This window comes from Arthrobacter sp. 01T425 (genome assembly GCF_056398725.1).
In genome coordinates this window covers 1-111,503 of sequence record NZ_JBFTPY010000003.1, presented here as the reverse complement: position 1 = coordinate 111,503, position 111,503 = coordinate 1, and the positions used below count along the sequence as shown (strand labels likewise).

At 63.9% G+C, this 111,503-nt stretch carries 106 protein-coding genes and 6 pseudogenes (1 of these 112 running past the window's edge); 43 read left to right on the top strand and 69 right to left on the bottom strand.

Going from position 1 to position 111,503, the window contains the following annotated elements; all coding sequences use genetic code 11:
• The 4 genes from AC1DNG_RS05790 to AC1DNG_RS05775 form a co-directional block, all read left to right on the top strand.
• Window positions 1-756 carry the 3' portion of a replication-associated recombination protein A gene (locus AC1DNG_RS05790; RefSeq protein ID WP_476886866.1) on the top strand. It extends 567 nt beyond the left edge of the window, so 756 of the gene's 1,323 nt are visible here — the last part of the coding sequence; its start codon lies beyond the left edge, outside the window; it ends in the stop codon at window positions 754-756.
• A gap of 23 nt (window positions 757-779) precedes the next feature.
• Window positions 780-2,195, top strand: a complete 1,416-nt coding sequence (locus AC1DNG_RS05785) for a carboxylesterase family protein (RefSeq protein WP_476886865.1) — start codon at window positions 780-782, stop codon at window positions 2,193-2,195.
• A gap of 209 nt (window positions 2,196-2,404) precedes the next feature.
• Window positions 2,405-2,617: a hypothetical protein gene (locus tag AC1DNG_RS05780; RefSeq protein ID WP_476886864.1), complete on the top strand. Its 213-nt coding sequence runs from the start codon at window positions 2,405-2,407 to the stop codon at window positions 2,615-2,617.
• A 1,107-nt stretch (window positions 2,618-3,724) separates the two neighbouring features.
• Window positions 3,725-4,174 (top strand): cupin domain-containing protein, encoded by a 450-nt coding sequence (locus AC1DNG_RS05775; protein WP_476886863.1) that lies wholly within the window; start codon window positions 3,725-3,727, stop codon window positions 4,172-4,174.
• A 67-nt stretch (window positions 4,175-4,241) separates the two neighbouring features.
• On the opposite strand, the gene AC1DNG_RS05770 is transcribed toward AC1DNG_RS05775, so the two are convergent.
• The gene (locus tag AC1DNG_RS05770; RefSeq protein WP_476886862.1) at window positions 4,242-5,438 is read right to left on the bottom strand and encodes an acyl-CoA dehydrogenase family protein; all 1,197 of its coding nucleotides are present in this window, start codon (window positions 5,436-5,438) and stop codon (window positions 4,242-4,244) included.
• Window positions 5,439-5,441: 3 nt separating this feature from the next.
• The gene (locus AC1DNG_RS05765; RefSeq protein ID WP_476886861.1) at window positions 5,442-5,936 is read right to left on the bottom strand and encodes a MaoC/PaaZ C-terminal domain-containing protein; all 495 of its coding nucleotides are present in this window, start codon (window positions 5,934-5,936) and stop codon (window positions 5,442-5,444) included.
• A 133-nt stretch (window positions 5,937-6,069) separates the two neighbouring features.
• Here AC1DNG_RS05765 and AC1DNG_RS05760 point away from each other — a divergent pair, with 133 nt between their 5' ends.
• From AC1DNG_RS05760 to AC1DNG_RS05740, 5 genes are read left to right on the top strand one after another with little or no spacing between them, the layout of a single operon-like run.
• Entirely contained in the window at window positions 6,070-7,653 is a 1,584-nt protein-coding gene (locus tag AC1DNG_RS05760) for an acyl-CoA carboxylase subunit beta (protein WP_476886860.1), read from the top strand.
• Window positions 7,654-7,665: 12 nt separating this feature from the next.
• Complete coding sequence (locus tag AC1DNG_RS05755) at window positions 7,666-7,992, top strand: EthD family reductase (RefSeq protein ID WP_476886859.1); 327 nt, start codon at window positions 7,666-7,668, stop codon at window positions 7,990-7,992.
• A 3-nt stretch (window positions 7,993-7,995) separates the two neighbouring features.
• Window positions 7,996-8,652 (top strand): EthD family reductase, encoded by a 657-nt coding sequence (locus tag AC1DNG_RS05750; protein ID WP_476886858.1) that lies wholly within the window; start codon window positions 7,996-7,998, stop codon window positions 8,650-8,652.
• Between the two features lie 29 nt (window positions 8,653-8,681).
• On the top strand, window positions 8,682-9,530 hold the full coding sequence (locus AC1DNG_RS05745) for a DMT family transporter (protein WP_476886857.1): 849 nt from the start codon (window positions 8,682-8,684) through the stop codon (window positions 9,528-9,530).
• Window positions 9,527-10,066: a nuclear transport factor 2 family protein gene (locus AC1DNG_RS05740; protein ID WP_476886856.1), complete on the top strand. Its 540-nt coding sequence runs from the start codon at window positions 9,527-9,529 to the stop codon at window positions 10,064-10,066. The genes AC1DNG_RS05745 and AC1DNG_RS05740 overlap by 4 nt, the downstream gene beginning before the upstream one ends.
• Window positions 10,067-10,102: 36 nt before the next feature.
• On the opposite strand, the gene AC1DNG_RS05735 is transcribed toward AC1DNG_RS05740, so the two are convergent.
• From AC1DNG_RS05735 to AC1DNG_RS05725, 3 genes are all read right to left on the bottom strand, one after another.
• Complete coding sequence (locus tag AC1DNG_RS05735; RefSeq protein WP_476886855.1) at window positions 10,103-11,140, bottom strand: MBL fold metallo-hydrolase; 1,038 nt, start codon at window positions 11,138-11,140, stop codon at window positions 10,103-10,105.
• A gap of 4 nt (window positions 11,141-11,144) precedes the next feature.
• The gene (locus tag AC1DNG_RS05730; RefSeq protein ID WP_476886854.1) at window positions 11,145-11,903 is read right to left on the bottom strand and encodes an SDR family NAD(P)-dependent oxidoreductase; all 759 of its coding nucleotides are present in this window, start codon (window positions 11,901-11,903) and stop codon (window positions 11,145-11,147) included.
• 72 nt (window positions 11,904-11,975) lie between these two features.
• The gene (locus AC1DNG_RS05725) at window positions 11,976-13,085 is read right to left on the bottom strand and encodes an alkene reductase (RefSeq protein WP_476886853.1); all 1,110 of its coding nucleotides are present in this window, start codon (window positions 13,083-13,085) and stop codon (window positions 11,976-11,978) included.
• Window positions 13,086-13,201: 116 nt separating this feature from the next.
• Between AC1DNG_RS05725 and AC1DNG_RS05720 the strand changes: the two genes are divergently transcribed.
• Window positions 13,202-13,873, top strand: a complete 672-nt coding sequence (locus AC1DNG_RS05720; protein ID WP_476886852.1) for a TetR/AcrR family transcriptional regulator — start codon at window positions 13,202-13,204, stop codon at window positions 13,871-13,873.
• Window positions 13,874-13,990: 117 nt separating this feature from the next.
• On the opposite strand, the gene AC1DNG_RS05715 is transcribed toward AC1DNG_RS05720, so the two are convergent.
• Complete coding sequence (locus AC1DNG_RS05715) at window positions 13,991-15,343, bottom strand: MFS transporter (RefSeq protein ID WP_476886851.1); 1,353 nt, start codon at window positions 15,341-15,343, stop codon at window positions 13,991-13,993.
• 389 nt (window positions 15,344-15,732) lie between these two features.
• On the opposite strand from AC1DNG_RS05715, the gene AC1DNG_RS05710 reads away from it, so the two are divergent.
• The 8 genes from AC1DNG_RS05710 (at window position 15,733) to AC1DNG_RS05675 (ending at window position 23,632) form a co-directional block, all read left to right on the top strand.
• The gene (locus AC1DNG_RS05710; protein ID WP_476886850.1) at window positions 15,733-17,268 is read left to right on the top strand and encodes a class I adenylate-forming enzyme family protein; all 1,536 of its coding nucleotides are present in this window, start codon (window positions 15,733-15,735) and stop codon (window positions 17,266-17,268) included.
• Window positions 17,265-18,086 carry a fumarylacetoacetate hydrolase family protein gene (locus tag AC1DNG_RS05705; RefSeq protein WP_476886849.1) on the top strand — a complete coding sequence of 274 codons (822 nt, stop codon included), beginning with the start codon at window positions 17,265-17,267 and terminating at the stop codon, window positions 18,084-18,086. The genes AC1DNG_RS05710 and AC1DNG_RS05705 overlap by 4 nt, the downstream gene beginning before the upstream one ends.
• A 40-nt stretch (window positions 18,087-18,126) precedes the next feature.
• Window positions 18,127-19,887 carry an acetyl/propionyl/methylcrotonyl-CoA carboxylase subunit alpha gene (locus AC1DNG_RS05700; protein WP_476886848.1) on the top strand — a complete coding sequence of 587 codons (1,761 nt, stop codon included), beginning with the start codon at window positions 18,127-18,129 and terminating at the stop codon, window positions 19,885-19,887.
• Window positions 19,884-20,750, top strand: coding sequence for an HpcH/HpaI aldolase/citrate lyase family protein (locus AC1DNG_RS05695; RefSeq protein ID WP_476886847.1), 867 nt, complete (start codon window positions 19,884-19,886; stop codon window positions 20,748-20,750). The genes AC1DNG_RS05700 and AC1DNG_RS05695 overlap by 4 nt, the downstream gene beginning before the upstream one ends.
• Window positions 20,751-20,791: 41 nt before the next feature.
• The gene (locus AC1DNG_RS05690; RefSeq protein ID WP_476886846.1) at window positions 20,792-21,277 is read left to right on the top strand and encodes a MaoC family dehydratase; all 486 of its coding nucleotides are present in this window, start codon (window positions 20,792-20,794) and stop codon (window positions 21,275-21,277) included.
• A 59-nt stretch (window positions 21,278-21,336) separates the two neighbouring features.
• Window positions 21,337-21,555 carry a hypothetical protein gene (locus tag AC1DNG_RS05685; RefSeq protein WP_476886845.1) on the top strand — a complete coding sequence of 73 codons (219 nt, stop codon included), beginning with the start codon at window positions 21,337-21,339 and terminating at the stop codon, window positions 21,553-21,555.
• A 70-nt stretch (window positions 21,556-21,625) separates the two neighbouring features.
• Window positions 21,626-23,017, top strand: a complete 1,392-nt coding sequence (locus AC1DNG_RS05680) for a class I adenylate-forming enzyme family protein (protein WP_476886844.1) — start codon at window positions 21,626-21,628, stop codon at window positions 23,015-23,017.
• Window positions 23,018-23,200: 183 nt separating this feature from the next.
• Entirely contained in the window at window positions 23,201-23,632 is a 432-nt protein-coding gene (locus tag AC1DNG_RS05675) for a PaaI family thioesterase (RefSeq protein WP_476886843.1), read from the top strand.
• Between the two features lie 1,022 nt (window positions 23,633-24,654).
• Here AC1DNG_RS05675 and AC1DNG_RS05670 read toward each other — a convergent pair.
• Window positions 24,655-24,852, bottom strand: a complete 198-nt coding sequence (locus AC1DNG_RS05670) for a hypothetical protein (RefSeq protein ID WP_476886959.1) — start codon at window positions 24,850-24,852, stop codon at window positions 24,655-24,657.
• A 352-nt stretch (window positions 24,853-25,204) separates the two neighbouring features.
• Here AC1DNG_RS05670 and AC1DNG_RS05665 point away from each other — a divergent pair, with 352 nt between their 5' ends.
• Window positions 25,205-25,684: a hypothetical protein gene (locus tag AC1DNG_RS05665; protein ID WP_476886842.1), complete on the top strand. Its 480-nt coding sequence runs from the start codon at window positions 25,205-25,207 to the stop codon at window positions 25,682-25,684.
• A gap of 422 nt (window positions 25,685-26,106) precedes the next feature.
• A complete protein-coding gene (locus tag AC1DNG_RS05660; RefSeq protein WP_476886841.1) occupies window positions 26,107-26,547 on the top strand; it encodes a hypothetical protein in 441 nt (146 codons plus the stop codon).
• A 60-nt stretch (window positions 26,548-26,607) separates the two neighbouring features.
• Here AC1DNG_RS05660 and AC1DNG_RS05655 read toward each other — a convergent pair whose 3' ends face one another.
• The 7 genes and pseudogenes from AC1DNG_RS05655 to AC1DNG_RS05625 all read right to left on the bottom strand — a co-directional run bounded on the left by AC1DNG_RS05655 (window position 26,608) and on the right by AC1DNG_RS05625 (window position 31,509).
• Window positions 26,608-26,946, bottom strand: coding sequence for a hypothetical protein (locus tag AC1DNG_RS05655; RefSeq protein WP_476886840.1), 339 nt, complete (start codon window positions 26,944-26,946; stop codon window positions 26,608-26,610).
• A 6-nt stretch (window positions 26,947-26,952) separates the two neighbouring features.
• Entirely contained in the window at window positions 26,953-27,408 is a 456-nt protein-coding gene (locus tag AC1DNG_RS05650; RefSeq protein WP_476886839.1) for a DNA/RNA non-specific endonuclease, read from the bottom strand.
• A 198-nt stretch (window positions 27,409-27,606) separates the two neighbouring features.
• Window positions 27,607-27,753 (bottom strand): annotated as a pseudogene (locus AC1DNG_RS05645) (sigma factor); the annotation flags it as partial.
• Window positions 27,754-27,769: 16 nt separating this feature from the next.
• Window positions 27,770-28,489 (bottom strand): ZIP family metal transporter, encoded by a 720-nt coding sequence (locus AC1DNG_RS05640; protein ID WP_476886838.1) that lies wholly within the window; start codon window positions 28,487-28,489, stop codon window positions 27,770-27,772.
• A 335-nt stretch (window positions 28,490-28,824) separates the two neighbouring features.
• Window positions 28,825-29,337, bottom strand: coding sequence for a flavin reductase family protein (locus AC1DNG_RS05635; protein ID WP_476886837.1), 513 nt, complete (start codon window positions 29,335-29,337; stop codon window positions 28,825-28,827).
• A gap of 64 nt (window positions 29,338-29,401) precedes the next feature.
• A complete protein-coding gene (locus tag AC1DNG_RS05630) occupies window positions 29,402-30,739 on the bottom strand; it encodes an NtaA/DmoA family FMN-dependent monooxygenase (protein ID WP_476886836.1) in 1,338 nt (445 codons plus the stop codon).
• A 35-nt stretch (window positions 30,740-30,774) separates the two neighbouring features.
• Window positions 30,775-31,509, bottom strand: a complete 735-nt coding sequence (locus AC1DNG_RS05625; protein WP_476886835.1) for an NADPH-dependent F420 reductase — start codon at window positions 31,507-31,509, stop codon at window positions 30,775-30,777.
• Window positions 31,510-31,694: 185 nt separating this feature from the next.
• On the opposite strand from AC1DNG_RS05625, the gene AC1DNG_RS05620 reads away from it, so the two are divergent.
• Entirely contained in the window at window positions 31,695-32,030 is a 336-nt protein-coding gene (locus AC1DNG_RS05620; RefSeq protein ID WP_476886834.1) for an ArsR/SmtB family transcription factor, read from the top strand.
• Window positions 32,031-32,172: 142 nt separating this feature from the next.
• On the opposite strand, the gene AC1DNG_RS05615 is transcribed toward AC1DNG_RS05620, so the two are convergent.
• Together AC1DNG_RS05615 and AC1DNG_RS05610 are read right to left on the bottom strand one after the other, a co-directional pair.
• On the bottom strand, window positions 32,173-32,787 hold the full coding sequence (locus AC1DNG_RS05615) for a TetR/AcrR family transcriptional regulator (protein ID WP_476886833.1): 615 nt from the start codon (window positions 32,785-32,787) through the stop codon (window positions 32,173-32,175).
• Window positions 32,788-32,886: 99 nt separating this feature from the next.
• A complete protein-coding gene (locus AC1DNG_RS05610) occupies window positions 32,887-33,174 on the bottom strand; it encodes a hypothetical protein (protein WP_476886832.1) in 288 nt (95 codons plus the stop codon).
• Between the two features lie 321 nt (window positions 33,175-33,495).
• On the opposite strand from AC1DNG_RS05610, the pseudogene AC1DNG_RS05605 reads away from it, so the two are divergent.
• The 3 genes and pseudogenes from AC1DNG_RS05605 to AC1DNG_RS05595 all read left to right on the top strand — a co-directional run.
• A pseudogene (locus AC1DNG_RS05605) lies at window positions 33,496-33,621 on the top strand (IS110 family transposase); the annotation flags it as partial.
• A gap of 319 nt (window positions 33,622-33,940) precedes the next feature.
• A complete protein-coding gene (gene gdhA / locus AC1DNG_RS05600; protein ID WP_476886831.1) occupies window positions 33,941-35,278 on the top strand; it encodes an NADP-specific glutamate dehydrogenase in 1,338 nt (445 codons plus the stop codon).
• A gap of 1,158 nt (window positions 35,279-36,436) precedes the next feature.
• Window positions 36,437-36,814, top strand: coding sequence for a hypothetical protein (locus tag AC1DNG_RS05595; protein ID WP_028275079.1), 378 nt, complete (start codon window positions 36,437-36,439; stop codon window positions 36,812-36,814).
• Between the two features lie 451 nt (window positions 36,815-37,265).
• On the opposite strand, the gene AC1DNG_RS05590 is transcribed toward AC1DNG_RS05595, so the two are convergent.
• From AC1DNG_RS05590 to AC1DNG_RS05460, 27 genes are all read right to left on the bottom strand, one after another.
• The gene (locus AC1DNG_RS05590; protein ID WP_476886830.1) at window positions 37,266-37,520 is read right to left on the bottom strand and encodes a hypothetical protein; all 255 of its coding nucleotides are present in this window, start codon (window positions 37,518-37,520) and stop codon (window positions 37,266-37,268) included.
• Window positions 37,521-37,892: 372 nt separating this feature from the next.
• Window positions 37,893-39,386 carry an FAD-dependent tricarballylate dehydrogenase TcuA gene (tcuA, locus tag AC1DNG_RS05585; RefSeq protein ID WP_476886829.1) on the bottom strand — a complete coding sequence of 498 codons (1,494 nt, stop codon included), beginning with the start codon at window positions 39,384-39,386 and terminating at the stop codon, window positions 37,893-37,895.
• A 94-nt stretch (window positions 39,387-39,480) separates the two neighbouring features.
• The gene (locus AC1DNG_RS05580) at window positions 39,481-40,344 is read right to left on the bottom strand and encodes an amino acid ABC transporter permease (RefSeq protein ID WP_476850862.1); all 864 of its coding nucleotides are present in this window, start codon (window positions 40,342-40,344) and stop codon (window positions 39,481-39,483) included.
• On the bottom strand, window positions 40,341-40,985 hold the full coding sequence (locus tag AC1DNG_RS05575) for an amino acid ABC transporter permease (RefSeq protein ID WP_476850861.1): 645 nt from the start codon (window positions 40,983-40,985) through the stop codon (window positions 40,341-40,343). The genes AC1DNG_RS05580 and AC1DNG_RS05575 overlap by 4 nt, the downstream gene beginning before the upstream one ends.
• A gap of 10 nt (window positions 40,986-40,995) precedes the next feature.
• Window positions 40,996-41,865 (bottom strand): glutamate ABC transporter substrate-binding protein, encoded by an 870-nt coding sequence (locus AC1DNG_RS05570; protein ID WP_476850860.1) that lies wholly within the window; start codon window positions 41,863-41,865, stop codon window positions 40,996-40,998.
• Between the two features lie 40 nt (window positions 41,866-41,905).
• The gene (locus AC1DNG_RS05565; protein WP_476850859.1) at window positions 41,906-42,655 is read right to left on the bottom strand and encodes an amino acid ABC transporter ATP-binding protein; all 750 of its coding nucleotides are present in this window, start codon (window positions 42,653-42,655) and stop codon (window positions 41,906-41,908) included.
• Between the two features lie 239 nt (window positions 42,656-42,894).
• On the bottom strand, window positions 42,895-43,557 hold the full coding sequence (locus AC1DNG_RS05560) for a GntR family transcriptional regulator (protein ID WP_243178471.1): 663 nt from the start codon (window positions 43,555-43,557) through the stop codon (window positions 42,895-42,897).
• 416 nt (window positions 43,558-43,973) lie between these two features.
• Window positions 43,974-44,558, bottom strand: a complete 585-nt coding sequence (locus AC1DNG_RS05555) for a flavin reductase family protein (RefSeq protein WP_476886828.1) — start codon at window positions 44,556-44,558, stop codon at window positions 43,974-43,976.
• Between the two features lie 38 nt (window positions 44,559-44,596).
• Window positions 44,597-45,370 carry a 1,6-dihydroxycyclohexa-2,4-diene-1-carboxylate dehydrogenase gene (locus tag AC1DNG_RS05550; protein ID WP_476858157.1) on the bottom strand — a complete coding sequence of 258 codons (774 nt, stop codon included), beginning with the start codon at window positions 45,368-45,370 and terminating at the stop codon, window positions 44,597-44,599.
• A 73-nt stretch (window positions 45,371-45,443) separates the two neighbouring features.
• Window positions 45,444-46,811, bottom strand: coding sequence for an MFS transporter (locus AC1DNG_RS05545; RefSeq protein WP_476886827.1), 1,368 nt, complete (start codon window positions 46,809-46,811; stop codon window positions 45,444-45,446).
• Between the two features lie 162 nt (window positions 46,812-46,973).
• Entirely contained in the window at window positions 46,974-47,822 is an 849-nt protein-coding gene (gene catA / locus AC1DNG_RS05540; protein ID WP_476850855.1) for a catechol 1,2-dioxygenase, read from the bottom strand.
• A gap of 193 nt (window positions 47,823-48,015) precedes the next feature.
• Window positions 48,016-48,294, bottom strand: coding sequence for a muconolactone Delta-isomerase (gene catC, locus AC1DNG_RS05535; protein WP_476886826.1), 279 nt, complete (start codon window positions 48,292-48,294; stop codon window positions 48,016-48,018).
• A gap of 69 nt (window positions 48,295-48,363) precedes the next feature.
• Window positions 48,364-49,464: a mandelate racemase/muconate lactonizing enzyme family protein gene (locus tag AC1DNG_RS05530; RefSeq protein WP_476886825.1), complete on the bottom strand. Its 1,101-nt coding sequence runs from the start codon at window positions 49,462-49,464 to the stop codon at window positions 48,364-48,366.
• A complete protein-coding gene (locus AC1DNG_RS05525) occupies window positions 49,454-50,437 on the bottom strand; it encodes a LysR substrate-binding domain-containing protein (RefSeq protein WP_476850852.1) in 984 nt (327 codons plus the stop codon). The genes AC1DNG_RS05530 and AC1DNG_RS05525 overlap by 11 nt, the downstream gene beginning before the upstream one ends.
• 783 nt (window positions 50,438-51,220) lie before the next feature.
• Complete coding sequence (locus AC1DNG_RS05520) at window positions 51,221-52,294, bottom strand: serine hydrolase domain-containing protein (RefSeq protein ID WP_476886824.1); 1,074 nt, start codon at window positions 52,292-52,294, stop codon at window positions 51,221-51,223.
• Window positions 52,295-52,602: 308 nt separating this feature from the next.
• Window positions 52,603-53,169 carry a recombinase family protein gene (locus AC1DNG_RS05515; RefSeq protein WP_476850849.1) on the bottom strand — a complete coding sequence of 189 codons (567 nt, stop codon included), beginning with the start codon at window positions 53,167-53,169 and terminating at the stop codon, window positions 52,603-52,605.
• Window positions 53,170-53,710: 541 nt separating this feature from the next.
• A complete protein-coding gene (locus tag AC1DNG_RS05510; protein WP_476850848.1) occupies window positions 53,711-54,001 on the bottom strand; it encodes a hypothetical protein in 291 nt (96 codons plus the stop codon).
• Window positions 54,002-54,626: 625 nt separating this feature from the next.
• Window positions 54,627-56,654 carry an outer membrane protein assembly factor BamB family protein gene (locus AC1DNG_RS05505; RefSeq protein ID WP_476850847.1) on the bottom strand — a complete coding sequence of 676 codons (2,028 nt, stop codon included), beginning with the start codon at window positions 56,652-56,654 and terminating at the stop codon, window positions 54,627-54,629.
• Window positions 56,655-56,779: 125 nt separating this feature from the next.
• A complete protein-coding gene (locus tag AC1DNG_RS05500; protein ID WP_476886823.1) occupies window positions 56,780-57,799 on the bottom strand; it encodes a hydroxyacid dehydrogenase in 1,020 nt (339 codons plus the stop codon).
• Window positions 57,796-58,722, bottom strand: a complete 927-nt coding sequence (locus tag AC1DNG_RS05495) for a carbohydrate ABC transporter permease (protein ID WP_476850845.1) — start codon at window positions 58,720-58,722, stop codon at window positions 57,796-57,798. Before AC1DNG_RS05495 ends, AC1DNG_RS05500 begins: the two co-directional genes overlap by 4 nt.
• Window positions 58,719-59,651: a carbohydrate ABC transporter permease gene (locus AC1DNG_RS05490; protein WP_476850844.1), complete on the bottom strand. Its 933-nt coding sequence runs from the start codon at window positions 59,649-59,651 to the stop codon at window positions 58,719-58,721. The genes AC1DNG_RS05495 and AC1DNG_RS05490 overlap by 4 nt, the downstream gene beginning before the upstream one ends.
• Window positions 59,652-59,705: 54 nt before the next feature.
• Window positions 59,706-61,019, bottom strand: coding sequence for an ABC transporter substrate-binding protein (locus tag AC1DNG_RS05485; protein ID WP_476886822.1), 1,314 nt, complete (start codon window positions 61,017-61,019; stop codon window positions 59,706-59,708).
• A gap of 138 nt (window positions 61,020-61,157) precedes the next feature.
• Window positions 61,158-62,243, bottom strand: a complete 1,086-nt coding sequence (locus AC1DNG_RS05480; RefSeq protein WP_476886821.1) for a LacI family DNA-binding transcriptional regulator — start codon at window positions 62,241-62,243, stop codon at window positions 61,158-61,160.
• 95 nt (window positions 62,244-62,338) lie between these two features.
• Window positions 62,339-63,595: a glycerate kinase gene (locus AC1DNG_RS05475; RefSeq protein WP_476886820.1), complete on the bottom strand. Its 1,257-nt coding sequence runs from the start codon at window positions 63,593-63,595 to the stop codon at window positions 62,339-62,341.
• Window positions 63,596-63,774: 179 nt separating this feature from the next.
• Window positions 63,775-64,614: a sugar phosphate isomerase/epimerase family protein gene (locus AC1DNG_RS05470; protein ID WP_476886958.1), complete on the bottom strand. Its 840-nt coding sequence runs from the start codon at window positions 64,612-64,614 to the stop codon at window positions 63,775-63,777.
• 14 nt (window positions 64,615-64,628) lie between these two features.
• Window positions 64,629-65,843, bottom strand: coding sequence for a dihydrodipicolinate synthase family protein (locus AC1DNG_RS05465; RefSeq protein WP_476886819.1), 1,215 nt, complete (start codon window positions 65,841-65,843; stop codon window positions 64,629-64,631).
• Window positions 65,843-67,012, bottom strand: a complete 1,170-nt coding sequence (locus tag AC1DNG_RS05460) for a Gfo/Idh/MocA family protein (RefSeq protein ID WP_476886818.1) — start codon at window positions 67,010-67,012, stop codon at window positions 65,843-65,845. The genes AC1DNG_RS05465 and AC1DNG_RS05460 overlap by 1 nt, the downstream gene beginning before the upstream one ends.
• A 156-nt stretch (window positions 67,013-67,168) precedes the next feature.
• Between AC1DNG_RS05460 and AC1DNG_RS05455 the strand changes: the two genes are divergently transcribed.
• Window positions 67,169-68,212 carry a LacI family DNA-binding transcriptional regulator gene (locus AC1DNG_RS05455; protein WP_476886817.1) on the top strand — a complete coding sequence of 348 codons (1,044 nt, stop codon included), beginning with the start codon at window positions 67,169-67,171 and terminating at the stop codon, window positions 68,210-68,212.
• On the opposite strand, the gene AC1DNG_RS05450 is transcribed toward AC1DNG_RS05455, so the two are convergent.
• Window positions 68,209-69,000 (bottom strand): sugar phosphate isomerase/epimerase family protein, encoded by a 792-nt coding sequence (locus tag AC1DNG_RS05450; protein WP_476886816.1) that lies wholly within the window; start codon window positions 68,998-69,000, stop codon window positions 68,209-68,211. The genes AC1DNG_RS05455 and AC1DNG_RS05450 overlap by 4 nt on opposite strands.
• Window positions 69,001-69,406: 406 nt before the next feature.
• Here AC1DNG_RS05450 and AC1DNG_RS05445 point away from each other — a divergent pair, with 406 nt between their 5' ends.
• The 3 genes from AC1DNG_RS05445 (at window position 69,407) to nagA (ending at window position 72,544) form a co-directional block, all read left to right on the top strand.
• Entirely contained in the window at window positions 69,407-70,417 is a 1,011-nt protein-coding gene (locus tag AC1DNG_RS05445; RefSeq protein ID WP_476886815.1) for an ROK family protein, read from the top strand.
• A 104-nt stretch (window positions 70,418-70,521) separates the two neighbouring features.
• Window positions 70,522-71,304, top strand: coding sequence for a glucosamine-6-phosphate deaminase (gene nagB / locus AC1DNG_RS05440; protein WP_476850834.1), 783 nt, complete (start codon window positions 70,522-70,524; stop codon window positions 71,302-71,304).
• A gap of 79 nt (window positions 71,305-71,383) precedes the next feature.
• Window positions 71,384-72,544 carry an N-acetylglucosamine-6-phosphate deacetylase gene (gene nagA / locus AC1DNG_RS05435; RefSeq protein WP_476850833.1) on the top strand — a complete coding sequence of 387 codons (1,161 nt, stop codon included), beginning with the start codon at window positions 71,384-71,386 and terminating at the stop codon, window positions 72,542-72,544.
• A gap of 68 nt (window positions 72,545-72,612) precedes the next feature.
• On the opposite strand, the pseudogene AC1DNG_RS05430 reads toward nagA, so the two are convergent.
• Window positions 72,613-72,906, bottom strand: a pseudogene (locus tag AC1DNG_RS05430) (HhH-GDP family DNA glycosylase); the annotation flags it as partial.
• Window positions 72,907-73,617: 711 nt separating this feature from the next.
• Here AC1DNG_RS05430 and AC1DNG_RS05425 point away from each other — a divergent pair.
• Complete coding sequence (locus tag AC1DNG_RS05425) at window positions 73,618-74,028, top strand: nuclear transport factor 2-like protein (protein WP_476886814.1); 411 nt, start codon at window positions 73,618-73,620, stop codon at window positions 74,026-74,028.
• A 191-nt stretch (window positions 74,029-74,219) separates the two neighbouring features.
• Here the strand turns inward: AC1DNG_RS05425 and AC1DNG_RS05420 are convergent, their stop codons facing one another.
• From AC1DNG_RS05420 to AC1DNG_RS05410, 3 genes are read right to left on the bottom strand one after another with little or no spacing between them, the layout of a single operon-like run.
• Complete coding sequence (locus AC1DNG_RS05420; protein ID WP_476886813.1) at window positions 74,220-75,281, bottom strand: NAD-dependent epimerase/dehydratase family protein; 1,062 nt, start codon at window positions 75,279-75,281, stop codon at window positions 74,220-74,222.
• Window positions 75,278-76,159 (bottom strand): MTAP family purine nucleoside phosphorylase, encoded by an 882-nt coding sequence (locus AC1DNG_RS05415; RefSeq protein WP_476886812.1) that lies wholly within the window; start codon window positions 76,157-76,159, stop codon window positions 75,278-75,280. The genes AC1DNG_RS05420 and AC1DNG_RS05415 overlap by 4 nt, the downstream gene beginning before the upstream one ends.
• 50 nt (window positions 76,160-76,209) lie before the next feature.
• The gene (locus AC1DNG_RS05410) at window positions 76,210-77,673 is read right to left on the bottom strand and encodes a glycosyltransferase family 87 protein (RefSeq protein WP_476886811.1); all 1,464 of its coding nucleotides are present in this window, start codon (window positions 77,671-77,673) and stop codon (window positions 76,210-76,212) included.
• Window positions 77,674-77,774: 101 nt separating this feature from the next.
• Here AC1DNG_RS05410 and AC1DNG_RS05405 point away from each other — a divergent pair, with 101 nt between their 5' ends.
• Both AC1DNG_RS05405 and AC1DNG_RS05400 read left to right on the top strand, forming a co-directional pair.
• Entirely contained in the window at window positions 77,775-78,965 is a 1,191-nt protein-coding gene (locus tag AC1DNG_RS05405; protein ID WP_476886810.1) for a molybdopterin-dependent oxidoreductase, read from the top strand.
• Window positions 78,962-79,462: a hypothetical protein gene (locus AC1DNG_RS05400; RefSeq protein WP_476886809.1), complete on the top strand. Its 501-nt coding sequence runs from the start codon at window positions 78,962-78,964 to the stop codon at window positions 79,460-79,462. Before AC1DNG_RS05405 ends, AC1DNG_RS05400 begins: the two co-directional genes overlap by 4 nt.
• On the opposite strand, the gene AC1DNG_RS05395 is transcribed toward AC1DNG_RS05400, so the two are convergent.
• From AC1DNG_RS05395 to AC1DNG_RS05385, 3 genes are read right to left on the bottom strand one after another with little or no spacing between them, the layout of a single operon-like run.
• Window positions 79,402-80,106: a methyltransferase domain-containing protein gene (locus tag AC1DNG_RS05395; protein WP_476850826.1), complete on the bottom strand. Its 705-nt coding sequence runs from the start codon at window positions 80,104-80,106 to the stop codon at window positions 79,402-79,404. The genes AC1DNG_RS05400 and AC1DNG_RS05395 overlap by 61 nt on opposite strands.
• Window positions 80,106-80,774, bottom strand: a complete 669-nt coding sequence (locus tag AC1DNG_RS05390) for a TIGR04282 family arsenosugar biosynthesis glycosyltransferase (RefSeq protein WP_476850825.1) — start codon at window positions 80,772-80,774, stop codon at window positions 80,106-80,108. The genes AC1DNG_RS05395 and AC1DNG_RS05390 overlap by 1 nt, the downstream gene beginning before the upstream one ends.
• 7 nt (window positions 80,775-80,781) lie before the next feature.
• A complete protein-coding gene (locus AC1DNG_RS05385; RefSeq protein WP_476886808.1) occupies window positions 80,782-81,507 on the bottom strand; it encodes a glycosyltransferase family 2 protein in 726 nt (241 codons plus the stop codon).
• Window positions 81,508-81,765: 258 nt separating this feature from the next.
• Here AC1DNG_RS05385 and AC1DNG_RS05380 point away from each other — a divergent pair, with 258 nt between their 5' ends.
• On the top strand, window positions 81,766-82,101 hold the full coding sequence (locus AC1DNG_RS05380) for a YciI family protein (protein WP_476858182.1): 336 nt from the start codon (window positions 81,766-81,768) through the stop codon (window positions 82,099-82,101).
• 69 nt (window positions 82,102-82,170) lie between these two features.
• Window positions 82,171-82,482, top strand: coding sequence for an HAD family hydrolase (locus AC1DNG_RS05375; protein WP_476858183.1), 312 nt, complete (start codon window positions 82,171-82,173; stop codon window positions 82,480-82,482).
• Window positions 82,483-82,838: 356 nt separating this feature from the next.
• Here AC1DNG_RS05375 and AC1DNG_RS05370 read toward each other — a convergent pair.
• Window positions 82,839-82,997: pseudogene (locus AC1DNG_RS05370) on the bottom strand (IS110 family transposase); the annotation flags it as partial.
• 626 nt (window positions 82,998-83,623) lie between these two features.
• Between AC1DNG_RS05370 and AC1DNG_RS05365 the strand changes: the two are divergent.
• A complete protein-coding gene (locus AC1DNG_RS05365) occupies window positions 83,624-84,313 on the top strand; it encodes a nucleoside/nucleotide kinase family protein (protein WP_476886807.1) in 690 nt (229 codons plus the stop codon).
• Between the two features lie 358 nt (window positions 84,314-84,671).
• Here the strand turns inward: AC1DNG_RS05365 and AC1DNG_RS05360 are convergent, their stop codons facing one another.
• From AC1DNG_RS05360 to AC1DNG_RS05350, 3 genes are all read right to left on the bottom strand, one after another.
• The gene (locus tag AC1DNG_RS05360; RefSeq protein WP_476858253.1) at window positions 84,672-85,142 is read right to left on the bottom strand and encodes a hypothetical protein; all 471 of its coding nucleotides are present in this window, start codon (window positions 85,140-85,142) and stop codon (window positions 84,672-84,674) included.
• Entirely contained in the window at window positions 85,135-85,674 is a 540-nt protein-coding gene (locus AC1DNG_RS05355) for a hypothetical protein (RefSeq protein ID WP_476858252.1), read from the bottom strand. Before AC1DNG_RS05355 ends, AC1DNG_RS05360 begins: the two co-directional genes overlap by 8 nt.
• A 317-nt stretch (window positions 85,675-85,991) precedes the next feature.
• Entirely contained in the window at window positions 85,992-86,441 is a 450-nt protein-coding gene (locus tag AC1DNG_RS05350) for a hypothetical protein (RefSeq protein WP_476858251.1), read from the bottom strand.
• Window positions 86,442-86,738: 297 nt separating this feature from the next.
• Between AC1DNG_RS05350 and AC1DNG_RS05345 the strand changes: the two genes are divergently transcribed.
• Complete coding sequence (locus tag AC1DNG_RS05345; protein WP_476858250.1) at window positions 86,739-88,262, top strand: glycoside hydrolase family 43 protein; 1,524 nt, start codon at window positions 86,739-86,741, stop codon at window positions 88,260-88,262.
• Between the two features lie 134 nt (window positions 88,263-88,396).
• Here AC1DNG_RS05345 and AC1DNG_RS05340 read toward each other — a convergent pair whose 3' ends face one another.
• The gene (locus AC1DNG_RS05340) at window positions 88,397-89,158 is read right to left on the bottom strand and encodes an HAD hydrolase-like protein (RefSeq protein ID WP_476858249.1); all 762 of its coding nucleotides are present in this window, start codon (window positions 89,156-89,158) and stop codon (window positions 88,397-88,399) included.
• A gap of 74 nt (window positions 89,159-89,232) precedes the next feature.
• Between AC1DNG_RS05340 and AC1DNG_RS05335 the strand changes: the two genes are divergently transcribed.
• Window positions 89,233-89,700 carry an Lrp/AsnC family transcriptional regulator gene (locus AC1DNG_RS05335; protein WP_476858248.1) on the top strand — a complete coding sequence of 156 codons (468 nt, stop codon included), beginning with the start codon at window positions 89,233-89,235 and terminating at the stop codon, window positions 89,698-89,700.
• Window positions 89,701-89,710: 10 nt separating this feature from the next.
• Here the strand turns inward: AC1DNG_RS05335 and AC1DNG_RS05330 are convergent.
• The 3 genes and pseudogenes from AC1DNG_RS05330 to AC1DNG_RS05320 all read right to left on the bottom strand — a co-directional run.
• A pseudogene (locus AC1DNG_RS05330) lies at window positions 89,711-89,815 on the bottom strand (lyase family protein); the annotation flags it as partial.
• 105 nt (window positions 89,816-89,920) lie between these two features.
• Window positions 89,921-91,333 carry an aldehyde dehydrogenase family protein gene (locus AC1DNG_RS05325; protein WP_476858247.1) on the bottom strand — a complete coding sequence of 471 codons (1,413 nt, stop codon included), beginning with the start codon at window positions 91,331-91,333 and terminating at the stop codon, window positions 89,921-89,923.
• Entirely contained in the window at window positions 91,326-92,378 is a 1,053-nt protein-coding gene (locus AC1DNG_RS05320; protein WP_476858246.1) for a homoserine dehydrogenase, read from the bottom strand. The genes AC1DNG_RS05325 and AC1DNG_RS05320 overlap by 8 nt, the downstream gene beginning before the upstream one ends.
• A 301-nt stretch (window positions 92,379-92,679) precedes the next feature.
• Between AC1DNG_RS05320 and AC1DNG_RS05315 the strand changes: the two genes are divergently transcribed.
• The 3 genes from AC1DNG_RS05315 to AC1DNG_RS05305 all read left to right on the top strand — a co-directional run bounded on the left by AC1DNG_RS05315 (window position 92,680) and on the right by AC1DNG_RS05305 (window position 96,202).
• Window positions 92,680-94,119, top strand: coding sequence for an amino acid permease (locus tag AC1DNG_RS05315; RefSeq protein WP_476850812.1), 1,440 nt, complete (start codon window positions 92,680-92,682; stop codon window positions 94,117-94,119).
• 81 nt (window positions 94,120-94,200) lie between these two features.
• Window positions 94,201-95,364 carry an alanine racemase gene (gene alr / locus AC1DNG_RS05310; RefSeq protein WP_476886806.1) on the top strand — a complete coding sequence of 388 codons (1,164 nt, stop codon included), beginning with the start codon at window positions 94,201-94,203 and terminating at the stop codon, window positions 95,362-95,364.
• Window positions 95,365-95,401: 37 nt separating this feature from the next.
• Window positions 95,402-96,202 (top strand): IclR family transcriptional regulator, encoded by an 801-nt coding sequence (locus AC1DNG_RS05305; RefSeq protein WP_476886805.1) that lies wholly within the window; start codon window positions 95,402-95,404, stop codon window positions 96,200-96,202.
• On the opposite strand, the gene AC1DNG_RS05300 is transcribed toward AC1DNG_RS05305, so the two are convergent.
• Genes AC1DNG_RS05300 through AC1DNG_RS05290 form a run of 3 tightly spaced genes read right to left on the bottom strand, consistent with a single transcriptional unit; the run spans window position 96,199 to window position 98,206 of the window.
• On the bottom strand, window positions 96,199-96,975 hold the full coding sequence (locus tag AC1DNG_RS05300) for an IclR family transcriptional regulator (RefSeq protein WP_476886804.1): 777 nt from the start codon (window positions 96,973-96,975) through the stop codon (window positions 96,199-96,201). The two genes, AC1DNG_RS05305 and AC1DNG_RS05300, sit on opposite strands and share 4 nt — an antisense overlap.
• A 32-nt stretch (window positions 96,976-97,007) precedes the next feature.
• A complete protein-coding gene (locus tag AC1DNG_RS05295) occupies window positions 97,008-97,760 on the bottom strand; it encodes a cyclase family protein (protein WP_476860510.1) in 753 nt (250 codons plus the stop codon).
• The gene (locus AC1DNG_RS05290; RefSeq protein WP_476858242.1) at window positions 97,757-98,206 is read right to left on the bottom strand and encodes a hypothetical protein; all 450 of its coding nucleotides are present in this window, start codon (window positions 98,204-98,206) and stop codon (window positions 97,757-97,759) included. The genes AC1DNG_RS05295 and AC1DNG_RS05290 overlap by 4 nt, the downstream gene beginning before the upstream one ends.
• Window positions 98,207-98,530: 324 nt before the next feature.
• Here AC1DNG_RS05290 and mmuM point away from each other — a divergent pair, with 324 nt between their 5' ends.
• A complete protein-coding gene (mmuM, locus tag AC1DNG_RS05285; protein WP_476886803.1) occupies window positions 98,531-99,535 on the top strand; it encodes a homocysteine S-methyltransferase in 1,005 nt (334 codons plus the stop codon).
• An 885-nt stretch (window positions 99,536-100,420) separates the two neighbouring features.
• Here the strand turns inward: mmuM and AC1DNG_RS05280 are convergent.
• The 4 genes from AC1DNG_RS05280 to AC1DNG_RS05265 form a co-directional block, all read right to left on the bottom strand.
• Window positions 100,421-101,380, bottom strand: a complete 960-nt coding sequence (locus AC1DNG_RS05280; RefSeq protein WP_476850805.1) for a carbohydrate kinase family protein — start codon at window positions 101,378-101,380, stop codon at window positions 100,421-100,423.
• Between the two features lie 121 nt (window positions 101,381-101,501).
• Entirely contained in the window at window positions 101,502-102,296 is a 795-nt protein-coding gene (locus AC1DNG_RS05275) for an ATP-binding cassette domain-containing protein (RefSeq protein WP_476886802.1), read from the bottom strand.
• On the bottom strand, window positions 102,293-103,339 hold the full coding sequence (locus tag AC1DNG_RS05270; protein ID WP_476850804.1) for an ABC transporter permease: 1,047 nt from the start codon (window positions 103,337-103,339) through the stop codon (window positions 102,293-102,295). Before AC1DNG_RS05270 ends, AC1DNG_RS05275 begins: the two co-directional genes overlap by 4 nt.
• Window positions 103,340-103,453: 114 nt before the next feature.
• Window positions 103,454-104,572 carry a substrate-binding domain-containing protein gene (locus AC1DNG_RS05265; protein ID WP_223917292.1) on the bottom strand — a complete coding sequence of 373 codons (1,119 nt, stop codon included), beginning with the start codon at window positions 104,570-104,572 and terminating at the stop codon, window positions 103,454-103,456.
• Window positions 104,573-104,737: 165 nt separating this feature from the next.
• Here AC1DNG_RS05265 and AC1DNG_RS05260 point away from each other — a divergent pair, with 165 nt between their 5' ends.
• The 3 genes from AC1DNG_RS05260 to AC1DNG_RS05250 all read left to right on the top strand — a co-directional run bounded on the left by AC1DNG_RS05260 (window position 104,738) and on the right by AC1DNG_RS05250 (window position 108,996).
• On the top strand, window positions 104,738-105,736 hold the full coding sequence (locus AC1DNG_RS05260) for a LacI family DNA-binding transcriptional regulator (RefSeq protein ID WP_476886957.1): 999 nt from the start codon (window positions 104,738-104,740) through the stop codon (window positions 105,734-105,736).
• A gap of 55 nt (window positions 105,737-105,791) precedes the next feature.
• Entirely contained in the window at window positions 105,792-106,085 is a 294-nt protein-coding gene (locus AC1DNG_RS05255) for a putative quinol monooxygenase (RefSeq protein WP_476870035.1), read from the top strand.
• Between the two features lie 286 nt (window positions 106,086-106,371).
• The gene (locus tag AC1DNG_RS05250; protein WP_476886801.1) at window positions 106,372-108,996 is read left to right on the top strand and encodes a GH32 C-terminal domain-containing protein; all 2,625 of its coding nucleotides are present in this window, start codon (window positions 106,372-106,374) and stop codon (window positions 108,994-108,996) included.
• Window positions 108,997-109,457: 461 nt separating this feature from the next.
• On the opposite strand, the gene AC1DNG_RS05245 is transcribed toward AC1DNG_RS05250, so the two are convergent.
• The 3 genes and pseudogenes from AC1DNG_RS05245 to aspA form a co-directional block, all read right to left on the bottom strand.
• Window positions 109,458-109,721 (bottom strand): winged helix-turn-helix domain-containing protein, encoded by a 264-nt coding sequence (locus tag AC1DNG_RS05245; RefSeq protein ID WP_476858254.1) that lies wholly within the window; start codon window positions 109,719-109,721, stop codon window positions 109,458-109,460.
• Between the two features lie 99 nt (window positions 109,722-109,820).
• A complete protein-coding gene (locus AC1DNG_RS05240; RefSeq protein WP_476886800.1) occupies window positions 109,821-111,122 on the bottom strand; it encodes a dicarboxylate/amino acid:cation symporter in 1,302 nt (433 codons plus the stop codon).
• 150 nt (window positions 111,123-111,272) lie between these two features.
• Window positions 111,273-111,503, bottom strand: a pseudogene (gene aspA, locus AC1DNG_RS05235) (aspartate ammonia-lyase); the annotation flags it as partial.

Genomic DNA, 111,503 nt, shown 5'->3' with positions numbered 1-111,503 from the left:
GACGATGCGCGCCACGCGTTGATCGCGATGGCTGACGGGGATGGTCGGTACCTGCTGAACATGATCGAACAGGTGCAGGCCCTCCCTGCGCCGATCGACCCGGCCGTGCTCGCCGCCGCGGTACAGAAGCGGGCACCGCTCTACGACAAGTCGCAAGAAGGCCATTACAACCTCATCTCCGCGCTCCACAAATCCATGCGGGGCTCTGACCCCGACGCCGCCCTGTATTGGCTGGCGCGGATGCTTGACGGTGGAGAAGATCCCTTGTTCATCGCGCGCCGGATGACCCGGTTCGCGAACGAAGACATCGGCCTCGCCGATCCGAACGCCGTGCAGCAGGCCCTCGCCGCATGGGATGTCTACGAACGCCTCGGCTCACCCGAAGGCGAACTCGCGATCGCACAGGCCGTGCTCTACCTCGCCACCGCACCCAAATCGATCGGCGTCTACCGCGGGTTCAACAAGGCGTCGGCTGCCGCGAGACGCACCGGATCGCTGATGCCGCCTGCACACATCCTCAACGCCCCGACCCGACTCATGAAAGACCTCGGCTACGGCAAGGGCTACGAATACGACCCCGACACTGAGACCGGGTTCTCCGGCGCAAACTACTTCCCCGATGGCCTGACCCGGGAGACGTTCTACGAACCCACCACGCTCGGGTACGAGCGAGCCATCACCGAACGGTTACGCCACTGGGCACAGCTGCGCAACGACCAACCCGGTGCCGCGACGACACCGCCCGAAGACAACTGACCACCGCTCGAAAGGCTCAGCACATGTCCAAATCACACCCCATCCGCTCCTGGCTCGGCGTCCCCTTCGCCACCGCAGAACGCTTCCACAGCCCCGTCTTGCTGCCCTTCAACCCTGACGCTCCCTACGAGCAGAAGGGACCCGCACCCCTTCAGGCAGGCGCCCCCACATGGCTCGAGGCCGACAACGGATTCAGCGAAGACTGCCTCAACCTCAACGTGTGGGCACCCGAAGACGCCGCCGACGAACCGCTCCCCGTCATCGTCTACATCTACGGCGGCGGATTCGAGATGGGAGCGAACACCCAGACCACCTCAAACGCCTCCGGCCTCGCCGCAACCGGCCGTGCCGTCGGCGTCTCGCTGAACTACCGACTCGGCCCCTTCGGCTGGCTCTCCCTCTCCCACTACGGCGGAGCACTCGAAGACGCCACGAACCTCGCCATCCAGGACATCATCACCGCCCTCCAGTGGGTGAGAGAGAACATCGCCCGCTTCGGCGGCGACCCGAACAATGTCACCGTCACCGGTCACAGCGCCGGCGCCTACTCGGCGACCGCGCTCCTCGCAGCCCCCGCAGCAGACGGCCTTTACCACCACATCGCAGCATTCTCCGGTGGAGCATCCCGCATCGTCCCAGCCTGGTGGGCAGAAGAACTCGCCCTCGCGTTCCTCACCGAACTCGGAATCCAGGACGACCCCGAACAGATCCTCACCCTCGACGCCCAGCAACTCGCTGACACCTTTATCAAGGTGAGCCCGCGCGAGTTCGGGCAGCGGCAAAGCATTGACAACACCACAACCAGCATCGTCGACGACCATACCCAGCCCGGCAGCGTCCTCACCGCACACCCCATGCGTGCCATCGAGGCCGGGAGGCGCACCGATATCGACATCATCTTCAGCAGCACCACACACGAAGTCGACTGGTACGTCATCAACGACCCCGGGTTCGATCCCGGCAGCGTCGACAACATCGTCGACGTGTTCGCGTCGAAAGGCCGCATCCCACGCAGTCGCGCCCGTGCCATCGTCGCTGAATACGACACCGACGGACGCACCCCCGCTCAGGTGCGCGGGGCGCTGTACACCGACTACTCGTTCACCCTGCCAGCCAACCGGGCGGCACTCGCACACGCAGCAGCCGGCGGCACCGCATACCGACTCAGCATCGGTTCGGCCGAAGGCGCCCACGCGGTGCACGGCACCGAGATGTACGGCATCGTCGGACAACAACGCCCAGACCAAAGCGCAGAGCAAGCAACCCGCGACACTTTCGTCCGCGACACCCTCCTCACCCTCGCCGAAGGCAACACCCACTCAGTGTGGGACGCCGTCACCACCCAACCGACTACCCGCGGTATCGGTGATCAGCCGACCGATCCAACCACCCATGCTCTGAACGTGCTGCACATCTTCGAGGGGATCGAACGGACGTAAGCACCACCTTCGGGTAGGTGCCAGGACATTCAAGGCGAGCAGCTCGTGGCGGTATCCGAGGACGTGCTCGAGGCTTCCTCAAGCCCTCATCATCTAACGGTCACGACACCGATCGATCACAGAACACCGCCACAGAGCGATCAATTCCACAGTTGCGGGTCTCCGTTCGCCGACGTAGCCTCGGCCAGGTGAACGGTGAAGGAAAGCCCATGTCGGCGTCGAACGGCCCAGCGAAGAGAAGCAGGGGCGCGGCTTTCCTGCCGATCGGGATCGTTTTCGTTGCCGTTGCGATCGCAATGATATTTCTGGGAACCACGGCCTGGATTGCGTTCTTCACTATGGGCATCACGTTCCTCATCCTCGGGATGCAGAAGCCCGCAGCCAACGATGAGCGTCCACCCAGCGAGTCTTCACGAGGCTGACAGCGACCGCATCATCGCGCTGAATACTTTTGTGTCCCTGTTTCTGGGGAAAGGGACGGGGTCAGGCGGCCCGTGAACGCCGCCTCGGACCGCAGGCTCCCGGCACATAGGAAAGCCCCTCGACGGAGGGGCTTTCGCGGATGAAACAGTGGGTTGGTGGTGTTGGTCAGCGGTGATGTGCGCCCCCTTCCCGGACTTCGTGTCCGTCTGCCTGCCTGCATTCGATACCGAAAGACTTTAATAGCTGATCCGCGGATCGTCCAGCCGCAGTGCGGCGTGTCTTCCCGCACGCGGGATCGCCGCCCAGCTTCGGGGCCTCCCGGGCAGGAGTTCTTCGCTCAGGTGGTTCAGCAGAGGCCAGTGCCTGCCGAACGGTTCTTCGGGAGACCCGGTACTCCCGGGCAAGGCAGCGGATGGATAAGCCCTTAACCCTGGCATCCCGGCGGATCCTCGCGAATAGCTCCACTCTCGACTCCATCACTGCCTTCCACCGTTGGGAAAAACTCTGATGGAATCAACCGTGGGGTGGGCTCAACTGAAACTGCGATTCATCAACCGGCGAGCCGCGAAGTGGGCCCAACTCAGACTGCAAAACCGGTCCCCACTCAGACTGCCAGAATCACGGGGCCTTCGCTCGTCGCCGTTCATGCTGTGGTTGAGCAGTCAGGCTTGTCCATATCCGGATGTGCGGTCAGCGACGTGACTGCCTGAGTGTGCTCTTCTGTCCAGTTCATCCTCGATCTCTCTGGCGCGTCATCAACGGGGATGGGCGGGCGTGATGGGTCGGAAGCAAGGCGACGGTCGTCGTCGTCGGGATGCTCGGCGTCGGACGCGGTCGGTGAATGCCAAAGGGTCTGGGTCGAGGGGCGACGGTGAGACTGCCCTGGATCTGGCTCTCAGCTGCCTTCCGGGTTAAGGCTGGGGTTTCGGGCTCGGGCAACGGCTCCGGTGCCGATGTCGGGTCAATCCATCAGTCACGAACAGGACTTTGGATTATACGAACGAGCGTACGTCTTGACGATTCGCGGTCCAGCGGACATACTGAAGTCGGGCCCCGGCTGCAATGACGAACCGGCGGCAACTTACCAACCTTGGAAGGGATCTGCCATGACTGAAGTGGCCATTGATATCAACCGCAACGTGGACCTGTTCCGGGTGAACCGCGCCGAGGAACTGGCGGCCGCGCCGGGTCAGACGCTGAATGCCCGACGCATTTCCGGCGTCAGCAAGGAAAACAGCCCGGTTGAGCGGCTCTGGTTCGGCAAGGTCTTCACCGGTCCCGGCGAGATCTCGGATGCCCACCACCACGGGGAGGCCAACACGGGAGGCTACGTGCTCAAGGGCCGCGGCTTCATCCGCTATGGCGAGGGCTACAGCCAGATCGTCTACCTCGAAGAAGGAGACTTCGTTTTCGTGCCGCCGTTTATGCCGCACATCGAAGGCAACGCCAGCAAGACCGAGGAACTGGTCTGGATGACCACGCGCACGCCGGACAACATCGTCGTTAACCTCCATGACCAGGACGTTGTGGACCTCGAAATCGACTACCGTTCCTGAGTATTCTCCGAACCAAGCAAATGGTGGCTGCCGGAAGGCAGCCACCATTTGCTGTTCCCCGCATCTTCTAGAATGACCGCGGCAGTCCCAGATGCTTTTCGCCGATGTAGTTACGGGTCATCTCGTCCGTAAGTGGCGCGAACGTGTACAGCCGTGCATCGCGGAAGTAGCGCTGCATGGGAAGCCCGCGGAAGAAGCCCCAGCCGGCCATGACCCGCATGCCCACGTCGGTGGTGGTTGTGGCCGCATCGGAAGCGGCGAGCTTGGCCATGGCGGACCAGGTCTCGTTGGTGCCCTGGCCGGCGTCGGAAGCTTCGGCCGCCTGGCGCAGGAGGAGCCTGGCGGATTCAATTTTTACGCTGGCGTCCACCAGGTTGTGCTGGAGCCCCTGGAAGGAACCCACCGCGCGGCCGAAAGCCTGCCGCTGCCGGGCCCAGCCGACGGCGGTTTCCATAGCTCCGCGGGCGATGCCCAGGGCAACGGCGGCGCCGTTGAGGCGCTCCCCGTTGAGTGTATCCAGGACCTGCCGGAAACCCCTGTCCAGTTCACCCAGGACGTTCGCGGCCGGGACCCGCACGTCCTCGAGGTAGATGTCGCATTGCGCCAGCCCGCGGATGCCCACGGTGTCAATGACTTCGGTGCGGATGCCCGGGGTGGAGCGGGGGACCAGGAACATGGTGATGCCGTCGATGGCCGAGCGGGTGGTCTCGCTGGTGCGGGCCAGGAGGATCAGGTAGTCAGCGTCCATGGCGCCGCCGATCCACTTCTTTTGGCCGGAGATCGAGTAGCTGCCATCTTCCAAGCGTGTGGCGCGCGTCTTCATGGCGCGGGCTACGTCGGTGCCGCCGTCGGGCTCGCTCAGTGCGAAGGACATCTTCGCCGCCCCGCGGTGCAGCGGGACCAGGAACTCTTCCTGCTGGGCCTGGTTGCCGTAGCTATGGAGGAGCTGTACGCCCATGTACTGCACGACCATGCTTACCGCTACGGATGTTGGCCCGGCGCCGAGTTCCTCGAGTACCACGGCCTGCGCCTGGTGCTTGGGTCCGTGGCCGTGGAGTTCGCCGTCGAGCTTGATGAGGCCGGCGGCGCCAATCTCGCGGTAAAGCTCGACGTCGTACTCTTCGGCTTCGTCGAATTTGTTGAGCCGCTCCGGTGTGACGTGCTCGGCGAGCATGGCGCGGACGCGTTGCCGCAACGCTGCGAATTCCTCGGGCTCGGTGATTTCGGCCGGCGGTGCCGGGCGGAAATTGTCCTGGATTGTCATGGCCTACTTCCTTTTCATGATGAAGCTGCTGCTGAACGTCATGACGGTGGAACCGTCCTGTTTCAGTACTGAGTAGTTGATTTTCCAGATGCCCTGGTCAGGCTTCTTAGTCTCGCGCGCCATGGCTACGGTGGCCTCGACGTGGATGGTGTCTCCGATGAACACCGGGGCGAGGGCGCGGACCTCATCCAGGCCCAGCCATGCGACAACGTTGCTGAAATAACCTGTCTGGGTCATCAGGCCCAGGCCCAGGGACATGGTCAGCGGCCCGTGGGCGATGCGCTGTCCGAACGGCGTCGTTGCCGCATAGGTTTCATCCAGGTGCAGGGAGACAACGTCGCCGGTGAGGCCCGCCCACTGGACCAGGTGTGCATCCGTGATGGTCATGCCTGCCGTGCGGACCATGTCGCCCGCCGCAAGGTCTTCCCAATAGTGGTCAGGCCGGCCCTTGGGCTGCGGCAGCGTGGTGCCGGCCAGTTGGGGATCAATGCTGTGCATGTCTCTCTCCTGTTCGGGTAATGGAAGTGGATGCCTTGGGGGAATCGTAAGTTCATCTGCCATAAGACTAGACTAGCGAACGCTTGTTCGTATACTAATAGAGGATACCAACTCTAATTTCTGGAGGCTCAACATGAGTGAAGCTACGATCGTCGCCCCCGCGCCGGTGTCGGACATCGAAGTCCCGGCAGCAACCGTGCACGAACAACTGACCGAGAAGCTCGCTTCGGCCCGCCTCGGTGGTTCAGAGAAGAACCGCAAGAAGATCACCGAATCAGGAAAGCTCCTCGTCCGGGAGCGCCTTGCAATCCTGTTTGACGACGAAAACTACATCGAGGACGGGCTCCTGGCCCGGTACGAGGAAGGCCTGCCCGGTGACGCCGTCGTCATCGCGTTCGGCCGCGTTGACGGACGCGAAGTGTGCGTCATCGCCAACGATTACTCGGTCAAGGCCGGCACCTGGGGCAACCGCACGTTCGAAAAGATCACCCAGGCGCAGAAAAACGCGGATGCTGCCGGCATCCCCATCGTTTACCTCTTCGACTCCGCCGGTGCGCGCATCGACGAGCAGTTCGAGAGCTTCGCCGGCCGCCACGCCTGGGGAAACATCTTCTACAACCAGGTCCAGATTTCCGGCCGCGTGCCCCAGGTTTGTGCGCTCTTTGGCCCGTCACCTGCCGGTTCGGCCTATGTTCCGGCACTTTGCGATATGACCATCATGGTCCGCGGGCACGCTACCGCCTACCTGGGCTCACCCCGCCTGGCCGAAATGGTCACCGGCGAGAAGGTGACGCTGGAGGAAATGGGCGGGGCTGAGATGCACTGCACGGTCTCCGGCCTGGGTGACGTTCTGGTGGAAAGCGACGAGGAAGCCCTCAACGCAATCCGCGTCTGGCTGTCGTTCCTGCCCGCGAACTGGGAAACCCCCGCGCCGCTGGCCCCCGCCATCGAGCCGCGCCCCGGACGCTCTCTGCAGGAGATCGTTCCGCTGCGCGAGGCCGAGGTCTTCGACATGGAGGAATTCGTGGAATCCCTCGTGGACGAAGGATCCTGGTTCCCGTACAAGGAACTGTTCGCTCCCGAGATGCTGACCGGTTTCGCCCGCATCAACGGCCGGCCAGTGGGGCTGGTGGGCAACCAGCCCAGGCACATGGGCGGTTCCATTTTCCCCGATTCCTCGGACAAGGCTGCCCGCTTCATCTGGATCTGCAATGCCTACAACATCCCCATCGTCTTCCTGGTGGACATCGCGGGATACATGATCGGGTCTGCCGTGGAGCGCCAGGGCATCATCCGGCACGGCGCCAAGATGATTTTCGCCGTCTCTGAATGCCGGGTTCCGCGGATCACGGTCCTGGTCCGCAAGGCCTACGGCGGAGGCTACCTGGCCATGTCCGGTGCCCCCATGAACCCGGACGCCGTCATCGCGCTGCCCACGGCCCGTCCCGCCCTGATGGGTCCGGACGCGGCAGTCAACGGCATCTACTACAACCAGATCCACGAGATCGAGGATCCGGCCGAGCGCAAGGAGTTCATCCTGGCCAAGCAGGCCGAGTACGCGGAAGGCATCGACGTCTTCAAGATCGCCAACGCGAACGCTGTGGAAGCCGTAGTCCCCGCCAACGAGCTGCGCGCGGACCTGACCAGACGGCTGGGCCTGTACTCCAAGCGCAAGATGGTCCCCGTGGAGCGGCGCCAGGCCGTCACCCCGGCCTAGGGCGCGCGGCACATGATCAAGGTGGTCGCCGTTATCAAAGCCAGGCCGGAGCTGACCCGGGAGGAGTTCCTGCACTTCTGGAACGTTGAGCACCCGGCCTACGTGCGCCAGCTCCCGGGCATCATCCGGTACCGGCAGAACCCTGCAATCGAGCACCGGAAGGCCTGGCCGTACAGCGGCATGGCAGAACTGTGGTTCTGCTCGGTGGCCGACGTCAGGGCCGCGTACGGAGGCTCCGAAGGCAAGGAGCTGTTCGACCATGAGCACCATTTCCTGGAGAGCGTCGAATGGTTCCTTGCCGAAGAAGTCGACGTGCCGCTAGCGGCAGCGGGGGACTGACCGGTGCCCAAACGCTTCACCTACCTGGAGAAGCGGGACGGCCTGGCCCGCGACGGCTTTCGCACGCACTGGTCCACCACACACGCGGAGATTGCCCGTGCGCTGCCCGGCGTGACGGATTACCGGCAGAACCATGTGTTGGAATCCGCGCCGGGACTCGGGGCAGGCCTGTACGGCGTGGACGGCATCGTTGAGCTGTGGTTCGCCGCCGATGACGTGGTGCACGCCGGCTTCGACTCCGAGGTGGCGGACCGTCTGATCCTCGATGAGCAGGAATTCCTCAGTGGACTGACCGGCGGACCGGTGACCGCGGGCGCGCCCCATGACCCGTGGCCGTTCAAGCTCTGGGTGCTGGCACGCTGGCGCGATGGAACTGAGAACGGTTGTGAGGCGGTTGATCGCTGGGCGGAGCAGCTGTCCGCAAAGTTCGACGGCGCCCTCGGCCGGGGCGTGAACGTGCTGGTTCCGGGAGCGGAGCTGTTGGTCCGCGAGGCACTGCGCCGCGAAGAACAGATCCCGGAGGTTGCCATCTCCTTCGGCTTCGCCGACGAGGCGGCCGCACGTGCCGCCGCCAGGTCGCTGCCGGCGTACGTGGACGGGGTCCAGGGTGTCCTGGCCGGACTGTATGCCCGGGTCGCCGAGGAACTCGTCATTATCTGATGGGGACCGCCACTCGGTGGAGACCGGCGGTGACGCCTCTCGGCGGTGTGGTCCGCTTCGTCCTGCTCGGCATTGCCTGGGGCTCCAGCTTCCTGATGATGAAACTGGCCGTGCAGGGGCTCTCCCCGGGCCAGGTGGTCCTCGGCCGGCTGGTCCTCGGCCGGCTGGTCCTGGGCGCGCTGGCGCTGACCCTGCTTCTGCTCGTGATGCGGCGGCCGTGGCCGCGGCAGCACAAGGTGTGGCTGCACCTGGCGGTGACCGCGGGCCTCGGCTGCGTCCTGCCGTTCCTGCTGTTCGCGTGGGCAGCGGAGCGCATTCCCAGCGGAGTTTCCAGCGTCCTGAATTCCGCCACGCCCCTGACCACCGCGGCGGTGACCGCGCTGGCCCTGCGGCAGGAGAAAGTCACCCCGCGGAAGGGCTTCGGCATCGTGGGCGGGGCGGCCGGAATCTTGGTGGTGCTCTCACCGTGGCGGTTCTGCGCGGCGGACCCCATAGCTATCCCGGCGGTCCAAATGGTAGCGGCATCATTGATGATGCTGGTCCTGGCGCCGTTCTTTGCCGTCGGGGACATCTCGCTGACGGCCCCGGTGGTGGTGGGCATGCTCCTGCTGGGTGTTGTCGGCACCGGCCTGGCATATGTCTGGAATTTCCGTATCATCGCCGAGTGGGGCGCCACAGCGGCGTCAACCGTCGCTTACGTCACCCCGCTCGTGAAGGTGGTGCTTGGCGCGGTGGTGCTCCGGGAGGAAGTCAGCTGGAACCAAGCGGCCGGCGCTGCGGTGGTGATCGGCGGGATCATCCTCGCCCAGTCAGGGCCGAAGACCAAAGTGGGGGCCACTGATCAGGCCCCGGATGGAGAGTTGGAGGAAGCCACATGAGCCCAGCCGCCGGCACAGGCATCCCGCACGATTGCGGGGATCTCCGGAGCTTTGAGGACATCAGGAACCTGAAGGCCGACTATTTCCGTCATGTTGATGCCAAGAGGTGGCAAAGCCTCCGTGCCCTCTTCCACGCCGACTCGACCCTCGATGGATTTCCCTTCGCAGCGGACGACGCCCACGGTTTTATCACCGGAGTCTCGGGCTTCCTCGAGGGTGTCGAATCCGTGCATCAGGGTTTTATGCCCCGCCTGGCCGTCACGGACGACGGTGGCATCCGCGGGATCTGGTCGATGAACGACTACCTGGTCTGGGCCCGCGACAGCAGGCCATACCGGGGCGCCAGTATCCCCGGACTCTACGGAATCCGGGGATACGGCTTCTACGAGGAGGAATACCGGCGGCTCGACGGGCAGTGGCGGATTGCTGCCATGCGGCTGGTGCGGACCAGGATTGACCTCCTGGTCGGCGAATCCCTGCAGCTTCCCGGCCAGCAGTTCGGCGTTCCGGACCCTGACTGGGTGCCCCGGACCTGACCCGGACGGCGCCGTACTTCATGCCGTAACGGCGCCCTAAACCGCCGGAGCCAGCCCCGGCACGCCGGCATGGACGCCTGATGTAGCCAGATACCGGATGTGCGCGGCCGTCTCGCTCAAGGCCAGCCTGAACTGCAGCGCGCCAAGCGAATCCCAGCCCCGGGACCAGGTGAGTTGCCGTGCCACCTCGTGCACGGTGGGCGCGCCCTTGCCCAGGACGTCCAGGACTTCCCGTGAACGCTCCGCAATATGCTCTTCGAGGATCCTTGCGCGGTGGCCCACGCCGCGGAAGCGGTATTCGTGCGCCGGGCAGACCTCGTAGTGGTCGTTGCCGGCGATGCGCTGCAGTGACTCGATGTTGTGCCGCAGCGGATCGGTGTCGCCGCGGATCTCCAGGGACACGTTGGGGGAGATGCGGGGCAGGACATGGTCGCCGGCCAGCACCAGTTCGCCGTCGTCGTCCCACAAGCAGATGTGCCCCGGAGTGTGGCCCGGTGTTTCCATGATGCGCCAGTTACGGCCGGCCACGGCCAGAGTGTCCGCATCGCCCAGCCGCCGGTCGGGGTCGGCCAGGCGCCGCATATCGTGAAGTCCCTGCGGGGTCATGGCGGCCTCGGCTACCCGCCCCTCGGGGACGCCCCAGGTCCGCATCCGCTCCCTGTCCCGCGCGGATTCCGAGTGGGCGTCGTCGAACGCGGAGATGTGCCGCCGTTCTTGTTGCCCCAGGGCGATCCATGCCCCGGAGCCCCGTGCCAGGCGCGCCGCCATGCCGAGGTGGTCGGTATGGAAGTGCGTGGCCACGATGCCGCTGATCTCACGGGGACTCACGTCCAGGCGCCCCAGGGCCGCCGTCAGCTGGCCGTAGCCCTCGTCGCTGTCAAAGCCGGGATCCACCACCACGCATTCATCGCCGTCGAGCAGCACGTAGCTGAGCGTGTAGCGCATGGGATTTCCAGGGAAGGCAACGGGGACGCTGTGGACGCCGGGCGCCACTACCTCCACGGGCGGGAGGACGCGGCGTTGCCAGGCCTCCTTCTGGGCGGTCCCGGTGATAGTGATGGCGTTAACTTGCATCGTCTTAGTCTGCATGGTTATTGAACAGCGAAAAGAGCCTGGTGGCGCCGCCGTCGATCAGGAGGTCCGCACCGTTGATGTTGCGGGCGTCATCCGTTAACAGGTACGCGATCATGGCGCCGATTTCGGTGGGGTCCACGATGGTCTGGGTGGGGACGCGGCGGCGTACCTGGTCACGGACCTCCTGGATGACCATGGGGGTGTCCACTACACCGGGGCAGATCGAGTTGATGGTGATTCCGGTACCCCAGAAATCCTCAAGTAGGGAACGCGTGAGGTTGGCCAGGCCGGCCTTTGAGGCGGCGTAGCTCGGGTACGGGTAGCCCGTGACGCCTGCGATCGAAGCGATGTTGATAATCCGTCCCCAGCCGGCGTCGATCATTCCGGGGGAGAACGCCTTGATCAGGTTGAACGGACCCACCAGATTTACGTCCAGGGCGCGACGGAAGGACTCCGTGGTGCTGTCCGCGAGGTATTTCCGGTCGAGGATACCGGCCGCATTGACCAGCGCCTGGACCGGCCCTACCTTGGCGGTCACCTCGGCAAGGAGCGTTCCGACGGCGGCCTCGTCCGCCACGTCGGCGGCAAATGCCTGGGCTTTTCCGCCGGAGTCGCGGATGGCCTGGGCGGCCGCCTCGCTGCTCCCGGCGTCGAGGTCCACGCAGACGATGGTGTGGCCGGACTTGGAGAGGCGGGCGTTGATGCCGCGGCACATGCCGCCGCCCGCTCCGGTCACGAGGACATTGAGGGAAGTGCTGCTCATGATGCTGTGTCTCCTTCAGGAGTTGGAGTCGGCGCGCCCGGCGTTGGGCCTAGCGGGATCAGCTGGGCCGGATCAGTGGATGTTTGCTTCCAGTGTGGGATAGTCCGTGTATCCCTCCGGGCCGCCGCCGTAAATGCCGGCGGGGCGCAGGGGTTCCAGGGGTGCCTGGGCCCTGAAGCGGTGCGGGAGGTCGGGGTTGGAAATGAACAGCCGGCCGAAGCCCACCAGGTCCGCGGTTCCGTCGGCGAGGAGCTGTTCGGCGGAAGCGCGGTCGTGTCCGCCCGTGACGATGACGACGCCGTCGAACAGGGCAGCCAGTTCGGCGGTGGGGATGGATGCGGCCGGCCGGTCCACGGTGGTGGATCCGGCGATCTCCGGTTCCACCAGGTGGAGGTATGCGATTCCGGCCTCACTGAGCAGGCGGACCACCGCTGAGTAGAGAGAGCGTTTGTCCGAGTCGTTGGCGTCCATCCAAACCGAGGACGGCGAGAGGCGGACGCCGATGCGCTTCAGGGGGAGGTGGCGGGCCACCTCCGTGATCACTTCGCGCAGGAACCGCGTACGGTTTTCGAGGGATCCGCCGAAGTGGTCGGTCCGGCGGTTGGACCCGTCGTTGAGGAACTGGTCGATCAGGTACCCGTTGGCGGCGTGTAGCTCGACGCCGTCGAATCCGGCGCGGACCGCGTTCCGGGCCGCGGCTCCGTAGGCCTCGATAATCCCGGCGATCTCCGCCGCCGACAGTTCGCGGGGCGTCTCATAGGGGATCCTGCCGGCCGCACTGCGGTACTGGTATCCAGTGATGGCGACCGACGAGGGCGCCTTGGGAGGCAGTCCGTCCGGCTGGACGCTGGAATGGGACTGCCTTCCCACGTGCCACAGCTGTGCGTAGACCACGGCGCCCTCCCGCTTTGCGGCCTCCACCACCGGACCCCAGGCGGTCATTTGGTCCTGGGAGTAGAGCCCCGGAACCCGGGCGTAGGCCGAAGCCTGGGGCGTGATGACGGCACCTTCGCTGATCACTAGACCCGCACCGGCGCGCTGCCCGTAGTACTCCTCCATGAGTGGCGTCGGCACACCGTCATCGTTGGCTCGGCTTCGGGTCAGCGGTGGCAGCACAATGCGGTTTCGCAGCGGCTGGCCCCCGAGGGAGACGCTGTCAAACAAGGTCCTCTGGTGTTCCACTTTTGTCTCCTGCTGGCTTACGAGCGTTCGTACGGATAGTGTGAGTTTTGCGGATGTTGGGAGCCATGTCAATATCCCCGCCATAAAAGCGGACGCTTGTTAGGATTGGTGGAGATATGACCGACACGATTACTGAGGGGGAGGTCAAGATGACCGTCCGAGCGGAACGAAACACTGCCCAGACCATCAGGGAAGAGGCCGCGAGGCTTTTCTTCGAACGTGGGTATGACGCCACCACGCTCCGGCAGGTCGCCTCGGCCGCGGGACTCAAGGTCGGCAGCCTGTACAACCACATCGAGAGCAAGGAAGACCTCCTGCTGCAAATCATGGGCGGCATCATCGATGACCTGCTCGAGCGCGTCCGGAAGGCGGTCGCTGACGCGGACGGAGGGGACAGCGTCGATCTCCTCCAGGCAGCCCTGGCTGAGCACATCACCTTCCACGCGGAGCGTGCCCAGGAAGTCTTCATTGGCAACGCAGAGCTGCGCTCCCTGCCCCAGGGTGCACGCGACGTGGTGATCAAGAAGCGCACCGACTACGAATCGTTCCTCGAGGACATGGTGTCCGCCGCGGGGCAGGCCGGGCTTGCTGAGGTCATTGACGCCAAAATTCACGTGTACAGCTTCGTGGCCCAGGCAACCCATATCGCAAGCTGGTTCAAGCACGGAGGCCGCTTCTCGCTCGAGGAGATCGTCCGGATCTACACGCGCCTGGCGCTGCGGGAGCTGAAGGTCGCCGACGCTGACGAACGCGTGGGACGGGTTGTCCTAGCCAACTCCGCCACATAGCTCACCGCGGCGGCGCAGCACTCCGAACACCGCCACAACACGGAATGCCCGGCTGGAAGATCCAGCCGGGCGTTCCGGTGTTAAGCGTGGTTGCTCCAATGCGGTGAGGAAGGCTGGTCAGTGTTCCTCGTGCAGCGACTGCTTGAACCGCTCCGGGAGCGTCAGGGTGGCAATGACGGAGATGAGCACCAGTCCGAGTGCGATGGCCGTCAGGGCGGCCGTTCCGTTTTCGGTGTTCTGGAAGATCCAGGCCGCGATGAACGGGATGGGGGCGCCGAAAATCAGGCCGGCGAGGGTCATGCCGAGAGCTGAGCCGGTGTAGCGCATGCTCGTCGGGAGCGATTCGGAGAAGAACGCGGCCTGGGTACCGGCTGTGATTTGAATGCCGCACAGGGCCAGGGCGATGATCGCGACGCTGGCAGGGTAGTTCATGGAGTTCATGATGGGGAACATGGTGCCGGCAGCTATACCCTGCAGGGTCAGGCCGAGGAGGAAGGTCTTCTTGCGGCCGATGCGGTCGCTGAGCTTGCCGCCGAAAATTGCGGCCGGGATGGAGATCAGGTTGGCCACGAGCAACAGGCCGAAGGTGATCGAGTTTTCGTAACCGAGTTCCTTGGTCAGGTAGTTCACGGCGTAGGTGACGCTGATCCAGAACAGGCCGGCGGACGCGGCCCAGGACAGCACCAGCTTGATGACGGTTCCCGGCTTCTTCACGATCACGGCCAGGGCACGCTCCTGCGGAACTACTGATTCGGCAGCTTTCCTCTGGTTCTCCTTGAAAGCCGGGGTTTCTTCCACCCGCCGGCGGATGAAGACGCCCACCACGAGCAACAGCACGCCCATCAGGAAGGGGATCCTCCAACCCCACGCGGCAAAAGCGTCCTTGGAAAGGAACATCGCCAGCCCGGTGAGGGTGATCGAGGCGAAGGTTTGCGCCAGCGGAGAGCCGGTGGCTAGGATGCCGCCGAAAAGGCCCCGATGGTTGACGGGCGCGTGCTCGACTACGAGCACTTGAACGCCAGTGGCCTCGCCGCCGAGGGCGAAGCCCTGGAGGAAGCGAAGCACCACCAAAAGTGTCGGTGCAATGAGTCCCGCCACGGCGTAGGTGGGCAGCAGGCCGATCAGTACCGAGGACATGCCCATGAGAATCAGGGTGAACATCAGGACGTTGCGTCGGCCGATCCTGTCGCCCAGGGCGCCGAAGATGATTCCGCCGAGGGGGCGGGCCACCATGCCGGCCCCGAAGGTGGCAAACGAGGCAAGGATGGCCGAGTTCGTATCAAAGCTGGGGAAGAAGAGCGAGGGGAAGAGGGTTGCCGACAGGGTGCCGTACACGGCGAAGTCGAACCACTCAAGTGCGGTGCCGAACGTGCCGCTCGCCACGGCGGTCCTGGCTGTCTTCGGATCGAACGTGGGTGCTTCGCGCACCAAGGGCGGCGGGGTCTGAACAGGATTCGTCAATTCCGACATTGGAACTCACTCCTTGGATAGGTGGAAAGTCAGTGGCGTTCGCCGGTCTCCGTCGTGTGCAGCGAACCGCAACTACACTCCGCATCCTCTTCTCAGGGAGGGCCCGGACCCCATAGGGAAAATATAGGCCTGGGATGCGATGGAGAAGAACAAGCGTTCGTACATGAACAAGCGTTCGTTCGAAGTGTAGGGTGTGATGTGGATCTCGCGCAAGGGGTGTCGAGGCATCGGCCCCCGCCTGCCAGCCACTCCATCGGCGCCGGGGTGATTGAACCGCCCCCCTTGCGGCGCGACCCAACTCATACTAAACTTTCGAACGAACGCTTGTTCGTCGCAGAATAAGCGCTGCGATGACCGGCTAGCCGGACCAGCCACACCGAGGAGCAAAGATGCGAACGATTGGTGAGTGGATCAAACTCAACCACCGGCGCTACCCGACGCGCGAAGCCATCGTCGACGGCACCAGCCGGCTGACTTTCGCCGAGCTCGCCGAGAGTGCATGGAGCCTGGGACGCGGCCTGCGGGACGCCGGCGTCGCTGCAGGCGATAACGTGGGGGTGCTGGCCGGAAACTCGACCTTTAACGCCGAGGTCTTCTTCGGTGTCGCTGCCGCCGGGGGCACCTACGTTGCCTACAACTGGCGCTGGGCACCCGCGGAACTTGCAGCAGGCATCAAGGAGACGGGCGCGAAGATCCTCCTGGTGGAGGACCGGCTCGTTCCCAACGCACAGGAGGCCCTGGAAATCCTGGGCCGGACCGAGCAGGAGCTGCCGCGGCTGGTCCGCCAGGGTTCGGAGATCGACGCCCTGCGTACCGGCTCCGGTCCGCTGGAGGACGTGGCCACCCTGGACAGCCCTCTCTGCATCATCTACACGGGCGGAAGCACGGGGACGCCCAAGGGCGTGGTCATTTCCCACGGGGCAGCCGCCGCCAACGCGTTCAACGAGATGTACGACTGCAGGATGGGCAGCCGCCGCGAGGAACGCGGCCTGATCATCACGCCGTTCTTCCACTCCGCGGCGCTGCTGTGCTGGCTGGTGCCGCACTTCATCGGCGGGGCCACCAGCGTCATCGCCGAGAAGTTCAACGACGAACTCATTGTGGACCTGGTGGGACGGGAACGGATCACCAACACCTTCCTCATCCCCAACATGATGCGCCGCCTGATGGAAAACGGCGTCTTCGCGGACCCGGCCATCAAGACCCACCTCAAAGCCGTCCATACCGGCGCCGGCCTGCTGCGGATGCCGGACAAGCAGCTGTTCACTGACCTGCTGCCCGACGCCGAACTGTACTTCCGTTACGGGCTCACCGAGGCCGGGCCCATGGTCACCCGGCTCAAGCCGGAAGACATGCTGGATCCCGCCGTCGACGGTTCCATCGGCACCGAGTACCTGCTCGCCGAAGCGCAGCTCCAGGATCCGTTCGGCCAGCCGGTTCGCCCCGGTGAGCTTGGCGAGATCTGCGTCAAGGGCCCGTCCCTGATGACCGGCTACTATGGCCGGCCCGAAGCTACCGCCGAGGCCTTCCGCGGCGGCTGGCTCCATACCGGAGATCTGGCCGTGCAGGATGAGCGCGGCTATTACTTCTTCCGGGACCGGCTGAAGGAAATGATCAAGACCGGTGGTGAGAATGTTTATTCCGCCGAGATCGAGCAGGCGCTGTACCTGCACCCCGCCGTCTTGGAAGCAGCCGTGGTGGGTGTCCCGGACCCGCGCTGGGACGAGGAGGTGCGGGCCGTCGTCGTGCTCCGCAGCGGACTGCAGGCGAACGGGGAGGAACTATCCGCCTTCCTCCGCGGGCACCTGGCCGGCTACAAGATTCCAAAGAAAATCGTCTTCATGGGTGCCGACGAGCTGCCGCGGTCCGCGGCCGGCAAGCTCGTGAAGGCTCAGCTGAAATCGAACCTGGGATGGGGCGCATGAAACTCGCAACGATACGGATTGAAGGCGGCACCGCAGCCGCCGTGGAGGTGGATGGTGCTCTGGCGCTCTTGCCGTTTGCCGACGTGGGGGATTGGCTCCGTGCCGGATCGCCGGCAGTGGATCAGTACGACGGCGGCACACGCCTCGCGATTGACGGGGCCGAGTTCGCGCCGCTGGTCACCGCCCCCGGAAAGATTGTGTGCGTCGGGCTCAACTACCGCGAGCACATCCTTGAGATGGGCCGGGAACTGCCGGAGCACCCCACCCTCTTCGCCAAATTCGCGGACGCCCTGATCGGTGCCAACGATCCGATCGTCCTGCCGCAGGGTTCCGAATCCGTGGACTGGGAGGCTGAGCTCGCCATCGTCATCGGAAGCAGGGTCTCGCGGGCCTCGGCCGAGGAAGCGGCGGCGGCGATTGCCGGTTTCACGGTGGCAAACGACATCTCAGCCCGCGACTTCCAGCGCCGGACGCCCGAGTGGCTGCAGGGCAAAACCTTCGACACCACCACCCCGCTGGGCCCGTTCCTGCTGACGGCCGATGACGCAGGAACCGCACCGGACCTGGAAATTACCTGCACGGTGGACGGGGCGGCCAAACAAAAGGCGCATACCGGCGACCTGGTGTTCAGCCCCGTTAACCTGGTCCGCTACATTTCCGCGATCACCACGCTCCACCCGGGCGATGTGATTCTCAGCGGCACACCGGGAGGTGTAGGCGACGGCCTCACTCCCAAGGAATTCCTCACCGACGGCAGCGTCGTCACTACTTCGATCGACGGCATCGGCGAATGCCGCAACGCCTGCATCCTGCGCTGATTCCTGCGCCCTAGCCCTAGCCCTAGCCCTAAGGACAATCATGTTCACCAAAATCCTGATCGCCAACCGCGGCGAAATCGCCGTCCGGGTGGCACGCAGCTGCCGCGCCCTCGGCGTCGAGTCCGTTGCTGTCTATTCGTCCGCGGACGCCGGGTCCATGCACGTCCGCGCGGCGGACACCGCCATCGACCTCGGCGATGGTCCCGCCAGCAGCAACTACCTGAGCATCCCTAAGATCATCGCGGCGGCGCTCGAATCGGGTGCCCAGGCCATTCACCCGGGCTACGGCTTCCTCTCCGAGAACCCGGAGTTCGCGGAGGCTGTGGCTGCCGCGGGATTGACGTTCATTGGACCGTCGCCCTACGCCATCACCACCATGGGCGGCAAAGTGGCCGCCCGCGATGTGGCCATCCGCGTCCAGGTGCCCCTCGCACCGGGCACCGACGGAGCCATTGCCAGCGCAGCCGCCGTCGAGGCGTTCGGCGCCGAGCATGGCTACCCCGTCCTGGTAAAGGCTTCGGCAGGCGGCGGCGGACGCGGCATGCGCCGCATCGACTCCGAACCGCAAGCCAAAGAAGCGTTCGACGCCGCCGTCCGTGAAGCCACCGCGGCCTTCGGCAACGGCGAGGTCTACCTCGAGCGGTACCTCACCCACGCCCGCCACGTTGAAGTGCAGGTCTTCGCCGACACGCACGGAAACACCGTCTTCGTGGGTGACCGCGACTGCTCCGTACAGCGCCGCCACCAGAAGCTGGTGGAGGAGTCCCCGGCCCCCGGCCTCTCCGACACCCTGCGCCGGAACATGGGTGAGGCCGCCGTCCGGCTGGCCCGCGAGGTTGGCTACGTCGGCGCCGGCACTGTTGAGTTCCTGGTGGAGGACGAGAAGTTCTACTTCCTCGAAATGAACACCCGCATCCAGGTCGAACACCCCGTCACCGAAATGGTGCACGGCGTGGACCTGATCGCGGAGCAGATCCGCGTGGCGGCAGGCGAGGAACTGTCCATCCTGGGCAACCTCACCCCCAAGGGCGCAGCCATCGAGGCACGCATCAACGCCGAGGACGTCGCGGAAGGCCGCTTCCTCCCCGCCCCGGGCCCGGTGGACCTCCTCACCGCACCGGTCGGCGAGGGCCTGCGGTTCGACGCCGGATACGAGTCCGGCGACACGGTGCTGCCGCTGTACGACAGCCTCATCGGCAAGCTGATTGCCTACGGCCCGGACCGCGAGACGGCGATCAAACGCCTGCTCGGCGGCCTGGAGCGGCTGCAGATCGAAGGTGTGCCCACCACGGCCCCGGCTGCGCAGACCATTGTTTCGCACCCGGATTTCCAGGAGCTTCGCTTCAGCACGCTGTGGCTGGAGGAGACCGTCGACTTCACGGAACCCGAGCCCGTGGACCGCGCCAACGTGGAGGTGGGCGGACGCTTCTTCATCATTCCCACGTTCAATGACTACGGCAGCGCGGGCGGCTACGGCAACGCGGCCCCGGCCCTGGCCGACCCGTCAGCCGCTGATCCGGCAGCCACCACCGGCCGGACGCGGCAGGCACGGGCCAAGCGCGAGAAAGTCAGCGACGGAACCGTCAAGGCTCCGATGCAGGGCACCATTATCAAGATCAACGCGGCCGCCGGGCAGAGGGTGGCCAAGGGCGACGTGCTGTTCGTCCTGGAAGCCATGAAGATGGAGAACCCCATCGCCGCGCCGGCCTCCGGAGTGGTCGGTGAGATCACCGCCGTCGTGGGCGATTCCATGGCCGCCGGCACCCTGCTGACCAAGATCACCGAGGAAGTGGCGGCATGAAACCGTTCCGTTCGCTGCTCTTTGTCCCCGGGCACAAGCGGGACTGGATCGACAAGGCGCTGAACTCCGAGGCCGATGCCATCATCATCGACCTGGAGGACTCCGTCCCCGAGCAGGACAAGGAACTGGCCCGCACCAATGCCCGTGACGCACTGGATGCCCATGATGGTTCGAAGGGCATCCTGATCCGCCCGAATGCCCTGGACACCGTCTACTTCGGCCGCGACGTGGCCGGGGTGACGCACCGCAACCTGACCGCGTTCCTGCTCCCCAAGCTGTTCTCCCGCGACGACGTGGTCCGGTTCGACGCGCTGGTCACGGCGGCGGAACTCGATCACGGCATTGACCGCGGAACCGTTGAACTGATGCCCTCCCTGGAAACCGCGGCCTCCATCAACAAGGTGGATGAGATCCTGGCCGGCCCCCGGGTTGGCGGAGTGATGGCAGCGGCCGCCAAGGATGCGGACGTCTCCCGGGAGGTCGGCTTCCGCTGGACGGCCGCCGGGGTGGAAACTCTGTACCTCCGAAGCAAGGTGGTGGTGGCGGCGCGTTCCGCCGGCATCCGCACCATCGTGCTGGGGCTCTGGCAGGAGGTGCGGAACCTGGAAGGGATGCGCACCTTCGCCCAGGACAACAGCGGCCTGGGCTACACCGGGCAGGTGTTGATCCACCCCTCGCACGCCCCCATCGCCAACGAGGAATACGGCCTGACCGAGACGCTGAAGGAGTACTACGAAGGCCTGATCGCCGCCTTCGAGGAAGGCCAGCGCAACGGCCACGGCGCCGTCTCCTACCGCGGGGACCACATTGACCTGGCCCACGCCAACCACGCACGCGAGGCACTGGCCCTCGCCGCAGCGTGACCATTACCTAACAAACCCCACCCAAGTAAAGGAGGCCAGCCATGGCCGGAATGTATTTTGAGGATTTCGTCGTCGGAGACGTCATCAGGCACGACGTTACCCGCACCGTCACGGAGACGGACAACCTGCTAATCACAGCGCTGACCATGAACGTCCAGCCGCTGCACCTGGATGCGGAGTTCTCGAAGCAGAGCATCTTCGGGAAGCAGATCGTCAACAGCATCTTCACCCTCGGCCTGGTCACCGGTATCCCGGTCCAGGACACCACCCTTGGCACTACCCTGGGCAACCTCGGCTTCCGGGACATCGAGTTCCCCAAGCCTGTGTTCTTCGGCGACACCCTCCGTGTGGAGACCGAGGCCCTGGACAAGCGGGAATCAAGGTCGCGTCCGGACACCGGGATCGTGGGCATCGAACACCGCGGCTACAACCAGGACAACGACCTGGTCTGCGTCGTGCGCCGGACGGCCCTGATGAAGCGCCGCGCCGGCCAGCCGGCGGAGGCCCCTGCTACAACAGAGGCATAGCCGAAAGTGTCAGATCAAGGGCCCGGTCTTGACCGGGTGTCGGCCTGATCCTGCAGGGTGTGGCCGCCGGCACCATGTTCCCCTCCATGAACTACCCGGCCAGCGTCGCCATCATCGCCATGGCCCTGTGCGGTATCCAAATCACTGCCGGCACCCGGGCCGCGTTCTTCTCCGAATCACTTCCCACGAGCATGCGCTACATCGGCTCAGCCCTCGGCATGACCCTGGCCGGCCTGATCTTCGGCGCCCCCATCCCGTTCGCCGATTGGGCCCGATGAAGCATTCACGCCGCCGCCAGCCGTCACCTGACCGGGTAAGAAGCCAAGCAAATCAACAGGACGTGAACCGTTGCCATTCCTGAACAGAATCCAGAGGTGGGCGGACCTCCGCCCGGCCGACACGGCAATTGCCGTCGGCGGCCGTGGATTCAGCTGGTCCGAGCTTCGGGGCGCAGCCGAGGAGCTCGTCCCGTCGACTCCGGACACTTACATCTTGTCCGAACCCAACACGGCCGAGTTTGCTGCGCTTTACTGCGCCGGAATAGCCGGAGAACGACAGCTCGCTGTACTCGATCCCGCCTGGACGCCCCAGGCCATGGAAGAGATCGCCCGGAGGCTGCCCTCCCCGTCCCGTGCCGCCGGAACTGTGCTGGAAGACGGCGATCCGGACTCGACTTTCCTCATAGGCTTTACCGCCGGCACGACGTCCACACCCAAGGCCTTCACCCGCTCCCGCCGGTCCTGGCAAGCCTCCTTTGACGCGTCCGTTGAGTTTTTCGGCCTCCGCCCGGACGACAGGACGCTCGCCCCCGGACCGCTCTCGGCAAGCCTGAACCTTTACGCACTCTCCGAGTGCCTCTATGCCGGCACTGAATTCCACACCCTGCGCAGCTTCGATGTCGGCGACGCGCACGCAGTGATCATCCATGACGGGATCACCAGGTTGGTTCTCGTCCCAACTATGCTCCGCCTCCTCAGCGAACGAGGACTCATGGCATCAGTCGATGCCTCCGCGATCAGGACGATCATCTGCGCCGGGTCCAAGCTGGACGCCCGAACCTTGGATGCAGCCAGGCGCTGGGCACCGAACGCCACCATCTTCGAGTACTACGGCGCCGGGGAACTCAGCTTCGTGTCCGGTCGTGGTTTCGCCGCGGGGGAGCCACTAGATGCCGCCGGTACCGCCATTGGCCGGCCTTTCCCCGGCGTAGAAGTAAAGATCCTCGATGACCATGGACGGCCTCTGCCAGAGGGCACCCCGGGCAACATCAGCGTCAAAAGCCCCATGGTGTGTCAGGGCTACCTTTGGGGCGATGACGGGAAGGCCCTCCGTTGTCTGGACGGCTACTTCACTGTCGGAGATCAGGGATACCTCCATGACGGGGATTTACACATACTCGGGCGGAGCTCGGACATGATCAACACTGCAGGCAAAAACGTCTACCCGCACGAAATCGAGCTCGCCCTGACTTCCGTCCCCGGCATCGAAACTGCCGTAGCAGTCGGTACGCCAGATGACCTGCGAGGTCACCGTGTGGTGGCCGGAATCGTTCCTTCCTGCGGGGGGCTCACCGCAACCACCCTCGCATCAGGGCTGGAAGCAGTTCTAAGCAGGGACAAGAGGCCGATGGACTATTACTTACTCAGTGAGATGCCACTGACCGACAGGGGAAAAGTCGACCGCCGGATGTTTCTGGCGTGGATCAACAACAACGATGCACGACTCGATCGCCTGCTCTAGACAAAGAAATATCGTCGCGCACGGAAGACATCGTGCCAACGCCACCAGTTCACAGCCTAAGGCGGCCCAAGGATATCGAAACACGGGCCCCAGATCACCACTGACCGTCCGTCCGGTCTCAGGATCACAGCGCATGAGAGCGGCGTGCCGCACACCAGAACTTAAACCGTCAAAGGAGAGCACATGACCACCCCGTCCGAGGACAGTCCCGCCACCGATACGTCGCCCTGGAAGATCACGCTCGGTGAGCTGGACGTGAAAATGGGAGTGAAGATAACGGAGGAGTCGGTGCAGCGCGTGGTCGCCACCATGCCGGTGGAGGGCAACAGGCAGTCGTTCGGCCTGTTGCACGGCGGCGCATCCCTCGCGGTAGGCGAAGCTGTGGGATCTTGGGCGGCCGTAATACACGCCAGCACCCTGAGCAAGACTGCCGTGGGCATAGACGTTTCGGCCACGCACCACCGTTCCGCCCGCGAGGGGCAGATCACCATTACTGCCACACCCCTGCACTTGGGAGGGACACTCACCACCCACGAGGTGGTCATCACTAACGAGGCAGGCCAGCGCCTGTGCACCATGCGCATCACCAACCTGTTGATGGACAAGAAGAAGTAGCCCTTGTCCACGCTTGACCGGTCAGGTTGCATCTTATTGGCGGGGCGAATCCTTCCTGCATAGCGTGTGACCGATGCTTGATGGCCAGCGGGGCTGCCGCACAGCCCTCCGGCCGGGCGGGTTGACAACGAGGAGCAGTCAACCAGGGCGTAGACCGGTTCTACGTTGGACGACTTGAGGGATTTCCTGAGATTCAGGATTCTGTCCAGATTTCGTTGGCTCAGTTCCCTGCTTCCACACGGCGGGGGTGTCTGGGTGGGCGAGGACGTCGCCAGGGGCGAGACAGGCCGGCAATCCGTCCACCCGCGGGATGTGTGCCACAGGCTGTGGCAGTTGTCGGCGCAGCTCGATCTCAGCCCGGTTCCTCGAGGCGTGCCCGTCACTCGGTAGTTGGACTCGGGAACGCGTCCGTAGGCTTCATTCGCCCGACGCCCGGGGTGCAGCGGTTCCCGCATGGCTTGTTCATTCTGCAGGGAGGTGGCAAGCGTCTTCAGCCCTCGAGCGAGCATCTGTTGCCTGCCAGCCGTCCAGCATGGCCGTGAATACCCACTCGTCAGCCCCGAACAGCCCAACGGCCGGATCCACCACCATCCGCGGGACGAAACGTTCTGTCGGCCGCGGCAGAAGGAGCCTGATGCTGGGGCTGACCGTTCCGGAAGGCTCCTGGCGCAGTATACAGAACAGCCGCACCCCGGCGTGGGTGCGGCTGGTGGTTGCAATGCTCTGACTTGGCCAATTTGGGGTGTGTACAAAGTACACACGTTGGGCTTCGGATCGGGTCGTACATTGGCCGGATCGGGCCGGATTCCGCATGTTTCCGCGGGTGCCCAGTGTTTGCAGGGGAGGGAATGCAGTTCGAGTCCCACCTCGGGCACGTGTTTTCCCTGTTCAGGGGCTTGTGGGCCGCTGAATGTGTACAAATCTCCTTTTATGGGCCCCTGCGGGGCCCATTTGTGTTGGTGGCGGCTGGGGTCTCGCGGCTCCTTCTCTTGGCTCGGACAGCGGTGTTGCTGCGTACTCCTTCATGGCCGGGAGCGCCTGGAACTGCATGACTTGCTGTGAGTCGAGTTCAAGTCCTCGTGGTCATACCTGTCGGCAGCCGGAACTCCTGGGAACTTCTCCTCGTGTCCTCGATGAGGTTTTCGAACATCGGGTAGGGGCCGGGTGAACCGATCGAGTTTGGTGACAACAAAAGTGCCGCCGGCCCGGACAGCCGCCAGGGCTTCGTTCAGTCCCGGCCGTTCCCATTCCTTCCGGTCACGCCGTGGTCACTAATGATCAGGTCCTTGGGGGCGCCCAGACCCGTAAACGCCTTGCACGGCGCTGCCAGGTCCCGTTCGTTGGACCCGGACGCAGCCAATGATCTGCGGGGCAGGTGCAACTGTCGCGATTGCCCAACCTGAGCGGGACAGTATGGCGGCCGGGTTAGGCGCGATCCCAGGATTCCAGTATCCGTACCGGATTTTCTCGCAGCACCAGTGCGGGCGGATGGTGTCGCGGTGGGGACCCCCTATCGGACGGCCGCACCCTCGGCACGAGGGGGAAGCTTTTGCGCATCGGTAGGCTATGCCCATGGCATTGGGGGATGCGGCGCAGCCGCAGGCAGTTCGGTCACACAGGGTGGTCCTGGATGCGTACGCGTTTATCAAGGGCTGGCTCATCGCCACCTCGCTCTGGGTGGGAGTGCTAGTTCTCCTGGTGACGGCAGGCTATGGTGTGCCCGCCTTGCGGGACGGCACCGACGCCGGCTACGTATGGGGCTTTTTGGGCATGGTGATTCTGTATGGCTTCGGAGTTTCCTTGGTGTTCGCGGTGCCATTGGCCTGGGTGTTGGCCTATCTTTTGCGCCCGGTCAGGAATCAATGGATCCACATCGGAGCCTTTTTCGCGGTGCCCGCTCTCGTGTTCTGGCTGCTGGGAAGCGTCCTGGGTCTCGGATGGCAGCCCTGGCTGCTGATCCCATGGGCCAGTGTTGGCGCAGCGGCAGCCATCGGCCGTTGGGCAATCCGCAAAGACGTCCTTGCCACGAATTCTGCAGCTAACCCGGCCTGACCGCCCGCTGAATAATCTGCATACGGGCACCAGGCGTGACATTTAGCGCTGCGAAAATGCCGCCACTTATCGCTGCGATTCACAGCCCAGGCAGTGGCAAAACTGGCCGAATAGGCCGCGGAGGGTAGAACCCGGCCGCCGGCTCGCGGTCTGGTCCGGCGGCCGGTGCCTGACCGGCTACTTCACCGCGCTCCTGCTGCTGGGCTGACGTGACCAGCCAACGGCGTGGCTCCGTGAAGTAGGGCCGACAGGCTCAATTCCGGTGATTCTCAAAATCCTTCGTTTCGAGAAGGGGTACATTTGCGCGTTTTGGCTCGAGTGAACCAAAGCCCGCTCGACCTCGCCGTCTTCACCCACTTCAGCAGCGCGTTCATGGAGTATCTAGCCGGGAATAAGTAGGATGCAGATCCAGGTGAGACCTGGTGGGTATTGAGAACTACAGGATCGAGACGATGAAAATCCGTTTGCTGGCCACGACCTTTATGGCATGCGTTGTCCTGCTCCTCTCGGCTTTATCACTCAGCGCCTGCACGAGCGGACCGGCTCCTGATCTCGGTAAACGCGATGCGGTGGTCTCATCGGTTATGCATGCTCTGAATGCCCAAGACAAGGACCAGCTGGTCAAGCTTGCACAGCCCGGCCCGCAAACTGCGGACTCTAACGCCCAGTTGATGCTTTCGGAGTGGGGCGGGGTCAAAGACTCTGGATACACCACTGTCTATTCTTCGGAATTGCCCCCAGACGTCGCGGGCGTGCGAGTAAGCACCACGGACCCATCCGGAAACCCTGCGGACGTTCAATTTTCACTCAGATGGAATGACAATTCCTGGTTGTTGAACCTCGGCCCCGATTTCCGCGGATGAAGTGACCAGCCCATTTGCCGCGCAAACGCAGGCGAGGCAAGCGGGCTACGGGTTCTGTTCCTAGTCGTTTAGATCGAAGTCGAGATCAAGGTCCTGCGGTGTTCTCAGTCGCCGCCAGGTTGAAGCGACCCGGGCGGTGGGCAGCGCTGATGCAATGGGCATCCGGTCCACGGCGGTCAGTTGTTCCAGGTCGAGCCCGGTCAGCACCGCGATGTCTCTGATGGGTACCTGGAATGTTCGGAACGGACCCAGTGGGGGAGCCTCGTCCAGTGCACCCGGGCGGGGTACATCCGGGAGGTCCGCCAGCTGGGGTGTCTGGTCCACGACATATCCGGTGGCGGCGAGGGAGCCGTGGTGCATGAAGGCGGCAACTTTGAAGAACTTCAGCGGGATCTGCACGCCGCGTTAGACGGGGTCGGTGTCCCCGAAGATCGGGCCCGTGAAGACGACGAGCCGCCGGCTGTTGTCGGCTGCGTTCTCCTGCAGGTAGGACTCCAGGCCGAGCCAGAGGTCCATTCCCTGGTTAAACTTGGCCGCCTGCGGGGCTGCGTTTGTATAGCGGAACGTGTCCGCGTTGGCCCGGGCGGCTTCCGCCGGTGTGTCGCCCCATACTGCTGATGCCCTGCGGACGAGGTGGCCGCGGTCGACGTCGTTGCGGGCGTAGACCGTCTCGCCGGCCTGTTCGTCCGCGCGCAGCCGCGGATCCAGTTTCCACTGGATCCCGGACCGGTCCAGAGCGATCAGCTTGGTGCCGTCGATTCCTAGCGCAGTGACGGCTGCCAGGCGTTTGTGCAGCCGCATGAGGATGGAAAAGTGGGTGTAGGGGAACAGGACCGACTCGACGCCGAGTAGGGGCGGCATGCCGACCCGGGCACCCAGAAACTGTTCATCGAACCCGGGACGGTCGGAAAGATCCTCCGCATTCAATGCGATCTGGGCTTCCGGGCTCCTTCTCGAAACTCGATTTCGGTCTCGGTGCCCCGTTCCTTTTCGAGATCCGTTGGTCCGCTGAAGTGAGCTGAGGAGCTTTCGACGGCGCAGTGATGCCCGGTTACTGTTGCGTGCCGCATTCGTCGTCGTGACGAGCAGCCAGGGAAGGACAGCCCCCTCAATGACCCGCACTGTGTCGCGGCGCCTCCAAAGCTCGAGGAAGGCCGTGGCCATGATGTCTTCTGCGACATGCCGGTCCCCGGAAAGCCGAAGGATGAAAACGGCCGCGGCCTCAGTGCCCGCCGAGGATCTCCACGAGGGCGAACGAGAGGCCGAAGCCGACGGCGATCGCGATGCCGGTGGCGGCGCCGGCGTCCCGGAGCCCCTCCGGCACCATGCGGGTCGTTACGTTCGTCAGGATGCCGCCGCCGGCGAAGGCCAGCGTGAAGGCCACCACCTCGGGCGGGGCTGCCCGCAGCAGCACCATGAAGACGGCCACCGACGCGGCGCACAAGAACGTCATGGCCAGCCAGGCGGACATGACGTGGCGGGTGGTCATGCCTGACTTGCGCAGCGGTCCGGTGTCGGCCATGGCCTCGGGCACGCCGCAGAGGAAGACAGCGGCAAGCACCGCGGCACTGATGCCGTAGCCACTGAGTAGCGCCCCCGTGATAACAACCGCTTCGGCGACCACGGACAGCCCGATCACAAGGAACCTGGGCTCGTGGACGGGAGGTTCGGACAGCCTCCGGCCGCGCACGGCACCCGTCACCACCCACGCCGTTGCCACGGCCCCGCCGATCAGCCCCACCCCGACATAACCGCTTCCGCCAGCCAGCCGTCCGGCCTCGGCGACGAGCTTGTAGGCGACTGCCGAGAGCAGGGCGCCGGCACCGAGCCCGGTCAGGATGCCGAGTAGGACGCTGTTGCCGACGCGCCACCGCAGAGCGAGCAGTCCACCCAGGAAGTACGAGGACCCGGCAAGCAGACCCCAGCCAAATGCCTGCAACATCGGCGCCCCTTTCGGCTTAGGCACTAAAGCACCGCGCCTAGGCATCATCCCGAACGGCCGCGGGGATGGCAAGGGACCACGCGCGAGGCGCCGGGCCAGACGCTGTGCCGGCATATGGGTTTTCTCTTCTCAAAACTCGATTCCGACTCCGAGCTCGACCGTACGGTTTCGAGAACTATTTATGAGAATCATCCACTTAGGCGCGAGCTTGTAGTCAAAATTGTGAATCGCAGCGGTATTTGGCGTCGTTTTGTCAGCGGTAAATGGCGGGTGTCCGTCAGAGAACGGATAGTGACGCTGTTGCTGCATGGTGTCCTTGTGGGTGCAACCGGCTTTCATAAGTTGCTGTTAGGGCGAAGCGCTCGGTACTGCCCCTCGAAGTACAAGAGGGGTTCGGGAAGATGTTCGTCGGTTGCGCCCAGCTCGAGGACCTGTCCGAGGACGATGATGTGGTCCCCGGCATCGTGCTCGGCCCAGATCCGGCAGTCGAGCCAGGCGAGGGTCCCGTCAAGGACGGGATTCCCCTCCTCTGACGGAGTCCACTGAACGTTCACCCATTTGTCGGTACCTTTGCGTGCGAACTGGCTGGATACGGCTTCCTGCTCGCGGGACAAAATGTTGACCGCAAACTTTCCCGTGTCGCGGATTCGCGGGTAGGTGGTCGAGGTCTTCATGACGCTGAACGACACGAGCGGCGGGTCGACCGACACGCTGTAGAACGACTGACATGTGAACCCGATCGGTCCGGCATCGCCGCCCGCGGTGATGACGGTGATCCCGGAAGCGTACTGGCCGACCGCGCTGCGGAACAGTCCGGAATCAATGCCTCGAGTGTCGGTTGTCGTCATGTCAACTGTCGGCATGTCAAGGGTGCTCTTTCTAGACTGTGGGCGGGTTCCGGTAGCTGTCATGTCAGCTAGCCGAGGCGGCGATCCGGGGGTCGATCCCGTATTGCGCGGGCGCGCCGAGGTGATCCCGGAGGGTTGTGCCTTCGTAGTCGTGGTGGAAGAGCCCGCGTTCCTGCAGCAGGGGGACGACTTCGTCGACGAAGGTGTCGATGCCGTCTTCGTTGATGTCGATGGAGACCCAGAACCCGTCGCAGGCGCCGGCTTCGAACCATTCCTGCATGTGATCCGCGGTGACCGAGGCGGGACCGGCGGGGGTGGGGTGATAGTCGATGACGCCGTGGGCGAGAATGTCGCGGATCGTCCACCCCTCGCGGGCGACATCAAGGGCGCGAACGGAGCGCGGATCGAATGGGCTCGGGCTTGCAGCAGCCAGCTGAGCGGGCCTCAATGGTTCGTCGAGCTGACTGACCTCAAGGGTTAGGTTCAGCATCGATCCCAGGTAGGGGACACGTCCCGGAGCGGTGAGTCCGCCCAGTGCGACCCGGCGGTCCAGAGCGGCTCGCGTGGTGGCGGCGATGGCCGGCATCACGCCAGCGAAGAATTTCACTTCGTCGGGGTCGCGGCCTGCCCGGCGGGCCGCCTCGCGGAGCGCTTCGCGCTGGTTGCGGGCGTCCTCAATGGTGAACACGGCGCCGATGACCCCGCTGGCGTACCGGCCGGCGAGTTCTGCCCCGTTTCCTCCGCCACCGGCGGAGAAGATGACGGGCTGGCCTTGCTCGGATGGGGGGATGGGCAGTGGGCCGCGGGAAGCGACATATTCGCCCTGTAGGTTGATGGGCTGGATCTTCGCCGGGTCAGCGAACCGGCCAGTAGCGGTGTCCTTCACCCAGGCGTCCTGCTGCCAACTCCCCCACAGGGCCTGAGTGATCCGGATGGTCTCGTGGGCACGCTGGTAACGTTCGGGCCGAGGAGCAATCGACTGCCCATAATTCGCGGCAGCGGCCGGGTCACTGGTGGTCACCGCGTTCCAGCCCACGCGACCGTGACTCATCACGTCGAGCGCTTTGAACTGGCGTGCGATGTTGAAGGGTTCGTTGAAGGTCGTGGAGCCCGTGGCCACCAGCCCGATGCGCTCGGTCTCACGGGCGATGGCCGCCAGCGTCATCATGGGCTCAAGGGTGATCATGAGCGATTCGCGGGTCAGGTCCGCCTGCTCGCCCAGGAAATCAGGCAGGAACAAGAACGCGAACTTACCCCGTTCGGCGGCCTGGGCGTAGCGGACCTGCGCATCGAAGCTGGTGTAGTTCGCGGGGTCCACCCCGGGGGCCCTCCAGGCCGAACCCTGTGACCCGTACCCGTTGCCGAGGTGCATCCCCAGGATCATCTGTTTTCCGGTTGTCATGTTTTCCTCTTTTTTCTGCGGGTAGGCAGGTTGCTTCAGTGGTGGGCGGCGCGATTGATCGCGACGGTTTCCTTACGGGAGGGCATCTCGCCCAGGGAACCGAAGTGCTCCATCAGTCGGTCGCGGGTGCCCGGCGCTTTGTCCTTGACGGCGGCGGCCAGAGCCTGACCGAGGTCCCTGAGGCCCAGCTCAGTGCAGTAGGCCGGGGTGCCGGGCTGCTGGCGCCACGACTCGGCGAGGGAGCCGGCGTCGTACGCGTCGAAGCCGGTATCGTCTACGAGCTGCATCACCGTTGCGCGAGCCTCTGCTGAGTCACCCGCGACCGGGATCGCGATCCGGTCGGGGCTGCCGGCTGGCTTCCCCATGCTCCGTTGCGTCTCAGCCAACGCCGCGTTCCAGGCTTTCACGACCGGGCGTCCCAGCTGCTCCTGGCTCCACAGGCTCTCGACCTGGCCGTCAATGACGGCCTCGATGTGCCCGTTCATTCCGGGGTAGTAGTTTGACGTGTCTACGACCACCGTGTTCTCCGGCACGGTCGTGACCAGGTCCTTGAGCTTGGGCTGGACGCCAAACGGAATCGCCAGGATGATGACGTCCCTGTCCTGGGTCACAACCCCCAGCTCGGCCGGCTGCGCACCCGCATCGGACACCTCAGCGCTGGCGCTCTCGGGTCCGCGCGCATTTGCGATGAGCACTTCGTGCCCGGCTTCACTGAGTCGACGTGCAATGTTGCCGCCGATTGCTCCGGCGCCGATGACAGAAACCTTCATGGGTGGTCCTCTTTCGTTCGTGTGGAGCACAGCCCCGTGGGCTGCGCTGGATAGGTGATTACGGGGGCTTGCTGTTCCTGGCACCAATCAGCATGATTGATGTACACGCAGACTCGTACATCAACTGTAGATCATGTACGCGTAAAGTGGTACATCTTTAGGCATTGCGGATTAGGATAGGAACCATGGCTAGTCGTTTGGCAAACCCGCTCACCATCCCTGCCGAGGACGAGTTCGATCTCTTCGACGTGATGTCAGCCCTCACCGACCCGGTGCGTAGGGCGATCGTCGTGCAGCTCGCGGATGAACCGGGCCGGGCCTGCAGCAACGCGGACTACGGTGTCTCCAAGTCCGCCCTCACGCGCCACTGGCGCATTCTGCGCGAGTCAGGTCTCATCAAGCAGGAGGCGCAGGGAAACAGGCACCGCAACTGGCTCCGCCGCGAAGAACTCGATCGACGCTTTCCCGGACTCCTGGCACTCGTCCTCGACGAATCAACTCACGGCTCAAAATCGTCCTAGCTGCCGAACTTGGCTCGCCGAAACCAGGGCCTCCACTCGTCCTGGAGCTATCGACCCGGCAGGCGGCCAGGTCAACACCGTAGGCAGCTGCAGCAACCGGTGCTAAGAGTGGCCCTTGGGCGATCGATACCCAGACCCGGAGTTAGCTCAGGAGGGAAGACTCGCGGGAGTGGACGACGATCTCTTCACCGATCGGCAGGTCGGCCAGCGTGTCCGAGGAGGGGCGCAGGCCAGCTAGGCAGATGGCGGCCTGTCGCCGCCATGCGGGAGTCGAGAGCTCACCTGCGGTCTCGATGATGCCGCGGAGTGACCAGAACAGAAGATCCAAGTCGGTGACAGCGGCGTCGTCCCGGATGGCGCCATGTGCTTTCGCGTTGGCTAGGAGGCCAGCGACCAGCACTCGGTACTCGTCCCGCAGGGCGGTGCTGGTGTCATCGGTCCAGATGCGGGCGAGGCACCCGCGGTTCGCGGCTTGGACCTCACCCAGTGCGTATACGAAGTGCTCCAGGCCGCGGCCGTCAGCGACCTGTTCCGCCTGCCGTGCAAGAGCCACTACTTCTTCCATGAACTCGCGGACGAGTTCGGCAATGAGGGCGTATTTCGTGGGGAACCGCCGATAGAGAGTGCCAACTCCCACTCCGGCCGCCTGAGCGACCTCTTCGACTCCGGCGTCGAGGCCGTGCTCTGCGAACACGGTGCGGGCGGCTTCGAGGAGGCGTCGACGGTTCTGCGCAGCGTCACGCCGAAGGGTTCGCACCTCCGATGTCTTAGCTTGGTCATGCCCGCTTGTATGGGTTGAATTTGTCATCGTTTGCTCCCTTGCAGGTCGTGGATGCGTTCCGAACAATGGGGCGGGCTACTCCGATTCGTCGCCAACTACTGTACCTCCGGCGACCATGGCCATCTCCCCGTGCCGGTGCGGCACGTCGGGCTCTTCGGTATGAGTGCCCACGACGTGGCGCTTGATGCGTGGGATGAGCAGCCCGAGGATGCCAGCGAGAAGCATGACCCCGGCGAGAAGGAGGAACCCGTTCGTGTACCCGGATTCGGCGGGGAGCCCTGCGGGGTCCGCGCCGGCGGCCACGATGCTGGCCATGATGGCGGCCCCAAGGGAGCCACCGATGGTGCGGATGTTGGCATTCATACCACTGGCGACGCCGGTCTGCTCGCGGGGAACGGCGTTGACGATGCAAAATTGGCCTAGCGAGACAAATTGGTCATACGCGGGCCAGTACTCCCGACAGGAGTGCATGGAAAGATACGTTGCGACCGCCGGGCTGATTCACGGTATCAAAAAGTCCGGGGTTTTCCTCAGGAAGTAGTAGAGGGCCAGCATTCTTTGGAATGCTGGCCCTCTACTTTGCAAACATCCTGCTGCTTACGCCTTCGAGCATGCCACATCGGCTGCCCCTAGTTTTCTGCAGCGAGTCACGGACCTGAACGCCCGCCTGCGCTGAAGTGCTGCCCCGCCTCCCGGGCCTATTACGACCGCAAACGTACCGAAGGGAATGCCCAAAACCAGGCCATGCTCTCCCCGGCCCGGCGCCGACTCAACGTCCTCTGGGCCATGCTCAAGGATGGGACCTTACACCCCTGTGCCGGTCCCGGCAGCAGGGTCTGCTGCCTGACTCTTCCCAAGCAGCAGACTCTAATGCGCGGAATATCGGCTGCGACCTGTTCCTTCTGGCGCACCGGCCTTGGATAGCAACAATCTCTCGAGGACGACGAACGGCAGGACCCCGCTCCGCCGGGTTGACGGGGTAATGCATGGAGCCCACGAAGGTTCAGCCATTCGCGTCATACGGGCTGCCTGTCAGTGCTTCATTTAGAATTCCCGCGAGGCGCAGTGCAACCATGGAAAGGCTTGTTTGTTGCGCCCGCTGAGGGGCGCCAGAGTTTAGGGAGTTGCAGTGGACGCACGGCTTGAAGTCATCCGGGACACGGTGCTGGCACGGAATCCCGGCGAAATGGAGTTCCACCAGGCAGTCATCGAGGTCTTTGAAAGTCTCGGACCGGTGCACGACCGCCACCCGGAGTTCCTTGAAGGAGCTGTCCTCGAGCGGCTCTGCGAGCCCGAACGGCAGATCATCTTCCGCGTGCCGTGGACGGACGACGCCGGCAGCTTCCAGATCAACCGCGGCTTCCGGGTGGAGTTCAATTCGGCGCTGGGCCCCTATAAGGGTGGCCTGCGATTCCACCCCTCGGTAAACCTTGGAATCATTAAGTTCCTTGGCTTCGAGCAGATCTTCAAGAATGCCCTGACCGGCATGCCGATCGGCGGCGGCAAGGGCGGCTCCGATTTCGACCCCCGCGGACGCTCGGACGCAGAAATCATGCGCTTCTGCCAGTCCTTCATGACAGAGCTGTACCGCCACATCGGCCAGTACACGGACGTCCCGGCCGGGGACATCGGCGTCGGCGGCCGCGAAATCGGCTTCCTCTTCGGACAGTACAAGCGGATCACCAACCGCTACGAATCCGGCGTCCTCACCGGCAAAGGTATCTCCTGGGGCGGTTCGCTGGTGCGGCCCGAAGCTACGGGCTACGGCGCCGTGATCTTTACCGAAGAGATGCTTAAGACCCGCGGCCAGTCTTTCGACGGCCAGCGCGTGGTGGTCTCCGGCTCCGGCAATGTCGCCATCAACGCGATCGCCAAGGCCCAGGTGCTCGGCGCCACCGTTGTGGCCTGCTCCGATTCCTCCGGCTATGTCGTGGACGAGGCCGGGATCGACGTCGCGCTGCTGCGCCAGATCAAGGAGGTCGAGCGCGGACGGCTCAAGGACTACGAAGCCCGGCGCTCCGCAGTCTCCTACGTGGAGGGCGGCTCCGTCTGGGACATCGACGCGACCGTCGCGCTGCCGTGCGCCACGCAGAACGAGCTCGACGGCGACGCCGCTGCCCGGCTGGTCCGCAACGGCCTGCTGGCGGTGGGGGAGGGGGCCAATATGCCCTCGACGCGGGACGCCGTCGCGGTCTTCCAGGAAGCCGGCATCCTGTTCGGCCCGGGCAAGGCCGCCAACGCGGGAGGCGTGGCCACGTCGGCGCTGGAAATGCAGCAGAACGCCAGCCGCGACTCCTGGTCCTTTGCGCACACCGAGGAACGGCTCACGGAGATCGTGGTCGGGATCCACGACCGCTGCGCGGCCACCGCGGACGAGTACGGGGACCCGGGTAACTACGTGCTGGGCGCGAACATCGGCGGCTTCGTGAAGGTAGCCGACGCGATGCTCGCCCAGGGCCTCATCTAGTTTGCAGGGCAGAATATTGCGGCCTACCGATGTCATCTGATTCCAAACGCCATTAACGGGTCTTCTGTCCACCGCGGCAGAGGGCGCCTGATGCTGCGGCTGGCCGGAACTCCGTTCCGGACGGCTGCTGGCGCAGAATACAGAACAGCTGCACCCGGATTGGGGAGCGGGCGCATTCCCTTGAACTGGGCAATTTGGCGTGTGTACATTGTGCACACTTTGGGCTGCGGATCGGGTCGTACTGGTGCCGGACTGGCCCGGATTGCGCATGTTTCGGGGACTTCCCAGTGTTTGCAAGGGAGGGAATGCAGTTCGAGTCCCACCTCGGGCACGTGTTTTCCCTGTGCAGGGGCTTGTTGGGCCTCTGAATGTGTACAAATCTCCTTTATGGACCCCCTGCGGGGGCCCATTTTTGTTGGTGGCGGCTGGTCTGGCGGCTCCTCCTCTTGCCTTGGACAGCGGTGTTGCTGCTTACTCCTTCATGGCCGGGAGCGCTTGGAACTGCATGACCTGCTGCGACTTCGGGATCAAAAACTCTATGGTCATCCCTGTCGGCAGCCAGAACTCCTGGGAAATTTTCGTTGTGTCCTCGGCAATGTTCTCGAGCAGCGGGCAGGAGCCGGGCCAACCTATCGCGTTTGGTGACGACAAGGGGCGTCGCCGGCTCGAACAGCCGCCACGGCTTTCGCTTGGTCCTGGCCGTTTCTTTTTCCTGTCGGTCAGCCATTGTCGAAATAGATCGGGCCCCCTGGGGACACCCAGCCAAAAAGCGCATTGCGTGGCGCTGTCAGGTCCTGTTCGTTGGTGGAGATCCGGGCGTAGCCCGATGATCTGCGCGGGCAGGGGTGCAACTGTCGCGATTGTCCAACCTGAGCGGGACAGTTTCGCGGGCGGGGCATGCGCGAATCCAAGTTTCCAGTATCTGTATCTGATTTCTCGCAGCGCCAGTGCGGGCGGACGGTGTCGCGGTGGGGGATCGTCTAACGGGCGGTTCGCAAACCTGGAGCCGGCCCACCAATGTCATTTTCCGAAGTCGTCTGCACGGAACGTCACGAGTCCTCTGCACTACAGGAACAGCTCATCTGGGGCGGGGCGGGTCGAGCAAGGATCCAGCGGGCCCGCAGCCAAGTGTTTCGGGTGCATGCCACAATGAGGCCCATGACTCGAATCCTCATGATCGGCATCCACGCGCGAGCCCTCGACTATAGCAAGCTGCCTCCTGGCCTCGACGAGGCCACGATGACCGAACGGATCGAAGCGGGGTTCGGGGCCACTACGGCCGCCGGCTTCGACGCCGTCAACTGCCTGATCGGCACCTCCCCGGACGAGGCCGAAGCAGAGATTCGCTCGGCGTTCGGTCGTGATCGTTTCGGCCTCGTGATGATCGGGGGCGGCATCAGGATGATCCCGGAGTACACCGAGCTCTTCGAGCGGATCATCAACGTGTGCAATGCGGAATCGCCCGGAATCACCTTCTGCTTCAACACATCGCCCGAGACGACTCTGGACGCGTTGGAGCGTCACGCCCAGCCGTGACCGTCTGCGACGCGATCCGGTGCGTCGACTAGCCTCGGCGTTTCGTGTCGGCGGTCATGAGATGCGCCTCTGCTCACGTGCGGCTGCGATGTATTGGGAATAGGTGCTCGCCTTACGGGCACTGTTGCGACACGGACCGACCAAAAAACGCGGCCACAGAGCGACCAACTCCACAGCTCATGCCACACGATAGCGCGCATAAGGAGCCAAAGGGGTGGTCCCGCCGTTCTCAATAACGATCAATTACTGAGACAGCGTGGTCTTTCAGCCATGGGCTTCGAAAGTTGTCATTTTCAGCAGTCGAGGCACGGAATGTCAGAAGTCCTCTGCACTCTGAACTGGTCATCGTGACGTTAGCCGAATGTCTGGTGGCCCGGTTCCATGATCCGGTTCAGCTGTTGTCGGGCCGCGCGTTGCAGCACCAGCACGGTCCTCGGATGAAGCTGTTCCGTCAGTTGGCTGCGCTGCGGTGGCTTCGGTAGATTCTTAGCCCGTCACTCTGGAGAAAGATGGCGCGTTCGTTGCCGCCCGCGAGATGGAGCCAAAGCACGTTGCCGTCAGCTGCCAGCATGTCGATGCGCCCGGTAGCGATGACTTCCCCGTGTTGGTGGATTTGCACGTAGTCGGCCCGTGAGAGCTTGGACCAGTTGGCAACGGGGGCGGGTTTCCGGTTTTCTGTATGAGATCCGGACGATCGGGGCGTCATGGGTTGTCCTTGGGTTGGGGCGACTGCGGTGCCGGAATCGTTTGAGCGTCGGGGGAGGTCGCAGGGCGGCGTTTCCGCCACCCTGCCTCCTCCTTATGGGCTCTCTTCCCACGCCCGACTATCGGGCTGCCTGTTGCGATGGAGTGCGGGAAGAGCGCCCATCTGTGCCGGACAATGGGCCGGCAGTCGGTGGTGATGGTCCGCTCGGGAGACCCGTTTTGCTCGCGAACATCAGGGCAAATCTCCCGGGGGAGGTTTCGCCGTCAAGAGCCGGCTCTCCCTCAGTCCCGGTCACTGCGACGAGCGTCGGAGCGAGTGAAGCCGGCGGTGGCCCGCCCGGGTTTTTGAGGAGAAGTGCAGTGGATCCGTGCCCTACGCCAGGACGCCCGCCCGCCGCCCAAAGACGCACCCGGCAGCAAGTCCGGTGCCCCCCGGGTAGTTGACGCTGAATAGTCCGCCGAGCATTTCACCTGCCACGAACAGGCCTTCGATGTGCTTGCCCTCTGCGTCCAGGACGCGGCCGTGGGTGTCGGACTTGATGCCACCGAAGGTGAACGTGATTCCGCAGGTGACGCCGTAGGCGTAGAAGGGTCCGGTTTCGATCGGGGCGGCCCAGTTGCTCTTGACCGGTTCGGTGGCGGCCTTCCGGCCATCCTTGACGTTGGGGTCGAACGGGGTGGAGCGCTCGATCGAGCTGTTGAAGTCCGTCACGGTTTTGGACAAGCTTTCCGGGTCTATGCCGATTTTGACGGCCAGGTCCTCGAGGGTGTCGGCGACCTCGACAGAGATGCCGGGCATCTCGTATTCTTCGCTGCGCAGCATGGGCCGAAGGCCGGCGTCGAAGATCTGGTACGCAACCGAGCCGGGCTGTTTGAGGATTTCCTTGCCGTACTTGGCGTACGTGTAGTTCCGGAAGTCGGCACCCTCGTCCAGGAAACGCTTGCCGTCGGTGTTGACGATGATTCCAAACGGGTAGCTTTGCCGGGTGAGGCGGTTGGTGAGTTCGCGGTTGCTTTCGTTAGTGGCGGTAAAGGCATCCCACTGGACGCTGTGGCAGCTGCCCCAGTCTCCGCCCTTGGTGGCGCCGATCTCCAACGCTGCGGCGATCATGTCGCCGGTGTTGTAGGGAGTGCCGCGTACCTTGGCGTTTTCCCAGCCTTCGCCCAAGTACTCCCGCCGCCGCTTCGGGTCCGCCTCGAAGCCTCCGGCGGCGAGGATCACGGATTCTGCCCTCAGGCGCAGCTCCCCTTCAGCGGTGTTGACGACGACGCCGGCTACACGGCCGTTCTCAACGATGAGGCTTTGGGCCGCGTGGCCGTACCTGACTTCGATGCCCAGCTCTGCAGCGACCCGGGTGTGGTCTTCGATCAGGCCTTCGCCGCCGCCCACGTTTCCCACGTGCAGGCCGCCCCAGAAGAGGTAGGACCCGTCGGCACGCTCGAAGGCCTGACGCTCGTACATCAGGCGGTACTTCAGGCCCAGGCTGTTGAGCCACCGAAGGGTGGACTGGCTCTCGGCAATGAGGACTTCCGTCAGTGCCGGGTCGTTGCGGCCTTCGGTGACCTTTTCCAGGTCAGACGCGTATTCCTCAGCGCTGTAGGGCGGAACGACGGTCCGGCTGTGCCGTTCGTCCGGTTCCACGAGCTCTTGGAGGTCATCCAGGCCGTTGTGGACGATGCGTGTGGCGCCGGCGGTGTAGAAGCTGTTGCCGCCGGCCATGTCTTTGGTGCCCTTTTCGAGCAGGATGACTTTTCGTCCGCGGACGGCAGCGGCGTGGGCCGCCGTGAATCCGGCATTTCCGCCGCCGACGACGATCACGTCGGCCTTGGTGAGGTTTCCCGCTGCAGGTTCGTTCTGATCAGCCATTGTTTTCTGTCTCCTTCATGTTGAATTCTTGGGTATTCGACTGTATACACAGTTAGATAGGGGTGATTTGGGGGTAGGAGCGCGTCCGGGGGTGTTAGCGGTGGGCCGGTACGGGGGCTGGCTCTGCCGCTGTCACGGGGAGCGGTTCATGGGCGGCGAGGCGGTTTTGGCGGCGCTCCAGGGCCACGGCGAGGGCGCCGAGGGCGATGTTGACGACCAGGAATCCCAGGGCGGCAACAAACTGGGCCTGCAGCAGGGACCGGGTGTAGTACTGGCCGATGACGGTGGCGGACCTCAGGAGTTCCATGTAGCCGCCGAGCACAAAGGCCAGCGCTGTTCCCTTGAAGAGGATGATGAGCTGGCTCACGAGGGCAGGACTCATGGACCGCAGGGCCTGCGGGAGCAGGACCAGGCGCAGCGTCCCGACGTGGGAGAAACCCAGTGCGAGGGAGGCCTCGGCCTGACCGGGCGGCAGCGCGAGGATCCCGGAGCGCAGCAGGTCACCGATGACGGCCCCGCTGTACAGGGTCAGCGCGATGACCAGGAACCAGAAGTCCCCGAGTTTGAGGCCGTAGTTGGGCAGCACCAGGGACGTGAAGTAGAGCAGTAGGAGCAGGGGGATGCTGCTGAAGACGTCCGTGTAGACCCGGCAGGTCCGGCGCAGAGGTGCGTGTGTGGAGACGAGTCCGAAGGCCAGGAGGCATCCGGTGATCATGGACAGCACCATGCCGACGGCTGCGGCCGCAATGTTGTTCCACAGCCCCTGGCCGAGAAGCGCCCAGAGTCCGGGCTCGGCGAACGGGGCCCACGCCGCGGCGCTCAGCTCGCCTTTGTCGTAGAGGACGCGGAAGACCAGATAGGCGCCGGCGATCACGATGAGGGCGGTGAGGATTTCCAGGAGCAGGTGGCGGCGTTTGGCGCGCGGACCGGCCGGGTCAAAAAGCGATACGGTACTCATCGGCTGAACGCCACCTTCTGATCGACTGCGGATACGAGCCGGCCGATGACCAGCCCGATGGCGAGGTAGCAGAGGGCGGCCCCGCCGAAGATAATGAACGGTTGTGCCTCATCCACCGCGATCTTGTCCGAAAGGAACGTCAGTTCGGATACCCCCACCAGGGCAGCGACCGAGGTGTTCTTGACCATGGTGATGAAGACGTTGCCAAGCGGTCTGGTCACCGTGGCGAAGGCCTGCGGGAGGACGATGTGATTCAGTGAGGCCATCGGCCCGAAGCCCAGGGCGCGTCCGGCTTCCAGCTCGCCGCGGTCCACGGTGTTCAGGCCCGCGCGCAGGGTTTCGGCTACGAACGGCGCGGTGTAGAGCACCAGGACGATGGCGGCCGAGGCGTAGAGCGAGTACTGGATGCCCAGGACCGGCAGTCCGAAGACAAACAGCACCATCTGCACGGGAAGCGGCACGTTCCGGAAAATCAGCACGTAGGCCGAGGAAACACCCCGGGCCGTCCTGATGGGGCTCGTCCGCAGTGCGGCGAGCAGTGTCCCCAGGAGCACCGAACCGGCGGCCCCCAGGAGAACGAGTCCCAGAGTCACCATCACGCCCTGGCCAAAATCGCCGAGGTGATTGAGAAGGAATGACATCAGCGGATCCCTACAGCGTTACTTTGGGCGGGGTAACATCGCCGGGCTTGACCTGGCCGATCGTGGCGTCGTAGGCCTTCTTCCAGTCCCCGTCCGCGATGGCCTTGGTCAGGAGCTGATCGAGGTAGTCATGAAATGCTGCATCGTCCTTGGCCACGCCGATGGCAAATTCCTCGGCATCGGCCAAATGGCCGTCCGCGATGCGGTAGGCATCCGGATTCTGGGACTGGACACCGAGCAGGATTGCCTCGGTCGTGGTCACCGCGTCGACCCTCTTATCCTTCAGTGCCTGCGCGCATTCACTGTAGGTGCTGAACAGGACCACGTTGGCCGCGGGCACGGCCGCACCGATGAGCTGGGCCGCGCGGGCGCCGGTGGTGGAACACACGGTCTTTCCCTGGAGGTCCTCGGGTTTGTTCACTGAGCTGTCGTCCTTGCGTACCAGCAGGGCCACGTTGCTCTCAAGGTAGGGTCCGGCGAAACTGACGACTTTCTTCCGTTCGTCCGTCACTGCGTAGGAGGCGATCACGGCGTCGACCTTGTTCTGCTGCAGGAACGCCTCACGGTTTTTGGTGACCGCCTCAACGAACTCGACATTCTCTGCACTGCCGGTGAGGTCCTTGGCCAGGATTCTGGCCATCTCAATGTCCAGGCCTTCCATCTTGCCGGTGACCGGATTCTTCACGCCAAAGAGCGGCTGGTCGAATTTGACCCCGACGATCACTTTGCCGCGTTTCTGGATCTTGTCCATCGTGCTGTTGGCCGGGAAGCTCCGGGCCGGTTGGGTCTCGGCGGCCGGGGTGCTGCCGCCGCAGGCTGTGGTGCCCAGGACCAATGCGCCGGCGATGGCCAGGGCCGGCAGGAAGTGCTCGCGTTTCATGGTGACTCCTTAGGGTGGGTGCGTCGTTGCACAGGTGCTGTTAATGGACCGAGGAGAGGAAGGCTTTGGCCCGGTCCGAGGAAGGGGAGGTGAAAAACGTTTCAGGGTCGGCAATTTCCACGATGGCGCCGGAGGCCATGAACACGATCCGGTCCGCGAAGGCCCGCGCGAACGACATCTCGTGGGTCACGACGATCATCGTCGTGCCGCTCTGCGCGAGGCTCCGCATGGTCGCCAGAACCTCGCGGGTGGATTCCGGATCGAGCGCCGACGTCGGTTCATCAAAGAGCAGGACCTTGGGATCCATGGCCAGTGCGCGGGCGATGGCCGCGCGCTGCTTCTGGCCTCCGGAGAGCTGGGCAGGCCTGCTGTGTGCCTTGTCGGCGATGCCGACCATGGCGAGCAGTTCGTGGGCCCGCGTCTCTGCCGCCTGTTTGGCCAGGCCGAGAATTTTCCGTGGGGCGAGGGTGATGTTCTCCAGGATGGTCTTGTGGGAGAAGAGGTTGAAGGACTGAAAGACCATCCCCACCTCGGTACGGAACTTGTACAGATCCCTGCCCTCCACCGGCTGTTCGTGGCCGTCGATGAGAATGTGGCCCTCGTCGATCGCTTCGAGCCGGTTGATGCACCGGCACAGCGTCGATTTGCCCGACCCTGACGGGCCCAGGATGACGACCACCTCGCCACGGCGCACCGACAAATCAATGCCGGTCAGGGCCTGCATGCTGCCAAAGCGCTTGCCGACTCCGCGGAACTCAACGACGGTGTCCGTCTCCGTGATGGCTGTCATGATCTATCTCCTTTGATGGAATACGACTGTATACAGTGAAGTACAGTGTGGCATGGTGACCGCAATCACGGCAAGTCATTACGAGTCTTCGATGGGTGCGAACGCTTCGCCACCGCCGCGGCAGTTACCAACGGCAGCGGTGGGCGCAACCGTGGCAGCACCGGGCTGATGCCCGGGAGAAGGCAGAAAAGCTGGCGCTTCGGGGCCCGGAGAGCTAGCCGGAGAGCCTGGCGGTGATCTTAGTGGGAGGCCGATTTCCGCAGCAGGTCGAGCCTGATCCGACGGGCTGTCTCCATGTGTTCGCGTGCGGTGTTCCGCGCAGCAGTTTCGTCGCCGGCGGTGATGGCCGCGACCAGCTTCGAATGCTCGGCCAGGGCCTCGTCCCAACGCTCTCCCACAGACAGAGTCGAGTGCGGCGTGCGGATCAAGTGGGTGGACAGCCGCTGCAGGAGATCCTGGAGCACGGGATTGTGCGCAGCCGCCCAGACGGCAGCGTGGAACTCCAGGTTCGTCGACGCCCGGGTGTTGTCATCCGGCTCCGAAAGTGCGCGGTCACGTTCCACCAGGCCTTCGAGCTGCATAATGTCAGTGATGTCGTGGGACAGGGCCGCCTGCCCGGCCGCCTCCTGTTCCAAAAGAATCCGCACGTCATAGACCTGGATGACTTCCTGGGGTGTTGCCTGATGGACCTGCAGTCCACGGGCGCCGCGGTCCAGAAGACGGTCGTGCTGGAGGCGGCGAAGAGCCTCGCGCACCGGCGTGCGGGAGACACCGAAGCGTTCCCCCAAGGTAACTTCCCGCAAGGGAGTGGCGGGAGCAATTGCACCGGCCAGGATTTCAGAGCGCAGCTGGGCGTAGATAGAATCCCCGTCGTGCCGCATCGTTTCAGAACCAGGTGACACAACTTTCCTTCCACAGTGGCGACTCGGAAGGGAGGCTTACGCCGCCACTCGGTCCCGCCAGTTCGCAGGCCCGAAGCCATCGCCCGGACACCCATAGTATTTCAGTGGATACGCAAGTGTCCAAGATGTGTTGTCCTTTCCATCCGGACGGTGCATGAGTCGGAGTTGTTCGGCCGCCGCCGGCCTAGTTCTTCGCCAGCAACTTTTGCCATCCGGGCGGACCTCGCCCGTCGGTGATACGTGCCGGTAAAGGGTCTGGCGGGTGATGCCGAGTTCGGTGCAGAGATCGCCGACTTTGGTTCCGGGCTTGCCCAGGGAGGCCGTGGCGAGCCTGAGTTTGGCCGAGGTCATTTACTCGGGAGACTGAGTCGCATAGCCCGACATGTAGATCGCTGCGCCCTGCAGGGCCGGTCAGATTAGACAGGTGTCCGGTCGTGAAGCGGCCTGAAGGAACTGGAGCCGGCGAACCAGTCCGATTCGGGAGCATCGCCGGAGTTATCCCGCCGGGCACCCACGATCCTTCCTCCTGGATTGTGGAACTCGCCGCCGAACAACACGAGGGGCTCCCGCTTGGTGACGTCCAGTGTGATGACCTCGCCGACGACGATGATATGGTCGCCGCCGTCGTAGATATTCCACGGCCGGCACTTAAGCGTCGCGGCGTTCCCCATCAGCACCGGGACGTTGCCGTCCAGCGTCCATTCCGGTTCCGCGTCAAGGACTTTGCCAGCGAAGTGCAGGGCCACATCCTTTTGTTCTACCGACAGGATGTTGATAGCGAACGGCGCAGCTTCCAGATACCGGGCGCCGCGCGAGGACCGGGTCAGTGTGACCTGGGCAAGCGGCGGGTCGAGGGATACCGCGGTGAAGGCGCTGACGGTGGCGCCGTGCGGAACGCCGTCGTCCGTCCGGGTGGTGACCACCGTGACACCGGTGGCGAACGTGCCAAAGGCGTGGCGCAATTCTCGTTCTTCAATGCATCCCATGACTTCCTGAGTCATCGACTTCTCCTTTCTGCTGTTGTTCAGGCCGCGCTGAATTACCCAAGGTCCCCGCCGCCCACCGGCAGCACCGCGCCAGTGATGTAGCTGGCGTCGTCAGAGGCCATGAACAAGATCGGAGCTGCCTGCTCTTCCAGCGTGCCGTACCGCTTGAAGAGGGTGCTTTCGGTGGTCTGTTCCACGATCTGCTGGTACCACGTCTCTTCCTGGGCGGACTGCGCGTTCGGGTTGCGCGGGACCTTCCGCGGCGGAGCTTCGGTGCCGCCGGGCGCGGTGGCCACTACCCGGATGCCCTTCGGAGCGGCTTCGAACGCCAGCGACGCGGTCAGAGCGTTGACCCCACCCTTGGACGACGCGTATGGAACGCGATTGATGCTTCGGGTGGCTATCGAGGAGACGTTCACGATGACCCCGGCCGTCCGTTCGACCATGTGCGGCAGCACTGCGCGGCAGCACCACAGCGTGGGGAAGAGGGAGCGCCGTACTTCGGCCTCGATCTCGTCCTCCTCGTAGTGCTCGTAGGGCTTGGTCCAGATCGTACCGCCGACGTTGTTGATCAGGATGTCGATGCGTCCGAACTCTGCCACGGCGTAGGCCATCAGCTTCACGGCGCCCGCATAAGTTTCCAGATCGCAAAGGAAGTATCGTGCGGGTGCATCACTGGCCGTCAGCTCAGCACACACTTCAATGACCAGCTCGGACCGGTCCGCCAGCACTAGGGTGCCTCCCTCGGCCGCAATCTTACGGGCGACGACGGCACCAATCCCTTGGGCAGCGCCGGTCACCACAACAACCTTGTCGGTAAAACGCATTGCTGTGCGTCCTCTCTTATTGGGATTTTTCAGCCGTTGAGGCCAGTTCGATACCTGCGTAGCTGCCCCCGCGTCAGCTGATGGCTTCACGTTCCCGTGGCGCCGGCTCCGTCGAAGCAATCTCGGCTTTAACTGTCGAGCTTCGCACCATCAGGGTGGCCAGTCCGGCCAGAACCAGGGGTACCGCGAGTGCCATGAAGTAGCCGGAGACGCCCAGTCCCGTGAGAATGAGCCCGCCGAGGGCGGAGCCCACGATGGAACCGAGGCGGCCAATTCCGATGCCCCAGCCGGTAGCCGTGGCACGAAGTTGAGTGGGGTAGGCGTTGGCGATCAGGTAGTTCAGGGCCAACTGCTGGCCGCCAATGCCGAAGCCGGCCAGCCCGATAAGCACGAAGACCAGCGCAAAGTTGGAGCCGGCCAGGCCCAGGCCCAGCGCGATGACGATCCCCGCCGCAAACATGACCAGCAGCAATTTTCTGGGGTTGACCTTGGGCAGGATGATGGACAGAGGGATGGCGAAGAGGATAAAGGCGCCGTTGACGGTCACGGTTCCCATCGCGGCCTGCGAGCCGGCCAGCCCCAACATCTTGAGCGCGGTTGGCATCCAGAGCAGCAGCAGGAACCACGCGATCCAATTGAGCAGGTAGGTGGCGAAGACCGCGATGGTGACCATCCGGTACTTAGCGGAGAAAAGTGCGGCGACGGAGCTGCGCTCCTGCATTTTGTCGTTGGTTGCGAGCACGGCGTCCGGGCTGACTGGGCTCCCGGAAATTGAGGCCATGATCTGACGCGCCTGTGCGTCGGCTGCGGAGGTGCCCTTGGCCGCCAGGAAGATCGGCGATTCGGAGAGAATCTTGCTGCAGACCAAAACCATGGCAAGTGGCAGCACGCCGCCGGCTAGGAAGATGCCACGCCAGCCCATCACTGGCAGCCATGCCGCCGCCATAAGCCCACCGAGTAGCGCGCCACCGGGCAGGCCAAGCAACACCAATGTCATGAACGTGCCGCGGCGCGATTTGGGACTGTACTCGGCGGTCAGTGCCAGCAGCGCCGGGGTGGCCCCGCCCATGCCGAGGCCAATGAGGAAGCGCAGAATGACTATCTGCTCCAGGGATTGAGCAAAAGCACCGGCAAGGGAGAACACACCAAAAAGGGCCAGTGCGAGCAGGATGGTCTTCTTCCGACCGATCCTGTCCCCGAAGGTGCCAAGGGACATTGCGCCCACGCACATGCCAACGGTGCTGGCGGTGATCACCCAGGTCATGTCAGTGGCCTGCAGGCCGAAGTCTTCGGCGATTGCCGGTCCGATGAATGCAATCGACTGGGTGTCGAATCCGTCCAGCAGTGCGATCACGAAACAGAGGACGACGATGGACCATCGTTTGATTCCCATGGGCGTGTTGTCGATAACGTCCTGGACGTTATAGGCGAGTTTAGTCACCGGTAACTCACTTTCGTGTGATGTTCTGACCCGACTGATCCGGGGGCCGGGCGGCTGCGGCCACTTCATTTTGGGCACGCGGCATTACGGCGGGTGGTGGGGATGATATTGGGGTTGGGCCCGGGGCCGGGCGGTTCCGGCCCCGGCGCCGAAAAGGGGGGCTTAGCCCCGGGGATCGAGCACGAAGTTATAGGTGACTTCGCGGCCCTTGCCGTCGGCGCGCTCGGTGGGGGCCAGGACGAGTTCGGGCTTTACGGCCGAGGCGATGTCGTCGGCGACGTGCTCGTCGCCTTCGAAGTAGAGCTGGGTGGTGATGAGCTCGTGCTTCGGGGCCGAAACCTTCAGGTGCAGGTGGGCCGGCCGCCAGGCGTGCCAGCCGGCCGCGGCGATGAGGGCACCGCAGGCACCGTCGGTGGGGATCTGGTACGGCGCGGGCTGCATGGTGTTGATCTGGAAGTTGCCCTGAGCGTCGGCGATGATGGAGCCGCGGAGGTTCCATTCGGGCAGCCCGGGGGCGAACTGGGAGTAGAAACCGAGGTCATCGGCGTGCCACAGTTCGATCAGTGCTCCGGCGAGCGGCTGGCCGGCGACGTTGGTGACCTGGCCCTGGAACAGCAGCGGTGTGCCGGGTTCGTCGTCGCGCATCGGCAGGGTGGCCGGGGTGTTGAGCGTGGGGGCGTTCGGGATGTAGTACGGTCCCTCGATGCTGCCCTTGGAACCGTGGCGGCTGGAGTTGGCGACCTCCTCGACGGAGTGCTCCACCCATACGTCCAGGAACAGCGGCCACTCCCCGTCCTCGCCGACCTGGATGAGCCAGGCCTTGAAAGCGTTGTATTCGTCGTAGGTGACCTTCTCGTCCAGGACGGTGTCGTTGATCGCCTTGATGACGCGGCCGGCAAGCGTGCTGACCCGCTCCTGGCTGGTGCCGGCGGCGAGGTGCTTGTTCTCCCGGAAGCGGGCGGTTGCCCCTGCGCCCGAGGAAGCTGCTGTGGCTTCGGTTTCCATTGTCATGGTGACTCCCTTGTCAAAAAAGAACGATGGTAAAAACGGTCGGCGGTTCCGGACTGGCAAATTTCGCTCAGTGCCGTGCCGCACATCACAACCGGTGTTGATTCAACGGTAGGCCCGTAATTGATCGAGGGGAAATACCTATTTCCGGCCCATTGAAAGCTTTTGGATATGAATGTTCGAGCGAGGGGCCGGGCTATTCCACAGCGGACGGGTGCATGGCCAGCGGCGTCACCTTGATGTCCATGTAGGGGAAGAGCGGCAGTCCGGAGAGCAGGGTGTGCAACTCGTCGTTGTCCGCGACGTCGAACACCGAGTAGTTGGAGTATTCGCCCACGACCCGCCACAAATGCGCCCAGCGTCCGTCGCGCTGCAGCTGCTGGGAATACTCCCGCTCTTCCGCCTTGATGGCGTCGGCGTGTTCCTTGGGCGTGTCCAGCGGAATATTGACGTCCATGCGGACCAGGTACAGCATGTGGTTCTCCTTGCGGGGTGGGGAGCGGTATGCGGGCGTTCTGAGGGCAGGATGCGGGGCCGGGCCGGCCTAGTCCTGTCGGTATTTCTGCAGCTTGTCGGCGTCGATGGCCGCGCCGACGCCGGGGACCTCGCGGACCCGGATGGCGCCGTCGTTGATTTCGAGCGGCTCCGCGAGCAGGTCGTCCGTCATGTCCAGGTAGTTGGAGAGCTCCCCGGCCCGCCGGGAGCTGGCCTCGAACGCCGCACCAAAGGTGACCGTGGCGAGGCTGCCGATCTGGGTGTCGATCTGGTTGCCCATCGTGACGTCCACGCCGAGGCCCACGCAGAGGCCGAGGATCTGCTGGGCTTCGGTGAAACCGCTGCGCGCAGTCTTAATGCAGATCGCGGTGCTGCCGCCGGAAAGCAATTCGCGGGAGACATCGCCCAGGGTGGGGACGCTTTCGTCGCCCACGATCGGGATGCTCGAGCTCTGCACCAGCCGGCGCCGGCCCATCGCCTCGCCGGCATCGCACGGCTCCTCCAGCATGGAAAGGCCCAGGCCCTCGGTCCTGCGCAGGACCTCCATGGCCTCGTTCGCCGTCCAGCCACGGTTGGCGTCGAGGTAGATCTCGGCGTCCTCGCCAAGGCCCTCCCGCAAAACATGGCAGGCCTCGACGTCGAGGGAGAGGGGCCGCCGCCCGGTCTTGAGCTTGAAGGTGTTGATGCCGTACTTTTCACGGAACCGCAGCGCTTCTTCCAGAAGCTCGGCGGCGGGCTTGAAGCCCAACATGTGCGAGACCCGCATGCTGTCGGTGAAGCCGCCCAGCAGTTTGTGCACCGGGGTGCCCAGCGAGATCCCGATGACATCCCAGAGGGCGATGTCCAGGGCCCCCTTGGCCGTGGGGTTGTTGACCGTGCGCCGGAGCAGCTGCTGGACCTTGGAGCGGTCCAGCGGGTCCAGCCCGATGAGTTGCGGGGCAAAGACCTTGGTCACCACCGAGACGATCGAATCCTGGGTTTCGCCGTAGGTGTAGGGCCGCGGCGGGGTGTCCGCGATACCGCAGATGCCGGTGTCCGTGTAGATCCGGACCAGCACGTGTTCCGCGGAAGTCACCTCGCCGCTGGCGAACTTCAGCGGCCGCGCGTAAGGAACGGCGTAGGGAATGGCCTCAATGCGGTCAATTTTCACGGGGTGGTTCCTTTGTTGCGGATGCGGGTTGTGACTGTGGCAGGGACTGGGCCGGCGACTCCGCGGGGCGAAGCGGGGGCTGTTGCTGGCCAGGGCCCGATGTGGGAGGTAAATCGAAGAGCTGCAGGAAGCTGCGCAGCAGGGGTGTCTCAGCGTCGCGGATCCAGGCAACGGCGAGGTCGACCGGCGGCGGGTTATGCAACGGACGGAAGACGACACCCTGAAAGGAAAACATCCGGGAAGTCATCGGCACTAGGGCGATCCCCATCCCTGCCGCGACGAGCGAGAGCAGGGTGGAGGTTTCCCTGGCCTCCTGGACGAGCCGCGGCTGGAACCCGGCTTTGCGGCAGGCATCCACGACGATGCTGCTGACCGCGGAGTAGCTCGGATAACCGACGAAGTCCTGGCCGGCGAGCTCCGCCAGTTCCAGGGTGCCCTTTTCCGCCATCGGCGAATCCGCCGGGAGTGCCGCGACCAGCTGGTCCTGTTCGAGCAGTTTGAGGGCCACAGTTCCGGAGCGGACTGGGGGTCGGAGGACGGCGACGTCGAGCCTTCCGTCCTCGAGTGCGGACTCCATCTGCGGCGTCAGCATTTCGCCCTGAACGGTGATGCGGAGCCCGGGAAAAGTGCGTCGGGCGGCCTGGACGATGCTGGGCATCAGCCGGTAGGTGGCTGTTCCGGTGAAGCCGACGCGGAGGACGCCAGTGGCACCTGCGCCGACCTGCCGGACGTCCTCCTCCAGAGCTTCCAGTTCCTGCATCAGCAGCCGTCCTCGATCCAACAGGACCTGTCCGGCTGGGGTGAGATCCACCTTGCGCGTAGTGCGCAGCAGCAAGGGTGTGCCGAGCTGTTCCTCCAGCTGCCGGATCTGTTGGGACAATGGCGGCTGGGCCATGTGCAGCCGCTGGGCTGCGCGGCCGAAGTGACGTTCCTCGGCCACTGCAATGAAGTACTTGAGGTGGCGCGTCTCCATAAGAAGCTCCCGGGCAGCTCGAAGCAGGCGATATGCCGTACTCCGACCAGCTTAGGAGGGCGGATTAGTTAGGGGAAATACCTATTTCAGAGCTATTGGGACGTTTCGCATACCAATCTCCGCCTGTGGGCGGCCGGGGCGCGGACAGGCAGGCCAGCGGCAAGGAGGGTTACATTGTTCGAAAGGCAAGCTGGCCAAGATGTCGGCCCAGCCGAAGTGCCTGAAGTCATAGCCGCCCGGCGATGGCGCGGTGACGACCCGGTAGATGAAGTCTGCAAGGAAGATCACGCTGAAAACGGCGTTCATCACCGTGTTCACGGTGTCGCGCGATTTGCCCCCTTGTTGCCTCACATGAAAACCTCCGAGCGACAGCTGTCACGCGGGCAGCAACCATAACCCACGCTCCGGGCACCGCTTCGGCTGGTGACCGCACTCACCGACCCACTGTTGAAATCAGGCGGACTGGTACTTGGACCAACGTGGACGGGATCGCGGTTTGCGTGGATCGTGACTCAACTCGGAGAGGGTCATGCTCAGGACCCTGTTGTGTAAGTTGAACATGCGCCATGATTGGCACCTGGAGTTCACCGAGGATGGCGGCCGCTACAAGCGCTGCAGGCGTTGCGGTAAGGACGACGACCGTGGCGGTGGCGGGACCGGCGCGGGTGGCGCTTGGGCTGGCATTGCCGGGATGGGATAAGCCCGCAAGCCAGGCGGTCTCCGGCCAAGGCCGCCGGGTTCACAACGGGAGGGGCTCCACCCGGGCCCGGCTCCCCGATCTGTTCACTGGCAGAGGCGGTCGAGGGTTTCCTGGGCGGCCTGTTCCATCTGCGTCTGGAGCAGGTCGACGCGGCGTGCAGTTGCAGGGTCCTGCCAAGGCCGCGGCGGCATTGTCATGGTCATCGTGACCTGGCTGCCGCCGTCGGCGCTCGTGATGGAAATACTGAGGTAGCCGAATCCGCCCCCTGGGTGGCCGTAGCGGAAGTCGCCGGAACACGCGTCAGGATACCGCCCCAGGCCGAGCCCGTAGTCCGCGAAGCCGGCCTTCTTCTTCATTTCCTCAAGCATGGCGGGCGAAAGGAGCTGGCCGCGCAGGAGGGCCCGGTAGAAGTTGTTGACGTCCTGCGTGGTGGAGATGACGCCGGCTGCGGGGGAGCCGACCCAAACCTCGGGCTGGGTGAGATCGACCCGTTCGCCGCCCTCAAGGATGTAGGCGTGGATGTTGTCCGGAGCCTGGCGGTCCGGTTCGGCCAGCGACGTGTGCTGAAGTCCCAGAGGGCCGAAGATGTCTTCATTGAGCACGTCGGCAACGGGCCGTCCGCGCAGCTTTTCGATCAGCTGGCCGAGAGCCATGTAATTGGAGCTCGAGTAAGAAAAGCGGTCCACGTTCTTGGACTCCCAGGGGAGCGTGGCGGCCAGTTCGAGTGCCCGCTGCATGCTGAGCCGTGTGTTCGCAACCTGCTTCAGTGGTCCCGCAGAGTATTCGGAATCCACGTAATCGGGCATGCCGGAGTTATGGTTCAGCAACTGGCGCACGGTGATCAGTCCGGGCGGCCGCAGCGTGGTCCGGAAACTCTCCAGGACACCGTTCACCGGATCATCGAGCCCGATAAGTCCCTGGTCGACGAGTTTCAAGACTGAGACGGCGACCATCGACTTCGTAATGCTGGCCACGGATACCCGGTCCTGGGGCCGGGCCGGGTCCTTGCTGTCCAGGTTTCGCACCCCGTAGGCCTTGGACCATTCGCCGCCCGGCCATCTCACCTGCACAACCAAGGACGTCGCCCCGCCCTCCATGAAGTGCCGGACCCGGCCTTCCAGAGAATCCGTCGCGGCCTGGATCGCTTCCTGGGTCACTGCCTGGGTCGCGAAGACGCTCGATGGAGCCGGCCCGGGAGGGGCCCCCACGCAGCCGCTCACAGGGAGAACCAAAGCCGCGGAGATAACTGCGGCACCGAGCGGACAAGAACGCGTCCGCCACCGAGCAGCCAGGGCACCCATGACATCGTTGTACGCTCAAATCTGTCCAGTGGATAGGCCGGGCCCGTAAAGTCCCGCCGCACAGCCCGCCGACTAGTGGAAAGAGCAATCTCCTCCCGCCTGGAGCGGCAGGGGAGTCTCGACGCCCGATGACCACGAAACTCAGCACCCAGCGCCGATCGCCGCTAAGGATTCCACAAAAGGAACGGCGAACCGCCCACTCCAAGCTGTGATTTAACCGCCACTCCCAACGAATAGTTACAGACTTTGGCACAGGCGTTTGAGCTGCTACTTTGATGCGCGCCTGGGTCTCGATAAAGCGTCCCGCATCGGTATGGCGGGGGAGTGGCTGATGGGGGCCCGAGGCGGCGTTCGTTGGTTGTCGCCGTGGGTTGCCAGCTGCCGCGGTAGCAGGTTGGCTCCGTCCGGGCGAGCTCACCCGTGCGGGAGACAGGGCGGTGGATGGTCTGGCGGGTGATGCCGAGTTCGGTGCAGAGTTCGCTGACTTTGGTTTCGGGTTTGCCCATTGACGCCATCGCGAGGAGGAGCTTGGATGGGGTCATCTTGTAGGGGCGGCCGCCGCGGGCCCGCGCGGAGGCCAGTCCTGTGATGGTTCGTTCTGAGATGAGTTCGCGTTCGAACTCGGCCAGGCCCGCGAAGATCCCGAAGACCAGCTTCCCGGAAGCGGTCGTGGTGTCGATGGCTGCTCCCTGGCCGGTGAGGACCTTCAGTCCGCGGCTCCCTGCCGTCATAACGGCCATCGCCCGCCCAGATGAGCTCCTCGCCGTCGATCACGCACCCGGGCGGGACCTGCTCCGCAAGGGCAGCAGCCAGGTCAGGGCACCACAGGGTCAGGTCTTTGCCCTGACAGGGCACAGCGTCACGCCCGTCTCCGCGACCACTGCCGATACCCGAAAGCCGTCCCCGCTTGGGCTCGTACCAGGAGCCGCGGGAAGCACGTCCGGGCCGGGGACTCGGTTCACGGGTTTGGCCATGCTCAGGGAAGGCACGCGAAGGTCCGCCGGCCGGAGCTCTGACATGGCGGGCCGGGGAGATCAGTAGGGGCTCGAGAAGACCGGGGCCTGGGCGGCGCCCCGAGTGTCAGTGTCGCGTACCGCTGTCGCCGTCACGGCATCGGGGTCCGAGAAGACCACACGATGGGTTTGAGCGGTCACGGTTTCGTCTGTCGCGTGAAAGGCCGGCGCTTCGGTGGTCGTCGTCATAGCCATCATTTGTACGGCATGACCGGCCGAAGGTGCCAGTCGACGCGCCTGTCCGCGGGCCGCTGAGGTTCTACGTCCGCGGCATGAGGGTGAAGAACGACTTCGGATCGTCCGAGCCGAGAAGGTCGCGGTGGAAGGAGATGGCATCGACCGGGAAGGAGTTCACGAACAGGACGGCCACTGTCGCGGAATGCACGACGGTGTACCGGGTCACTGATTCGAGCCATGACATCAGTCCGGTGTAGTCCTCAACGAGGAGTCCGTCGCCCAGGAGGCCGCGTTTCGCGAGTAACTCCTCGACTGCGTGCCACTCCCAATCCATGAGCTCATTGATCGCTGCTTCCACTGTTGGAGTGCTCATATCTCGATGGTGGCACCGGCTATCGACAATCAGAGGAACTTGCGCCGCGCGTGTCGTCATGCCGGCCGATCCATGCCTCAGCCCTGCTGCCTTTTGGTCCTTCGGCGGTCTTCCCGGGACGACCCGACGGGCCACTGGTGCGACCACATTGACTGCTGGGACGTCGTCCAGACCGGCTTTGTGTAGGCGGATTGCCCGCCGGTGGGATTCGATGCACTTTGGGCTTAGGACTGGGTCGTACCGGTGCCGGATCAGGCCGGATTCCGTATGTTTCCGCGGGGGAGCGAATGCGGTTCGAGTCCCACCTCGGGCACGTTTTCCCACGTCAGAGGCTTGTTGGCCTCTGAGTGTGTGCAAATCTCCTTGGTGCAACTGTCGCGTTTGTCCCACCTGATCGGGACAGTTTTGCGGGCCGGGTAGAGGCGAATCCAAGAATCCAGTGGCTGTATGGGATTTCTCGCGGCGGGGGAGCGAGCGGACGATGTCACGATGGGATACCGGCATGCGGGACCGGGCGAGTGGTTTTGCTTAGGGTCCCCGACGAAGGCCGCGCAGTCGCGGGCGAAGTACGACGAGACGGCGGCGCCCAGTCAGGGTGCCGCCGTCGGCGCTTGTTCTCCGGACGTCAGGGCCTTGGATGGTCATCGATCTGGACGAGGTTCCGGCCACGCAGAGTGTAGAGGTAGCCATTTTCGTCGTTCGTGATGTGGGATCCGCTGTACCAGCCGCCGTCGGTCTCCGGAAGCACGGTTGCCACCTCGAACGTCTTCGGGTCGAAGCGGAACACGGTGGTGTCCGACACGCCGTAGACCACGCCTCGGTTGGTCACCATGGCAGCGAAGCCGAAGGACACGGAGCTGATGTCCGCCTGGTGCACCAGTTGCCGCTTTGGGAGGTCGATGACGAAGATGCCGCCTTTGCGGGTCAGCCCGTAGAGGTTCCGTCCCTGGACGGCGAGGGCGGAAATGCCCGCTCCCATCTGTGGTTCGATCCTCCAGAGTTCCTTGCCCGCTACCGGATCGAAGGCCACAATCGTGCCCGGACCGTCCAGTGTGGGGAGACCGCCTCCGAGGTAGGCCACGCCGTCGCGGGTGGCTACAGCGCGCAGGAGCTGGCGGTTGTCGATCGGGTTGGTGAAGCACTGCTTCGTTCCGGTGCGGGGATCGTAGGTCCAGAACGACCCGCCGCCCTCGGTGTCGGCCTGCGCGGCGACCAGTACGAGTTTGTTGACCTCGTCCCAGCAGACGTCCAGCGGACGGTTCTGCGCGGAGGGAAAGCTGGCGGCCTGGTGGACAGGCTGGCCGCTGCGTGGATCGTACTCCCAGATACCCTGTGAGCTGTACTGGCCGGTGAACAAGACACCGTCCACAATCACGGCGTCCTTGGCCTCACCAGGGGCGTTCAAGTTGACGACTTCGCCGTTCTTCAGCGAGTGGCGGGCGATCACGCCGTTGCCTCCGGCGTAGACAAATCCCGAACCGGCGGCCAGGCCCATCGCCGTCTGGGCGGTGGCGGACGCGCCGGCCTGCCCAAGGTCAGTGACGGCCACGCTTCCCGTGCCGGGGTCGATCTCGGCCACGAAGCCGTAGCCCGAGGTGACCAGGAGCTTGTCGTTCCGGGCGTCCACGCCCCAGATTTCGCCGAGGGGCGGGCCGTTCAGCGCCAACTGCGAGATCGAGTTCGATTCCACGGAGTACACGCACAGGCCAGACTCGTTGGCGAAGTACACCTGGTCGCCGATACTTGCGAAGTTCTTGACCGTCTTGCCGATCGACGTCGCCACGGAATAAGAAGAGGGGTTGTCCAGCGCCATGAGGGCAACCTTCGACTGTTCGGTCGAAGCGGCAGAACTTACCAGAAGCTTGTCTCCGACGATGGCCAGGTCCCGGATACTGGGATCCGCTTGCATCTCCGAGGGGGTGACCAGCTGAAAGGTTTGGGTGGCGCGGCTGTACGCCCAGAGGCAGGCCCGGCCCGCACTGCCGCCGCCGCCAAGGGTGCTGCCGGCGCCGAAGAAAACCGTGGTATCGGTGGCCGCAACCGCCCGCGCCAGCGTAGCGCCCGTATCGGGGATCCCCAGACTGACGACCTGGCCGGTGGCAGGGTTGTACTCCCACAAAGCCGGCTTGGTGGGACTCCCGCCGCCAACCGCGTACAGGCGTCCGTTTGGTGCCACGCTGAGGTCGCGCACGTCGCGGTCACCGATGCGGCCGATCGGCGTTGCCTTCGTCGACAGGGTGGCCAGGTCCCAGCGGTAAAGGTTGGGCTGCGCTCCACCGGAATTTTGGAGGACACCGGCATACAGGTAGCGGCCCGTGGAATCGGCCGCCAGGGCCTGAATGCTGTAGCCGGTGGCCAGCACTGTCTCGCCGACTACCGTGCCCGTGGGCACGTGGAAGGCGACGATGCGGACGGGGTCGAGGTTGCGGGAACCGATGTAGACAATGTCGCCGACCAGAATCGAACTCATCAGCGAGAACTGGACTACCGCCGGTCCCAAATCGACGATTTCGGTGGTGCCGTGCCCGCCGCGCTGGGCGGACGGGTCCGTGGCCACTGCCGGTCCGGACGCGGACAGGCCCAGTGCGGCCGCGAGACCGGCTGCGCCGCCTGCCTGGAGGACGGCCCGCCTGCTGATGTTGGAAATCTGCATTGAACTTCCTTTGTTCTGAATGGGAGGTGAAAGCTGTTGCAAGGCTGCCGCCGTCGAACTTTTTGCGTGCGGAATTGCCCGCGGGAAAGCCCGCGGAAATGCAGAGTACGACGACGGTGCTGCAGTTAGGCGGTGACGGCCAGGTCCGCCATGCGGACGGGGAATAGCAGCGGCTCACCGCGCGACACTCGGTGGGCTTCGGCCACGGCGGTGGCGGCCAGCCGGTCCAGCTCAGTGCCTAGCGACCCGGCAAGATGCGGGGTAAGCAGGACGTTTGGGTTGGAGTAGAAGCCCGAATCCGCAGGCAGGACCCAGGGAGTGGTGACGTCCAGGACGGCAAACAGCTCGTGCCGTTCCAGGCGCGCAAGAAGTGCATCCTGGTCCACCAGCTCCCCGCGGGCGGTGTTGATAAACGTGGCCCCGCTCCGGAAGCGCGCTATCAGCGCGGCATCGATCAGGTTCTGGGTGGAGGGAAGCGACGGCGCATGCAGCGACACGACGTCGCTGCTTTCCGCGAGTTCCGCCAGACTCACCAACTGCACGCCGAGGGACGCGGCCTCGTCAGGGCTCAAATAGGGGTCGGCCACCACGACGTCGAGTTCGTACGGCGCGAGCAGCCGAATGACGTGCCTGCCGATTTTGGACGCGCCGATGATGCCTACCCGTTTGCCATAGTTGCCCATCTCGGGAAACAGGCTGTCCGGGTCGATGGCTGACTTTTCGGTGTGCAGCTTCCGGGCAATTTGCAGGACCCTTTTGTTGGCCAGCAGGATCATGGCCAGGGCGTACTCCGCCACCGGGATGGCGTTGGCGTCCGCGGCGGTGCTGACCTGGAGGCCCCGGGCCCAGCACTCGTCTCCCACGTGGTTCTTGACGGTACCGCCGGCGTGCAGGATGTGGCGCAGCCGCGGAGCGGCATCCAGGACGGCGGAATCCACAGTGGGGCAGCCCCATCCCGTGATGAGGATGTCGGTTTCGGCGAGGAGTCCCAGCGCTTGGGGTGACGCGAAGTCTTCCATGGGCTCCGGGCTCAGGAGCCGCAGGCCAGGGTTCAGGGAATCCAGGCGCCGGGTGGGGAAGATCCTGGCGGCGACGTCGGCCCTCATGGCAAGCGCGACGTTTAGCTTTTCCGGGGACAGGTTCACTTGACGCTCCCCGCTGTCAGTCCGGACTTCCAGAAACGCTGCAGCATGATAAACGCCACCACCAGCGGGATCACGGACAGCAGCGAACCCGTGATGACCATGGGGGCGAACTCGGGCTGGGGAACCGCGTAGCCCTGCCAGATGGAGATGCCCACACTGACCGGTAAGAGTTGCTGGTCCTGCAGCATGATCAGGGGAAGCATGAAGTTGTTCCACACGCCGATGAATTGGAACAGGGCAATGGTGATGTAGCCCGGCATCATCATGGGTAGCCCCAACGAGACGAACGACCGGATGGGTCCGGCCCCGTCCATTCGGGCTGCTTCCAGCGTCTCCATGGGGACGTAGGAAGCGGCATAGACGCGGGCCAGGTACACGCCGAAGGGGTTGCAAAGGACCGGGATCAGGATTGCCCAAATGGTGTTGGTCATGCCCACCACCGATGCCAGCAGGTACATCGGCAGTACCGTTGCCGTATTGGGGATCAGGACTCCCACGAGGACAAATCCGAACAGCGAGTTCTTGCCGCGGAACTGGAACTTGTCGAAGGCGTAGCCTGCCATGACGGAGATGAGTCCGCCGAAGACGGCGCCGAAGCCGGCATAGAGGACGGAGTTGCCCATCCAACGGAAAAACGTCCCTCCGTCCTGGGCGGCCACCGCTGCGATGTTTTCGAAGAGGGCAAAGTTGCCCAAGGAGTAGGCACTCGTGCCGTAGAGGTCTGCGGCGTTCTTCGTGGACGCAAAGAGCAGCCACAGGACCGGAACCACCATGTAGGCGGAACCCAGGATCAGCAGTCCGTTGACGGTGAGCTTGCTGGCGAAACCCCCTTGGAGTGCCGAAGTCTTCTCGCGCGGCGCGGGTTTCGGCGCCGGGGGGTTGCTCGCCTTGTTTCTGGGGCGGGACAGGATATTGGTGCTCATGGTTTGTTCATCCTGGAGCTGAGTCGGGTGACAACCAGGGACAGGAATGCTGCCAGCCCGGCAATGATGATCGAGGCGGCCGCGGCCTGGTTGAGGTTGTGTCGGATAAAGGCTGCGTCATAGGCCCATAGGTTGGGCACCCAGGTACTGGTGATGGACGGGGTGGCCTTGGCGATGATGGAGGGCTCCGTGAAAAGCTGCAGCGTTCCAATGATGGTGAACAGCATGATCACGCTCAGCGCCGGCAGGATCAGGGGGAACTTTATGCTCAGCGCCATCCGGATTTCGCCGGCTCCGTCCACCCGGGCTGCTTCCAGGATTTCCCGCGGAACCGCCTGCAGCGCGGTGAACAGAATGATCACGTTGTAGCCGGTCCATTCCCAGACGCCGATGTTGACGATCGCCGGGAGGACCATGTGGGCGTCCAGGAAATTGATCTGAATGCCGCCGCCCTCGAACGCTTGCACCAGCGGGCTGATGCCCGGAGTGTAGAGGTAGGCCCAGATCAGGGCTGCGATGACGCCCGGCACCGCGTGAGGAAGGAAGATAAGCAACTGGAACAGCTTGCGTGCCCGGGCAACCGTTGCATCGAGGAGGAGCGCAAAGATGACGGCGCCGCCCACCATGCAGGGGATGTAGATCAGGCAGTACAAGCCAAGCCGGGCGATGCCGCTGACGAACGATTCCGAATGCAGGACCTGGAGGTAGTTCTCGAGTCCAACAAACGCCGTCTTGGCTTCACCGAAACCAAGGCCCGATTTCTGTTGTGCATAGAGGCTCAGCACAATCGAGTAGATGACTGGTGCGACCATGGCGATGGCAAAGACGCCGAAGAACGGGACCAGGAAGATTGCTGCGGTCCTGCCGCCGGTTCCTGAGGCTGCACTGCGCCTGCGGCGCGGAACAGTAGTGTGGGCCTGAGAGGCCATGAAGATCTCCTAACTGCCTGGGCTGCCTCCGTGGAGGCAGCCCAGGGGGTGTTACTACTCTTTGACGGACAGGCCGTTCTGCTTAAGTCCTGCCACCGTTGCCGTTTGGGCCGTGTTTACCGCCTCCTGGACAGTGCCACCGGTGCTGAGCTTGCCGTAGGAGTCTTTGAGGGCCGTGTTGGTGATGTCCCAGTTGGGGCCCCAGTGCCAGCCCGGGCTGACTGTTGCGTACGCCTTGTTGAAGACGGCGTAGATGTCGTTGCCGAAGTAGCTGGCGTCGTAGGCTTGCTGCGCCACGGGAGTCAGTCCTGGGAAGGCGAGGAAGGCCGAGCCGGTGTTTCCACGCGCCTTGATGGCTTCCTGGTTTGTGGTGAGGAACTCGATGAACTTGGCCGCGGCAGCCGGGTTCTTGCTGCTCTTGGTGACGTTGAAACTTGATCCACCGTAGAAAGCGCCGGCCGGTGTGCCCCAGTTGGGCATTTCGGCGGCGATCCACTGTCCCTTCTGGCCGCTCGCTTCGGTCCGCTTCTGGATGCCCGTGGCGCTCCAGTTCGCACCGAGGACACCGACGACCGTGCCCCTCGCCAGATCGAGGCTCCACTCATCGCTGTAGGCCTGCTGTACCTTGACGATCTTGTCGTCAATCAGTTTTTGCCAGTAGTCGGCCACCTTCTTTGTTGCACCATCGTTCACACCGATCGCCCAGCTTTCGCCAGAGGTGCCGAACCATTTGGCCCCTGCTTGCCAGGCCAGTCCGGCGGTGGCTGCTACTTGGTTGGGGTTGAAGCTGGCCAGGTAGGCGTCAGGTGCCACCGACTTGAGCTTGACTCCCGCCTCTTCGAATTCCTGCCAGGTCTTGGGGATACCGACGCCGGCCTTCGCCAGCATGTCCTGTCGGTAGTACATGACCATGGGAGCCGCGTCGTAGGGCAAACCATAGGTCTTGTCGCCGAACTGAACCATGCTCCGGATTTCGCCGCCGAGCTTGTCCACGGTTGCGGACTTGTCGATCAGTCCATCCAGCGGCTGCACTTGGCCGTTGCTGACGAACTGCGGCAGCTGAGGGTACTCGATGGTCGCTACGTCGGGCCCGTTTCCTGCAGTGATGGCCGTGGAAAGCTTGGCGTAGCCGCCGTTGTCGCCGTTGGGGATGGTCTCGAAATTGACCCGGATCTTGGTTTGGCTCGCGTTGAACGCGGCTGCCACCTTGTCCATTCCTGCGAGCGCTGACCAAAACGTGACAGTGCCCGAGGGATCCTCGGTGGGGGTAGGTGCGGCGGACGGGGTGGTTGCCGTTCCGCAGGCTGCCAGCAGCAATGCGCTGCTGGCCAGGCTTGCTGCCCCGATAAGCAGTTTGCGACGCTTCATTGTTCTCCCTTGAATTCCACGATGCGAAGGTGGGATGTGGTGACTGCCACATGGTGTACGTCAATGAAACACGCAGATTTAAACAACAACAACAAAGTGAACAGAACTGAACATTCGGGCCGGTGGATGGCCCGGCGGCTAGCTGATGGTCGAGTCCCGGACAACCAAGGTGGGCGACAGGCTGACCCTCTGCAGCGCCGAGGAAGTGCCGCGCCGGGAAACGATGCGGTTCAGGCACATTTGCAATGCCTGGTACCCGACGTCGAACTTCGGCGGAGCGACAGCAGTCAGGGACACGGACCCCAGGGAGGCGATCTCGTCGTCGTACGCCACCAGCGCAAGTTGTCCGGGGATGCGTAGGTTCCGCGCCTGGCACGAGTCAGCAAACATGAGGGCGTCGTCGTCGTTGTGGACGATCGCGGCGGTCACCCCGGCGTCCGGGATCCAGTCCAGGATGCCGTCGATTTGCCGCCGGAGGACCTCGGGGTCGCTCGGGACCGGGCTGATGGCGCGCACCATGCCTGCCTCGTAGTCAAGACCGGCTTTCTGCAGGGCGAGACGGTAACCCTCGCCCAGGGGAGTTGTCGTGGGGCTGGCCTCACGAGCACACAGGGCGATTCGCTTATGGCCCAGAGCCAGCAGGTGGTTGACGGCAATTTCCGCCCCGCGGACGTGGTCGCTGCGCACCGATTCCAGTCTGCCGGGGTCGAGAACATCATCAATGGACCGCTCGACAACGATGATGGGCACTTCGGCGGCGGCCAGCAGGTCCAGGGTTGGCGTCCCAGTCAATGATTCCTGGCTGGGTGTGACCATGAGGCCGTCCACGCCACTGGCGAGTAACCGCTGAATTTGCAGGCGCTCCTCCGACGGCGAGTAGTTCGAGACGCCAAGGACCAGGCGGACACCCAGTTCCCGCGCCGCGGCCTCGGCCCCTCGGATGATGCCCGGAAAGTAGTATGCCGCCGAAGGCGCTACCATTCCGATTGTTGCCAGGGGTGGGCGAGTGGTGGTGCGGCCGCGGCGTTCGGACCCGGAGGGCGCGGCAGCCGGAACAGCGCCGCCGTGTACCCGGCTCAGTAGTCCTTCGGCTTCCAGGGCCGCCAGGTCCCGCCGGACCGTCATACCGGAGATGCCGGCCTTGGCGGCGAACTCGGTGACGGTCAGCGACCCGCTGAGCGCCAGTTCCTTCAGGATTAAACCATGTCTCTCCTTGGATAACATGCGCGCGACTCCCTAATAAAGTTCAGAATTGTTCAAATGATTCAAGTTGAACTACAACGAACATACTCTTGGGAGTCAAGGCGACTGGACCACGTTCACCATCGCCCTGGTCGCGGCCGGTGCGGCGTCCTAAGCTCGTACATGAATTCGGGGTGGCTGATTCGAGGCGTCGCCGCGATTCCATAGCAACACGACGTCTGGCTGGGCCCCACTAGTCCCGGAAGCACGCTTCTGGTGGCAAGTTCGAGGTATGTGGCGGCCTTCGCCACCGCATCGTCAATGTCCGGACCATCGTTGCTGCGTTGGGCGAAGTCCACCAGCTGGGCAGCGGCAACAATTCCCCTGGATGCCAGCTCCTGAGGCGTGACAAGGATGCGGCCGGCAACCACGATGACGGGGATGTCCCGCTCCTTGGCGGCATTCGCCAGCGCAACGGGCGCTTTGCCGGAGAGGGACTGGGCGTCCAGAGATCCTTCCCCGGTAATCACGAGGTCGGCGGAGTCCAGTTGCTCCGCTAATCCCGTCAGCTCCGCCACGAGGCCAAAGCCGCTTTCCAGGGTGGCCTCCGTGAAGGCCAGGAACGACGCCGGGAAGCCGCCGGCCGCGCCGGCACCGGGAACGTTGACGTCCCGGCCCGTCGTTTCCCGCAACACGGCGGCCCAGGTGCGGAGACCGGCATCGAGCAGCTCAACAGCACCGGAGTCTGCCCCCTTCTGCGGGCCGAAGACGTGGGCCGCACCTTCGTTCCCGAACAAGGCATTGCGGACGTCGACGGCAAGGCGGAGCCTCACGGTCGCCAGCCGAGGATCAAGACCGGAAGTGTCCACGGCGGCGACGCCGGCCAGCGGACCACCGCCCAAGGGAACCACGTTCCCGGCGGCGTCCAGAGGACGCAGCCCCAGGGCACGCAGGGCGCCGCTGCCGCCGTCGGTCATGGCTGAGCCGCCGAGCCCCAGAATGATTTCCGTGGCGCCGGCGTCGAGAGCTTCCGCGATCAACTCGCCGCAACCATAACTGTGGGCCCGGAGGGCGTTGTCCGGGGTCTGGGCCGTGGCGGTCAGACCCGAGGCCTGCGCTGTTTCAATCACTGCGGTGGCACCGCCGGCTGGTGTACGTCGCAGCGCCCAGTACGCGCCGACCGTCTGCAGAAGGGGCCCGGCCACGGTGGTCTGCCGCGGCTCGTAGCCTGCGCGGACAGCCGCGTCGAGGGTGCCTTCGCCGCCGTCGGCGATCGGGAACTGCGTGACGGTTGCCCCCGGGAATGCGCGCGAGGCGCCCTCGGCCATGGCAGATGCTGCCTCGGCGGCGGTGAGTGACCCCTTGAATTTGTCAGGGGCGACCAGAATGTGCATTTTCCGTCCTCTCGTCGGTTGGAAGTCATTTGCGATCGGCCGAATCCCAGCCGGCGTCGACTGACCGGCATACATCGGCTGGGATTCGGTTTCTGCAGGGAACCCTGCAACCGTGCGTCCTGCTGTTGCGGGCGCCGGCCATGACGTGGCCGGCGCCCGCGGACATTGGGCCGGACGTATCAGGCGGACGGGAGCACGAGCTGCGCGTACCGTTCCTTCATGGTGTCCAGGACGGTGTCGCCGTCGGCGTCCCAGATGTCCTGGTTGAAGATTTCCACTTCGATGTCGCCGGTGTAGCCGGCGTCGCGGACCCAGGTGCCGATGGTCCCGAAGTCGATGACGCCGTCGCCCATCATGCCCCGGGACAGCAGGGCGTCCGTTGCGATCGGGAGGTTGAAGTCGCACACCTGGTAGGAAGCAATCCTGTTCTCCCGTCCGGCCCGTTCGATCTGCGCCCTTAGTTCCGGATCCCACCAGACGTGGAAGGTGTCGACGGCGACGCCCACCGCCTTCGCGTCGTAGGGGGCCGCCAGGTCCAGGGCCTGACGCAAGGTGGAGATCAGGGCCCGGTCCGCGGCATACATCGGATGCAGGGGTTCGAGCACCAGCCGGATGCCGTGGTCGGCCGCGAACGGCACCAGGTCCTCGAGGCGGTCAGCGACGCGCCGGCGGGCTGCCACGACGTCCTTCTCGCCGGGCGCCAGGCCGCCGACCACGAGGAACAGTTCCTGCGTGTCCAGTGCCACGGCCTCCAGTATGGCGGCCCGGTTGTCCGCCAGTGCTGCGGCCTGGCCGGCGGGGTCGGGCGCCGTGAGGAAGCCGCCGCGGCACAGCGAGGACACTCGCAGGCCGGCGTCTTTGATCAGGGCCGCGGCTTTGTCGAGGCCGGTGTCGTGCACGACGTCCCGCCACGGGCCGATCGCCGGGATGCCGGCGCGAACGCAGCCGTCGACGGCCTCGGCCAGGGTCCACTTCTTGGTGGTGGCGCTGTTCAGTGACAATCGTGAAAAATCGGACAATCGTGAAAAGTCGCTCATACTCCCACCCCGTTGATCCGCAGGAAATCCGACATCCGGAAGGCGGCCAGGGCTGGGTTGGTGATCAGTCCGGCCTGGTCTGCCAGTTCGAAGGTCTTCGCCAGGTGCACCACGGACCGGCCGGACTGCAGTCCGCCCACCATCTGGAATCCGGGCTGCTTGCCGTTGAGCCAGGACAGGAACGCGATGCCGGTCTTGTAGTAGAAGGTCGGGGCGCTGAAGATGTGCTTGCCCAGCTCCCGGGTGGAGTCCAGGATGGCGCGCGCTTGCGCGGCGTTACCGGCGTCGTAGCTCTGCAGGGCTGCCGACGCAGCCGGGTAGATCGCGGCGAAGATGCCCAGCAGGGCATCCGAGTGGTGCGTGCCGTCGCCGTCGATCAGTTCCGGGTAGTTGAAATCGTCGCCGGTGTAGAGGCGCACGCCCGGGGGCAGGGCGGCCCGCAGGGCCAGTTCGTGGCCGGCGTCCAGGAGCGAGACCTTGACCCCGTCCACCTTGTCCGCGTGTTCCCGGATCAGTGACAGGAACGTCTCGGTGGCCCGGGCGACGTCCGCGGAGCCCCAGTACCCGGCCAGCGCCGGATCGAACATGGTGCCGAGCCAGTGCAGGATGACCGGCCGGTCCACCTCCTGCAGGAGGGTCGAGTAGACATGCAGGTAGTCATCCGGTCCGCCGGCCACCATGGCCAGCGCCCGGGACGCCATCAGGATCACCTTGGGCCCCGCTTCAGTGACGACGGCGATCTGCTCGCGGTAGGCGTTCAGGACCGCCTCGATACCTGCCGCACCGGCGGGCAGCGTTTCCAGATCCAGCTGGTCGGTCCCGGCCCCGCAGGATACGAGATCGCGCACCGACTTGCCGGCGGTCGCGGCAGCACCCGAGGCAACGACCGAAGCTGCTTCGGCGCCGGTGCGCTTGATGAGCTGCTGGGTGGCGTCCCAGTCCAGGCCCATGCCCCGTTGGGCGGTGTCCATGGCATCGGCCACGCCGAGGCCGTAGGACCACAGCTCGTGCCGGTACGCCAGGGTGGCATCCCAGTCCAGCCGGGCCGGGGCGCCCGGCGTGTTGTCGGCGGTGACTTCGGGAATGACGTGGGCCGCGGCGTAGGCGCGCCGTGACGTCAGCGGTGCAGTCGGCTTGGCCCAGCGGGGGGCGGCACTGAGCCGGTACTCGCGGGTGCCGCCGTCGTAAGTGGGAAGAATGAGGGACGTCATCAGAGTGTGATCTCCGGGATATCGATGGTGCGGCGCTCATCGTTGGACTGCAGGCCGAGCTCGGCGAGCTGGACACCCCGGGCGGCGGACAGCAGCCCGAAGCGGTGTTCGCGGCCGGCGATGAGGTCGCGGAGGAATTCTTCCCACTGCAGCTTGAAGCCGTTGTCCAGCTCGGCGTTGGCGGGGACTTCCTGCCACTGGCTGCGGAAGGATTCGGTGACCGGCAGGTCCGGGTTCCAGACCGGTTTGGGCGTGTGGGCGCGCTGCTGCGCGAGGCACTTGTTCAGGCCGGCGACGGCGGAGCCGTGGGTGCCGTCAATCTGGAACTCCACGAGCTCGTCGCGGTAGACCCGGACGGCCCACGAGGAGTTGATCTGACCGACCACCGGATCGCCGGCCGGCGTCTCGAGTTCGAAGATCCCGTAGGACGCGTCGTCCGCAGTGGCGGGGTATTCCTTGCCGGCCTCGTCCCAGCGGAGGGGGATGTGGGTGGCGGTTTTGGCGTTGACGCTCGTGACCTTGCCGATGATGCCTTCCAGGACGTAGTTCCAGTGGCAGAACATGTCTGTGGTCATGCCGCCGCCGTCTTCCTTGCGGTAGTTCCAGGACGGACGCTGGGCCGCCTGGACGTCGCCTTCGAACACCCAGTAGCCGAATTCGCCGCGGATCGAGAGGATGCGGCCGAAGAAGCCCTCATCCACCAGCCGGCGCAGCTTGACCAGGCCCGGCAGGTACAGCTTGTCGTGGACGACGCCCGCCGTGACGCCGGCTTCCTTGCCGATCTTCGCGAGCTCGATGGCCTCCTCCAGTGTCTCGGCGGTGGGCTTCTCAGTGAAGACGTGCTTGCCGGCGCGCATGGCCCTCTTGAGCGTGGCGGCGCGGAGGCTGGTCATGGACGCGTCAAAGACGACGTCGACGGTGGGATCGTTGATGACCGAGTCCAGGTCCGTGGACCATTCGGAGACCTTGTGCAGTTCGGCGAGCTCGCGGATCTTGGCCTCGTTCCGGCCGACGAGGATCGGTTCGACCTGCACCCGGGTGCCGTCCTCCAGGGTGAACCCCCCGGCATCCCGGATGGGGAGGATGGACCGCAGCAGATGCTGGCGGTAGCCCATCCGGCCGGTAATGCCGTTCATGGCGATGCGGATCGTCTTTGTTTCGAAGCCCATGTGTGTCCTCCAGTAATCAGGGTGCTATTCAAGTTGGGAAAGCGCATTCCCACCGCTCAAGTGTGCACTGTCCGCACCGCTGGGGCAAGCGCTTTCCGGATATTTCAGGAGAACTGCCATAAGGTGGTTCGGAGCGCTCCAGAGAAAGGACATCCCGTGGCCGCAAGCACCCTGGCCGAAGTAGCCAAGCTGGCAGGAGTTTCCCTTGCCACGGCCTCGCGAGTCCTCAACGGCTCCGCGAGGAAGCCCGGCGAAGGCATTGCCGAGGTGGTCCGCGCGGCTGCCGAGTCGCTCGGCTACGTGGCCAACGCCCAGGCCCAGGCCCTGGCCAGGGCCAGCACGGGACTCATCGGGCTGATCGTCCACGACATCGCGGACCCGTATTTCTCCGCCATCGCGCGAGGCGTCCAGGCAGCCGCCCGGCAGGAGCACCGCATGGTGCTTCTGGCCACGACGGACGGCACGCCCGCAGCCGAGAAGGAAGCCGTCGTCGCCTTCGCCGCGCGCCGGGCCGAATCGATCATCATTGCCGGCTCGCGCTCTATGCGGGCCGAAGACGCCGGGGCCAATGCCGAACTCGCCGCGGAACTGGACCGCTACTGCCGCAACGGCGGGCGCGTGGGCGTTCTCGGCCGGCCGGTCCCCGGCGCGGCAGAGCTGGACGGGTATTATACGGTCACCGTCCCCAACGAACATCTCGCCCGGGACCTGGCCCGGAAGCTGACCCGGAGCCACGAGGGCGCGTTTGTGATCGTGGGCGGCCCCGATGGCCTGGCCACCTCGGACGAACGGATCCGGGGATTCCAGCAGGGATTGTCCGACGCCGGCCGGCCGGCCGCGGAGGTCATACACGTTCCGTTCAACCGGAACGGCGGCTTCGGCGCCGGCGTGGTGATCGCCCGGAAGATCACGGAGGCCGCAGGGCAGCCGCGGTTGTGCATTTTCGCCAGCAATGACGTCATGGCGATCGGGGTGGCTGCGGCATTGCGCGAGCATGGGCTGAAGGTTCCGCGCGACGCCGCCCTGGCCGGCTTCGACGACATTGAGTGGCTGCGCGACTTCCGGCCGGCACTTTCCACGGTGAGCCTGCCGCTGGAAGAGCTGGGACGCCTGGTGACTTTGGGGGCCATCTCCGACGATGCCGGCCCGGCCGCGATTGCAGGCAGTGTGGCGCTTCGCCGGAGCACAGCCGGCGCCTAGCCGGCGTCTGTGGCGATCCTGCGCAGGAACCCTGCGTCGCGGACGACGTTTTCCGGGAGGTCACCTTCGACGAATTCGAGCATCATGTCCATGTCCCGACCGTGTTCCCGAATGACGTCGGACACGGCCTGCCACAGGCGCTTGCGGCCCTCCAGGGGGAGCCGCTCCGTCGCGGGCCACCAGGAGAAGCAGTGCACGCCGGCCACGCGCCCGATCACCTGGCGCAGCGAGGCCACGGCGTTCGGCTCACTGAGCGCCACGGCGGGCTGCCAATAGGTGCCCACATTAGGCCGGTCCACCCGTTCGAGAAGCTCCAGGGTGCCCTCGACCGTGCTGGTCAGGGTGCCTCCATGGTATTCGAAGGCGAGCTGCAGGCCATTTTCCGCGGCCAACGCGGCGATGCGCCGGGTGTCCGCCACTACCGCGTCCCATAGCTGCTGCTCGGCATCGTTAGGTTCAACCGTGCCGGCCCAGATGCGCACTCGCGGTGCCCCCGCCCGGACGGCCAGCGCCACGGCGTCGTCGAATTCGCCGAAGGTGCCAGCCCGGTAATACGAGCCCAGCGAGAGGACCTTGAGCCCGGCAGCGGCGCAGGCCTGTCGCGCATGGTCCGCAGAGGCGGCGTCGACGACGTGGACGTCGGCGCCCCACTCGATCCCGGACAGGCCAGCCCCGGCGGCAACCGCGACCACCTCGTCGATACTGTGGGAGCGAAGCGTCACCGAACAGATGCCGGGCGTGAGCGTTGCCACCTGTTGCGTCGGGTCGATGCCGGGGACTAAGGCCATCAGGGTACTCGCAGTCTGTTCAGGGATGGGGCGCTTCCACGGTAACGGGAATGCGCTTTCCATGCAATCCCGCCGAGTGCAGGCGCCGTCCCTCGGACGGGTCTGGCGGGACTCCCGGCCTCATGGACGGTGCCACGCTGGGCTCGAGGGTCAGGTGTGGGCAACCTTCGGCGGGACGATGCGATCTCGTCTTGGTAAGCGCTTTCCATATTGGCAAAGTCATGCGTATACTCAACGTTCATCGCCACCACGATGATGCGGCGCCTAGTTGGGAAAGCTTCATTTCTAACAACCGCTGTGAACGTCACTCCAAGCCAAGACCGCACCAGGGTTAGCCGGAGAGCCGTCGTTCTGCAGCATCCGGGGGGCAACACAGTGTCTGCCTTCCGATTAAGGAGATGTATTGATGGTCGTCAAAGAAACGGCCGCCGGGAGGGTTCAAGGCCGCTTCGTCGAGCCCGAGTCGGGCCTGCATACGCAGAGGGATGGTCCGGCTGTCCTGGCAATCGATGTCGGCGGGACCGACATGAAGATCGGCATTCTGCTTGGCCGGCCAATCGAATCAGGGTCCTTGCCGGTGCTGGATCTGCAGCGGATGCGGACGCCTCGGGACGCCACACGGCCCGGAGACGCAGTGGTGGACCGGATTGTGGAATTGACTGGGCAATACCGCCGGACGCATCCGGACGTCGAGGTGGCCGCCATCGGCCTGGGCGCCCCCGGGTTGGTGGACGAGGACGCTGGCATCGGCATTCTTTCCGTCAACCTGGGCTGGTCGGACTATCCGTTCGTCCAGCGGCTAAGTGAGCGACTCAATTTGCCCGTGGCTTTCGGTCGTGATGTCGAAATGGCCGGCGAGGCCGAGTTCCGGCTCGGTGCAGCACGTGAGTGCAGCAATGCAATGGTCATGGTGATCGGCACCGGAATTTCCGGTGCCATTTTCAGCGACGGCCGCCGCGTGGTCGGCGGCGGGTATGCCGGAGAGCTAGGCTATGCGCTGGTTCCCGTTCCGGGCGGTTCGTTGCAGGAATTGGAACGCATCGGGGCGGCCGGGGCCATTGCCCGGCGTTATGCGGAGGCCACAGGTTTTGCCGCCGATGGCGCCCGCGGTGTACTGCGGATGGCCCAGAACGGGGAAACGGTTGCCCGGCGGATCTGGTCCGAGGCAGTGGACGCTATTGCGTTCAACATCGCCCAGTGCGTGGCCATTCTGGGCACGGAGACTGTTGTGCTGGGCGGTGGCCTGGCTGAAGCGGGCGAGGCATTATTTGCCCCGGTCATCGACCGAGTGGATGAGTTACTCACGTTCCAGCCACGGCCGGGTATCGTTCCGGCGGAACTGGGTCAGAATGCTGGACTGGTCGGCTCAGGACTGAAGGCCCGGGAACTCATCAACAGCGAACAGGCAAGGCTGTGACTGGCATCAACAAAAGACCATGCATCACTTCGTCAGCCAACGTCGCCGAGGTTCTGCTCAATGAAGATCCGATTCGAAATCAGAAGACTTAACAGGAGATCGATATGGAAATTGTTATTTGCCCAGATATTGACGCTGTCGGCCAGGCCGCCGCAGACCCATTCGAACGAATCATTAACCGCAAGCCGGCGGCAGTCCTGGGCCTGGCGACCGGGTCGTCCCCGCTTCCTTTGTATGACGAACTGGAGCGTCGGAGCCGTCGCGGGCAGTTGACCTTCCGCGACGTGCGCGCCTTCAGCCTGGATGAATACATCGGCTTGCCCGTGGGGCACCCCGAAACCTACAAGGCGGTGGTCAACAGGGAGTTCACTACTCGTGTTGACATCGATCCAGCCAGGGTTCTCGGACCCAACGGGAACGCCCCTGATCTGGAGATTGAAGCCGCGGACTTTGAGAGGGCGATCATCGACGCCGGCGGCATCGACGTCCAGGTCCTCGGCGTCGGTTCGAACGGCCATATTGGCTTCAATGAACCAGGGTCCTCCCTAGGGTCACGGACCCGAGTGAAAACTCTTCTTTCCAAGACCCGGCGGGACAATGCACGCTTTTTTAGCGATCCGAACGATGTCCCTCACCACGTCATCACCCAAGGAATAGGCACCATCATGGAAGCCCGTCGTGTTGTCCTCATGGCCACCGGGGAGCACAAAGCCGAAGCCATCGCCCGGCTCGTGGAAGGGCCAATATCGGCCATGTGCCCCGGTTCCATCCTTCAACTGCACCCGAACACCAGGGTCATCCTCGATGAAGCGGCCGCTTCGCAACTCGCCCTGGCGGACTACTACAGGCACACATACGAGAACAAGCCAGTATGGCAGCAGCTCTGAAAGTGCGGTTAGTTCCACGAGGCCTGCCAACTCCCTAAACCGGAGGAGGCAGCTGCTTGCAGTAATGATTGGAGATGGGATGAAGTTCGGAAGATGCGTGATCCACTCGGCGGCTGTCGTCAGTGGCGGCAAGGTACTCGATGATGGTTGGGTCAACTTCGACGACGGCAGAATCACCGCCACAGGGTCGGGCGGCTCCTGGCGCGCTCTCCCGGGGTTGGACACAGCCGAAGTAGTTGACGGCGACGACGGATGGCTCACGCCGGGATTTATCGATATTCATTCTCACGGTGGAGGAAACGCCTCCTTTGATGACGGTCCTGATTCCGTTGCCGCTGCCCTGGCCATGCACCGTCACCACGGGACTACCCGCTCCGTAGTGTCCCTCGTCACGGCGGACCTCGAGCAGCTGAGGCAGCGCTTGGAAACCATCGCCGATCTGGCGGATGGGGATGAGACGATCCTGGGGAGTCACTTGGAAGGCCCCTTTCTAAATCCGCGGCATAAGGGCGCACACGACCCCTCACTACTGCGCAACCTGGATTGTGCGGCCGTGGAGACTCTTCTTGAAGCGGGCCGGGGCACTATCTGCCAAATCACGCTGGCACCGGAATTGCCGGGGGGAATCCGCGCGGTGTCTTCGTTTGTGGAGGCGGGAACGGCCGTCGCTGTCGGACATACCGATGCGGACTATGCCACGGCGCGTGAAGCCTTCGATGCCGGTGCCAGCATTCTGACCCACGCTTTCAACGCAATGAACGGACTACACCACCGGGAACCGGGCCCGGTAGGAGCCGCAATCGGGACCCCACATGTGACGTTGGAAGTAGTCAACGACGGGGTCCATGTACATCCCGACGTGGTGCGAGTCGCCTTCGATGCCGCTCCGGGTCGGATTGCCTTCGTCACTGACGCGATGGCCGCTGCCGGTGCTAAGGATGGCGACTACCGGCTTGGGTCGTTGGCGGTAAAGGTGAGTGGGGGAGTTGCGCGCCTGACCAATGGCGGGGCCATCGCGGGTTCAACGCTTACTCTCGACGCCGCGCTTCGTCGCGCTGTCCAGCAGCTCGGGATCGCTCTGCCCGCGGCGGTGCAGGCGTTGACTGAGACTCCGGCTCGGGCTGTCGGCCGGTCTGGTGATCTGGGACGGTTGGATCCCGGGTTCGCCGCGGATGCGGTCCTCTTAGACGCCGGTCTTGGCGTCAGGAAAGTGTGGGCGGCTGGCCACCGTGTTCGATAGAACAGCCGCTCCTCTCCTACGTCAAACAACCCCGGTGCTTCGTCGTCGTAGTCGAGATGGAACGGCCGTCACTGGTGAGCGGTAGGGGCCGAATCGAGGCGCTCGGATGGCTTCGCGGCTTTGATTGCGGCCCTGGCAGCCTGCTTGCTGGCGCACTTTATTCAGCGACTCGGGGTCCATGATGTCGGCGACAGAAAGAAATGCGCTCTCTTGGCCGTAGGGGTCGGCAGCTCTCGCCAGCCTTGTGCCTGGAGTCAGCACTGTTTGCCGGGTAGCGCGAGGAAGATCCTTGCCTTTTGCTCTCCGAAGCTGGGCACTCCATTCAGCCTTCGCAGCACTTCCTGGCCGTCAGGGTCGTCCCGGTTCCATAGGGTGGTTGGAACCATTGCGCGAAAGCACGGGAGCGCGCCCGAGATTTACGAAACCTCGAAGGACGCGAACACAGTAGTTCCGGTGTTTTCCAGGCCACGGGCGAGGTCCGATTCTTTGACAAGTCAATGCTGGAGGACGTCGTGCCGCCGGTCAGTTGGCAGCGGTGGCGCAGCCAGGACCGCACCTCCATGAATTGTGTGCGGTCCTTTGGTTCAGGGGCTTATGAGCCACTGAGTGTGCACAAATCTCCTTTTATGGGCCCCTGCAGGGGCCCATTTTTGATGCTGGCCGTTGCGGTCTGGCGGCTCCTTCTCTTGGCTTGGACAGGGGTGTTGCTAGTCACTCCTTCATGGCCGGGAGCGCTTGGAACGGCATGACTTGCTGTGACTCGGGGATCAAACCCTCATGATCATCCCTGTCGGCAGCCGGAACGTCTGGGAACTCTTTGTTACTTGGGCCCGGGGAGAGGGCGGTGGTTGTTTGTCCGGCCAAGGTGGTGTGCACAGGGTCCACAGGCGTAGCCGCGTGATTCCGTGGCGCATCGGTGACAGAGTGCGCCGTGCAATCGCCCACGCCTGAACCCTCAACGAGGCACCGACCATTGACGAGGTTCGCGAGCGCGGACAAGGATGGGCACCGGGCCGCAGCTACGCCACCGCATAGCTCTGGCGCCCACTCACCACCACCGAAGGAATCCCAGCATGACCGACATTGCAAGTGATGACTACAACGGGGCCACCCGCGTCGAATACCTCCTCGGCGCTCCCCTCAACGAGAACGTAGTCCGCCAATGGCCGCAGATGCGCGAAATCGTCCGAGGCCGCCAACTCATCGCAGACGTCGAAGGCAACTTCCCCGAACTCACCCTGGAAATCGGCCGCCGGCACCGGCTGGGCGCCACCGTCGTCGTCGAATGGACCTGCAACTACGGCGACGGACGCCTCTACCGCAACGTCACCATCGGAGAACTCGTCGACGGCACAGTCACCCACATCACGGACTACTGGGGGGAACCGGTAGAGACCCCGAATTGGCGGAAGGGTATGACCGACCGGCTCGAAATGCCGGCAGATGGCGTCTGGAAAGACGCAGCCCACCTCGGCCGGCACTGACTCGACAGGATCACCGGCAAGCCGGCCGGCGTCTTCCGTCTCACTGCCGGGAACTGGCTCGGGGTCATGGCAGCCGGCCCGCCAGGGACCTGTGGGAGGGTTTACTCGTAAGGGATTTCTCGCGGCGGGGGAGCGAGCGGAGGATGTCGCGATAGGATGCCGGCATATGGGACCGTCGGGACAGGCGCTTGTCAGCCTGGCTCGCCGCGCAGGGGAGCTGTGGCGAATTGACGCATGCCTTCGTCAAAGCGTACGGTCGGTTCCCAGCCCAGTTCGGCCTTGATCAGCTCCGAGGACGCGGTGATGTGGCGGACGTCCCCCAGCCTGTATTCGCCGGTCACGATCGGGGCAGGTCCGGCACTGAAATTACTAAGAGCCGCGGCAACATCGCCGATGGTGTGCACCTCGGAGGCGCCGACGTTGTAGGCCCGGAATGCGGCAAGGCCGCCCGCGGACAGCGCCAGGGCGGCGGTGATGTTCGCGGCGGCCACGTCCCTGACATGAACGAAGCTGCGCCGCTGGGCGCCATCTTCGAAGACCTGGGGCGCCTCACTGCGGGCCAGGGCCGAGCGGAACAGCGAGGCGACACCGGCGTAGGGTGTGTCGCGCGGCATCCGGGGACCATAGACGTTGTGGTAGCGCAGGGCGATCGCCGCCCCGCCGGCGTTGCGTGCCCACGCGGCGGCGAGATGCTCCTGGCTGACTTTTGATGCCGCGTAGACGTTCCGCGGATCCAGGGGCGCGTCCTCGCTGACCATGGAGGGAATAAGGATCGCGCCGGACGCAGGGTTCCGGGGGTCGTAGATGCCGGCGCGCAGGTCGGCCTCGGCGCGCGGTCCCGGTCTGACCGCGAGGCCGGTTTCGGAATCGATGTAAGCACCCTCACCGTAGACCACCATCGAGGAGGCCAGGACCAGCCCGAGAATGCCCTGGTCTTCCATGGCGGCGAGCAGGACAGCGGTGGCGTAGTCGTTGTTCCGGACGTAGTCCGGCGCGTCAGCGAAGCTGACGCCGAGGCCGACCTTCGCGGCCTGGTGGCAGACGGCGTCGATCCCCTCGAGGGCACGCTGTGCCGTGTCCGGGTCCGTGAGATCGCCGGTCAGCAGCTCCACCCTCGAATCAAGGGCCGGCGGCCCCGGATGGAGGCCCGGGTCCAGTGAGTCCAGGACGCGTACGGACCATCCCTTGGCGAGGGCGGCGTCGACGATGTGCGAACCGATGAATCCGGCACCGCCGGTGACGAGGAGCCTCACTGTGCGGGCACGGACTCGTGTGTGACCGGGAGTGCCATGATCCGGGCGACGGCGGTCCGATCCATCAGCGGGCGCGGTGCGTAGTCCTCGGGGATCGCCGCGATCGTGGCCTCCAGCACGGCCAGGACGCTGTGCTGGGCTTTCTTCAACCGTGCAAAGACGGCCCCGGCGGTGACCGGTTCCGAGCCGTCGTGGCCGGTGTCAGAGTCTGTGATGAAGGCCAGGTTCGCGAAGCCCATGTTCAATTCCGCGGCCAGCACGGGCTCGGGGTACTGGGTCATGCTGATGATGTCGGCACCGCCGGTGACGTACCACTGCGACTCGGCCTTCGTTGAGAACCGCGGTCCGTTGATCACCACCACGGTGCCGTACGGGGCGTAGGGGAGGCCCCGTGACGCAAGAGCTGCCTCCAGGTGCGACCGCAGTGTCGGGCAAAACGGTTCCGAGGCGGGCAGATGCTGGACACCCGCCGGGGTGACGCCGTCGGCGACGGTGCCGTCGAAAAAGGTATCGGCGCGTCCCCAGGTGCGATCGATGAGTTGGTCGGTCACGACGAAGGTCTCGGGACCGAAGCCTTTCCGCAGCCCGCCCACCGCAGAGGAGGAAATCACTGCCTCGACCCCGAGGCTCTTGAGCGCCCAGAGGTTGGCCCGGTAGTTGATTTTCTGGGGCGGAAGCGAGTGTTCGCCGCCATGACGGGGGAGGAACGCTACGGTTCGTCCGCCCATGTCGGTCAGTGTCACCGGACCGGACGGCGGCCCGTAAGGGGTCGCGACGTCGACGGTCGCGCGCACAGTTGCCCCGGTAAGCCGGTACGTTCCCGAACCGCCAATGATGCCGATGCGTGCCTGGGCCGGCCCGGGAAGTGGTGTGTCCATGATGTAATCCTGCCATTCGTCGGTGTTTGTCCATGACGGGTCTGTTCCGGTCACAGGGCCGCCGGGTCCGGCGCCCCGGTCGTGAGTCCGGAAAGGGCAGCCAGCCGCAGCCCGTCGCGGCGCCGCAGCCAGGTGCCTCCGGCGATGGCCGCGGCCGCCAGGAGCAGGGCGCCCTGGTTGAGTGGCTCGCTCCAGGGTCCGGAGGGGACCATATAGATGATGTCCAGGGCGAGGATCACCCCCACGTACTCCCAGCGCCGGCTCAGCACGATGAACGGCAGCAGCATGAGCCCGTACCAGGGGTAATTTGGGCTGACAATCAGCAATGTGAGCCCGATCATGACGGTCTGCTGTTCCCAGACATTCGCCGCCTGGGTGCGCCGCAGCACGCAGAGGGCGACGACGGCTAGGGCCGCCGCGCTGAGCACCGGCGGCCAGGGGCCGGCAGAGACGAGCTGTGCCAGTCCGAAGCGGATGCCGCCGCTCTGGCTGTAGTTCTCTTCTTTGAGGTAGCCGGGCAGGAAGCCCAGGACGCCGGCCCCGGCGATCGCCACGTAGGGCAGGTAGAGCAGCACGAACGTGGCCAAGGCTGCGGTGATGAACCGGGCCGGGCGCCGCCATAGCAGCGCGGGGGCCGCAATGATCGGTATGAGTTTCGTTGCGACGGCGGCCCCGAAGGCGGCGCCGGAGCGGACCGGCTTGCCGCCCAGGAGCAGCATCCCGGCGGCAAGAATCAGGGCTCCGGCCAGGACGTCGACGTGGGCGTTGTTGGCCGCTTCCAGCTGGACAAAGGGGCTCCACGCCCACACGACGGCCAGGTACGGGGGCAAACCGCGGCTGGCCAGTGCGCGGAGCAGCATCAGGGAAACCGCCAGGCTGAGGAGCAGGCCGGCAACCTGGAAAGCCATGAAACCGGCCGTGTCCGGGACCGTGGCGCGCACGCCCAGAAAGTACAGTTCGGCTGTGGGCGGGTAGATCGTGGGCACGTGCGGGCGGTTGATTGCCGTGCACAGAGGGTCCCCGGAAGGATAACCGGATGCGGCGACGGATTCCGTTCCGAACAGGTCTCGGGCACACGCGGGCTTGCCGTCGGGGCCTGTGGAACCGGGGGCGAACAGCCAGCCGGGGCGAAGCCTGCTGAGCGTTTCATCGATGGGCACATACGAGTAGGGGGAGATTCCGGCTTTTTGAACGATGCCGTCCCACGCATACCGGGCCGAATCGTTGCTGGTTCGGGGCGGGGCGCTCACGGCAACGAGTCCGAGCAGGACCGTTCCCGTGATGATGACGGCCCCCACATGACGCCGTGGCACGTGCCGTAGCAGGCTGACGGCCGCGATGAGGGACAGCCATGACAGGCAGGTGGCGATGATCTGCGCCGTTTCGAGCGGGTTTCCGGGGACCACCATCCACCACAGCAGGGCAGCACTTGTGAGGAACACAAGCGGAAGGAGCACGAGGACCTTGATCCTGGTTCCGCTTGTCCGGCTGGATTCTGTTGCAGTGACGCCCACTCTCCGATCCTGCCCCATGTCCGGTGCCCGCGCTGCAGACGGGCCAAGGATTTCAGCGAATCGTAAGGTCCGGGGGACTGAATTGGTGGTGTGATCGAACTATGGAAAAGCTAACCAACGCTTTGGCCGCACGGTTCGCTTCACCGACGCGCAGCACCCGGCTCACGGTGGTCTTGGGGCGCTGGCTCGGGCTCAGCTTCACCATTTGCTTTCTGACCGGGCTCTTCAGTCACGGGCTGCAGGAGCCGCCGTCGTGGATGTTCTTCCCAACCAGCCCCGTCTGGATCTATCAGCTGACTCAGGGAATCCATGTGACCACGGGCATCGCCGCCATTCCGTTGCTGCTGGCCAAATTGTGGTCGGTCTATCCGGAGCTGCTGAAGTGGCCGCCGGTCAAATCCGTGACGCACGCCTTGGAGCGGGCATCCATTGCCTTGTTCATCGCTTCCTCGCTCCTGCAGCTGACCACGGGCCTGATCAACACCTACAAGTGGTACCCGTGGCCTTTCCCCTTCCGTCAGACACACTTCTGGTTGGCCTGGGTGATCTGGGGGTCGCTGCTGCTCCATATTGCCGTGAAACTTCCATTGATCATGGAGCATTGGCGTTCCCGTTCGGGCACCCGGCCCCAAGTGGCTGCCGGCGCCGGTTCCACAGCTCCGGTGATTGACGACGGCGCGGCGCCTCCGATGCCGGGTCGCTGGTCCCGGCGGGCCTTTCTGGCCGCCGTCGGCGTTACCACGGGCGCCGTCGTGCTCACGACGGCCGGGCAGTCCTTTTCCTGGCTGGACCCGCTGAACCTTTTTGCACCGCGGAAGATGGGAACCGGCCCACAAGCCGTCCCGGTGAACCGCACCGCCGCCGACGCCAAGGTCGCCGACCTGGCCGGGGCAAAGGACTGGGCGCTCACCGTGAGCCATCAGGACACCCGTCGCATCCTGACCCTCGCGGAGCTCCAGGCCCTGCCCCAGTATGAGCACGAACTTCCCATCGCTTGCGTTGAGGGCTGGAGCCAGACGGCCACCTGGCGGGGTGTGCGGATCCGGGACCTGGTGGCCGCTGTCGGCGCGTCGCCGTCGTCCTCGCTCCGGGTCACAAGCCTCGAACCCGAGGGCGCCTACCGCACGATGGACATGCCAGCCGCGTACGCACAGGACGAACGGACCTTGGTGGCCCTGGAACTGAACGGACAGACGCTCGATCTGGACCACGGGTATCCGGCGCGCATCATCGCCCCCGGACGCCCCGGCGTCCTCCAAACAAAGTGGCTGCACACTGTGGAGGTCCTGTGAGACCCGTGATGCCGGCTGGCGCCGGCAAACCCGCCGGGGCGGGACGAGCTGCGAGCATCTGGAGGATCGTCCTGGGAATTGCGGGTGTGTCGCTGCTCGGGTACGGGCTCTTGGGTTTGCCGACCCAACTCGGCCCGCCCCAGCTGCTCGGGCTTCTGGTGTGGATGGCGGTGGCCGTGCTACTGCACGACGGCGTCATCGTGCCGGCCTCCACCCTTGCCGGCGGGGGTCTGACCCGGCTGGGATCCGGGCTCCGCCCAGCGTCGGGCGCGGTTCTGCGTGGCGGGCTCATGACGGGGGCCGTGGTGACCGTGATTGCCGGGATCTTGTTGAAGGCCCAGTCCGTGGCCCGCAATACCAGCGCCCTGGAAGGCGACTATGCCACCAATCTGCTCTGGTTCTGGGCGGTGCTGGCAGCGGTGGTTGCCGTACTCGTTTATGGGATAGAGCGGACCGGCATGCGGCGGGGCGAGAGTCGGCAAAAGACGCGGCCCTGAAGGCGCTGGATGGCGGCTACAGACCAGCCGGCGGCCGGCGCCCGCGACGCCAGACCGTTCGTGCCGATCCGCGCCCAGGCGAACGCCTCGCTTCGGTTCCCGTGCCTGTCTTCGAGAAAAGCGGAGTAGGCCGTGTCGATGTTTTCGTCGGCGTCTACTTCCACCAGCAGTGTCCCGGAAGGGGCGATGAGCTGCCGGCAGCGGCCCAGCAGGGCCGTGACGCTTCCCCCGATTCCAATGTTGCCGTCGAGCAGGATGACGGACTGCCAATGGCCCGGCTGCGGTACAGGGGCGAAAATTGACTGTTCGAGGGCGCGGGCACCACGGTTGCGCGCCTGCCGGACCGCCTCGGCGCTGGCATCGATGCCCAGGGCTGCCAATCCGAGCAGCTGGGCAGCAGCCAGAAGTCGTCCCGGCCCGCAACCGACGTCCAGGACCGGCCCCAGAAGGCTTTGCAGGAGAGACCTCTCTGTGGCGTCGGCGTCCTCGCACCAGTTACGGACGTCGAACTCCACCGGCTCCGCGGGATAGTGCGCACTTTCCGGACGGAGGGTCAAGGCCCCGGAGCCGGTCAGCAGGGCAAGGGCGAATGGCTCACGTTCGCCTTGGCCGAAGTAGGCGGCAGGTGCCGCGGTGGCGGTCATCACCGGGGTGCTTCTGTTTTTTGCCGCACGCCCGACACGCAGGCGACGGTTTTGGCCACCGCCTTGGCGAACGCGCTGCCCGGAATCTCCGCCGCGATCTGCTGGGCGTCACTGAAGTGGTCCATGTCCCGCAGTTCGGGGAGCATTCCGACGTTGAGGCCGGCCGCGGTGAGCCGGGCGAGCTGCCGGGCCCCGGTTGTCGTCGTGGACATGGGAACGCCCCTGATCAGGGCTCCGTCCGGCTGGCGCAGCGCCAGCGACCAAAAGCCGCCATCCGTTGCCGGGCCCATCCAGGCATCGTGGCTGGGCTGCGAGGTGGACCAGTCATGGAGCAGCGGCTCTACATGGCGGCGGGAGAATTGCGGGGTGTCCATGCCAATAATGAGCAGGGGGCCGCTGGTTGCGTCACAGATGGCGGCCAGGCGCTCATCCAGGCCTCCGGATACTTGCTGGACAAGAGTGAATTTGGTGGCGTCCCGCGCGGTGGGTGCCCCGTCCATCACGAGCAGCCGGCGTCGGGCCGGGAGGCTACGCACCGAATAGAGGGTGCGGCTGAGGCTCAGCTGGGCCAGGGCTGCAGCTTGTTCGGGCGTCAGCGGGGGACTGAGCCGGGTCTTGACCCGTCCCGGCAGGCACTCTTTGGCGATGACGGCCACTGTCAGGTCCATGTTGCCCTCATAGGGGTTCTTCGCGGTGGCCGGTCATCCGGGCCGGTCCCGGCGGCAGCTCAGCGGCGGCCGCCCTGAGCTGGGCCGACATGTCCCGGACCGCCGTAATCGTTCCGCGTAGGGTGCCGGTGACTTTCGATTTGCCGGTGCGCGGGGAATACCGCACTGGGAACTCCACGATCCGCCAACTGTGCAGGCTGGCCTTGAGGAGCATCTCCAGGGGGTAGCCGCTTCGGCGGTCCTTCAAGGCCAGGGAGAGCAGCCCTTCGCGGCGTGCGGCCCGCATCGGTCCAAGATCCGTCACGTGTTCCCCGGTCATGCGCCGGATCCGCGATGCCAGGACACGGTTGGCGATGCGGGCGTGCAGGGGCCACGAGCCGGGCTGCGGCCGGCGGCTGCCCAGCACCAGATCCGCGTTTCCGTCCATGATGGGGGTGAGGAGCGCCGGAAGCTGGGCCGGATCCAGGGAGCCGTCGCAGTCACAGAAGGCCACGAATTCCGCCGTTGCCGCGAGCAGCCCGGCATGGGCGGCCGCCCCGAACCCGCGCCGGTCCTCCCGGACCACGGTCGCACCCATGCTCTCCGCGAACTCAGCGGAACCGTCCACCGAACCGTTGTCCACGACGATGGCCCGGTACCCGTGCGGCAGACGGGACAGAACCCACGGTAGGGCGCCCCGCTCGTCCAGGCACGGCAACACGACGTCAACCATGCAGGCGGTCATTTCAAACATGCTTCAAGGCTACGGATTCGGCAGCGCCGATTCGCCCCGGAATCCTTACGGTATGCGGAAAAATGATGCCGCGGACCCACCGTTAACCGGTGCTCCCCATTCCCGCCGGTGCCTGGCTGCGGCGGAGCGAGCCGCGTCCCGCCGAGTGTGCCGACATCAGGTTATTGCCAGCCCCGGCCACTTCCGGAGAATGGCTTCAGGCCGTAGTGTTCCGGGTGGTTGGTGCCCGAGATGTGGTGCCGGATTCAAGGAGGAAGCATGGCTAAGTTTGTCGTTCTCTACAATGCTCCGCAGTCGGCCGAGGCCACCATGGAGAACAACGATCCTGCGGCTGCGGCTGAAGGAATGAAGCTCTGGATGGACTGGGCCGGCCGGACCGGTGAGCATCTGGCGGACATGGGCGCTCCCTTGGGCAACGGGCAGGAAATTACCCCGGCAGGGGTGTCCGCAGCCAACGCAAACGTGGGCGGCTACTCGCTGCTGGAGGCGGACAGTGTGGAGCAGGCCGTGGCTCTGATGGATGGCCACCCTCACCTCATGATGCCCGGCGCGACGATCCAGGTGTTCCACGCCCTCGATATCCCCGGAATGTAGGAACGGGTTCACAGGAGGGTCCCGGGTCCAGCCGGGCCCCTCCCTCGGCCGAAGGGATCCCGGAACCTGATGACCCTATTCCCGGGTCCTGCGATAGGACCGGGCGCGCCGACGTCGGCGCCCCGCCCGGTTAGCTTCGATGCGCTCTGGTTCGCAACCTTGCTCAGGGACGGGTTCGCCCTTGCCGCGGCCGGAGGCAGCGGCCGGTTCGCCGACATTGGCGCCGAGGTCCTGGGCGGGCTCCTCCGCGGGGTGTCTTTGGACAGGAACCTGGACGAGGCAGTGGACCACGTCATGGACGGCCCGGCCGGACTCGGGCTGCACCCGGACGTACCTGAGGGCGTGCGGGCACTCGAAAATGCCGGATGCCGCGCCGCATAGCGCGGCCGTGCGTGGTGTGCTTTTGTTGCCGCGCTTTCCGGAACCAATGAACGTTCCCCGCCGCGGCAGCGTTACCACCAGTTCAGTCAGGCTGAACCCGCAGATTTCCTCTTTGCGTCTAAGACCCACAGAGGGGATGACGGCCGCTCCTGTGTCCGGGGCAGGTTGTCGCGGTGCCCTTTGTCGTCCGGAGCTGAGAAAAGCCGACCCAGTCTCGTGGTGAGACGGAGCCGGCTGTCTTGGATGCTTCTACCTGGCGTTGTGCAAGTATGAGTCCACTGACCTTTGGGGGCGGCCAGTTCAAATCCGTGAATGGTGCCAAGCCGTCTTAGAACGCCAAGGGTTTTCAGGATCTACTTCGCGAGCCGCGTTGCTTCGCGGCGGCAGGTTTGACCTCCGAATTCCTCGTCCCGTTCCCTCCAAGCTGCGATGGTGTTGATCTGTGTGACGGTCAAGGGCTTACGGGCGTCGACGCCGAGGTCGACGACGCGGAGGAGAGCGGTGAGCGCATTAATGGCTGCGATGCTCCGCGCTGGGCAATTTGGGGTGTGTACAAAGTACACACTTTGGGCTTCGGATCGGGTCGGAATGGTGCCGGACTGGCTCGGATTCGTTACTTTTCCGGGGGAGTCCAGTGGTTGCAGGGTGGGAATGCGGTTCGAGTCCCACCTCGGGCACGTGTTTTCCCTGTCCAGGGGCTTGTAGTCCTCTGAATGTGTACAAATCTCCTTTTATGGGCCCCTGCAGGGGCCCATATTTGTTGGTGGCGGCTGGTCTGGCGGCTCCTTGTCTTGGCGTGGACAGCGCTGTTGCTGCTTACGCGTTCATGGCCGGGAGCGCCTGGAACGGCCTGACTTGCTGCGACTCGGGATCACTCGGGCCTCGTTCCTTGCTGTTTGTGCCGGACGTGGTCGGCCTTGTACCTGTTCATCTCCCGGAGTTGTGGTGATGACATGACCTGAGGGATGTTTCTGGGAGATTGTCTGGTCCTCGATTCGTTCCTTTTCTTGGCCGGGGAGAGGTGAGCGGGCGTTTGTCCGGCAAAGGTTGTGTGGACATTGTCCACGCCGATGTAACGTGATGCCGTAGAACACCGGTGACCTCCTGCCCTGGTCCAGGCGAGAGCCGGAAAGGAGAAGCGATGAACACCCCTCCATACCTGCGCTGGGACGAATCAGGCCAGCAGCAGCTCCTCGCCCGGGCTGAAGCGCTGCTCCAGCGGCGAAGCCGGTGCCTGCTCGGAATTGCCGGGGCGCCCGGGGCCGGAAAATCCACCATCTCCGAATGGCTGCTGGAGCGCCTGCTCACCGACCATCCCCGGCAGGTCGCCCTGGTCCCCATGGACGGATATCACCTGGCGCAGTCGCTGCTCGTGGCCCGCGGGCTGGAGCACCGCAAGGGCGCTCCGGACACCTTCGACGGTGCCGGCTTCGTCGCGTTGCTCCGCCGGCTGCGCTCAGATATCTCGCGGGAGATCTTCGCTCCGGTCTTCCGCCGCGAAGTCAACGACGCGATCGCCGGGGCCATCGCCGTCCCGCCGGAAACACGCCTGATCATCACCGAGGGCAACTACCTGCTCTTGGACGAGGCCCCATGGAACGAGGTCGCATCCCTCCTGGATGAAACCTGGTTCGTCGAACTCGAACAGGGCGAACGCCTGCGCCGGCTCACCGCCCGGCACCTGAGGTTCGACAAGGACCCCGCCATCGCCGAATGGCGTGCAACCGGCAATGACGAACGCAATGCCCGCCTGGTAGCAGCAGGAAGCCAGCGGAGCACACTCGTCATCGAGCACACACCCGCGACCGTCCCGGCGCCCGGCCAAGAATAACCGGCCAGAAACCGAGCCGCCGGCTTCACGGCGCCCCGGCATTATTCCCTGCCTGGGACACAAGTGCCCGACGAGGCTCATCGATAGTGTTCACGTAACCTGCCGTCGTAGCCGCTTCTGAGTGGCCGCTCGCCATAATCTCCGATATCGGCGTTGGAATCAGTTGAGTGCAGCCGATCTGCGGCCACGAGCAGAATCACCGAGACCCGAGGTCAAATCGACGGGTTTGCCTTCATCGGTCCATAGCGGTCCCGGACCGTAGTCCGTCCAGAACTCCAGTCGCGTCATGATCCGAGTATCTCCCTGCGGCGACCGGCCTTTGGGATCAGCCGCCTCCACGCAACGGCTGATCCCAACGCTACGCCTTTGGTATGGCCAGGGTCGCTGCCCAGCGCTGGCCCACAGCCGATTCGATGCCTACCGAATAGGACTTGAGGTGGCTGACCTCGAATTGGTTTTCCGAAGGAACCACATCGTTTTGATTGCAGGGCAGCGGGAACTTACCTACCCCATCGACGTTTATGAGTACTTCCCCCGGGCCAAAGCACGTCAGATATACCTTGATGAACTTCGATTCCACGCTGAATTGACCAAGGCTCATCGTTGCAGTCTGGTTGTCCAGCGATCCGACCACTTTTTCGCCGCTGGGAATGTGGTGGTTCACGGTCGTCGGAGAAGTTACTGACTCGGGCGGCGTGCTCGACGGACTTGCCGTAGCTGTGGCCGTACCGGGAGGCAGCGGCGGCACGGCGTCGCATCCCACCAGGGCAAGGCACACTGCAGCAAGCCCGGCCCCGGCCAGCATCATCCCCGCTGATCTATCAGCCATTCCAAGTCTTCCACCCGATGCTGGTGGGAGCATCCAGCGTCCCCGTCCCAATAGTCGAACTAACGCAATTGGTGTTGTATTTCCAAGTGCGGATGTTTACCTTCCATTTGCTGGTTCCGATTTGCGCGTAGCCGGTCCGCAAAGCCGGCACGGTGTATTGGACCGACATTGAGGTCGTATAGGAAGCGGAGGCCGTGATGCTGCCGGACACCTGTGCCTTAGCAGTCGCGATTCCACCGCTCACGCCGCCTTCAATATAACCGCCCACTGTCGCTCCTATCGTGCCAGACAAGGTATTCGTAAACGTGACAGTGTTCGCATAGCTCGTCCCGTTAATGGCGTGGTACACCGGGCCGATGGCCTGATAGTAGTTTTGCTTGGACGTGACCGTCTTGTAGACCGTCGAGCTGTCACATAGCCCCTGTGGACTAACCACCCCCCCTGTGTCCGGGGCAGCCTGGGCCGGAGATGCAAGGGTCATCAGCCCCGTTACGAGAATGCCAGCTAGTGTCGCACCAAGAATCTTCTTCAATTGAATCCCCCAATTTCAGTACTCCGCTAGCTGACATCAGGGCGCACAGCGAAGTGAAGTGAAATAGTCCCCCAATGATCGCTGGGCTGAAGCGTCGCTGCCCCGACCAGCTGATGGCCCGACTCTATGGGACCGCGACTGCAGCAGCAATATGTAAAACAAATTGAATTATTACAGTCTGGTAATGACATTCAGGCCGGCGCCACGCCGGAAATGAAGTTTGCCTGCACGGTTCCGTTTGGCAGGCTTGGGGTCAATCAGGCCAGGCCTCAGTAAATGGACAGTAATGGCACACGATAGCTCAAGGGGTTGCCGGCTTAGCTTTGGCCTGTCCCGACTCGGAAGATGCGGTCACTCAGGTCGCTGTGGAGGACGTGGAACTGTCCACCGTTGCCGTTGACCGTTCCGTCCGTCACGTAAAACCCCCGTCCGGCGTCCGCGCCTCCGGTAGCTCTGTCGATGACGGCGATCAGATGCCGGCCAAGATGTCCCTTCGGCCCCAGGACGGTGATCTCCTCGAGTTCTTCTGCCGTCAGTCCTGCCAGCACCGCACTAATTTCAGCCACGCCCTCAGGGTTACCCATGCCCGTGTTGGCCTGAATGCACAGGCTAGGGCACGTGGACCACCGCAGCAAGGATAGGGGGTTCTCCTCCTCTGCTGCGGCGATGGTGCGCTGTTCCAGTTCGCGCATTCTGGCAAGCTGCTCGCCGATTCGGCTGGCTACCATCAGGCCGGTACGCATCGCCCCGTCCACGGCATCTTCCATTCCGTCTGCTTCGCCCCGGACCACGCTGGTCCGGGGCGTTTCCATGTGATCGAAAGGCAGCCGGGCAGGTACCGTCGCGTCCCTTGAAGGCATCGTGGCCAATTGGTGCAACGCTCTGGACCATGCAGCGGCAGCGCTGAATGACGTGGCGTCCCCGGCTGTGATGCGGGTGTGAGGCAGGGAAGGTGTTCCAACCAGTGAAAGTCCAGGTGGGACTGCAAGGCGGGACATCCTAGGGTTGAAATTCCTCTACTCCCGCAGACCGGGTAGTCAATGCCAGCAACGGACGGAGCCCCATTGGTTGACACTGCAGTCGAGCAGGTTCGGCAAGTAGCATCTCCCGCAGCCATCACACCGGTCATTCCGGGTTTCCACCCTGACCCCACAATCTGTCGGGTCGGCTTCGACTATTTCCTGGCAACGTCGAGCTTTGAGTACTTCCCCGGAGCGCCGATCTTCCACAGCCGGGACCTCGTAACTTGGGATCAGATCGGGAACATCCTCACCCGGCGGAGCCAGTTCGCTGTTGGGGACGGGCGTCCTTCAGGCGGGATCTTCGGCTCAACGCTCAGGCATCACAACGGTGAATTCTGGTTCGTCACCACGAACATGAGCGACTTCGGTGGCGGTCATTTGCTGTTGCGGTCCAAGGAGGCTGCTGGCCCGTGGAGTGACCCGGTACAGATACCGGGAACGCTGGGCATCGACCCGGATATCGCGTGGGACAGCGACGGAAGTTGTTACCTCACCTGGGTGGGGTTCGGCCCCGGCGAGAATGAGTCCGGTATCGTCCAGGCGCGGCTGGATCCCGACGCTGGCCGCCTCTTGGAATCTCCCAGGAAGGTGTGGCAGGGAACAGGGCTGGCCTACCCGGAGGGGCCGCACCTGTATGAGGCGGGCGGCTGCTGGTATCTGGTTTTGGCCGAAGGCGGCACGGAACGCGGTCATGCCGTCTCTGTCAGCCGTGGCAGCAGTCCCGCAGGTCCTTTCGAACCGCATCCGAACAACCCCATCCTCAGTCATCGCAGCATGGCGGCGCCCGTCCAGAGTGTCGGCCACGCGGACCTGGTCGAAACGGTCGATGGTGATTGGGCCGCGGTCTACCTCGGTGTTCGTCCCCGAGGCGTTGTTCCTGGCTTTCACGTCCTGGGTCGAGAAACTTTTGTTGCGGGTATCTCCTGGGACCAGGGTTGGCCGCGGTTCGATGAGGACCGTTATCAGGTTCCCGTCGTCGGGTCTTCGTTTATTGATGATTTCTCTTCAGACAGCCTTCACCCGCGGTGGATTTCACCCGGCCAGGACCCCGCTTCGTTTACGGCCGAAACCCCCGAAGGTCTCCTTATCAGGCAGAGCCAGACTGGCAGCGTTCACATCTTGGCAACCAGGGTCCTCGGACACGTTTGGGGTGCACGCGCGTCGGTTCTTCTCTCGGGTGACGAGGCGGTCAGGTTCCTCCTGAGGATGGACGACTTCCATTGGTATGGCATCGAAGCCTCCGGACGCCAAATCCGGGTCGTGGCCCAGATCGGACCCCTTCAGCAGGTGGTAGCGACAGCGGAAATCGACCCAGCCCCTGGACCATTTCAGCTGGAAATCGCATGCAACGACTCACCCTTGGCGGGCCAACCGGGCATAAATACTGGGCCGGACGAAGTCACATTGGGCTTTCGAGAGCACGGCGAGCTGACGACGCTCGCGCGGATGGACGGCCGGTATCTGTCCACAGAGGTCGCCGGCGGGTTCACCGGCCGCGTTGTCGGACTGGCGGCAACCCGCGGCAGCATTATCATCGAACGGTTCGAATACAACCATCACGATTAGCGCCGCTCGAGTTCGTCCATCCCTGAGAGTCTCCGGCCCCATTTAGGGCACGATTGCGCTCTCCCAGCCAGAGCGGGAGCTCCACAGTCGGGGAGGAATGCGTGCGAACCCTAAACGCAGGCTTCGACGGCTCGTCAAACAGTGGAATGTGGATGACTGCTGGTCGCATTCGTGGACTCATCGCACGAGGGATGCTGCGCGGCTGACCGCCGGCGGTTCTCCAGGATCAGTGGCAGAAGGGCCGCAGGGGAGGCAGCAACGGCGGCGGCCTGCGAGGCTTCCTCGGCCTCCCCGTATCCCCAGAGTGCGAATATTGTGGGGATTCCGTGTATAGCTGCTCCCGCGACGTCGTAGCTTCGGTCTCCGACCATTGCGGGACTGGAGATGTCTACGCCTGTGGAATGGAGCCGAAGCAGCAATTCGGCGATGACGTCTGCCTTGCTCGCTCTTCCCTCGCTATCTGACGCTCCGCATACGGTGATGAAGTGGCAATCAATTCCGAACATTCGTGCCAGTCTTTTTGCTTGATCTTCAACCTTGGATGTGGCTACGGCCATCGGAATGCCGGCCGAATGTAGGCGTTCGAGTAGATCGATGATCCCGTCGTAGGGGCTGGACTGTTCGGCGCCATGATCGGCGTACGCTTTGCGATAATGTTGGAGGGCCTTTTGGGCCGTCTTTTCGTCCAGTTGTGAGACTGTTCTGAAGGACTCGATCATGGGCGGACCAACGAATCGGCGCAGTATGTCCATGCTGGGGACCGGCGCGCCCACAGCTGCCAATGCCTGTGCAGCACTTGTTGTAACGCCCGGTGCTGAATCCAGGAGCGTGCCGTCCATGTCGAACAAGATGCAGCTAATGCCAGTGAGAGACGGCCGGGCTTGATGAAGTGTCATTTTTCGAGGCTTTCGGTCTTGAAGTTGTTTCCGTTCCGGTTGGGTCCGGGGGATTATTGCGGTGAAGGGCAGGCATGGATCGAGTGAGTCTTGATCAGATTGATCAGAGGATTCTTGCGGAGCTTACGAAGAACGCTCGCATGAGCCATGCAGAGCTGGCGACCAAAGTCCTCCTTTCGAGGAACGCTGTGCGCCAGCGGATCGAGCGGATGGAACGGCAAGGGTATATCCAGGGGTACACGATTGTTGCCGGCCCTCCGGGCCAGGGCCTGGTGTCCGCCTTCCTGATGGTTTACAGGAAGGACCGGGTGCGGGGGGCGGACGTCATCTCCGTGTTGCGGTCGATTCCCGAGGTGGTTCTGTGCGATGTCGTGAGCGGTGACTTTGATCTTCTGGTGAGGCTCGAGGCCCGGTCGCTGGAGAGGGTGCAGGAGATCTGGGAGCAGATCGCTGCTATTCCCGGAGTCACGGACACAGTGACGGCCATGACGCTTTCCAGTTTCATCAGGCGGGGCGCCGGAGGTGCCCGCGCCACGGAGTGAAAGTGATCCCGCTGATGGTGAAGTTCTCCAAGGCCCGGGCGGTGTGTGCTCCCCAATAGGCTGTGGCCGGAAAAGGAACGCTCCCGAGCGAATCCGTCTCGATGCGGGTGGCCATGGTTTTCTGTCCTCCGTGTGGAAGTTTGGGTGGTGCGCAGTTTTGTGCCGGCTGCCCGGAGGAACTGGAGGGGCGCGGGCCCTCGGCCGCGCCCCTCCAGTTCGATCAGTTCTTGATGCAGATGACTTTGGGCTGGGTCATCTCCTCATACGCGAAATGGACGCCCTCCCTGCCCATGCTCCCGTACTTAGCCCCGCCGAATGGCATGCCGTCGAACCGGTAATCAGAGGAATCATTGATCATGACGCCGCCTGCTTCGAGCTGGCGGGCCGCATCCATGGCCCTGGCCAGGGAGTCGGTGAATATGCCCGCATGAAGACTGAACTCGATGGCATTGGCGACGTCGATGGCCTCTTCGAAGGTGTTGAATTTACGAAGCATGACCACAGGGCCGAAAACCTCCTCCCTCCACAGGCTGCTGTCCGCCGGGACGGCTTCCAGGACGGTCGGCTGAAGCACATTGCCGTCCGTGACGTTGCCTGAGAGCAGGACGGCGCCGGCGTCGAGGGCCACGTCCAGTTTGGACTGGAGCTCCTGCAATGCTGTGGGGCTGATCATGGGTCCGACATCCGTCTGTTCATCCATTGGATCCCCGGCAACCAACCGCGCCGTTGCCTCCAGGAAGCGCTGGCGGAACGCGCCGTACACTGGGGCGGCTACGAGGATCCGCTGCACCCCCACGCAGTTCTGGCCGGCAGCCCAAAACGCTCCGGAGACGCAGGATTCCACGGCCTTCTCGATGTGGGCATCGTCCAGGACGATCACGGGTGCGTTTCCGCCGAGATCCATGGAAAGCTTCTTCAGGCCTGCGGTGCGGGCGATACTCTCCCCAGTGGAGAACCCCCCGGTGAAGGACACCATTCGTACGTCCCGGGACCGAATGATTTCTTCGGCCACGTCCCGGTCGCCGTGAACAATCGTGAGGGCTTCCGGCGGGAGGCCGGAGCTCACGAGGGCGTCCGTGAGCAGCTGGGCTGACAGGGGAGTCAATGCAGAGGGTTTGAGGATCACGGCGTTTCCTCCGGCGATTGCCGGGCCGATCTTGTGTGCCACCAGGTTGAGGGGGTCGTTGAAAGGAGTGATCGCGGCAATGATGCCCAGTGGTTCGCGCGAGTACCAGCCGGTGCGGTCCTCTGAGCCCTCGTACGAGTCAAAGGGTATGACTTCGCCTGCGTTCCGGCGCGCTTCGGTAGCGGAGAGGCGGAGCGTGTTGACCGCGCGCATCACTTCCTTCCGTGCCTGGCGGATCGTTTTCCCGGCCTCGGACACAATCGTTTGCGCGAACTCCTCGCTGCGCTGCTCGATCTCCGTTGCGGCGCCGTCCAGTATCTTCCCGCGGGCGTTGCGGGACAGTGCCCGTGCCTTCCGGGCGCCGACGCGGGCCGTTTCGATCACGGCTTTGCCGGCGGTGGCCTCGGTCAGCGAAACCGCGCCGACCACTCTGCCGTCGTACGGGCTCATCACGTCGCGGAACTGCGGCAGCGCCGTTTCCGTCGAGCACAGCGTTGATTCAGACATTTGCGGCTACTTCCGTCCTGGCTGCGTGCATTGCGATGATGTCAGAAAGCAGGGCGTAGGCGGTCTCCACACGGCCGGCTCCCGGTCCGGAGACGGTTACCGGGCCCAGAAGGTCGGTGTCGAAGGACACGGCATTGGTTGCGCCGGAAACGCCGGCCAGCCCATGGCCGAGGGGGAGCGCTACGGGGGAGACGCCTGCGGTCACTGACCCGTCCGGGTTCTGCCGCGCTGAACCGACGAGCTTCCAGCGGCGTCCCTCGCGGGTTGCCTTCTGGATATTCTCCGGCGTCACTGTCGAAATCCCCGCCCGCTGAACATCCTTTAGTTCGATGCCTGCGTCGAGCAGCTCGTTGGCGAGGATCAGTACCTTGAGCTGAACGTCGTATCCCTCGATGTCTGCTGCGGGATTGGCTTCGGCGTAGCCGCGTTCCTGTGCCTCGCTGATGGCCTCTTCGAAGTCCAGTCCGGATTCCATCCGCCCGAGCACATAGTTGCTGGTGCCGTTGAGGATGCCTTCGAACCCGTTCAGCTTCAGCCCCGCGAACATTTTCTTGGCCAGGCGGATGACAGGAGTGCCGCTCATGACGGCACCCTCGAATTCGAAGTGCACGCCGTTCTGTTCGGCCAGGGCGGTCAGTTCGGCGCCGCGGAGGGCAACCGGGCCCTTGTTCGTCGTACAAACGCTCTTGCCGGATTCGAGGGCCCAGCGTACGTGCGAAACTGCTGGCTCGCCGTCGTCGGGATTCGTGAACGTGGCCTCGCAGATGATGTCGGCGGTGCAGTCACGGATAACTGATTCGTTATTGGTGTCCGCGGACCCGCCATGGGCGGCGAAGGTTTCGCTTCCACCGTCCAAATTGAGTGCGATGCCGAGGTCGATCCCCTCGGGCTGGACCAGCGAACCGAGACGCAGGTCGGTGATGGCGACGACACGCAGGCCGAAGCCCAGCTCGGAACGAAGTGAGTCACCGCGTGTTGCGACCAGTTCGGCCAGCGTCCTGTTGACGCCGCCGAAGCCGATCAGCGCAATGTCATAGGTGGTCATGGTGCTCCTTAAGTCAGATACATCGGTCCTCCAATGCTCACCGCATTCCATGTCCGTCAGCGCATGTCATTGTGACCGAACAACAGGGCGAACTGACCATCTGTACGCCGATTCGGCAGCAGCGCCTCGAAGTAACTTAGGTGCAACATAAGCATGTTGAAATGTTTTTAATGACCCAAAGGCCGTTTTCGTGTTACTTTCATCACTACCGCCACTGCACAGCCCGAGGCGCCCTGTCCCCCAAGCCGGGGCGATGTGCGCATCTTTCGCATCAGACCTATCCACTCACCGGGGAGAAACCATGGAACCCTCATCACCTGTCCAGCTAGACACACAACCCACGTTGCCCCCGTCGACCGACTCCGGGCTCCGGCGGTCCATGGGGGCACGCCATCTGGTCATGATCGCCATGGGCGGGGTGATCGGCTCAGGGCTGTTCCTGAGCTCGGGCTACACCATTTCCCAGGCCGGACCGCTCGGCGCGGTCATCGCCTATCTGATCGGCGCCTTCGTTGTGTACCTGGTTATGGCCTGCCTCGGCGAGCTTGCCATCGCGTATCCGGTCTCAGGCGCCTTCCACATTTACGCGGCGAGGTCGATCGGGCCAGCCACAGGGTTCGCCACGGCCTGGCTCTACTGGCTCTGCTGGGCAGTGGCCATCGGATCGGAGTTCACTGCCTCCGGTCTCCTCATGCAGCGCTGGTTCCCGGATGTTGACGTCTGGGTCTGGTGCGTCATCTTCGCCTCGGTCCTCTTCGGATTCAATGCAGTTTCCTCGAAGTTCTTCGGCGAGTCCGAGTTCTGGTTTGCCATCGTCAAAGTCGGCGCCATCGTGGTCCTCATCGTTCTTGGTGGCGCGGCGTTGTTCGGCATCCACCCGCTCAGTGAGGGAGGCAGCCACCCGTTCATGTTTGAGAATTTCAACACCTCCAGCGGCCTCTTCCCCAACGGTTTCAGCGGCGTCCTCGTCACTGCACTTGCAGTGTTCTACGCCTTCTCCGGCTCGGAACTCATCGGTGTGGCAGCGGGCGAAACAGCTGACCCCGCCACCAGCATCCCCAAAGCGATGCGCAGCACAGTGATCCGCCTGCTGATCTTCTTCGTCGGGGCAATCGCTGTCATCGCAGCTACCATCCCTTTTGATCAGGTAGGCCTGGATGAAAGCCCGTTCGTGACTGTCTTCTCATCCATAGGCATTCCTTTTGCCGCCGACATCATGAACTTCGTCATCATCACCGCCCTCCTCTCCGCCGGAAACAGCGGCCTCTTCTCCTGCGCACGGATGCTCTACTCCCTTGCCGACGAGGGGCACGCCCCCCGGGCGCTGAAGAAACTGACCCGGGGCGGTATCCCCCTAATCGCGCTTTCAGTCAGCATGCTCGGAGGCCTTGCGTCGCTCATCAGCAGCGTCGTTGCGCCTGAAACGGTCTACCTGGCTCTCGTTTCAGTGGCAGGTTTCGCCGTCGTCGGGGTCTGGATGTCCATCACCGCCTCGCACTTCTTCCACAGGAGATCCTTTGTCAAGAACGGCGGCGATGTCGCCGCCCTTGCCTACAAGGCCCCGCTGTTCCCGCTGGTGCCCATCCTGGCCTTTTCGCTCTGCCTAATATCGCTCATCGGCATCGCCTTTGACCCGAATCAGGTGGCAGCCCTCTATTTCGGAATCTCTTTTGTTGGTGCCTGCTACGCCTTCTTCTACTTCAAATACGGGCGTAAGGCGCGCGCAGACCAGCTGTCCTGACGCCATCATCAACCATCGTCTTCTCAGCTTCGTGGCCGGGGTCTTTCTTTCCCGGCCACGAGGCTGTTCAAGGGATAAACCATGAACTCACAAGGCCTGATGCAACACGTGCGCAGTTCGGTCCAGGACGCCGGCAGCTGGCTGGAGATTGACGCCGCCGCTTTCGAATCAAACGTCCGGACCCTCCTGTCCATGATCGATGACCGCGCACTGTTGTGCGCAGTGGTTAAGTCCCATGCCTACGGGCACGGAGCTGACCTCTTACTCCCGTCCCTTGTTCGTCTGGGCGTTCCATTCATCGGAGTAGGAAGCAACGAGGAGGCAGCCATTGCACGCCGCTGCGGTTTTGAGGGCCGGATCCTGCGTGTCCGTGCCGCGGCGCCGCAGGAGATCAGAGCAGGCCTGCGTCACGACATCGAGGAACTTGTCGCCGACCCGCAGAGCGCGTGGGAGATACACAAGATCGCTGCCGTGGCTGGGAAGGTGGTCCGCATCCACCTCGATATCAACTCTTCCGGGATCAGCAGGCACAGCCTCGACGTCTCATCCTCGCTTGGCCGGGCATCCGCGGTAGGAATCGTGAGCCACCCGGGGCTTCAACTGGCCGGGATCATGACGCATTTTCCCAAGGACGACGACGGCCATATCGAAACGACTCTTCTGCGGTTCCAAAGCCAGGCGTTGACACTGCTTCAATTGACCCGAACTCCCCGGGAGGAAGTGCTGCTCCACTGCGCCAATTCATACGCCGCCCTGCACGTCCGCGGCTCGTGGCTGGACATGGTCCGTGCCGGGGCAGTCCTCTACGGCGATTCGGAACCTGCAACAGCGCACTTCCAGCGGTGTTTGGCCTTCAAAGCCCGGATTGCGTCCATTAATAGCTATGCAGCAGGCACTAAGGTCGGCTACGGGCTCACCCACACCTTGGACCGCAGCTCCAGGCTGGCTTCAGTGACAGCGGGTTACGGAGATGGCTACCGGCGGGTACTGGCCAGCCAAGGCAGCGTACTTGTCCGCGGCCGACGCGCTGCCATAGTCGACATCGTTTCGATGAATTCCATGGTTGTCGACGTCACCGACGTGGCGGGAGTTTCCCCTGGAGACGAAGTCGTGCTGTTCGGGCGGCAGGGACGGGCAGAAATCGCTCCCGCAGAACTGGAAGCAGCGAATTCAGCGATACTCGCTGACCTCTACACTGTGTGGGCGCAAGGAAACCGCGTCCTGGTCAACAATGAAGACATGTGAGAATAGGCGTAGTCATCGGGCGGAAGGAGCACGGAGCATGGATTCTTCCTCGGAAGCGTCGTCCATGGCCCAAGGACTTCGAATAGTTCGGCTGGTCGCAGACCGGGAGAAGCAGGGCAGGCGGCTTCTCGGCGTTTCCCAGCTCGCATCCGAGCTGGATATGGAACAAAGCCGCGTCTCACGGCTGACGCAGGAATTGTGTGAGCTGGGACTGCTGGAGCGCGTCGATCGCGGTCCCTTCCGAACCGGTCCACGTTTTTTCAGCCTGGCCGCAGCGCTGAATACCGGCTGGGTCCGCGAATCAAGAACCGAACTTGAGGCTTTAGTGGCTTCTTTCGGCCTTAGATCCAGAGTTTCCGTTCGTGATGGCTTCCGGGTCGTTCTCCTGCGGGCCTCCAGTAACGATGCGGTACCCGGCAGCTTCGTGAAACCCGGCATGGTGACGCCCGTGTGGTGTACCGGCTCCGGACGGGCCTTGCTGTGGGACGACCAACAGCCAGCCGTGGAAGTCCTTCTCCAGGATGTCAACTTTATCGGCGTAGGCGGTCCGGGGGCGGCCCATTCGCCGCAAGAAGTCGCCGAACTGATGGACCGGGACAGGGCGCGGGGCTTCATTGTCGCGGAGGAAGAATTCGAGCACGGAATCTACGAACTGGCCGTTCCGGTCCGCAACGCTGAAGGATCGATTCTTGCCGCGCTCAGCGTCCTCGGCAGCCGGGCCGAGATCATACCCAGCACCAATGGCATTGCAAGGGCCCTTACGGCAGCAGCCGAGCGGCTGGGGTCCTTTGAGGGCCGTCCCCGGGACAACGCGGTCCGGAAGGGCCTTGCCAGCTAGAGCCGGTTCTGCGGCGCCGCGTGACCCAGCGTTGACTCAAGCCACTTTCCCCAGGACACGAGAGCCGTGGCGCATAGCTCCAGGCGCGGCTCCAAGCGTGTCTTGGCGCCGACGACCTGAAGCGCTGCCACCACATCGCCCTTGAAGTCGCGAATCGGAACGGCCAGCGAGTAAAGTCCTGGTTCGGCTTCCTCGTCGACAATGGAGTACCCCCGTGCCCGCGCCCCGCGCAGTCGTGACAGGAAGTCCTCGACGTCAAGCGGTGTATTGGGGCCATGGCGCACGAAAGGCACGCCGGAGAAAATGGTTCGGACCTCGGCGTCCGAGGCTTCCCACAGCAGGGCCTGGCCGGCATCGCTACAAAACGCCGGGTAGGGCCGGCCCAGCCACGAACCGACCATGTTGCTACTTGCCGGAACACGCTCACCGATGGTGACAGTACTGTTTCCGCTCATAACTCCAAGGAAGCATCCTTCGTTGGTTTCACCGGCCAAGCCTTCCAGGGCGGTTACGCCGTCGGTCTGCAGCCGTTGCTCTGTCAACAGCTGTGCGTCTGTCAGGAGCGACCAGTTCATTGTGTAGGACCGATGGTCTCCGCGTGCCAGAAACCCCTCCTGCTCGGCGGTCCGGAGACTGCGCGAAACCTGGCTGCGGTCCCTGTCCAGATCGGCTGCTATATCAGCGACCGTTCCGCCAGACAGGCCTTCTGCGTTGCGGGAGCCCACAGCGAGGACAGCCATGATTCCCCGGCCCATGCTGGACGTCTTAGACATGGATCCGATTCTAGTCACTGCACGAACGTGTCTTAGTGGATGGCGAAGACACGGGCTGGAAAGCCGCTGCCTTGCAGTGGCTTAGGCCAGCTTGCAATGAGGATCGCGCCGGCTTCTGGAAGTCCGTCCAGGTTCGCCATCAGCTCGATCTGCCACCGGTTCCGCGCCAGGACATAGGTCTCCAAGGTGAAATCCTGGCAGGACGTAGCCCGCCCCGGGTCTGTGTCCGTCTGCTCGTGGCCGACGGCAGTTACCGACCGCTCCTCGATCAGGAAGGAGAGGACTTCCTGCGACCAGCCAGGTGTGTGGCTGACACCCTCATCGTCCCTGTTTGCCATGGCGTCGGCGTCGGGCCAACGATGGCTCCACCCTGTCCGCAACGCCACAAAGGACCCCGGTGCGATGGCACCATTGCGGCGCTCCCATGCCTGAATGTCCTCCATCGTGGGAGTGGCGTCCGCATTTACGGTGACCCGGGCGGTGATGTCGAGGATGACCAGTGGGAGGACCATGTCCTCCACAGGAATCTGGTCCAAGGTCCGTCCCCCGCGGATGAAATGCGAGGGAGGGTCAACGTGCGTACCCCATTGGCCGATGATCGAATACCGGTGAGCGGTGAAACCGTCGCCTTTCTCCAGGTCGAAGACCGCCTCCCTGATTTCGTCGGGGAAGGCCGGGAAATGCGGCTGGCCGGGGTGGAAGGCGTGCGTCAGGTCGGTGAATGACCTGCCCGCAAGCAACGCCTGCAGACCGTCCCAAAGTCCAGCTGTGGTGGCTTCAATCATGATGCGGCCTCGCTCTCAAAGAGTGCGGGAAGGGCTGTGCTGGAGACGCTGACCGGGCCTGTCAGTTCGATGACCGGTACCTCCCAGGGATGGATATCCACGATGTGCTGCAGGAAGCGTTCCACGGCGGCGTCAGGGAGCGCCGCATCGAAATACGTCGTGAAGACAAAGGTAGGCGAAATTGTCCGCTGCCCCACCTGTCCCAACGTAGGGTTAGCGCCTTCAGTGCAGGTGAAACCCTCGAAACCCAGGCCGGATTCAAATACATGCCTGTAGTTGCCAAAATCCCCTAAGTCGGTGGATTCCGACGAAGCCTGGAGCAGGGCCGCGATGCCGGCCTCATCTTTGAACGCTTCTGCGTCCCCCGTGGCGAGCCGCGAGAAGGTTTCCGAAGCTATAGGCCAATGCACGCGCAGCTTGCGGACTGATTTCATTGCAATTTTCAAGGGAAGCCTCTTCCTGGGCAGTTCGCAAAAGGTGTCAGAATGCCATATTGGCAGAGAGTGATGTTCATTACAAGCATGAATATATGCTTATTACGCACAATTTTGAGAGGTGTTCGCGTTCACTCGGCACATCCGCCAGACTTTGGGCGTGACTGAGCCGCGGAACACCGGTTGCTGCAAGCGGCTGCTGACCGTCATCTGCAAGCCCCGGGCTGCACTGCTCTTTTTGGCACTCCACGTTGTGCTACCTTGCATTGCCGGGCCACGAGGCGCCGCAACTGCCCCGCAGGAAAGAACAAACCGAAATGCTTGGAGCCCTGAACGATGCCCAGTACCATCCTTTCCCGCATGCTCGACGCCGGAGCGAACCTGACCGTGGACGGTGCACTCGCCACCGAGCTTGAAGCGCACGGCTGCGATCTGGAAGACCCTTTGTGGTCGGCTAAAGTCCTTCTGGAGCAACCGGAACTGGTCAAGCGCGTACACCACCATTACTTCCGCGCCGGAGCCACTGTCGCCATCACGGCTAGCTATCAAGCCACACCCCTGGGATTCGCGCGCCGCGGCATCGGCGAGGAAGCGGCCTTGGAACGGGTGGCATTGAGTGTGCGCCTGGCCGACGAGGCACGCCGCGAGTACCTGGCGGAAAACCCGGATGCGGGCCCCCTGCTTGTTGCAGGATCGGTCGGGCCCTACGGCGCGTACCTTGCCGATGGATCGGAATACCGCGGCGACTATGTCCTCAGCCGAAACGAGTTTTTGGAGTTCCACCGGCCTCGAATCGCAGCGCTGGTGGAGGCCGGAGCGGACTTTCTTGCCTGTGAGACGCTGCCTTCATTGCCGGAGGCCGGGGCCCTGTTGGCACTCATGAAAGAGTTCGACGTCGAAGCCTGGCTCTCCTTCACGCTACGGGATGGCGGCCACATCAGCGACGGTACGCCGCTGGCTCAGGCGGCAAAGCTCTTGACGGCGGAGCCGCTCGTGGCGGCTATCGGCGTGAACTGCGTGCCGCTGGAGCTGGTCTCCCCATCGCTGAAGGCCCTGGGCAGAGCCACTGATACGCCCCTGATCGCATATCCGAATTCGGGCGAAAGCTATGACGCAGTCACCAAAACGTGGGGGCCGGCCGCGGCGAGCCCGTCGGGCCCCGATAGTAAACAGCCCGCAAGCCTTGCGGAGGGAACGCCAATCTGGCGTGAACTTGGTGCCCGGCTCGTTGGCGGGTGCTGTCGAACGACCCCCCAGGATATTGCCGCCGTGACGGCGCTGTCAGAAAGTTACAAACCTGGATATCGACCGGTTGGTGCTGCTGGCGCAAGGAACTTCTGACGCGTCACGAACTTGGCCTCTACGCAGTTAACCTGAGTGGCGATGTCCCCTATTGAGTAACGATGTAACGGGATCTGTGCAGCAGCACCGATGCTTCCCCCCACGGAGCACCGAAACCGCCATCCCAACTGTGTATTAATCCGCCATTCTCAGCCCACAGTCACAGATTCACACCTAGGGAAGTTCTCGCGGCGGGGGAGCGGACGGAACGTGTCGCGCTTCAGGACCGGCTTGCGGACACGTCTGACGGGCAGTTGCGCAGCTCCCGAGGCGCGCAAAGAAGGGCCACGCCCCCCTGCGGTCTGGGATGTGGCTGGTGGCCGGAACGCTCTGAAACGGCGAACTTGCGGTGTGTGTACATTGTCCACACTTCCGCCTTCGGATCGAGTCGTATGTGGGTCGGATCGGGCCGGACCTCGCATGTTCCCGGGGGAGTCCAGTGTTCATCCATCCCTGGATTCGCGGTTTTCGACATGACTGCCAGAGCGTGCTCTACCACCACCCCGGCTCGTCTCTATTTCTCTGGCGTGTCGTCAGACAGTGGCATCGAGGGCGATGAGCGGCCGGGCGTGAGTGGTCGGAGGCGAGGGCGCCGGTCGCCGTCTTCGGAGATATCCGGCGTCGGACGTCCTGTGCTTTTTGATTCGTTCCGGTGCCGACCGGGTGTCTGCCTAGGGCCTCGGGGGAGCTGACCTGGTCGGACTGCCACACACGAAGTATCCGTCTTTGCGTTTCGGTTGAGCTGCCTAAGCGGAACAGTTTGGCCGGCGGGGCATAAGCGAATCCGGAATCCCGGCGTCAGTAGAGGATTTTCCGGTCTGGGAGGCGGGCGAGGGCGGCGCTGAAGGAGCGGTATCCGGGACAACCGTCATTTGATTAGGTGGTTCAGGAACCCCCGTATTGGGCACCGGAATGGGCTTCGATTGCGATGTTGAGTTCTTCCAGGGTCGGGGGGTTTGCTCCCGGGCGCTGCACGGTGATGGCCGCGGCTGCAGCTGCGGTGTGTCCAAGCTGCTCCAAGACAGCTGGGGCGAAACCTTCGGTTCCTCGGGTGAGAAAACCCAGGATCAGGGCGGACATGTAGGAGTCCCCGGCGCCGATGGTGTCGGCAACTTTGGACTTCACGGCGGGAATGCTGATGTTAGCGGCGGGGGTGGTGAATTGTGAGCCGTCGGCGCCTTTGGTGATGACGGTAAGTCCGGCGCCCAGACCGAGGATGTGTGCTGCGGTTTCGTCCAGGCTTTTTTGGGGGTACAGCCAGTAGGCATCTTCGTCGCTGAGTTTGACGACGTCGGTTAGGGGCACGAGCTCTTCGAAGGTGGCCAAAGCTTCCCTGTGGCTGCCGAGCAGGGCTGGACGGATATTCGGGTCATAGGTGATCATGCAGTGTGTGCGGGCTTGTTCGAGCAGGGATTTCACGGCGCCGGCACCGGGATTAAGGAAAGTGGCGATGGATCCGGTGTGCAGGATTTTTGGGAAGTAGGCGGGGGCTGTCGGGGCAAGGTCCCAGGAGATGTCGAAGTCGTACTTAGCGGAGCCGTCGGGTCCAAGGGTTGCTGTGGCCGATGCCGTTTTGGTGAGGGATTTTGATCCGGGCAGAAGTATGACGCCTGCACTGCTGAGGTGGTTTTCGATGGAAATCCCACGCGCGTCCGGGGCGATGGCCGTGAGCAGACCTGTGGTGACGGCGAGGCGGCCAAGTCCGTAAGCGACGTTGGCCGGTGAGCCGCCGGGGTGCTCCACCGTGTCGTGCGACGTGGTGACCACGTCGATCAGCGCTTCGCCTATGACCATGACGTCGAGCGTCTGGTGAGCGTCGTTCCGGGCTGTTGTGAGGTAATCCATGGTCTGTCTCTCGTGGGATGGTGATGATGGGAACTCCCGGTATGGATCCGTCCGCGGACCTGGGGGAGGTCCGCGGACGGAGAAGGGAGCTCCGGTAGAGCGGGAGGTTACTAGCCGGCCATCAGGCGGTGGCTGCGCCGGTCATGATCGCCACTGCGTCGGTCATTGTGTGTGATTGCGGAGTGATGGTGGCAGCGCACTTGCCCAGGCGCTGGATGTGGATCCTGTCCGCTACGTCAAAGACGTGGGGCATGTTGTGGCTGATCAAGATGACCGGCAGGCCTCGGTCGCGAAGGTCCCGGACCAGCTGGAGGACCTGGTTCGATTCCCGGACGCCAAGTGCCGCCGTCGGTTCATCCAGCACAACGACCTTTGAACCGAACGCTGCGGCGCGGGCCACGGCGACAGCCTGGCGCTGGCCGCCCGAGAGGTTCTCCACCGGCACTGTCACGTCCTGCAGGGTGGAGATGCCCAACCGGGTCAGCTCTTCCTTGGCCTTGGTGCGCATACCTTTGGTGTCAAGCATCCGGAACACGCTCCCGAGGAGTCCCGCACGCCTTTCCTCCCGACCCAGGAACAAGTTCGAGGCGACGTCGAGGGCCGGTGAGACAGCGAGGTTCTGGTACACGGTTTCGATGCCGTGGACCCTGGCGTCCTGCGGCCGCTTGAAGTGCACGGGCTGTCCTGACATGAAGAGCTCGCCGGAGTCTGGGACTTCTGCTCCGGTGAGGCATTTGATCAGGGTTGACTTGCCTGCGCCGTTGTCGCCGATGATCGCGAGGACTTCGCCCGGGTAGAGGTCGAGACTGACCCCGTCCAGTCCCACGACACGGCCGAAAGTCTTGACGAGGTTCCGGGCCTGCAGGATGGGCTCGCGCGTGGCGACGTGGGGGGCTTCAAATTCTGTCGTGGTCATGACTTGACCTTTCGGATCCACTGATCGACGGACACAGCAACAATGATCAGGACGCCCACGGCGAGCGTCTGGTACAGCACGTCCAGCCCGGCGAGCGAGAGGCCGTTGCGGAAGACACCCACGATCAGCGCTCCAAGCAGTGAACCCCAGATGGAGCCGCGGCCGCCGAAGAGGCTGGTTCCGCCGATCACGACGGCGGTGATGGAGTCCAGGTTCAGGTCTACGCCGGCGTTGGGGCTGGCGGCGTTGGTGCGCCCGATCTGGATCCAGGCGCCGGCGGCCAGGACGGCGCCGGCGGCGAGGTAGACGCTCATGAGAACCCGGTTGACGGGGATGCCAGCCAGGCGGGCGGCTTCCTTGTCATCGCCCACGGCGTAGACATGCCGGCCCCAGGCCGTCTTGCCCAGGATGAAGGCGACCGCGACATAGAGCAGGAGCATCATGACGACGCCGGTGGAGATCCGCACGGGGCCGAGCGGGAAGGTGGTGCCGGTCCAGGTCAGCAGGGGAGGCATGGCCGAGCCGCGAACGGTCGCTCCGTTGGAGTAGAGCAGTGTCAGGGCGATGAAGATGTTCAGCGTGCCGAGGGTGACGATGAACGGCGGGAGCCGGAACCTGGTGACCAGGAATCCGTTGAGTGCTCCGGCGGCAAGTCCTACGACCAGGCCTGCGAGCAGGGCAACAGGTGCGGGCAGTCCGTTGTTGACGGCGAGCTGGGCCATGACCATGGAGGAGAGGATCATGACGGCGCCGACGGAGAGGTCGATGCCAGCGGTGAGGATGATGAGGGTCTGGGCGATGGCCAGGGTGCCGACGACGGAGACCTGCTGGGTAATCAGCGAGAGGTTTTCAACCCGCAGGAACCTGTCATTGAGGAGGCCGAACACCACCACCGCGATGAGAAGTACGAGGGCGGGACTGAGGGCGGGGTAGCGGTGGAGGGTATTGCGTATCCGGCTGAGCGGTGTCTGGCGGTCAAGGAATTCCTCCGCCAGGTCGGCATGCCCGGCGCTGGGCGGGCCGGCGGTCTGTTGCTGGGTCACGATTGGTCCTGATCTTCCGTGATGGTTGCTAGGGGAGGCCCTAGCTCGGGAGATGCGGGGCGGGGAGGCCGATAGCGGGCGCCGGGTCCCCGCCCCGCAGTGAAGCTGGGTGGGTTACTTTCCCCAGCAGATGTCGGAGGCTTGGGTGGTGGTGATGCTCTTGACGCCGTCGGCCGGCTTGTCTGTGACGAGCTCGACGCCGGTGTTGTAGAAGTCCAGCCCCGGTGAGTTGGCCGGCTTCTGGCCGGTCTTGGCGAGGTCAACGATGGCCTTGACGCCCAGTTCGGCCATCTTGACCGGGTACTGCTGGGCCGTGGCGCCGATGACGCCGGACTTGACGTTGTTCACGCCGGTGCAACCGCCGTCCACCGAGACGACCAGCACGTCCTTTTCCTTGCCGGCGGCCTTCAGTGCCTCGAAGGCACCCGCTGCCGCAGGTTCGTTGATGGTGTAGACGACGTTGATGTTCGGGTTCTTGGCCAGGAGGGTTTCCATGGCGGTGCGTCCGCCGTCTTCGGCGCCCTGCGAGGCCTGGCTACCGACGATCTCGTAGTCGCCGCCCTTGCCGCCGGTGTACTTGCCGGTCTTGGCTTCGTCGCCGTTCTTCTTTTTATCCGCGGTGTCGATACCGAGGCCGGTCAGGAAGCCCTGGTCCCGGTTGTAGTCAACCGAGACGACCTTGTCATCAAAGAGATCGACGAGGGCAATCGTCGCTTTTTTCCCGTCCAGCTGAGCTGCGGTCCATTTGCCGATCAGCTCCCCGGCGGCGAAGTTGTCAGTGGCGAACGTGATGTCGGCTGCGTCGGCGGGATCCGGCGGGGTGTCCAGAGCGATGACGAAGAGCCCGGCGTCCTTGGCCTTTTTCAGGGCGTCCACTACGGAGGGGCCGTTGGGGGTGATCAGGATGCCCTTGTCACCCTTGGAGATCGCGTTCTCAATGGCCTGGATCTGGGTGTCCTCGTCGCCGTCAGCCTTGCCCGCAGCGAGCTTGAGGTCCACGCCGCCGGCCTCGGCCGCCTTCTTCGCCCCGTCCTCCATGGCGACGAAGAACGGGTTGGTCGTCGTCTTCACGATCAGGGAGACACCGACCTTGTCCCCTGACGAGCTACCGGTTGATGAGGTGGACGGGGAACTGCCACCACAGGCAGAAAGACTGAGCGCTCCCAGAGTCAGCACTGCTCCTGCAGCGAACAGGCGGGTGGCCGTTGAACGGGGTGCTTTGGAACTCAACATTGAATCTCCTGGTGTTTGAGGCCCTCACTGGCCTCGACAACGATGTCATGTACGATGTAATCAGCATCACACCAGAGAGTCAATAGATGCAACTTAGAAGGAGCGATATATTTGACAACGATGTCCGATCGTAGCCAGCCGACCATTTCCGCCAGTCGTCCGACAATGCGCCACGTGGCTGCCCTTGCCGGCGTCGGAATAAAGACCGTCTCCCGCGTGATCAACGACGAACCTGGCGTGTCGGACGCCACCCGGGAAAAGGTGCTCAGCGCTTCACGGCAACTCAACTACCAGCTGGACATGGCCGCCGGCAGCCTGCGCCGCGCGGGCAGAAGGACGCTCTCGGTCGGGCTGTTGCTGCCGAGTGTTTCCAACCCGTTCAGCGGCGAGATCAACCGGGCCATAGAAGATGCTCTTGGGGCCAGGGGAATCGCGGTCTTTGCGGCGAGCCTGGATGATGACCCCCAGCGGGAGCAGGACATCGTGGCGGCATTTCTTGGGCGGCGTGTCGACGGGCTCATCCTCACGCCCATCGCCAGGAGCCAGGCGTATGTGATCCCGGAGCATTCCCGTGACCTGCCTTTGGTCTTCATTGACCGTGAACCGGTAGGAGTGGAAGCAGATGCCGTCGTGACCGACAACGCCGCAGGCTCCGCGAGGGCAGCTGCTCACCTGATCAGCCGCGGCCACACCAGGCTCGCCTATCTGGGGGACCGCACCGACATCCAGACCGCCCGGGAACGCCGGCGGGGGTTCATTGAGGAGATCGGCCGGCAGGGAATTCCCACTTCCACGATTCCCGTCCGTGAAAACCTGCACGATGAGGAATCGGCCAGATTGGCCGTGTTGGAACTTCTCACCGCTGCCGAACCACCGACGGCGATCTTCTCCAGCCAGAACCTCATCACTTTCGGCGCCATGCGCGCTCTGAGAGAGCTCGGGCTGAGCAAACGCGTGGCCTTAATCGGGTTCGATGACTTCACGCTTGCCGACATGATGGATCCCGGCGTGACAGTCATCGCCCAGCACCCCGAGCGAATCGGGAAGCTGGCAGCAGAGCGGCTCCTGGCCAGGATCGATGGCGACGAGCAGCCCCCGCATACCTATGTTGTCCCGTCTGAGCTGATACAAAGAGGCTCCGGGGAACTCCGCCCTCCGGCCTGACACCGGGGACCTTCATGAACAATCTGCCAAACACATTGACCTGAATGGGATCATGATGACCAAAACCCTGTACGCCGAATTCACCGTCAAGCCCGGCAGCGAAGCACGTGTCGCGGAGATGATGCTTGAACTGACCCGGCACGTCCGCCAGGAACCGGGCAACGAACTGTTCCTTCCCTATACCAGGGAAGAGAACCCCCGGGAGTATTTTGTCTTCGAGGTCTACCGCGATGAAGCCGCGTTCCAGGAACACATCGGCGCCGATTACGGCGCCAGATTCAACGAGGAACTGGCCCGCCATATCGAAGGCGACGCCTCGGAACTGACCTGGCTTCTGCCGCTGGAATAGCCCTCAGCCAAATCCAGCCGATCCACGGTCGGCGGGAGCTGCTGCGTCCAGGACCCACGGAGAGGGCTGAACGGGGCCGCCTACCGGAAATAACCCTTCCAGCCCTGCCGCTGGGAGGGAATTTTCTGCTGCCCGCGCATCGCTTCGCCCGGCTCAGCCGCGCGGCGGGCGGCCTCATTCCCGCGCCGCCAAAACCGTTGACTTGTCTGACGGACATCACTTAGTGTCCTTCGCACTGACAACGTTGTCTACCGACGACGCGCGCAACGAAGGGCGAATCAAACGAATGAAGAACACGACCACCCGCAGGACGCATGCCGTTTCTGCACTGACGCTCGCGGGACTGACGCTGGCCGCGGCACTGGCAGGTTCCCTGCCGGCGTCGGCCGCGACAGACCCCGGGGACGAACCCTACCGACCGGCCATTCACTACACGCCGGCAAAGAACTGGATGAATGACCCCAACGGGCTCGTCTTCTACAAGGGCGTCTACCACATGTACTACCAGCACAACCCCTCCGGTAACACCTGGGGGAACATGTCCTGGGGCCACGCCACATCGAAGGACCTTGTTCACTGGCAGGAGCAGCCGCTGGCGATCTCCACCGATGCAGAGCAGGACATCTTCTCCGGCAGCGTCGTCGTGGACAAGGACAACACGACCGGTTTCGGTACGAAAGAGAACCCACCGCTGATCGCGATCTTCACCAGCGCCTACAAGGACGCCTCGCCCCACCGCGGCCTGCAGGCGCAGTCCCTGGCCTACAGCCTCGATGACGGCCAGACCTGGACCAAGTACTCCGGCAATCCTGTACTGAACCGAAACTCCGCCAACTTCCGTGACCCTAAGGTCTCCTGGTACAACAAACCCGGCGGCGGAGGCTACTGGCTCATGACCGCGGTCGAAGCCCAGGATCACAAGGTCGTCCTCTACAAGTCCGCCAATCTCAAGGACTGGACCGCCCTGAGTGAATTCGGACCAGCCAATGCCACCGGCGGGCAGTGGGAATGCCCCGACCTGTTTCCCCTCGCCGTGGACGGCGACCCGAAGAACGTTAGATGGGTCATGGTCGTCAACATCAACCCCGGCGGCGTGGCCGGCGGCTCCGCTGGCCAGTACTTCGTGGGCAACTTCGACGGCACCACCTTCACCTCCGAAACCACCAAACCCGTGGCCACGCCCCCTCCCGGGACGGTCCTGGCCGGATTCAACGACGGAACTTACAACGGCTGGACCGTCAACAACGAGCCAGGAAACTGGAAGAACGGCCCATTCGGCAGCACTCCGGCAAACGGAGCCCTTCCCGGCCAGAGCCCCGTGACCGGCTTTGACGGCAGTGGCCTGATCAACTCCTTCAACGACGGCGACTGGCCGCTCGGGTCCATGCAGTCACCTAACTTCACCGTGACCGACGACTACCTGAACTTCCTCGTGGGCGGTGGCAAGCACCCCCGCGTCTCCGACAAGCTGGACAACACCCCGCCCGAAGGGGAGCTCAAGTTTGACGGCTTCGAGGTTCCCGCCGGGACATCGCTGGCCGACACCGGCTGGACCGGGACCGGCGACCTCACCCCCAACTTCCAGCCCTCCACCAGCGGCGGGGACTTCTTCCTCGGGGCCAAACGGATCAACACCTTCGAGACCGGCACCGCACCGGGCGATGACCGGCAGGGCACCCTGACATCACCGGAATTCCCCATCACCAAGAATTTCATGAGCATGCTGGTCGGCGGCGGCAACCGCTCCGCGGACTCCGGACAGATCCTGGCCGCCCAGTTGCTCGTCAACGGCAAGATGGTCCGCTCCCTCGCAGGAGACAATTCCGGAATCCTGAACTGGAAAGGCTGGGATGTCGCCGAGTTCGCGGGACAGAATGCACAGTTGCGTGTAGTTGACCAGGCCACCGGCGGGTGGGGACACCTGACCCTTGACCACGTCATGCTGACTGACGGCCCGGCCGTTCCCCGGTCTGACGAGGAATCGGTAAACCTCGTGGTCAACGGACAAGTGGTCCGCACGGCCACCGGAAACGACAGTGAAAAGCTCGACTGGGCATCATGGAATGTCAAAGAATTCGTTGGCCAACAAGCACATATCAAAGTGGTCGACAATAACCGATTCGGTTGGGGCCACATTCTCGCGGACGACTTCATGCTCTCCTCGAAACCGGCACAGTCGGCCCTGGAGACCTATGACTGGCTGGACTACGGACGCGACTACTACGCCTCCGTGTCCTTCGGCAACATGCCCGATAACAAGCGGGTCATGCTCGGCTGGATGAACAACTGGGACTACGCCAATGACATCCCCACCAGCCCCTGGCGCAGCGCCATGGCCCTGCCGCGCGAAGTGAAATTGACCCAGACCCCGGAAGGGCCCCGGCTCACCCAAAGCGCCGTCAAGCAGGTCGACAAGCTGGCCCAAGAGCCAAGCTACTCAACGACGAAGGGCATCCCGATCGAGGAGGGAACAACCCCGCTGCCCGCGGCCGCCTCCGGCCAGGTCCAACGAGTCGACATCACCTTCGCGCCGGGCACGGCCAAGAAATCCGGCATCACCGTGCTGGGCGATGGAGCCGCATCCACCGTCATCGGCTACGACGCCACGACCGGGAAGCTCTTCGTTGACCGCACTAACTCCGGCAACACCGCGTTCCACCCGTCCTTCGCTTCCATAGAGGACGCCCCCGTCACCCTGGACAAGAAGGGCTACGTCACCCTTCGGGTCTACCTCGACCGCTCCTCAGTAGAGGTCTTCGCCCAGGACGGTCTGCGGACCATCACCGACCAGGTATTCCCCAACGCCGGAGCCGACAAGATGGCCCTCTTTGCAGAAGGCGGTACCGCCCAACTCAAATCACTCACCGTGACACCGCTTGAAAAGGCAATGTTCCTGGCTGAAAAGAAGTGACCCCACCCGCCGCCTGACGGGCTCCCCAAGGAGCTGGAACTGAAGGGATTGCGCCCGGTATTGCACCGGGCACAATCCCTTCAGCTCGTCCCTACCCCGGCGGCCGAAACATCAAGGGAAAGCCCCAGAGCAGCGCGCTCATTTGGAGGAGTTCACACACGACGGGGTTGGTGAGTGCCATGGCGAGCAGGAGCAGTGCCGGGACGGAGCGAAGCTTGGTGTGCTGCTGTCCGGCTTGGCGGTATATAGCGTCAACCAGTTCTTGGTGCTGCGGGTTTCGGGTCGTTGGGAAGGTGCCAGTCTTCGCCGGGGGCGTCCGGGTGTTCGCCCAGGACGTGGCGCCCGCCCAAACTGCGAGGTTGGTTGGGGGCGAGGACATGAGATTCCGGCCGTAAGGACACGGCGGACGACGGCGGGAGGTCCCGCCGTCGTCCGCAAGAGTTGCAGTCAGCGCTGTCCGGCTAGGAGGCGGGCTCCGTCTTTCCAGGGGCGAGACCGTAGAAGGGCGTGAAACGACTCCTGGCACCGGGGGAAATGTTGGAACGGACGATCGAAGCGCTCTCCAGCGCTGCCAGATGATATCTGACTGCGCCGCGCGAGGACGCGATGCCGTCGCTGATGTCAGCTACTTTGCTTGCCCCATGGCTTGCCAGGTAGTCGATGATTTTTGATCTGATCGGAGTGTTTCTCGCTCTTTTCGTCCGCTGAATGCGGTGCACGTCCATCGGGCTCTGGAGGTCAAAGTGAGCGGTCATTGGCCATGGCCTTTCATCCGGTGTGAGGGTAGGTTCGCAGGTTTGAAAATTTGGCCGAGCGGGATCCGGTCAGTGCATCGGAACACGCTCAAACTCCCTGCTGTCTTCAGTGACCTGCGCATCCTGGGAGGCTTCCGGGCGTGACGCTTCGAGGAGGGACGTGGACTTGTCGTGGTTCCGGCCGATGACCGCGGTGGCGATGGCATTTCCCAGGATGTTGGTGGCGGTGCGTCCCATGTCAAGGAGTTGGTCGATCACCAGCAGGACACCAATTCCGGCGGCCGGGATGCCGAAGGCAGGGACCACGGCGGCTACCACGACGAGCGACCCGCGTGGAACGCCGGCCATGCCCTTGCTGCTGAGCAGGAGCATTGCGGTCATCGCGATCTGCTGGCCAAGGTCCATGTCGATGCCGTAGGCGTTGATCAGGAAGACCGACGCGAAGGTCATGTACATCATGGAACCGTCCACGTTGAACGAGTAACCCAGGGGCAGCACGAAACCGGTGGTGCGCTTCTCGATGCCGAACTTGGTCAGGCCTTCAATGAGCTTGGGCAGGGCGGCTTCACTGCTGGAGGTGGCGAACGCGATGACCATGGGTTCGCGCACTATCCGTACCAGTCGGAAGGCGGCCCGTCCGAGGAAGGCGACGGCGACGCCGACCATGATGACCCACAGGGCCGAGAGAGACACATAGAACCCGCCGATGAAGGACGCGTAGGTGGCAAACGCATCGAGACCTTGGGAGGTGAAGGCCGCTGCGATGCCGGCGAAAACGCCGACGGGTGCCGCCAGCATCACATACCCGGTGACCTTCAGCATGACGCCCATCAGTTCGTCGATGGCATCGGCTATGGAGGAGCGGCCCTTCTTCCGGAGGTTCAGCAGGGCGATGCCGAAGAGGGCGCCGAATACGAGGATCTGAAGGGGGTTGTTTTCGGTCAGTGCGGCGAAGACGCTCGTGGGGATGATGTGGGTGATGAACGCCTGGTAATCGAGGGGCTTCGTTTCCATCCCCGCGTCGCCTCCCGGCATCAGGTGGAGCCCGTCACCGACGTTGAGTACATGGGCCGTGATGAAGCCGAACGCGCCCACCAGGACGGAGGCGGTCAGGAACCAGATCATTGAGCGGCCAAAGAGCTTGCCCACCCCGGCGGATTTGGCTGCTCCTGCGATGCCGGAGACGAGGGTGGCGAAGATCAGCGGGGCAATGATCATTTTGATGAGGTTCAGGAACATGTGCGTCACGGTGTCGAGGACCGCCACGACGGATTCGCGTGTGTCCACCGGCAGCAGCCAGTGGAAGAGCAGACCGCAGAGGATTCCGAACAGGAGCGCTGCCAGGATCCACATCGTTGATTTGTTTTTCATAGTCAGTCCTTGGGTAGAGGCCGGGTTGGTGGCCCGGTGCTGGAACGGTCCTCGTCATCGAGTTCCGTCTTCTCTGTAGTCGGTCGGGATTTTGGGCACGACGGCGTGCCCCTTGCTCCCTGGTCGGGCGGGGTCGTCGGTCTGCGGAGGCTATTGGGTGAGGTTGGCCAGGCGGTGCGGGCTGAGGAGCTCGGTGAGCTGCTCGTCGGTGAGCAGGCCGTGTTCGAGGACTAGTTCCGCGACGCCCTTGCCGGTGGCGAGGGCTTCCTGGGCGATGGCCGTGGCTGTGGCGTAGCCCAGTTGCGGGTTCAGGGCGGTGACGAGGCCGATGGATTGTTCCACGGTGAGGCGAAGGTGTTCGGTGTTGGCGGTGATGCCCCG

Excerpts from the sequence above, each read along its gene's own strand:
- AC1DNG_RS05785 (WP_476886865.1), top strand. The coding sequence starts at position 780 with ATGTCCAAATCACACCCCATCCGCTCCTGGCTCGGCGTCCCCTTCGCC.
- AC1DNG_RS05780 (WP_476886864.1), top strand. The coding sequence starts at position 2,405 with ATGTCGGCGTCGAACGGCCCAGCGAAGAGAAGCAGGGGCGCGGCTTTC.
- AC1DNG_RS05775 (WP_476886863.1), top strand. The coding sequence starts at position 3,725 with ATGACTGAAGTGGCCATTGATATCAACCGCAACGTGGACCTGTTCCGG.
- AC1DNG_RS05770 (WP_476886862.1), bottom strand. The coding sequence starts at position 5,438 with ATGACAATCCAGGACAATTTCCGCCCGGCACCGCCGGCCGAAATCACC.
- AC1DNG_RS05765 (WP_476886861.1), bottom strand. The coding sequence starts at position 5,936 with ATGCACAGCATTGATCCCCAACTGGCCGGCACCACGCTGCCGCAGCCC.
- AC1DNG_RS05760 (WP_476886860.1), top strand. The coding sequence starts at position 6,070 with ATGAGTGAAGCTACGATCGTCGCCCCCGCGCCGGTGTCGGACATCGAA.
- AC1DNG_RS05755 (WP_476886859.1), top strand. The coding sequence starts at position 7,666 with ATGATCAAGGTGGTCGCCGTTATCAAAGCCAGGCCGGAGCTGACCCGG.
- AC1DNG_RS05740 (WP_476886856.1), top strand. The coding sequence starts at position 9,527 with ATGAGCCCAGCCGCCGGCACAGGCATCCCGCACGATTGCGGGGATCTC.
- AC1DNG_RS05735 (WP_476886855.1), bottom strand. The coding sequence starts at position 11,140 with ATGCAAGTTAACGCCATCACTATCACCGGGACCGCCCAGAAGGAGGCC.
- AC1DNG_RS05730 (WP_476886854.1), bottom strand. The coding sequence starts at position 11,903 with ATGAGCAGCACTTCCCTCAATGTCCTCGTGACCGGAGCGGGCGGCGGC.
- AC1DNG_RS05720 (WP_476886852.1), top strand. The coding sequence starts at position 13,202 with ATGACCGACACGATTACTGAGGGGGAGGTCAAGATGACCGTCCGAGCG.
- AC1DNG_RS05715 (WP_476886851.1), bottom strand. The coding sequence starts at position 15,343 with ATGTCGGAATTGACGAATCCTGTTCAGACCCCGCCGCCCTTGGTGCGC.
- AC1DNG_RS05710 (WP_476886850.1), top strand. The coding sequence starts at position 15,733 with ATGCGAACGATTGGTGAGTGGATCAAACTCAACCACCGGCGCTACCCG.
- AC1DNG_RS05705 (WP_476886849.1), top strand. The coding sequence starts at position 17,265 with ATGAAACTCGCAACGATACGGATTGAAGGCGGCACCGCAGCCGCCGTG.
- AC1DNG_RS05700 (WP_476886848.1), top strand. The coding sequence starts at position 18,127 with ATGTTCACCAAAATCCTGATCGCCAACCGCGGCGAAATCGCCGTCCGG.
- AC1DNG_RS05695 (WP_476886847.1), top strand. The coding sequence starts at position 19,884 with ATGAAACCGTTCCGTTCGCTGCTCTTTGTCCCCGGGCACAAGCGGGAC.
- AC1DNG_RS05690 (WP_476886846.1), top strand. The coding sequence starts at position 20,792 with ATGGCCGGAATGTATTTTGAGGATTTCGTCGTCGGAGACGTCATCAGG.
- AC1DNG_RS05675 (WP_476886843.1), top strand. The coding sequence starts at position 23,201 with ATGACCACCCCGTCCGAGGACAGTCCCGCCACCGATACGTCGCCCTGG.
- AC1DNG_RS05665 (WP_476886842.1), top strand. The coding sequence starts at position 25,205 with ATGGCATTGGGGGATGCGGCGCAGCCGCAGGCAGTTCGGTCACACAGG.
- AC1DNG_RS05650 (WP_476886839.1), bottom strand. The coding sequence starts at position 27,408 with ATGCCGCCCCTACTCGGCGTCGAGTCGGTCCTGTTCCCCTACACCCAC.
- AC1DNG_RS05640 (WP_476886838.1), bottom strand. The coding sequence starts at position 28,489 with ATGTTGCAGGCATTTGGCTGGGGTCTGCTTGCCGGGTCCTCGTACTTC.
- AC1DNG_RS05635 (WP_476886837.1), bottom strand. The coding sequence starts at position 29,337 with ATGACGACAACCGACACTCGAGGCATTGATTCCGGACTGTTCCGCAGC.
- AC1DNG_RS05630 (WP_476886836.1), bottom strand. The coding sequence starts at position 30,739 with ATGACAACCGGAAAACAGATGATCCTGGGGATGCACCTCGGCAACGGG.
- AC1DNG_RS05625 (WP_476886835.1), bottom strand. The coding sequence starts at position 31,509 with ATGAAGGTTTCTGTCATCGGCGCCGGAGCAATCGGCGGCAACATTGCA.
- AC1DNG_RS05620 (WP_476886834.1), top strand. The coding sequence starts at position 31,695 with ATGGCTAGTCGTTTGGCAAACCCGCTCACCATCCCTGCCGAGGACGAG.
- AC1DNG_RS05610 (WP_476886832.1), bottom strand. The coding sequence starts at position 33,174 with ATGAATGCCAACATCCGCACCATCGGTGGCTCCCTTGGGGCCGCCATC.
- AC1DNG_RS05595 (WP_028275079.1), top strand. The coding sequence starts at position 36,437 with ATGACTCGAATCCTCATGATCGGCATCCACGCGCGAGCCCTCGACTAT.
- AC1DNG_RS05590 (WP_476886830.1), bottom strand. The coding sequence starts at position 37,520 with ATGACGCCCCGATCGTCCGGATCTCATACAGAAAACCGGAAACCCGCC.
- tcuA (WP_476886829.1), bottom strand. The coding sequence starts at position 39,386 with ATGGCTGATCAGAACGAACCTGCAGCGGGAAACCTCACCAAGGCCGAC.
- AC1DNG_RS05580 (WP_476850862.1), bottom strand. The coding sequence starts at position 40,344 with ATGAGTACCGTATCGCTTTTTGACCCGGCCGGTCCGCGCGCCAAACGC.
- AC1DNG_RS05575 (WP_476850861.1), bottom strand. The coding sequence starts at position 40,985 with ATGTCATTCCTTCTCAATCACCTCGGCGATTTTGGCCAGGGCGTGATG.
- AC1DNG_RS05570 (WP_476850860.1), bottom strand. The coding sequence starts at position 41,865 with ATGAAACGCGAGCACTTCCTGCCGGCCCTGGCCATCGCCGGCGCATTG.
- AC1DNG_RS05565 (WP_476850859.1), bottom strand. The coding sequence starts at position 42,655 with ATGACAGCCATCACGGAGACGGACACCGTCGTTGAGTTCCGCGGAGTC.
- AC1DNG_RS05555 (WP_476886828.1), bottom strand. The coding sequence starts at position 44,558 with ATGACTCAGGAAGTCATGGGATGCATTGAAGAACGAGAATTGCGCCAC.
- AC1DNG_RS05550 (WP_476858157.1), bottom strand. The coding sequence starts at position 45,370 with ATGCGTTTTACCGACAAGGTTGTTGTGGTGACCGGCGCTGCCCAAGGG.
- catA (WP_476850855.1), bottom strand. The coding sequence starts at position 47,822 with ATGACAATGGAAACCGAAGCCACAGCAGCTTCCTCGGGCGCAGGGGCA.
- catC (WP_476886826.1), bottom strand. The coding sequence starts at position 48,294 with ATGCTGTACCTGGTCCGCATGGACGTCAATATTCCGCTGGACACGCCC.
- AC1DNG_RS05525 (WP_476850852.1), bottom strand. The coding sequence starts at position 50,437 with ATGGAGACGCGCCACCTCAAGTACTTCATTGCAGTGGCCGAGGAACGT.
- AC1DNG_RS05515 (WP_476850849.1), bottom strand. The coding sequence starts at position 53,169 with ATGACGGCAGGGAGCCGCGGACTGAAGGTCCTCACCGGCCAGGGAGCA.
- AC1DNG_RS05510 (WP_476850848.1), bottom strand. The coding sequence starts at position 54,001 with ATGAGCACTCCAACAGTGGAAGCAGCGATCAATGAGCTCATGGATTGG.
- AC1DNG_RS05505 (WP_476850847.1), bottom strand. The coding sequence starts at position 56,654 with ATGCAGATTTCCAACATCAGCAGGCGGGCCGTCCTCCAGGCAGGCGGC.
- AC1DNG_RS05495 (WP_476850845.1), bottom strand. The coding sequence starts at position 58,722 with ATGAGCACCAATATCCTGTCCCGCCCCAGAAACAAGGCGAGCAACCCC.
- AC1DNG_RS05490 (WP_476850844.1), bottom strand. The coding sequence starts at position 59,651 with ATGGCCTCTCAGGCCCACACTACTGTTCCGCGCCGCAGGCGCAGTGCA.
- AC1DNG_RS05485 (WP_476886822.1), bottom strand. The coding sequence starts at position 61,019 with ATGAAGCGTCGCAAACTGCTTATCGGGGCAGCAAGCCTGGCCAGCAGC.
- AC1DNG_RS05480 (WP_476886821.1), bottom strand. The coding sequence starts at position 62,243 with ATGTTATCCAAGGAGAGACATGGTTTAATCCTGAAGGAACTGGCGCTC.
- AC1DNG_RS05475 (WP_476886820.1), bottom strand. The coding sequence starts at position 63,595 with ATGCACATTCTGGTCGCCCCTGACAAATTCAAGGGGTCACTCACCGCC.
- AC1DNG_RS05465 (WP_476886819.1), bottom strand. The coding sequence starts at position 65,843 with ATGACGTCCCTCATTCTTCCCACTTACGACGGCGGCACCCGCGAGTAC.
- AC1DNG_RS05460 (WP_476886818.1), bottom strand. The coding sequence starts at position 67,012 with ATGGGCTTCGAAACAAAGACGATCCGCATCGCCATGAACGGCATTACC.
- AC1DNG_RS05450 (WP_476886816.1), bottom strand. The coding sequence starts at position 69,000 with ATGGCCTTAGTCCCCGGCATCGACCCGACGCAACAGGTGGCAACGCTC.
- AC1DNG_RS05445 (WP_476886815.1), top strand. The coding sequence starts at position 69,407 with ATGGTCGTCAAAGAAACGGCCGCCGGGAGGGTTCAAGGCCGCTTCGTC.
- nagB (WP_476850834.1), top strand. The coding sequence starts at position 70,522 with ATGGAAATTGTTATTTGCCCAGATATTGACGCTGTCGGCCAGGCCGCC.
- nagA (WP_476850833.1), top strand. The coding sequence starts at position 71,384 with ATGAAGTTCGGAAGATGCGTGATCCACTCGGCGGCTGTCGTCAGTGGC.
- AC1DNG_RS05425 (WP_476886814.1), top strand. The coding sequence starts at position 73,618 with ATGACCGACATTGCAAGTGATGACTACAACGGGGCCACCCGCGTCGAA.
- AC1DNG_RS05415 (WP_476886812.1), bottom strand. The coding sequence starts at position 76,159 with ATGGACACACCACTTCCCGGGCCGGCCCAGGCACGCATCGGCATCATT.
- AC1DNG_RS05405 (WP_476886810.1), top strand. The coding sequence starts at position 77,775 with ATGGAAAAGCTAACCAACGCTTTGGCCGCACGGTTCGCTTCACCGACG.
- AC1DNG_RS05395 (WP_476850826.1), bottom strand. The coding sequence starts at position 80,106 with ATGACCGCCACCGCGGCACCTGCCGCCTACTTCGGCCAAGGCGAACGT.
- AC1DNG_RS05390 (WP_476850825.1), bottom strand. The coding sequence starts at position 80,774 with ATGGACCTGACAGTGGCCGTCATCGCCAAAGAGTGCCTGCCGGGACGG.
- AC1DNG_RS05385 (WP_476886808.1), bottom strand. The coding sequence starts at position 81,507 with ATGTTTGAAATGACCGCCTGCATGGTTGACGTCGTGTTGCCGTGCCTG.
- AC1DNG_RS05380 (WP_476858182.1), top strand. The coding sequence starts at position 81,766 with ATGGCTAAGTTTGTCGTTCTCTACAATGCTCCGCAGTCGGCCGAGGCC.
- AC1DNG_RS05375 (WP_476858183.1), top strand. The coding sequence starts at position 82,171 with ATGACCCTATTCCCGGGTCCTGCGATAGGACCGGGCGCGCCGACGTCG.
- AC1DNG_RS05365 (WP_476886807.1), top strand. The coding sequence starts at position 83,624 with ATGAACACCCCTCCATACCTGCGCTGGGACGAATCAGGCCAGCAGCAG.
- AC1DNG_RS05360 (WP_476858253.1), bottom strand. The coding sequence starts at position 85,142 with ATGGCTGATAGATCAGCGGGGATGATGCTGGCCGGGGCCGGGCTTGCT.
- AC1DNG_RS05350 (WP_476858251.1), bottom strand. The coding sequence starts at position 86,441 with ATGGAAGATGCCGTGGACGGGGCGATGCGTACCGGCCTGATGGTAGCC.
- AC1DNG_RS05340 (WP_476858249.1), bottom strand. The coding sequence starts at position 89,158 with ATGACACTTCATCAAGCCCGGCCGTCTCTCACTGGCATTAGCTGCATC.
- AC1DNG_RS05335 (WP_476858248.1), top strand. The coding sequence starts at position 89,233 with ATGGATCGAGTGAGTCTTGATCAGATTGATCAGAGGATTCTTGCGGAG.
- AC1DNG_RS05325 (WP_476858247.1), bottom strand. The coding sequence starts at position 91,333 with ATGTCTGAATCAACGCTGTGCTCGACGGAAACGGCGCTGCCGCAGTTC.
- AC1DNG_RS05320 (WP_476858246.1), bottom strand. The coding sequence starts at position 92,378 with ATGACCACCTATGACATTGCGCTGATCGGCTTCGGCGGCGTCAACAGG.
- AC1DNG_RS05315 (WP_476850812.1), top strand. The coding sequence starts at position 92,680 with ATGGAACCCTCATCACCTGTCCAGCTAGACACACAACCCACGTTGCCC.
- alr (WP_476886806.1), top strand. The coding sequence starts at position 94,201 with ATGAACTCACAAGGCCTGATGCAACACGTGCGCAGTTCGGTCCAGGAC.
- AC1DNG_RS05305 (WP_476886805.1), top strand. The coding sequence starts at position 95,402 with ATGGATTCTTCCTCGGAAGCGTCGTCCATGGCCCAAGGACTTCGAATA.
- AC1DNG_RS05300 (WP_476886804.1), bottom strand. The coding sequence starts at position 96,975 with ATGTCTAAGACGTCCAGCATGGGCCGGGGAATCATGGCTGTCCTCGCT.
- AC1DNG_RS05295 (WP_476860510.1), bottom strand. The coding sequence starts at position 97,760 with ATGATTGAAGCCACCACAGCTGGACTTTGGGACGGTCTGCAGGCGTTG.
- mmuM (WP_476886803.1), top strand. The coding sequence starts at position 98,531 with ATGCCCAGTACCATCCTTTCCCGCATGCTCGACGCCGGAGCGAACCTG.
- AC1DNG_RS05280 (WP_476850805.1), bottom strand. The coding sequence starts at position 101,380 with ATGGATTACCTCACAACAGCCCGGAACGACGCTCACCAGACGCTCGAC.
- AC1DNG_RS05275 (WP_476886802.1), bottom strand. The coding sequence starts at position 102,296 with ATGACCACGACAGAATTTGAAGCCCCCCACGTCGCCACGCGCGAGCCC.
- AC1DNG_RS05265 (WP_223917292.1), bottom strand. The coding sequence starts at position 104,572 with ATGTTGAGTTCCAAAGCACCCCGTTCAACGGCCACCCGCCTGTTCGCT.
- AC1DNG_RS05260 (WP_476886957.1), top strand. The coding sequence starts at position 104,738 with ATGCGCCACGTGGCTGCCCTTGCCGGCGTCGGAATAAAGACCGTCTCC.
- AC1DNG_RS05255 (WP_476870035.1), top strand. The coding sequence starts at position 105,792 with ATGACCAAAACCCTGTACGCCGAATTCACCGTCAAGCCCGGCAGCGAA.
- AC1DNG_RS05250 (WP_476886801.1), top strand. The coding sequence starts at position 106,372 with ATGAAGAACACGACCACCCGCAGGACGCATGCCGTTTCTGCACTGACG.
- AC1DNG_RS05245 (WP_476858254.1), bottom strand. The coding sequence starts at position 109,721 with ATGGACGTGCACCGCATTCAGCGGACGAAAAGAGCGAGAAACACTCCG.
- AC1DNG_RS05240 (WP_476886800.1), bottom strand. The coding sequence starts at position 111,122 with ATGAAAAACAAATCAACGATGTGGATCCTGGCAGCGCTCCTGTTCGGA.